This window comes from Oceanirhabdus seepicola (assembly GCF_023684385.1).
Taxonomy (GTDB): Bacteria; Bacillota; Clostridia; order Clostridiales; family Clostridiaceae; genus Oceanirhabdus; species Oceanirhabdus seepicola.
Genome location: NZ_JAGSOJ010000002.1, coordinates 1,268,766 through 1,384,108, shown reverse-complemented (window position 1 = coordinate 1,384,108; position 115,343 = coordinate 1,268,766). Strand labels below are relative to the sequence as shown.

General features: G+C 31.5%; 110 protein-coding genes and 3 tRNA genes (1 of these 113 only partly in view). 13 read left to right on the top strand and 100 right to left on the bottom strand.

Annotated elements, in window-relative coordinates:
* Nucleotides 1-68 precede the first annotated feature (68 nt).
* The gene (locus KDK92_RS13820) at nt 69-1,094 is read right to left on the bottom strand and encodes a deoxyguanosinetriphosphate triphosphohydrolase (protein WP_250859896.1); all 1,026 of its coding nucleotides are present in this window, start codon (nt 1,092-1,094) and stop codon (nt 69-71) included.
* A 179-nt stretch (nt 1,095-1,273) separates the two neighbouring features.
* Between KDK92_RS13820 and KDK92_RS13815 the strand changes: the two genes are divergently transcribed.
* Nucleotides 1,274-2,374 carry a CotS family spore coat protein gene (locus KDK92_RS13815; RefSeq protein ID WP_250859895.1) on the top strand — a complete coding sequence of 367 codons (1,101 nt, stop codon included), beginning with the start codon at nt 1,274-1,276 and terminating at the stop codon, nt 2,372-2,374.
* A 300-nt stretch (nt 2,375-2,674) separates the two neighbouring features.
* On the opposite strand, the gene KDK92_RS13810 is transcribed toward KDK92_RS13815, so the two are convergent.
* The 18 genes from KDK92_RS13810 to prmA form a co-directional block, all read right to left on the bottom strand.
* Entirely contained in the window at nt 2,675-3,064 is a 390-nt protein-coding gene (locus KDK92_RS13810; protein WP_250859894.1) for a VOC family protein, read from the bottom strand.
* A gap of 358 nt (nt 3,065-3,422) precedes the next feature.
* Nucleotides 3,423-6,047, bottom strand: a complete 2,625-nt coding sequence (ppdK, locus tag KDK92_RS13805) for a pyruvate, phosphate dikinase (RefSeq protein ID WP_250859893.1) — start codon at nt 6,045-6,047, stop codon at nt 3,423-3,425.
* A gap of 393 nt (nt 6,048-6,440) precedes the next feature.
* The gene (ccpN, locus tag KDK92_RS13800) at nt 6,441-7,076 is read right to left on the bottom strand and encodes a transcriptional regulator CcpN (protein WP_338115261.1); all 636 of its coding nucleotides are present in this window, start codon (nt 7,074-7,076) and stop codon (nt 6,441-6,443) included.
* Nucleotides 7,077-7,287: 211 nt separating this feature from the next.
* Nucleotides 7,288-7,905 (bottom strand): DUF4342 domain-containing protein, encoded by a 618-nt coding sequence (locus KDK92_RS13795; protein ID WP_250859891.1) that lies wholly within the window; start codon nt 7,903-7,905, stop codon nt 7,288-7,290.
* Nucleotides 7,906-7,918: 13 nt separating this feature from the next.
* Nucleotides 7,919-8,641 (bottom strand): DNA repair protein RecO, encoded by a 723-nt coding sequence (gene recO / locus KDK92_RS13790; protein ID WP_338115270.1) that lies wholly within the window; start codon nt 8,639-8,641, stop codon nt 7,919-7,921.
* 106 nt (nt 8,642-8,747) lie between these two features.
* Nucleotides 8,748-9,638 carry a GTPase Era gene (gene era, locus KDK92_RS13785; protein ID WP_250859890.1) on the bottom strand — a complete coding sequence of 297 codons (891 nt, stop codon included), beginning with the start codon at nt 9,636-9,638 and terminating at the stop codon, nt 8,748-8,750.
* Between the two features lie 8 nt (nt 9,639-9,646).
* Nucleotides 9,647-10,057 (bottom strand): cytidine deaminase, encoded by a 411-nt coding sequence (locus tag KDK92_RS13780; protein WP_250859889.1) that lies wholly within the window; start codon nt 10,055-10,057, stop codon nt 9,647-9,649.
* A gap of 242 nt (nt 10,058-10,299) precedes the next feature.
* Nucleotides 10,300-11,004, bottom strand: coding sequence for a diacylglycerol kinase (locus KDK92_RS13775; RefSeq protein WP_250859888.1), 705 nt, complete (start codon nt 11,002-11,004; stop codon nt 10,300-10,302).
* Nucleotides 11,005-11,388: 384 nt separating this feature from the next.
* The gene (gene ybeY, locus KDK92_RS13770) at nt 11,389-11,892 is read right to left on the bottom strand and encodes an rRNA maturation RNase YbeY (protein WP_250859887.1); all 504 of its coding nucleotides are present in this window, start codon (nt 11,890-11,892) and stop codon (nt 11,389-11,391) included.
* Nucleotides 11,892-14,066: an HD family phosphohydrolase gene (locus KDK92_RS13765; protein ID WP_250859886.1), complete on the bottom strand. Its 2,175-nt coding sequence runs from the start codon at nt 14,064-14,066 to the stop codon at nt 11,892-11,894. The genes ybeY and KDK92_RS13765 overlap by 1 nt, the downstream gene beginning before the upstream one ends.
* Nucleotides 14,067-14,083: 17 nt before the next feature.
* Complete coding sequence (gene yqfD, locus KDK92_RS13760; RefSeq protein ID WP_250859885.1) at nt 14,084-15,310, bottom strand: sporulation protein YqfD; 1,227 nt, start codon at nt 15,308-15,310, stop codon at nt 14,084-14,086.
* On the bottom strand, nt 15,291-15,560 hold the full coding sequence (gene yqfC / locus KDK92_RS13755; protein ID WP_250859884.1) for a sporulation protein YqfC: 270 nt from the start codon (nt 15,558-15,560) through the stop codon (nt 15,291-15,293). The genes yqfD and yqfC overlap by 20 nt, the downstream gene beginning before the upstream one ends.
* 224 nt (nt 15,561-15,784) lie before the next feature.
* Complete coding sequence (locus KDK92_RS13750; RefSeq protein ID WP_250859883.1) at nt 15,785-16,231, bottom strand: GatB/YqeY domain-containing protein; 447 nt, start codon at nt 16,229-16,231, stop codon at nt 15,785-15,787.
* A gap of 20 nt (nt 16,232-16,251) precedes the next feature.
* Nucleotides 16,252-16,428 (bottom strand): 30S ribosomal protein S21, encoded by a 177-nt coding sequence (gene rpsU, locus KDK92_RS13745; protein WP_250859882.1) that lies wholly within the window; start codon nt 16,426-16,428, stop codon nt 16,252-16,254.
* Between the two features lie 123 nt (nt 16,429-16,551).
* Entirely contained in the window at nt 16,552-16,896 is a 345-nt protein-coding gene (locus tag KDK92_RS13740; protein ID WP_250859881.1) for a histidine triad nucleotide-binding protein, read from the bottom strand.
* A 148-nt stretch (nt 16,897-17,044) separates the two neighbouring features.
* Nucleotides 17,045-18,343, bottom strand: coding sequence for a tRNA (N(6)-L-threonylcarbamoyladenosine(37)-C(2))-methylthiotransferase MtaB (mtaB, locus tag KDK92_RS13735; protein ID WP_250859880.1), 1,299 nt, complete (start codon nt 18,341-18,343; stop codon nt 17,045-17,047).
* Nucleotides 18,343-19,104 (bottom strand): 16S rRNA (uracil(1498)-N(3))-methyltransferase, encoded by a 762-nt coding sequence (locus KDK92_RS13730; protein ID WP_250859879.1) that lies wholly within the window; start codon nt 19,102-19,104, stop codon nt 18,343-18,345. The genes mtaB and KDK92_RS13730 overlap by 1 nt, the downstream gene beginning before the upstream one ends.
* Nucleotides 19,105-19,120: 16 nt before the next feature.
* Nucleotides 19,121-20,059: a 50S ribosomal protein L11 methyltransferase gene (gene prmA / locus KDK92_RS13725; RefSeq protein ID WP_250859878.1), complete on the bottom strand. Its 939-nt coding sequence runs from the start codon at nt 20,057-20,059 to the stop codon at nt 19,121-19,123.
* A gap of 437 nt (nt 20,060-20,496) precedes the next feature.
* Here prmA and KDK92_RS13720 point away from each other — a divergent pair, with 437 nt between their 5' ends.
* From KDK92_RS13720 to KDK92_RS13710, 3 genes are read left to right on the top strand one after another with little or no spacing between them, the layout of a single operon-like run.
* A complete protein-coding gene (locus KDK92_RS13720) occupies nt 20,497-20,880 on the top strand; it encodes a GntR family transcriptional regulator (RefSeq protein WP_250859877.1) in 384 nt (127 codons plus the stop codon).
* The gene (locus KDK92_RS13715) at nt 20,877-21,743 is read left to right on the top strand and encodes an ABC transporter ATP-binding protein (protein ID WP_250859876.1); all 867 of its coding nucleotides are present in this window, start codon (nt 20,877-20,879) and stop codon (nt 21,741-21,743) included. The genes KDK92_RS13720 and KDK92_RS13715 overlap by 4 nt, the downstream gene beginning before the upstream one ends.
* Nucleotides 21,733-22,380, top strand: coding sequence for an ABC-2 transporter permease (locus tag KDK92_RS13710; protein ID WP_250859875.1), 648 nt, complete (start codon nt 21,733-21,735; stop codon nt 22,378-22,380). Before KDK92_RS13715 ends, KDK92_RS13710 begins: the two co-directional genes overlap by 11 nt.
* A 324-nt stretch (nt 22,381-22,704) precedes the next feature.
* Here KDK92_RS13710 and dnaJ read toward each other — a convergent pair whose 3' ends face one another.
* The 9 genes from dnaJ to gpr all read right to left on the bottom strand — a co-directional run bounded on the left by dnaJ (nt 22,705) and on the right by gpr (nt 35,249).
* Entirely contained in the window at nt 22,705-23,832 is a 1,128-nt protein-coding gene (gene dnaJ / locus KDK92_RS13705; protein ID WP_250859923.1) for a molecular chaperone DnaJ, read from the bottom strand.
* A gap of 94 nt (nt 23,833-23,926) precedes the next feature.
* On the bottom strand, nt 23,927-25,786 hold the full coding sequence (gene dnaK / locus KDK92_RS13700) for a molecular chaperone DnaK (protein ID WP_250859874.1): 1,860 nt from the start codon (nt 25,784-25,786) through the stop codon (nt 23,927-23,929).
* Between the two features lie 104 nt (nt 25,787-25,890).
* Complete coding sequence (gene grpE, locus KDK92_RS13695; RefSeq protein ID WP_250859873.1) at nt 25,891-26,541, bottom strand: nucleotide exchange factor GrpE; 651 nt, start codon at nt 26,539-26,541, stop codon at nt 25,891-25,893.
* An 18-nt stretch (nt 26,542-26,559) separates the two neighbouring features.
* Nucleotides 26,560-27,627 carry a heat-inducible transcriptional repressor HrcA gene (gene hrcA / locus KDK92_RS13690; protein ID WP_338115260.1) on the bottom strand — a complete coding sequence of 356 codons (1,068 nt, stop codon included), beginning with the start codon at nt 27,625-27,627 and terminating at the stop codon, nt 26,560-26,562.
* A 748-nt stretch (nt 27,628-28,375) separates the two neighbouring features.
* Nucleotides 28,376-29,509 carry a radical SAM family heme chaperone HemW gene (gene hemW, locus KDK92_RS13685; protein WP_476739434.1) on the bottom strand — a complete coding sequence of 378 codons (1,134 nt, stop codon included), beginning with the start codon at nt 29,507-29,509 and terminating at the stop codon, nt 28,376-28,378.
* A 45-nt stretch (nt 29,510-29,554) separates the two neighbouring features.
* Entirely contained in the window at nt 29,555-31,360 is a 1,806-nt protein-coding gene (gene lepA / locus KDK92_RS13680; protein ID WP_250859870.1) for a translation elongation factor 4, read from the bottom strand.
* Nucleotides 31,361-31,815: 455 nt separating this feature from the next.
* Nucleotides 31,816-32,892, bottom strand: a complete 1,077-nt coding sequence (locus KDK92_RS13675) for a stage II sporulation protein P (protein WP_250859869.1) — start codon at nt 32,890-32,892, stop codon at nt 31,816-31,818.
* Nucleotides 32,893-33,083: 191 nt separating this feature from the next.
* The gene (locus KDK92_RS13670) at nt 33,084-34,172 is read right to left on the bottom strand and encodes a stage II sporulation protein P (protein WP_250859868.1); all 1,089 of its coding nucleotides are present in this window, start codon (nt 34,170-34,172) and stop codon (nt 33,084-33,086) included.
* Between the two features lie 102 nt (nt 34,173-34,274).
* Entirely contained in the window at nt 34,275-35,249 is a 975-nt protein-coding gene (gene gpr, locus KDK92_RS13665) for a GPR endopeptidase (RefSeq protein ID WP_250859867.1), read from the bottom strand.
* Between the two features lie 481 nt (nt 35,250-35,730).
* On the opposite strand from gpr, the gene rpsT reads away from it, so the two are divergent.
* A complete protein-coding gene (gene rpsT / locus KDK92_RS13660) occupies nt 35,731-35,994 on the top strand; it encodes a 30S ribosomal protein S20 (protein WP_250859866.1) in 264 nt (87 codons plus the stop codon).
* A gap of 187 nt (nt 35,995-36,181) precedes the next feature.
* Here rpsT and holA read toward each other — a convergent pair whose 3' ends face one another.
* The 13 genes from holA to KDK92_RS13595 form a co-directional block, all read right to left on the bottom strand.
* Nucleotides 36,182-37,225: a DNA polymerase III subunit delta gene (holA, locus tag KDK92_RS13655; RefSeq protein WP_250859865.1), complete on the bottom strand. Its 1,044-nt coding sequence runs from the start codon at nt 37,223-37,225 to the stop codon at nt 36,182-36,184.
* A complete protein-coding gene (locus KDK92_RS13650; protein WP_250859864.1) occupies nt 37,222-38,550 on the bottom strand; it encodes a ComEC/Rec2 family competence protein in 1,329 nt (442 codons plus the stop codon). The genes holA and KDK92_RS13650 overlap by 4 nt, the downstream gene beginning before the upstream one ends.
* A gap of 65 nt (nt 38,551-38,615) precedes the next feature.
* Nucleotides 38,616-38,888: a holin gene (locus tag KDK92_RS13645; RefSeq protein ID WP_250859863.1), complete on the bottom strand. Its 273-nt coding sequence runs from the start codon at nt 38,886-38,888 to the stop codon at nt 38,616-38,618.
* 199 nt (nt 38,889-39,087) lie between these two features.
* Nucleotides 39,088-41,652: a P-type ATPase actuator domain-containing protein gene (locus tag KDK92_RS13640; RefSeq protein WP_250859862.1), complete on the bottom strand. Its 2,565-nt coding sequence runs from the start codon at nt 41,650-41,652 to the stop codon at nt 39,088-39,090.
* Between the two features lie 155 nt (nt 41,653-41,807).
* On the bottom strand, nt 41,808-42,851 hold the full coding sequence (locus KDK92_RS13635) for a WG repeat-containing protein (RefSeq protein WP_250859861.1): 1,044 nt from the start codon (nt 42,849-42,851) through the stop codon (nt 41,808-41,810).
* A 168-nt stretch (nt 42,852-43,019) separates the two neighbouring features.
* A complete protein-coding gene (locus KDK92_RS13630) occupies nt 43,020-45,173 on the bottom strand; it encodes a TcaA NTF2-like domain-containing protein (protein WP_250859860.1) in 2,154 nt (717 codons plus the stop codon).
* Nucleotides 45,167-46,051 (bottom strand): RimK family alpha-L-glutamate ligase, encoded by an 885-nt coding sequence (locus KDK92_RS13625; RefSeq protein ID WP_250859859.1) that lies wholly within the window; start codon nt 46,049-46,051, stop codon nt 45,167-45,169. The genes KDK92_RS13630 and KDK92_RS13625 overlap by 7 nt, the downstream gene beginning before the upstream one ends.
* 7 nt (nt 46,052-46,058) lie before the next feature.
* Nucleotides 46,059-46,409, bottom strand: a complete 351-nt coding sequence (locus KDK92_RS13620) for a DUF6075 family protein (RefSeq protein ID WP_250859858.1) — start codon at nt 46,407-46,409, stop codon at nt 46,059-46,061.
* Nucleotides 46,410-46,520: 111 nt separating this feature from the next.
* A complete protein-coding gene (locus KDK92_RS13615) occupies nt 46,521-47,165 on the bottom strand; it encodes a YidC/Oxa1 family membrane protein insertase (protein WP_250859857.1) in 645 nt (214 codons plus the stop codon).
* Between the two features lie 30 nt (nt 47,166-47,195).
* The gene (locus KDK92_RS13610) at nt 47,196-47,441 is read right to left on the bottom strand and encodes a hypothetical protein (RefSeq protein WP_250859856.1); all 246 of its coding nucleotides are present in this window, start codon (nt 47,439-47,441) and stop codon (nt 47,196-47,198) included.
* A 181-nt stretch (nt 47,442-47,622) separates the two neighbouring features.
* Entirely contained in the window at nt 47,623-48,648 is a 1,026-nt protein-coding gene (gene fbaA, locus KDK92_RS13605) for a class II fructose-bisphosphate aldolase (protein WP_250859855.1), read from the bottom strand.
* 365 nt (nt 48,649-49,013) lie between these two features.
* Complete coding sequence (locus tag KDK92_RS13600) at nt 49,014-49,859, bottom strand: aminoglycoside 6-adenylyltransferase (RefSeq protein WP_250859854.1); 846 nt, start codon at nt 49,857-49,859, stop codon at nt 49,014-49,016.
* 30 nt (nt 49,860-49,889) lie between these two features.
* Complete coding sequence (locus tag KDK92_RS13595; protein ID WP_250859853.1) at nt 49,890-50,672, bottom strand: hypothetical protein; 783 nt, start codon at nt 50,670-50,672, stop codon at nt 49,890-49,892.
* A gap of 493 nt (nt 50,673-51,165) precedes the next feature.
* On the opposite strand from KDK92_RS13595, the gene KDK92_RS13590 reads away from it, so the two are divergent.
* The gene (locus tag KDK92_RS13590; protein ID WP_250859852.1) at nt 51,166-51,744 is read left to right on the top strand and encodes a peptidoglycan recognition protein family protein; all 579 of its coding nucleotides are present in this window, start codon (nt 51,166-51,168) and stop codon (nt 51,742-51,744) included.
* A 69-nt stretch (nt 51,745-51,813) separates the two neighbouring features.
* Here the strand turns inward: KDK92_RS13590 and KDK92_RS13585 are convergent, their stop codons facing one another.
* The 4 genes from KDK92_RS13585 to KDK92_RS13575 all read right to left on the bottom strand — a co-directional run bounded on the left by KDK92_RS13585 (nt 51,814) and on the right by KDK92_RS13575 (nt 53,590).
* A complete protein-coding gene (locus KDK92_RS13585) occupies nt 51,814-52,527 on the bottom strand; it encodes a hypothetical protein (RefSeq protein WP_250859851.1) in 714 nt (237 codons plus the stop codon).
* Nucleotides 52,528-52,908: 381 nt separating this feature from the next.
* The gene (locus KDK92_RS13580; protein WP_250859850.1) at nt 52,909-53,058 is read right to left on the bottom strand and encodes a hypothetical protein; all 150 of its coding nucleotides are present in this window, start codon (nt 53,056-53,058) and stop codon (nt 52,909-52,911) included.
* A gap of 14 nt (nt 53,059-53,072) precedes the next feature.
* Complete coding sequence (locus KDK92_RS24580) at nt 53,073-53,204, bottom strand: hypothetical protein (protein ID WP_276575954.1); 132 nt, start codon at nt 53,202-53,204, stop codon at nt 53,073-53,075.
* 149 nt (nt 53,205-53,353) lie between these two features.
* Nucleotides 53,354-53,590, bottom strand: a complete 237-nt coding sequence (locus KDK92_RS13575; RefSeq protein ID WP_250859849.1) for a DUF6199 family natural product biosynthesis protein — start codon at nt 53,588-53,590, stop codon at nt 53,354-53,356.
* 342 nt (nt 53,591-53,932) lie between these two features.
* Here KDK92_RS13575 and KDK92_RS13570 point away from each other — a divergent pair, with 342 nt between their 5' ends.
* Nucleotides 53,933-54,568 (top strand): chloramphenicol acetyltransferase, encoded by a 636-nt coding sequence (locus KDK92_RS13570; RefSeq protein ID WP_250859848.1) that lies wholly within the window; start codon nt 53,933-53,935, stop codon nt 54,566-54,568.
* A 63-nt stretch (nt 54,569-54,631) separates the two neighbouring features.
* Here KDK92_RS13570 and KDK92_RS13565 read toward each other — a convergent pair.
* Nucleotides 54,632-54,728, bottom strand: a tRNA-Sec gene (locus tag KDK92_RS13565).
* A 251-nt stretch (nt 54,729-54,979) separates the two neighbouring features.
* Entirely contained in the window at nt 54,980-56,089 is a 1,110-nt protein-coding gene (gene rsgA / locus KDK92_RS13560) for a ribosome small subunit-dependent GTPase A (RefSeq protein ID WP_250859847.1), read from the bottom strand.
* A gap of 578 nt (nt 56,090-56,667) precedes the next feature.
* On the opposite strand from rsgA, the gene KDK92_RS13555 reads away from it, so the two are divergent.
* On the top strand, nt 56,668-57,471 hold the full coding sequence (locus tag KDK92_RS13555) for a TrmB family transcriptional regulator (RefSeq protein WP_250859846.1): 804 nt from the start codon (nt 56,668-56,670) through the stop codon (nt 57,469-57,471).
* A 7-nt stretch (nt 57,472-57,478) separates the two neighbouring features.
* Entirely contained in the window at nt 57,479-58,816 is a 1,338-nt protein-coding gene (locus KDK92_RS13550) for an MATE family efflux transporter (protein WP_250859845.1), read from the top strand.
* An 80-nt stretch (nt 58,817-58,896) separates the two neighbouring features.
* On the opposite strand, the gene KDK92_RS13545 is transcribed toward KDK92_RS13550, so the two are convergent.
* The 6 genes from KDK92_RS13545 to KDK92_RS13520 form a co-directional block, all read right to left on the bottom strand.
* A complete protein-coding gene (locus KDK92_RS13545; protein WP_250859844.1) occupies nt 58,897-59,541 on the bottom strand; it encodes a GNAT family N-acetyltransferase in 645 nt (214 codons plus the stop codon).
* A 304-nt stretch (nt 59,542-59,845) separates the two neighbouring features.
* A complete protein-coding gene (locus tag KDK92_RS13540) occupies nt 59,846-60,427 on the bottom strand; it encodes a serine/threonine protein kinase (protein ID WP_250859843.1) in 582 nt (193 codons plus the stop codon).
* A gap of 222 nt (nt 60,428-60,649) precedes the next feature.
* Nucleotides 60,650-62,557 carry a selenocysteine-specific translation elongation factor gene (selB, locus tag KDK92_RS13535; RefSeq protein ID WP_250859842.1) on the bottom strand — a complete coding sequence of 636 codons (1,908 nt, stop codon included), beginning with the start codon at nt 62,555-62,557 and terminating at the stop codon, nt 60,650-60,652.
* A 10-nt stretch (nt 62,558-62,567) separates the two neighbouring features.
* Complete coding sequence (gene selA / locus KDK92_RS13530) at nt 62,568-63,950, bottom strand: L-seryl-tRNA(Sec) selenium transferase (RefSeq protein ID WP_250859841.1); 1,383 nt, start codon at nt 63,948-63,950, stop codon at nt 62,568-62,570.
* Between the two features lie 17 nt (nt 63,951-63,967).
* The gene (gene selD, locus KDK92_RS13525; protein WP_250859840.1) at nt 63,968-64,999 is read right to left on the bottom strand and encodes a selenide, water dikinase SelD; all 1,032 of its coding nucleotides are present in this window, start codon (nt 64,997-64,999) and stop codon (nt 63,968-63,970) included.
* A gap of 77 nt (nt 65,000-65,076) precedes the next feature.
* Entirely contained in the window at nt 65,077-65,787 is a 711-nt protein-coding gene (locus tag KDK92_RS13520) for a helix-hairpin-helix domain-containing protein (RefSeq protein ID WP_250859839.1), read from the bottom strand.
* Nucleotides 65,788-66,030: 243 nt separating this feature from the next.
* On the opposite strand from KDK92_RS13520, the gene KDK92_RS13515 reads away from it, so the two are divergent.
* Nucleotides 66,031-67,326 carry a D-alanyl-D-alanine carboxypeptidase family protein gene (locus tag KDK92_RS13515; RefSeq protein ID WP_250859838.1) on the top strand — a complete coding sequence of 432 codons (1,296 nt, stop codon included), beginning with the start codon at nt 66,031-66,033 and terminating at the stop codon, nt 67,324-67,326.
* 53 nt (nt 67,327-67,379) lie between these two features.
* Here the strand turns inward: KDK92_RS13515 and KDK92_RS13510 are convergent, their stop codons facing one another.
* The 40 genes from KDK92_RS13510 to KDK92_RS13315 form a co-directional block, all read right to left on the bottom strand.
* Nucleotides 67,380-68,273, bottom strand: coding sequence for an RluA family pseudouridine synthase (locus KDK92_RS13510; RefSeq protein WP_250859837.1), 894 nt, complete (start codon nt 68,271-68,273; stop codon nt 67,380-67,382).
* Nucleotides 68,274-68,292: 19 nt separating this feature from the next.
* Nucleotides 68,293-68,706, bottom strand: coding sequence for a tetratricopeptide repeat protein (locus KDK92_RS13505; protein ID WP_250859836.1), 414 nt, complete (start codon nt 68,704-68,706; stop codon nt 68,293-68,295).
* Nucleotides 68,707-68,853: 147 nt separating this feature from the next.
* Nucleotides 68,854-69,237, bottom strand: a complete 384-nt coding sequence (locus KDK92_RS13500) for a RidA family protein (RefSeq protein WP_250859835.1) — start codon at nt 69,235-69,237, stop codon at nt 68,854-68,856.
* A gap of 44 nt (nt 69,238-69,281) precedes the next feature.
* On the bottom strand, nt 69,282-70,604 hold the full coding sequence (locus tag KDK92_RS13495; RefSeq protein ID WP_250859834.1) for an LCP family protein: 1,323 nt from the start codon (nt 70,602-70,604) through the stop codon (nt 69,282-69,284).
* Nucleotide 70,605: 1 nt separating this feature from the next.
* A complete protein-coding gene (gene yqeK, locus KDK92_RS13490; protein ID WP_250859833.1) occupies nt 70,606-71,184 on the bottom strand; it encodes a bis(5'-nucleosyl)-tetraphosphatase (symmetrical) YqeK in 579 nt (192 codons plus the stop codon).
* Between the two features lie 4 nt (nt 71,185-71,188).
* Nucleotides 71,189-71,800: a nicotinate-nucleotide adenylyltransferase gene (gene nadD / locus KDK92_RS13485; RefSeq protein ID WP_250859832.1), complete on the bottom strand. Its 612-nt coding sequence runs from the start codon at nt 71,798-71,800 to the stop codon at nt 71,189-71,191.
* A gap of 107 nt (nt 71,801-71,907) precedes the next feature.
* On the bottom strand, nt 71,908-72,198 hold the full coding sequence (yhbY, locus tag KDK92_RS13480) for a ribosome assembly RNA-binding protein YhbY (protein ID WP_250859831.1): 291 nt from the start codon (nt 72,196-72,198) through the stop codon (nt 71,908-71,910).
* A 33-nt stretch (nt 72,199-72,231) separates the two neighbouring features.
* On the bottom strand, nt 72,232-73,509 hold the full coding sequence (obgE, locus tag KDK92_RS13475; RefSeq protein ID WP_250859830.1) for a GTPase ObgE: 1,278 nt from the start codon (nt 73,507-73,509) through the stop codon (nt 72,232-72,234).
* A 154-nt stretch (nt 73,510-73,663) separates the two neighbouring features.
* On the bottom strand, nt 73,664-73,960 hold the full coding sequence (gene rpmA / locus KDK92_RS13470; protein ID WP_250859829.1) for a 50S ribosomal protein L27: 297 nt from the start codon (nt 73,958-73,960) through the stop codon (nt 73,664-73,666).
* Nucleotides 73,947-74,294, bottom strand: coding sequence for a ribosomal-processing cysteine protease Prp (locus KDK92_RS13465; protein WP_250859828.1), 348 nt, complete (start codon nt 74,292-74,294; stop codon nt 73,947-73,949). The genes rpmA and KDK92_RS13465 overlap by 14 nt, the downstream gene beginning before the upstream one ends.
* A 5-nt stretch (nt 74,295-74,299) precedes the next feature.
* Entirely contained in the window at nt 74,300-74,611 is a 312-nt protein-coding gene (gene rplU / locus KDK92_RS13460) for a 50S ribosomal protein L21 (protein WP_250859827.1), read from the bottom strand.
* A 168-nt stretch (nt 74,612-74,779) separates the two neighbouring features.
* Nucleotides 74,780-76,138 carry a ribonuclease E/G gene (locus KDK92_RS13455; RefSeq protein ID WP_250859826.1) on the bottom strand — a complete coding sequence of 453 codons (1,359 nt, stop codon included), beginning with the start codon at nt 76,136-76,138 and terminating at the stop codon, nt 74,780-74,782.
* 60 nt (nt 76,139-76,198) lie between these two features.
* Nucleotides 76,199-76,492 (bottom strand): sodium ion-translocating decarboxylase subunit beta, encoded by a 294-nt coding sequence (locus KDK92_RS13450; protein WP_250859825.1) that lies wholly within the window; start codon nt 76,490-76,492, stop codon nt 76,199-76,201.
* Nucleotides 76,493-76,532: 40 nt separating this feature from the next.
* Nucleotides 76,533-77,042, bottom strand: coding sequence for a GNAT family N-acetyltransferase (locus KDK92_RS13445; protein ID WP_250859824.1), 510 nt, complete (start codon nt 77,040-77,042; stop codon nt 76,533-76,535).
* A 96-nt stretch (nt 77,043-77,138) separates the two neighbouring features.
* Nucleotides 77,139-77,666, bottom strand: coding sequence for a histidine phosphatase family protein (locus tag KDK92_RS13440; RefSeq protein WP_250859823.1), 528 nt, complete (start codon nt 77,664-77,666; stop codon nt 77,139-77,141).
* A 194-nt stretch (nt 77,667-77,860) separates the two neighbouring features.
* Complete coding sequence (locus tag KDK92_RS13435; protein ID WP_250859822.1) at nt 77,861-78,667, bottom strand: GNAT family N-acetyltransferase; 807 nt, start codon at nt 78,665-78,667, stop codon at nt 77,861-77,863.
* A 92-nt stretch (nt 78,668-78,759) separates the two neighbouring features.
* Nucleotides 78,760-79,062, bottom strand: a complete 303-nt coding sequence (locus KDK92_RS13430) for a hypothetical protein (protein WP_250859821.1) — start codon at nt 79,060-79,062, stop codon at nt 78,760-78,762.
* Nucleotides 79,063-79,240: 178 nt separating this feature from the next.
* Complete coding sequence (locus KDK92_RS13425; protein ID WP_250859820.1) at nt 79,241-79,930, bottom strand: Pr6Pr family membrane protein; 690 nt, start codon at nt 79,928-79,930, stop codon at nt 79,241-79,243.
* Nucleotides 79,931-80,006: 76 nt separating this feature from the next.
* Entirely contained in the window at nt 80,007-80,720 is a 714-nt protein-coding gene (locus KDK92_RS13420; RefSeq protein WP_250859819.1) for an AraC family transcriptional regulator, read from the bottom strand.
* A 198-nt stretch (nt 80,721-80,918) separates the two neighbouring features.
* Complete coding sequence (locus KDK92_RS13415; protein WP_250859818.1) at nt 80,919-81,614, bottom strand: TIGR03936 family radical SAM-associated protein; 696 nt, start codon at nt 81,612-81,614, stop codon at nt 80,919-80,921.
* Complete coding sequence (locus KDK92_RS13410) at nt 81,598-83,454, bottom strand: TIGR03960 family B12-binding radical SAM protein (RefSeq protein ID WP_250859817.1); 1,857 nt, start codon at nt 83,452-83,454, stop codon at nt 81,598-81,600. The genes KDK92_RS13415 and KDK92_RS13410 overlap by 17 nt, the downstream gene beginning before the upstream one ends.
* A gap of 139 nt (nt 83,455-83,593) precedes the next feature.
* A complete protein-coding gene (locus KDK92_RS13405; protein WP_250859816.1) occupies nt 83,594-84,439 on the bottom strand; it encodes a M50 family metallopeptidase in 846 nt (281 codons plus the stop codon).
* 70 nt (nt 84,440-84,509) lie between these two features.
* On the bottom strand, nt 84,510-85,262 hold the full coding sequence (locus KDK92_RS13400) for a peptidoglycan DD-metalloendopeptidase family protein (protein ID WP_250859815.1): 753 nt from the start codon (nt 85,260-85,262) through the stop codon (nt 84,510-84,512).
* 145 nt (nt 85,263-85,407) lie between these two features.
* Nucleotides 85,408-86,523, bottom strand: a complete 1,116-nt coding sequence (gene rodA / locus KDK92_RS13395) for a rod shape-determining protein RodA (protein WP_250859814.1) — start codon at nt 86,521-86,523, stop codon at nt 85,408-85,410.
* A gap of 321 nt (nt 86,524-86,844) precedes the next feature.
* A complete protein-coding gene (gene minE / locus KDK92_RS13390) occupies nt 86,845-87,108 on the bottom strand; it encodes a cell division topological specificity factor MinE (protein WP_250859813.1) in 264 nt (87 codons plus the stop codon).
* An 11-nt stretch (nt 87,109-87,119) separates the two neighbouring features.
* On the bottom strand, nt 87,120-87,917 hold the full coding sequence (gene minD / locus KDK92_RS13385; RefSeq protein ID WP_250859812.1) for a septum site-determining protein MinD: 798 nt from the start codon (nt 87,915-87,917) through the stop codon (nt 87,120-87,122).
* Nucleotides 87,918-87,931: 14 nt separating this feature from the next.
* A complete protein-coding gene (gene minC, locus KDK92_RS13380; protein WP_250859811.1) occupies nt 87,932-88,564 on the bottom strand; it encodes a septum site-determining protein MinC in 633 nt (210 codons plus the stop codon).
* 278 nt (nt 88,565-88,842) lie between these two features.
* Nucleotides 88,843-91,734, bottom strand: a complete 2,892-nt coding sequence (locus KDK92_RS13375; RefSeq protein ID WP_250859810.1) for a penicillin-binding transpeptidase domain-containing protein — start codon at nt 91,732-91,734, stop codon at nt 88,843-88,845.
* 402 nt (nt 91,735-92,136) lie between these two features.
* Nucleotides 92,137-95,037, bottom strand: coding sequence for a penicillin-binding transpeptidase domain-containing protein (locus KDK92_RS13370; RefSeq protein WP_250859809.1), 2,901 nt, complete (start codon nt 95,035-95,037; stop codon nt 92,137-92,139).
* Between the two features lie 11 nt (nt 95,038-95,048).
* Nucleotides 95,049-95,540 carry a rod shape-determining protein MreD gene (gene mreD / locus KDK92_RS13365; protein ID WP_250859808.1) on the bottom strand — a complete coding sequence of 164 codons (492 nt, stop codon included), beginning with the start codon at nt 95,538-95,540 and terminating at the stop codon, nt 95,049-95,051.
* A gap of 12 nt (nt 95,541-95,552) precedes the next feature.
* The gene (gene mreC, locus KDK92_RS13360; RefSeq protein ID WP_250859807.1) at nt 95,553-96,401 is read right to left on the bottom strand and encodes a rod shape-determining protein MreC; all 849 of its coding nucleotides are present in this window, start codon (nt 96,399-96,401) and stop codon (nt 95,553-95,555) included.
* A complete protein-coding gene (locus tag KDK92_RS13355; RefSeq protein WP_250859806.1) occupies nt 96,401-97,453 on the bottom strand; it encodes a rod shape-determining protein in 1,053 nt (350 codons plus the stop codon). Before KDK92_RS13355 ends, mreC begins: the two co-directional genes overlap by 1 nt.
* 178 nt (nt 97,454-97,631) lie before the next feature.
* Nucleotides 97,632-98,315 carry a RadC family protein gene (radC, locus tag KDK92_RS13350; RefSeq protein ID WP_250859805.1) on the bottom strand — a complete coding sequence of 228 codons (684 nt, stop codon included), beginning with the start codon at nt 98,313-98,315 and terminating at the stop codon, nt 97,632-97,634.
* Nucleotides 98,316-98,382: 67 nt separating this feature from the next.
* The gene (locus tag KDK92_RS13345; RefSeq protein ID WP_250859804.1) at nt 98,383-98,946 is read right to left on the bottom strand and encodes a Maf-like protein; all 564 of its coding nucleotides are present in this window, start codon (nt 98,944-98,946) and stop codon (nt 98,383-98,385) included.
* Nucleotides 98,947-99,045: 99 nt separating this feature from the next.
* Nucleotides 99,046-99,309, bottom strand: a complete 264-nt coding sequence (locus KDK92_RS13340) for a DUF4321 domain-containing protein (RefSeq protein ID WP_250859803.1) — start codon at nt 99,307-99,309, stop codon at nt 99,046-99,048.
* An 85-nt stretch (nt 99,310-99,394) separates the two neighbouring features.
* Nucleotides 99,395-100,096 carry an SPOR domain-containing protein gene (locus tag KDK92_RS13335; RefSeq protein ID WP_250859802.1) on the bottom strand — a complete coding sequence of 234 codons (702 nt, stop codon included), beginning with the start codon at nt 100,094-100,096 and terminating at the stop codon, nt 99,395-99,397.
* A gap of 124 nt (nt 100,097-100,220) precedes the next feature.
* Nucleotides 100,221-100,859 carry a C40 family peptidase gene (locus KDK92_RS13330; protein WP_250859801.1) on the bottom strand — a complete coding sequence of 213 codons (639 nt, stop codon included), beginning with the start codon at nt 100,857-100,859 and terminating at the stop codon, nt 100,221-100,223.
* A 129-nt stretch (nt 100,860-100,988) separates the two neighbouring features.
* Nucleotides 100,989-101,501, bottom strand: coding sequence for a GNAT family N-acetyltransferase (locus KDK92_RS13325; protein ID WP_250859800.1), 513 nt, complete (start codon nt 101,499-101,501; stop codon nt 100,989-100,991).
* Nucleotides 101,502-101,707: 206 nt separating this feature from the next.
* Nucleotides 101,708-102,268 (bottom strand): hypothetical protein, encoded by a 561-nt coding sequence (locus tag KDK92_RS13320; RefSeq protein WP_250859799.1) that lies wholly within the window; start codon nt 102,266-102,268, stop codon nt 101,708-101,710.
* A 209-nt stretch (nt 102,269-102,477) separates the two neighbouring features.
* Nucleotides 102,478-104,256, bottom strand: coding sequence for a methyl-accepting chemotaxis protein (locus KDK92_RS13315; protein ID WP_250859798.1), 1,779 nt, complete (start codon nt 104,254-104,256; stop codon nt 102,478-102,480).
* 447 nt (nt 104,257-104,703) lie between these two features.
* Between KDK92_RS13315 and KDK92_RS13310 the strand changes: the two genes are divergently transcribed.
* A complete protein-coding gene (locus KDK92_RS13310) occupies nt 104,704-105,948 on the top strand; it encodes an NAD(P)-dependent oxidoreductase (RefSeq protein ID WP_250859797.1) in 1,245 nt (414 codons plus the stop codon).
* A 193-nt stretch (nt 105,949-106,141) separates the two neighbouring features.
* Here the strand turns inward: KDK92_RS13310 and KDK92_RS13305 are convergent.
* The 6 genes from KDK92_RS13305 to KDK92_RS13280 form a co-directional block, all read right to left on the bottom strand.
* Nucleotides 106,142-106,228: transfer RNA gene (locus KDK92_RS13305), tRNA-Leu, on the bottom strand.
* A 119-nt stretch (nt 106,229-106,347) separates the two neighbouring features.
* Nucleotides 106,348-106,893: a lytic transglycosylase domain-containing protein gene (locus tag KDK92_RS13300; protein ID WP_250859796.1), complete on the bottom strand. Its 546-nt coding sequence runs from the start codon at nt 106,891-106,893 to the stop codon at nt 106,348-106,350.
* Nucleotides 106,880-107,500, bottom strand: a complete 621-nt coding sequence (gene coaE / locus KDK92_RS13295; protein ID WP_250859795.1) for a dephospho-CoA kinase — start codon at nt 107,498-107,500, stop codon at nt 106,880-106,882. The genes KDK92_RS13300 and coaE overlap by 14 nt, the downstream gene beginning before the upstream one ends.
* Nucleotides 107,501-107,520: 20 nt before the next feature.
* Entirely contained in the window at nt 107,521-110,133 is a 2,613-nt protein-coding gene (polA, locus tag KDK92_RS13290; protein WP_250859794.1) for a DNA polymerase I, read from the bottom strand.
* A 163-nt stretch (nt 110,134-110,296) separates the two neighbouring features.
* Nucleotides 110,297-111,214 (bottom strand): glutaminase A, encoded by a 918-nt coding sequence (gene glsA / locus KDK92_RS13285; RefSeq protein ID WP_250859793.1) that lies wholly within the window; start codon nt 111,212-111,214, stop codon nt 110,297-110,299.
* Nucleotides 111,215-111,509: 295 nt separating this feature from the next.
* Nucleotides 111,510-113,531 carry a penicillin-binding transpeptidase domain-containing protein gene (locus tag KDK92_RS13280; RefSeq protein ID WP_250859792.1) on the bottom strand — a complete coding sequence of 674 codons (2,022 nt, stop codon included), beginning with the start codon at nt 113,529-113,531 and terminating at the stop codon, nt 111,510-111,512.
* A 227-nt stretch (nt 113,532-113,758) separates the two neighbouring features.
* Between KDK92_RS13280 and KDK92_RS13275 the strand changes: the two genes are divergently transcribed.
* Nucleotides 113,759-113,845 (top strand) — tRNA-Leu (locus KDK92_RS13275).
* A gap of 89 nt (nt 113,846-113,934) precedes the next feature.
* Here the strand turns inward: KDK92_RS13275 and KDK92_RS13270 are convergent.
* Nucleotides 113,935-114,969, bottom strand: coding sequence for a hypothetical protein (locus tag KDK92_RS13270; RefSeq protein WP_250859791.1), 1,035 nt, complete (start codon nt 114,967-114,969; stop codon nt 113,935-113,937).
* Nucleotides 114,970-115,075: 106 nt separating this feature from the next.
* Between KDK92_RS13270 and KDK92_RS13265 the strand changes: the two genes are divergently transcribed.
* Nucleotides 115,076-115,343: the 5' portion of a spore coat protein gene (locus KDK92_RS13265; protein WP_250859790.1), read on the top strand. 242 nt of this gene lie beyond the right edge of the window; 268 of the gene's 510 nt are visible here — the first part of the coding sequence; its start codon is at nt 115,076-115,078; the stop codon falls past the right edge of the window.

The window sequence follows — 115,343 nt, the reverse complement described above, 5'->3', positions numbered from 1 at the left end:
TCATTGCTATATTACTATTCTTTATTTTTTCTCAATTTCCTTCAATTTATTGTATTATTTTTAATTTGTTAAAAGATAACATACTTAGGGACATAAATTTTATTAAACAGATGTATACAATAATCATCACTCATACCTGCTATATAATCTACTACTCCACGTTCGATTCCTTCTCTCGTGGAAATTCCCCTATAGAATTCAGGCATTTCTTCTAAATTATTAATGAAATATTTAAAAACTTGTTTAATAACAAATTTTGCTTGTTCCCTCTCTCTCTTTAAAATATCCCCTCTATATACATTCTTAAACATAAAGCTTCTTAATTCGTGCAGAGCATCTTGTACCTCAATACTCATATCAACCTTTTTGATTTCTTCTTTTATATTCCTCCCAGTTATATCTATAACATCTTTAACCAAACAATCTATTCTATCACCATGCTTCTTACCTAAAACTTTTATAGCATTTATTGGTAATGCTTCTTCATCTAGCAACCCTGCTCTTACCGAATCATCGATATCATGATTAACATATGCAATTTTATCCGATATCTTTACAATCTGCCCCTCAAGGGTTTCACTTTTAAATCCCCCTCTACTCAACCCACTATGATGTAATATTCCATCCAACACCTCGTGTGTCAAATTTAATCCACGTCCGTGGTTTTCAATTTTCTTTAAAACTCTGATACTATTTATATTATGTTCAAATCCATCACTTAGAAGTTCATTCAATACCTCTTCACCATTATGCGCAAATGGAACATGCCCAATATCGTGCCCCAAGGCTATGGCTTCAATTAAATCACAATTCAACATTAATGCTTTTCCAATTGTTCTTGCGATTTGTGAGACTTCAAGAGTATGAGTTAATCTTGTTCGATAATGATCACTATCCGTTTTTATATAAACCTGTGTTTTATGCTTCAGCCTTCTGAAAGATTTCGAATGAATAATTCTATCCCTATCAACCATATATGCAGTCCTCAACGAGCACTGTTCCTCCTCCTTTTCCCGTCCTTTACTTTCAAGTGAAAACGCTGCTAAGTCGCACAATATAGTTTTTTCTTGATTCTCAAGATATTCTCTAATCATAAAATCACCACTTCTCTATATATTATTTCACAATTCTTTTCATTCCATATATACTTTTATTCTATCCTTAAATAGCAATTCCTTTTCATTATATATAAAAAAATAAAAACCCTCATATTACTAGCATTATTCTAATATGCTTAAATAGATACTAATTTCATTATCATTGAGGTGTTACTATGTCTAAGAAAGTTTCAGATAGAAATTCTAAATTATTATCAGAAGAAAATGTACGTTTAAATATATTGCCCTATTATGGATTAGATAATTACAATATTGAACAAATTAAATTTAAAGATTCTGAAAAACAGAGAGCTGTTTATAAAGTCTCCAAAAATAATAACCAAGAGTATTGTTTAAAAAAAGTATATTATGGTATTGGTGAGTTATTATTTACATATTCAGCAGTGGAATGGTGGAATAAAAAAGGAGTTAATGTGCCCATTTTTATTCCAACAGTTTCTGGGGGACGATTTATATCTTATGAAAATATGTTATTCATACTCACCCCATGGATTAAAGGAACTAAGTTAAACTATGATAATCTAGATTCTTTCATAGAATCGGGAAACAATTTATCTTTTATGCACAAAGTTGGTCATAATTTCACTTCAATTACTGGTAGTACATTGAAGCACCAAAGTAGTAACCCTCTTAAATCCATAACCAAAAGACACTTAACCCTAATTAACTACTTTAATTCCGCTCTACTTTTAGAAGATAATTTTTCCAAGCTATACGTTAAGTTATTTGATAAAATATTACAATTAAGCTCCATGGCATATAAAATTTCCTCTACTATCAATTATTCCAATCTGACAATTTCCCTTTGTCATATGGATTATGTTAACAAAAACATAATATTTGACAATAATAATCAAATTTGGGTTATAGATTTTGATAATTGCAAGTTAACTCCTGTTGCTAATGATATTTGTCACTCATTAAGAAGGTATCTTAAAAGAAGCTCAACCTTATGGAATTATAACACCGCTCGCTTATGGCTTGAAATATATAATAGAACTAATCCATTAAACTATGATGATATAAAATTAATTTATATGTCTTTAATTTTCCCTCAAAAAATTTGGAAATTGACTCGTGATTATTATAAGAACTATAAAAAGTGTAATAAGAATGCATTTTCACATCTCCTTGAACAATCATTAGCTACAATCGATACAAAAATCGCTTTTGCATTGAACTTCGAACTTGACCTCGAACACATGGTTAGTGAATTTAATAACTCACCAAAATTTTATTGTTCATTTGAAGAGTAAGAATAAACATACTTAAAAGAAGTTGAGAATGGTGAGTGGAGATTTGAAAACGATGGAGGCTTCTGACAGGAGTCAGAAGCTACATTTCTATTTGTCTTTAGGACAATAGCTTTTTACTGATTTTATCTATGGGAAAAATATTGTATTTTTTTAATATTTACTAATTACAAGACCACTTTTCTATATAAGAATATATAAACTTAATCAAAAACATTTTACTACTTAATTAATAAAACTCTTTTACAGTGTAACAGTTAATTTCTTTATTCAATGCATTAAATAAGAATAATGTACACAGAATCACTCATTAGACGAAACAATTTCAATAAGATTACCTTCTGGGTCAGCAACATAGGCTTCTCGCAAGCCATATGGCTTGGTGTCAGGTTTACTAACAGGTTTTGCACCTGCTTTTATTAATCGTTCATACTCCATATCCACATCTTCATATTTTGAAACCCCAAAGGATATCTCCATAGTACCATTTAATCCTTTTGGATAAGAAATTGGTATTGATGATAAGTTTCCCCTTTCACCTCTTGTGCATAAATTAAAGAAAAACCCGTCTTCTGTTATAAATCCAACAAAACCATCCATATCAATATTTTGTTTCATATTCATTACATCCCTATAGAATTTAACCATTACATCTAAGTTTTCTACAAAGAAACCTATCGCTCCTAATTTCATTTTAACTCCTCCTCTAATATATATTATCAGCGCCTCACAATATTTTACTATTATGTTATAACTATGAATTCCCTTTACCGCGTAATAAAAATTTTATGATTCTGATGATTTTATTTAAATATATAAAATATCTATATTACTTTCCAATATTTAATATTAATACATATATATTGTCTCTTTTATTTTACACAACACATCTTTGTATTAAACTACAATGTTTTATTCCAAATGAAACGAGTAACCCCCTCTATTGTCCAAGGAACAATAAGATGTAGTTTTTGCGTAAGCAGAAACCTCCCTCGTTGTCCACTTTCAACTCTCAATAAAAAAAGCATGCGAATGCATGCTTTTTTATGTCTTATCTTTTATTCTTTATTTGCGCGTGTGCAGCTGCTAATCTTGCAATCGGAACTCTATATGGAGAACAAGAAACATAATCAAGTCCAACATTATGACAGAATTCTATTGATGATGGATTTCCACCATGTTCACCACAGATACCTAGTTTTATATCAGGTCTAGTAATTCTTCCTAATTCAGCTGCCATTTTAACCAATTTTCCTACACCAGTTTGATCTAATCTAGCAAATGGATCGCTCTCATAGATAGTTGTATCATAATAATATGGTAAGAATTTACCAGCATCATCTCTTGAGAAACCAAATGTCATCTGCGTTAAATCATTAGTACCAAATGAGAAAAATTCTGCTTCCTTAGCAACTTCATCAGCTGTTAATGCAGCTCTTGGAATCTCAATCATAGTACCAACTTTATATTTTAAATCCGCGTCTTCTCTTGCTATAATAGCATCAGCAGTCTTAGTAATAATTTCTTTAACAAATGCTAACTCTTTTCTTTCTCCGATTAATGGAACCATGATCTCTGGAATAATATCATATCCTTTATTCTTCTTAACTTTTAGAGCTGCCTCAATTATAGCTGTAGTTTGCATTTCAGCTATTTCTGGATAAGATACTGCTAATCTACATCCTCTATGCCCCATCATTGGGTTGAACTCTTGAAGAGATTCAACAGTTTCTTTTAACTCTTCAAAGCTTAATCCCATCTCAGTTGCTAATTCTTTAATATCCTCATCTTCGTGAGGTAAGAACTCATGTAATGGTGGATCAAGAAGTCTTATTGTAGCAGGTCTTCCCTCTAACGCTTCGTAAATCCCTATAAAATCACCTTTCTGCATTGGAAGTAATTTATCTAAAGCAACTCTTCTTTGCTCTTCACTCTTAGCAACAATCATTTCTCTTACAGCAAAAATTCTTTCTTCTTCAAAGAACATATGTTCAGTTCTACATAATCCAATACCTTCTGCTCCAAATTTAACAGCCTGCACTGTATCTCTTGGGTTATCTGCATTAGTTCTAACTTTAAGAGCTCTAACTTCATCAGCCCATGCCATAAAAGTACCAAAGTCTCCACCTATTTCTGGTTCAACCGTTTTTATAGCTTCTCCATATACATTTCCTGTAGAACCATCAAGTGATATTGAATCACCCTTATTAAATGTTTTTCCACCTAATGAGAATACTCCGTCTTCCTCATCAATTTTAATATCACCACATCCTGATACACAACAAGTACCCATTCCTCTAGCTACAACAGCTGCATGAGAAGTCATTCCTCCTCTAACTGTTAAGATACCTTCTGCTGCTACCATTCCTTCAATATCTTCTGGAGTAGTTTCAAGTCTAACTAATACTACATTAGTTCCTTGAGCTTTCATTTCTTTAGCTTCTTCAGCTGAGAAAACTACTTTACCACATGCTGCACCTGGTGAAGCTGGAAGTCCTTTTCCAATAGGATTAGCTTTATTTAATTCTTCCACATCAAAGTTAGGATGTAATAATGAATCTAATTGCTTTGGTTCAACCTTTAAGATTGCTTCTTCTGTAGTCAATAACCCTTCTGCAACTAAATCAACAGCAATTTTAAGTGCTGCTTGAGCAGTTCTCTTACCATTTCTAGTTTGAAGGAAATAAAGCTTTCCTTGTTCTATTGTGAACTCCATATCTTGCATATCTTTATAATGATTCTCTAATTTATTTGTAATTTCTAAGAATTGCTTGTAAACTTCAGGATTATCATTTTCTAACTGACTTATTGGATTAGGAGTTCTAATACCAGCAACAACATCTTCTCCTTGAGCATTCATCAAATATTCACCATACATCATTTTTTCACCTGTTGATGGATTTCTTGTGAATGCAACTCCAGTACCTGAAGTATCTCCCATATTACCAAATGCCATCCTTTGAACATTAACTGCTGTTCCCCATTCAGATGGAATTTCATTTAATCTTCTATATACAATAGCTCTTGGATTATCCCATGATCTAAATACCGCTGTAACAGCTTCTAACAATTGAACTTTAGGATCTTGTGGGAATTCTTCACCTTTTGCTTCTTTGTAGTAATTCTTAAACATTACAGTGATTTCCTTTAAATCCTCTGCTGTTAACTCTGTATCAAGCTCCAAATCTTTAGCTTCTTTTACTTCATCAAGTATTCTTTCAAACTTACTCTTTTCAATTCCCATAACAACATCTGAGAACATTTGAATAAATCTTCTATAACAATCATATGCAAATCTTGGGTTTTCAGTTAATGCTGCAAATCCTTCAACAGCTTCATCATTTAATCCCAAGTTAAGAACTGTATCCATCATACCTGGCATTGAAACTCTAGCACCAGATCTAACTGATAATAATAATGGATCTTTTTTATCTCCAAACTTCTTACCAGTGATTTTTTCTACTTCTAAAAGTGCATTATTGATTTGCTCAATAATCTCATTTGAAAATGTTTTCCCATCTTCATAATACTTGTTGCAAGCATCGGTTGAAACTGTAAATCCTTCTGGTACTGGTACTCCAAGCTTTGTCATTTCAGCTAAGTTAGCACCTTTACCCCCTAAGAGATTTTTCATACTCTTATCTGCTTCGCTGAAAAGGTATACGTATTTCTTCATTCTTTCCACTCCTTCTTGTTATGCTCTTTTTGTCTAAATATATGTTAAATAATTATCAGCAGTTTTATGTATAAATATAAATTGAGTAGAGCGTAAACTTTGGGAAACTCTATTCAATTCTTTTTAATTGAATATTTTAAATTGATATATACTTCTAATTTTTCTGTAAATTCAAACTATTCTTTTGTGCTTTTAATTATTCTTGAGCTGATACCATTTTAACAAAATTTTATAATAAATTCAATGATATTCCATATTTTTTCTCAAATACATAAAAAAATTGGCGTTACAATGTTGATTTCTTATAATTCTTTTTGATTTCCTAAAAAATAAAAAAAGAGTTAAAACGATAGGCTATCTTGTTTTTAGACACCTATCATTAAAACTCTCTCATTATTTTTTTTCACATAAATCAATTAATATCTTTGTAATATTAGTTTTCGATATTTTCCCTATAACCCGAAATCCATCACTATCAGATGAATTATCAATTACAGGCAAACTATCAATTTCATGTTCAATTATTTTTTTGGCAGCTTCATAAACACTCTGTTCTTTGGTTGTATATACAATATTAGGCATTCTTGTCATAATAATCCCTAATGGAATCTTATGTAGATCAGAACCACCCATGGCAGTTTTTAAAAAATCTTTTCTTGAAACTGCTCCTACGAGTTTACCATCATTTTCAACATAAAGTGTTCCAGTATCATTTAAGAAAAGTGTAACAATGCCATCATATACCCACTCATCCTCATTAAGTAAAATAGCCTTTGTCATAACCTTTTCAACCTTAGTTTCGTTTAAATAGTCATACAACATAGAATAAGAGGGTTTATTCGCATAGATGTATCCAACCTTAGGTTTGGCGTCTAAGATTCCACTCATTGTCAATATTGCTAAATCAGGTCTAAGTGTAGCTCTTGTAACTTTAAGTTTTGATGCGATCTGCTCACTTGTTATGGGTTGATTTTCTTTTACCAGTTCTATAATTTGCTCTTGCCTAGATGTTAACCTCATTTTCTTCACCCTCTTCATCATTAATCAAAAATTCATATGATTTTAATATTTATAATATATTATATCATGGTTAACATAGTTTTTTCACTCTTTTTAAAGGTTTTTACATAATATATTGCATTATTTTCTATAATAGTGCTATTATATCCCCGTATAATCACACATTAATAAAAAAAAGAGCAGCTAAGCTGCTCTTTTATGTTATTAATGTTAATTTTTCTTATTTTTCCTCATTAATGGAATCTTTTTCTTCACTCTCTGTTACTTCTTCTGGTAAGCTAATTTCAATTTCTTCATCATTAACTTCTTCATCTTTCATTTCTTCACAATGACACTCACATTTATTTTTCATAAATTTTTCTTTCATTTCTTCTGCAGTCTCATTCACTTTATTTGCAATATCATCAGTAACATTTTTAATAATAGTGTTAACAACTTCAACGCTACCATCATTCTTTGTTATTTCAATAGTAACCGATGAAATTATTGCAGTAAATATACCAGCTGCAGCTAATAATGGAGAGATCAATGTAAACATTCCTACTGCTAAACCAGCATTAACTGGAAGGTCTACAAGAGTTCTATCATCTTTTTTTATCTTTATTCTAGTAACATTACCTTTTCTGATAGTCTCTTTTATCCAGTCTTTAAACTCTTCCGCTGTAGCAGTAAATTCCGATATAACATTTTTCTTTTCTTTTTTTGAACGATTCTCAATGTATATTAGTGATTCTACCACATCACCGTCACAAAGAATTAAAATATCTCTACTTTCAGCGTAAGATATACCCGTTCTTTCTCTAATTAAATCAATTTTCTCTAGAGTAATTTCTGCCATTTAATTCACTCCTTTATAAAAAATTTAGCATATCTAAACTCTTAGGCCTTCTACAACAGATTTCATTTAAATATACATTTGTTATGAAACCAATTTCTTTTTTAGCTTCGGGTAATGCATTTATTCTATAGATTTTTTCTATAGGAAAGTTGACTAAAGCTCTAAGAGTTGTATAACAAATTAATGATACTTCTTTAAAGGAATTATTACACTCTTTACATACAAAGCTAAAATTTCTATTGTTAAAATAAATTTTATTATTAAAGCTAGAACCACATTCACTACATTTCTCAATATTAACATGATACCCCATAGAGCTAATTAACTTTACCTCAAAACTTCTTATCAACAACTCAATATCTCCAACAGAATTTTTAATCAAATAAAGAGCTTTAATAGCATTCTCAAAAACCTTAAAATTCTTTTCATTCTCTGGGATTGATAAGTTTATAAGTTCGCAAATATATGAAGAATATGCTATTGTTTCAAAATCCCTTAATAAATCCTGAAAAGAATCAATTATTATTCCTTCATTTAAAAAATATGCGCTTTTCCCTTTATATATACTGTAGTTTGCAAAACACAATCCCTGAATTAGGCTAGTGATCTTACTATTTTTTTTTCTAGCACCACGAGCGATAACGCTAATCTTACCAAGCTTTTCTGTATACATCCAAACAATTTTATCATTCTCTTTTATATCAAATGAGTTTAAAACTATCCCTCTACTGTTAATTATGCTCAGAAAATCATCCCCTGTTGAATATATTATAAACCTTAATTAAATAAAATTCTCAAATTTTCTGTGAATTTACTGTAAATTTTACCACACTCATTTAATTTTACCTATCTTTGTATCCTAATTCCTTAAGTAAGAATGGACTATCTCTCCATTCCTCTTTAACTTTAACCCATATTCTAAGATAAACTTTAGTATCAAGAAACTTTTCAATATCTTGTCTTGCATATGTAGATATTCGCTTAAGCATTGCACCATTCTTACCGATGATAATCCCTTTATGGCTGCTCTTTTCACATAACATATTAGCTTCAATCTTATATGTTCCTTTTTCATTTGTCTTCATAGAAAGAATTTCAACAGCTATACCATGTGGCACTTCTTGCTCTAAAAGTCTAAGTGCTTTTTCTCTGATTATTTCCATAACAATAAAACGTTCTTGTCTATCAGTTATCATATCTTCTGGATAATATCTAGGACCCTCTGGCATATATTTAATCATTAAATTCAACAATGTATCAACATTATTGCCATTGATAGCTGAAATTGGCACAATCTCTTTAAACGTAAAAGCCTCTGAATAGGCAGTTATCGTTTCAGCAATTTCTTCTGGAGTAGATTTATCAGTCTTATTTATAAGTAAAAATACAGGTACATTCTTATCTTTTATATTATCAAGAATAAACTGATCACCTTTACCAACTTTGCTTTGTGGCTCTGTTATAAAAACTAATAAATCAACTTCTCCAACTGACTCACTTGCCATTTTAACCATTTCAGCACCAAGTTTGTTTTTTGGCTTGTGAAGTCCAGGCGTGTCAACAAATACTAACTGCGCTTCGTCACCTTTATTATATATTGACATAATATTATTTCTAGTAGTCTGTGGTTTATTAGAAACAATACTTAATTTTTCCCCAATTATACGATTAGTCAATGTAGACTTCCCCACATTTGGTCTTCCAATTATACTTACGAATCCAGATTTAAACATGTATCCTCCTAAATTTCCTTATTTTTATCAAGATCTTCCTTTGTAAACGTTCCAGGTAGTATCTCTTCTAATGTTTTAACAATATATTCTTCTTCATTCTTTACAATAATAACTGTAAGATCTTTACTTCCAAATTCACTCATAACCTGTCTACAAATCCCACATGGATATGTATATTCTTTATCACTTCCAATAAGAGCTATGGCTTTAATCTTTGTATGTCCCTCACTTACTGCTTTAAAAATAGCAGTTCTCTCAGCACAGTTAGTAGCTCCAAAAGATGCGTTTTCAATGTTACATCCGCAAAATACTTTATCATCTTCAGTAAGAACTGCAGCCCCTACTTTAAAATTGGAATAAGGCGCATAAGCTCCTTCTTTTGCTCTTATAGCTTCCAATACTAGGTTCTTGTAATCCATATTATTCCTCCTAAATATCTACTTTCTATTATAGTGTGTTATCATTATATCATTAATGATTATCTTTTCAACCATTTTTTATACTAAGGTGTGTCAATTTCTATAATAAGACGCGCCTATTCCTATACTTAGGTGCGGCGTTTCCTATACTAAGGTGAGCTATTCCTATTATAATGTGAAGCGATTCCTATACTAATGTGAGGCTATTCCTATTATAAGGTGTATATCTTTTTAACTATTTTCTAAACTAGAGTTAGAACACCCAACATAACAATTGTAATAAGAATGCCCAAAACGCCGCCTACAGCGACCTCTATCACACTATGAATACCACTTTCCACTCTACATTCTGCAACGATAATTGCTAATATATAACTTAGGACAATAACTGCAACTACACCACTATATAGACTTATTATAGTTGCAATTCCAAAAGCTATTGTACTATGTCCACTTGGCATCCCTCCTTGCATAGGTGTTCCTCTACCTATACAAACCTTTAATATTATTATAATGATACCCAAAGAAACTATTATTAATGTGAGAATATATAATTGATTTCCAACAAGTTTTTCCAATGAAAGTCTATCATATTCAAGAATAGCATTTCCAAATATCAGAATCCCAATTATCGCAGAAATAAAAGCAGTGACTAATACCCCTCCTGCAGCAATATCTTTTGCAGCTTTTATGTACACTTTAAACTCTCCAGATATACCATCACATAACTTTTCAATTGCAGTATTAATTAATTCCCCACCTAATACCATACCTATACAAAGAAGTGTTATTAAAAATTCAACCTTAGTTATTTGAAATACAATCCCCAGAATAATTACTAAGATTGATACAACAGTATGCACTTTAAAATTTCTTTCATTCAGGAAAGCCCACCTTATCCCCTTTATTGCATAGTTAAAGCTCTCCAAAAGATTCCTACTCTTCATAATTACCCCCTTATAACATATCTATTAAGATAAAAAAGTATACAATTCCTTAAATAAACGTTGCTAATGAAGAACCATTTAAAGAAGTTGAGAATGGAGAGTTGAGAGTTGAGAACGTAGGATGTTTTTGCTTCTCAAAAACTACATTTTATTGTTCTTTAGGACAAGAGATTTTCACTCATTTTATCTACGATAAAATATTGTATTTCAGTTACAATGTTTCATCCTAAATGAAACCAATTAAATCCATTATCCGAGGAACAATACAATTAAAATTTCTCGAAGAGAAATGTCCATCGTTCTCCACTCTCCACTTTCAACTCTCAACTATGTTTTTAACTTCCTAAAGAATGAAACCCCAGAAACCTGTGGTTCATTCTGGGGTTATTCTCTAGGAATGTTTAGCGCTTCTAGCAGCTCTTCTTCTCTTTTTCTCATCTTTTTCTTGTCATCTTCATTCATATGATCATAACCCAATAGATGCAAAACTGAATGTATTACCAAATATGCACTTTCCCTCTTAAAAGAATGTTCATATTCTTCACTCTGCTCCTTGCATTTATCAAGAGATAATACAATATCACCTAAAACAAGTGCATCTCCATCAAAATAACTAGCATCAAATGAATTAATATCATATAATTCTTTAAAAACTTTCCCCTCTTCATACTCTATGCACGGGAATGATAAAACATCCGTGGCTTTATCAATTCCTCTATTATCTTTATTTATGTTTCTTATCTCTTCATTGTGAACTAAAGTAACACTTACTTCGTACTCAAAGTCAACTTCTTCTTCCCTAAGTGCAAATTCAATAGCACTTTCAATGGTATTAAGTATTTCATCTTGCATTTTAAATTTCTCGTAATTATTCTCTATGTATATCATTACTTTAAATTTTCTCCTTTTTCATTAGTCTTATTATTAACCAATTTGGGGTATTCTATTCTTTGATGGTAAATTCCACCTAGCCCCTTAAGAAAAGCTTCCTTAATCTTCGTTAAGTCTTTTAGTGTAAGGTCACAATTATCTAATTGGCCATCATCAAGTCTACCTTTAATTATATTAGAAACCATTTCTTCAATTTTTTCTTTTGTTGGATTATTTATTGATCTTACTGCTGCTTCAACTCCATCAGCAAGCATAACTATCCCAGCTTCTTTGCTACTAGGAATTGGCCCAGGATATCTAAAATCTTCTTCTTTTACCTCTTCTGGATTCTCACTAGTATTTTTCATTGTTATGTAAAAATACTTTACCAAAGATACACCATGATGTTGTTCAATTATATCTTTGATAGCCATTGGGAGCTTATACTCTTTGGCCAAATCAACTCCATCCTTAACATGAGATGTAATTATTAATGTACTAAGGTTAGGTGTAATATTATCATGTGGATTTTCTCCTCTCTGATTCTCTTTGAAAAAATAAGGTCTCTTGATTTTTCCAATATCATGATAAAAAGCCCCTACTCTAGCTATAATTGAGTTTGCCCCAACTGCTTGCGCTGCCATTTCACTTAAATTCCCCACCAATACACTATGATTATATGTTCCTGGAGATTCCATCAACAATTTCTTTAATAATGGATGATTGGGATTAGATAATTCTAAAAGTTTAACATTGGTTACAATATCAAATATACTCTCTAAGAATGGCAAAAACCCAATGCTCAAAATACCAGCAATAAGTGCTCCTATAAAAACAAACAAACAATTAGTTAAGATTGTTATAAGATTAATATTTTGATTTATTAGTTGCATACTCCCAATGAGAAATGAATTTATTATACCAATCAAAAAAGCAGTAAAAAGTATATCATTTCTCTGTTCCATATTTTTTAACAACGTGGCTCCTAACACCGCATTAATTACAACCAATATACTCATGGAAATATCCAATCCAGCTGCGGTTATAATAAATGCACTGTTAATAACACTTATAGTAATAGCTATATTATGTTTTATCAAGAGCGCTAACAACATAGGCGCGAACGCCACAGGAATAATAAAGGGCGAAATCAATTCAATACTTCTACATAAAACTAAAGATATAATATTTATTGAACTTATTAAAATTAGAAGTTTATTTTTTGAAAATACTTCTTTCTCAAATCTGTAAATATATATCCACTGCGTAGCAATTATTATAATCACCATAATAGCTATGCTAATGTATGAAAGACTTCCATTCCCACCACTACCACTCAGAAGATTTAGCTGTTTTAAAATCGCTATTTGAGCCTCTGTAATAACATCTCCATCTTCAATAATAAATTGCCCTTTTCTCACAATAATTGGTTCAACATTTTCTCTAGCTTGTTGCCTTAAAAGTTCTGTCTTTTCCGCATCATATACGAGATTAGCTCTAACTGACAAATATGATATTGATTTTCCCAATTCTTTTACAGCCTTAGGAAAAGTTGATTTATTGAAATATGATTCAATATTTCTCTCTGCATTCACAAGATCATCAGGTTTAATCATAGTTTTACCACTCTGTTCATCCTTAATCTCATTAATGTTTGCTGTATCATATAAATTATTCATCACATCAATTATAAACAACCTAAGGTCATTAGTCCCCTTTGGAGTAAGGTTTAGTAACAATGTAAAATCCTCATCAGATAATTTTATCTGTGAAATACTTTTTAGAATTTGAAGTTTTTTATTTAATAACTCTTCTTCTAATACACCTTTATTCTGTTCTAATTTCTGAACTTCCAATTCATCTAGTTTTGTATCTCTATTAACCTCAATAACCTTCAAAAAAAGTTGATCAACACTTTGCCTTGTTTCTTCTTTAACATTGTCTCTATAAGAAGTAAAATCTTTCACCTCAGCAGCTGTTTTTTTTCTTTTCTCTTCTGTAGTTATTTCATCAACAACGTCAAATGGAGCCTTAATACTCACATCCGATATACTTCCTACCCTTAAGTTATATTTTTGAGGTCCAAGTGACGTTAATAACACCAAGAAAGTAGCAATAAATGTCATTAAAAGAATTACCCCTTTTTTCGTGTTATCTTTATTTAATAAATTTTTCAAAAATGATTTACTCATTCTTTTCCCACCCTACATCATAAGTTTTGTTTAAGCCATCTTTCCTCTTCTATTCTTCTCTTTTCTTTCAAAATAGTTATAATTTCATTTAATTGAGATTCTTCAAAAGTTTTTGATGCAGCTATATCCTCCTCAACTATTACAACAACCCATACTTTATATCCTTCTTCTAATTCTTCATACTGCTTTAGTGTCTCCACTTTTTTACTGTTTTTGTATAGGTATTTATCAATATCTTCTTCCATGCTAAACTGTATATCCTCAATATACTTCTCTATGTTATCTATCTTTTTAGTTTTTTTCTGAGTTTCATAATATGTAATTTTCTTAATTGTACCATCGTTATCTATTATTTTATCATAGTTTTTGAACTTTTTTAAATTATTTATTAGATAAATTTTCTTATTAAAAAGCGTGAAATACATTTGAACAGCTTTTTCCCCAGTTCTAATTGTAATTTCTTGCTCTTTCTTTACAATTTCACTTCTCTCATAGAAGGTTTTCGCAATGACACTACCTTGAGCATGAACCAAATATTCTTTCCCTTCTTTACCTTGTACAGCAGTTATAAGCATATCTCCTTTTTTTACAACATCTCCTTGTTCCACTACAATCTCGCCCTCTGCCGAGTATATCTTGGATATAACACCATCTTTAGCCGCTACAATACTACAAGGCTCTCTTTCCTCAAAGGGTCTTAAAAGTTCTTCTCTTTCCTTTAAATGCACTATCAATTTCCCACCAATCACCTGAGCATCTACCCATTCAATTCCCTCATTACTTTCTCTAACAATTTTTTCAACATACTTAAGATTTACACTCTCTTTCTTAATACCCTTATACACATTATTTTCCTTAAGTATTTCTTTTATTTCAAATGGAGATATATATTTTTCACTAACTATATCAATTTCCCATATCACCGAATTTAAAACCCTAATAGTCAATAGAAAAAAAACAAATCCTATAACAAATGTTATCCTCCCCTTATAGTTATCAATTATCTTCCCAATACCGCGCCTCCATATTATCTCAACTTTACAATTAAAAGATATAGCCCTATTCTTTACATGAGATATTTCTTTCTCATCAACAGTTAAAATCAAACAATTGAATTCACTTTTCCTTACTTTTATAAATTTTACACCATCTTTAATCAGCGAATTCATGAACCCCTCTAAATTATATCCATAAACCTTGACCTTAATTTTCCCTTTATTAACGTTATTCTTTATCTTCAACATATCTAATCCCCTTAAATGTTCCATTCAACACAATCGTCAAGGAACTAATATATTTTATTTCAAGATCTTTCCCATCAACTCTTATTATTCCAACAGAGCTGTTAAATTCAATTCTAGTATCACTTAAATACTTAATTCCTTTATGATTTTCAATCATAATTTCTTCAAGACCTTTGATAATAATATTAGGTATCGATGTTACTGCTTCCTTGGGTATATTTAGGGCTTCTATAACTTTATTTTTATTCAAATTACTCATTCCTCCCATATAATGTTTCATAATAACTTTATGAGATATGGAATGAATAAATTACAAATGAATGATAAAATCAAAAAAATAAAGAACAAAGAATAAATATGGTTGATATTCTACTAAAGCAAAACATCCATATCTATTCTTTGTTCTCTTTTCTCTGTTCTTTTATTTAAAGGGTTTTTATACAAAATAAAAAAGACTCAGTAAAACTGAGTCTATTATCTGTTTAAAACTTCTCTAACAATTTCATTTACAAGCTTACCATCTGCTTTTCCCTTTACTTGTGGAATTACCGCACTCATAAGCTTACCCATGTCTTTCATGCTATTTGCTCCTATTTGGTCTGCTACACTACTAACTATCCTTAAAATTTCTTCTTCAGTCAACTGCTTTGGAAGGTACTGAAATAAGATTTCAATCTCATCTTCAGCTTTTTTGATCAAATCATCTCTGTTTCCTTTTTTGAATTCCACAATAGAATCGCGTCTCATCTTTACTTCTTTAGCTATAATTTCCATAGCAGTTTGGTCATCAGCTTCGCCTTGACCACTCTTTTCAAAATTTAATATAGCTGCCCTAATATCGCTTAAAACATTAGCAGTAAATCTGTCTCTTGCCTTCATGGATTTTTTCCAATCAGCTAAAAGACTTTCTTTCAAAGACATCAAATACCTTCTTTCAATGACTATTTTTTCTTTCTTCTTCTTGCAGCTTCTGATTTTTTCTTTCTTTTAACACTTGGTTTTTCGTAGTGCTCTCTTTTTCTTACCTCACCTAAAATACCGGATTTGGCACACTCTCTCTTAAATCTCTTAAGAGCGCTTTCTAGAGTTTCATTTTCTCTTACTTTCACTTCAGACATAATATCCCTCCCTCCGCTAGCCTTTTTAATAATATAACAGATAATAGGGAATACATAGCACGTCATATATTATATAATATTGTTAAGCTAACGTCAATACAATTTTTTAGTTTCCCTAGTATTTTATCCTGGTGGCCATTGCAATTCGCGCCCGCCCAATAAATGGTAATGAATATGAAAAACCGTCTGCCCTGCTTCAATACCACAGTTAGTCACAATTCTATATCCAGATTCATCAATACCAAACTTCGCTGCAATTTCTTTCGCTTTTAAAAATATATGAGAAACCACTTGGACGTTTTCCTCATTAATGTCATTAATCATACTTATATGTTCTTTAGGAATAATAAGAACATGTACTGGAGCTTCAGGATTAATATCATTGAAGGCTAGAATTTTATCATCTTCATAAACTTTTTCACATGGAATCTCTCCATTAATAATTTTACAAAATATGCATTCGTTCAAAATCTCACCTCCTTAATCCTTTTATTATTATATTCTATTTTGAAGAAAATCTTCCTTCTTTTCAAAAAGTTTTTTTAAAAAAGAAAATTGCTCAAAGAAATAGATAATTGAAAATGTATAATGGTTTCTCCATTATACATTTTCAATTTTATTTCAAACCTTCTCCAATAAGCGTGTTATCTTCAACACCAGAAATTTTCACTTCTTCTATGGAGCCATTAATATCTTTTACACTTTCAGCATTTACTTTTAAATAATTTTCTGTATACCCAGTATATACACCATCACCAATTTCTTCTTCAAATAATACCTTCGAAGTAGTTCCTATGAATTTTTCCATAAACAATCTTTCATTTTCTTCATTTAACTCTATAAGTCTTGCACTTCTTTCAGCTGAAACTTTTCCATCTACCTGATTATCCATTTTAGCTGCTCTTGTGCCAGTTCTTGGTGAAAATCTAAAAACATGAGTCTTAGCTAGTTTTAGATTTTTAAGAAACTCATATGTCTTCTCAAATTCTTCATTAGTTTCACCTGGGAACCCTACAATAATGTCTGTGGTTATAGCAACCATTGGCATTACTTCTCTTAATTTTTCAACACACAACTTATAATTTTCAGCAGTATATTTCCTATTCATTCTCTTCAAGGTTTCATTACACCCACTCTGAAGTGACAAATGGAAATGAGGGCACATCTTATTAACCTTATCTAATCTATTTATGATATCATCTGTAAAGAAAGTAGGGTCGATAGAACCTATTCTGATTCTCTCAATTCCTTGAATTTTATCAATATCTTCTACTATTGTCATTAAATCTACATCTTCTTTTAGATCTACCCCATAAGATGCTGTGTGAATACCTGATAATATTATTTCTTTGAATCCGTTTTTACTTAACTCTCTTGCTTCCTCTAGAATTAACTCTCTATCTTTACTACACACAGCTCCTCTTGCATATGGAATTAAGCAGTAAGAGCAGAAATTATTACACCCATCTTGTATTTTAAGAAAAGCTCTAGTCTTATCATTATACTCTTCTATTTTTAACTTTTCGAATTGTTTATTTTTAAGTACATCATTAACAACTACGAATTGTTTATTCTCATCAATCACTCTGTTAACCCAGTACAATATCTCACTCTTATTCCTTGTTCCAAGGACAATATCAACGCCATCAATTTCCTTAACTTCTTCTGATGCCACTTGAGAATAACATCCAACAACAGCTACTATAGCCTTCTCATTCTTTCTTTTTGCCCTTCTAATAAGCTGTCTGGATTTCTTGTCACCAGTATTTGTCACAGTACATGTGTTTATTACATACACATCTGCAAATTCATCATAATCTACAACCTGGAATCCATCTTTTTTAAATATCTCAAGCATAGCTTCAGATTCATAAACATTAACCCTGCATCCCAATGTTGTAATAGCTACTTTCATTATAAAATTCCTCCTAAATCTCCTAATTCATACATAATAATACTTAAAGCTGTAAAACCAGCCGTCTCGGTTCTTAATATTCTTTTGCCAAGAGTAACAATTTTACATCCCTCTTCAGAAAGTTTATTTATCTCATCTTCTTCATATCCACCTTCTGGTCCTATTATTATTGCAACCTTCTCAATGTTTTCTAAAGAATTACTTTCTCTTAAGTCCTTAAATACCCCTTTAAGTCCAAAATTTTCTTTATTTTCATAAGGAACAACTACAAGGTCATACCCTACTATACTCTCTAATAATTCTGAGAATTCCTTAGGTTCATTAATAACAGGTATAAGAGTTCTCTTACTCTGTTTACATGCCTCTAGAGTAATTCTTCTCCATCTCTCTAGTTTCTTATCCCAATTTCCTTTTTCAACAACAACTCTCTCAGTCATGATAGGTGTAACACTATTAATACCTAATTCAGTACATTTTTGACAAATTAAATCCATCTTTGTACTCTTTGGCATGCCTTGAAACAAATCAACCTGCACAGGGCTTTCGTTGTTAATTTCAAGTTCCTCAATGACACTTGCTAAGACCTGTTTTTTATTTACTTCTGTAAGCTCACATAGAAACTCTTGGCCAATAAGATTATTTACAACTACCTTGTCGCCAACCTTTAATCTTAACACCTTAAAAATATGTTTGACGTCTTCGCCTTCTATCTCAATCACATTATCAATTATATCTTTATTGTCTACAAAAAACTTGTGCATATCAACTATTACTCCTTTATTTCGCTATAATAGAACACCATTCTCCATCTATAATTATATCAACTATGTCAAATCCACATTTTTCTAGCTTATTCTTTACCTCATCAGCTCTAACAACAAGTATTCCAGAAGAAATAAATACTCCTTCATCCTTCATAAATGCTCTAACTTGTTCTCCCAGTATCATAACTATATCAGCCATTATATTGGCAACTACAATATCAGCCTTTCCCTTAACAACTTCCATAAGGTTACCATATAAAATTTCCACATTATCGATTTTATTCAAACTAACATTTTTCTTTGCTGATTCCACTGCAATTTCATCTAGATCCACACCTATAGCCTTTTTAGCTCCTAATTTACTTGCTGCAATAGATAGTATTCCTGAACCTGTTCCAATATCAAATACAGTACTATCTTCATCTACATACTTCTCTAGACCCCTTAAGCACAATCTGGTAGTTTCATGAGTCCCAGTTCCAAATGCCATCCCTGGATCCATCTCAAGAACAAGCTCATCATTCTTAGGTGTATATTCCTCCCACTGAGGTTTCACTACTATTCTATCACTTATCTTTGTAGGCTTATAATATTTCTTCCAAGTGTTCTCCCAATCTTCTTGGTTAACTTTCTCACTTAAAACTTTACCTCTTCCAATATCAAATCCATAATTCTTTAACCCTTCAACACCTTTAGTTATATATTCTAAATGCTTAGGGAAATTTTCATCATCCTCAAAATATCCCTTTATTATAGCTGAATCTTCCATATCTAAAAGTGAATCTTCAAAATAATCATAACTAGTTGCAGTCTTATTAGCTTTTATTTCTTTTATCTCTTCAACATCCATTATAGAAACTCCCTGTAATCCACAAGAGTAAAATAATCCACTCACAGGTTCAACCGCTTCTGAAGATGTAAGTACAGTAATCTCTATCCATTCTTTATTCATATGTAACACTCCTAATCATATCTAATTATCTAAAGTATCTCTAAGTATTATAAATCATATTCAGTATTAAGCCAAGAAAAAGAACCCTTATTAAAAAACAATTAACAGAGAACAGAGAACAAAGAAGAAATATTGTAGATATTCTTCATTCTTCAGAATATCTATATTTAGGTATATTTTAATACTTTTACTTAGAATAATCTCTCCCTACTTGAATATATCCTCACTAGAAGAATTATTATTCTAAATAACTTTTTAATCTTCCTAGATTGAACCATGTTTTTTTTAATCTCATTAAAGATATATTTCATGTAAAATATATGCTTTGATTTGTTTTTTTAATAGTTATATATTGACATTTTTTAAAATTAATTGTATATTATGTGTATGGTGTGTATGTTATACATTAACAGTTGTAAAAACAGAGAGGGGTTCTAATGAAAATTATTATTTCAAATGTAAGTGATAAACCTTTATATCAGCAGATAAAAGACCAAATTAAAGCTGCAATACTTCAGCGTGAGTTAAAAGAAGGAGAACTACTTCCATCAATACGAGGATTAGCAAACGACTTACATGTTAGTGTTCTTACTACTAGAAGAGTATATGACGAGCTCGAAACAGAAGGTTTCATTACAACAAAAATTGGGAAAGGTTCATTTGTAGCTTCAGAAAACCTTGAGCTTTTACAGGAATCCAAGCGGCGTATGGTGGAAGTGCAACTTACAGAAGCCTGGAACACTGCTCAATCCCTTGGAATTTCAAAAACTGAACTGTATTCAATGATGGATTTATTATTTGTAGAGGAGAATAAGAAATGAACAAAATTTTAGAGGTAAATGGACTAAAAAAAGACTTCGATACCTTTAGCTTGGATAATATAAGCTTTTCATTGCAAGAGGGTTGTATTACTGGTTTTATTGGTATAAATGGCGCAGGAAAAACCACAACAATAAAATCGATTCTTGGTCTAGTGTTAAAGGATTCCGGAAGTATTAAATTATTCGGAAAAGATGTTGATAAAAACGAAACAGCATTAAAAAATCATATCGGCTTAGTATTGGATGAAGGGTATTTCTATGAAGATATGACAATAAAGGAAATGAAAAGTGTTATTGCTCCAGCTTATTCAAATTGGGATGAATCTGTTTTTAAAAGCTATATAAAGCGCTTTCAATTACATCTCAATCAAGAAATTTCTACTTTATCAAAAGGTATGCGTATGAAGTTTGCTATTTCTTTGGCACTTTCCCATCATGCTGACTTGTTGATTATGGATGAGCCTACAAGTGGACTAGATCCGTTGGTGAGAAGAGAGTTAATGGATATACTTTTAGAGTTTATGAAAGAGGATGGCAAAAGTGTATTTTTTTCAACTCATATTACCTCTGACTTGGATAAAGTAGCTGATGTACTTATTTTAATTGATAAAGGTAAAATCCTTTTAATGGAAGAAAAAGATATATTGTTAGACACACATGGTTTTGTTAAGGGCGATAAGAAGATGCTTAATAAGCATACAAGGAAACTATTTTTAACATTACAAGAAACTGAATATGGTTTTGAAGGATTAACCAACAAAAAAAATGTAGTTCGCGAGCAAATGAATGGCGTGTTAATTGAAAGACCAACTATTGAAGATATAATGTTGGCATATATAGGAGGTAATGTAAATGTTGCTTAGCCTAGTAAAAAAAGATTTTATACTGGTAAAAAAGTATTTATTAATTTTGCTAATTTTTGCAGTTGGAGCACCAATTTTTATAACTACTAAAATTAATTTTAGCAGTGGTGGTTTTTTAGAATTCTTTATTACAGTAATTTTTATTGAATATATGTTATTCAATACAGTATCTATATCAGAAGATAAATATAAAGCTTCTGCCCTACTTTGTTCAACTCCCTATACACGAAATAGATTAGTAAAAGCAAAGTACTTATTTATCTTAGTAATTTTTGTTTGCATATATATTATATATACAATTACATCCTTTATAGTCCCCATAGGTATTGAGAGGCTAAATATTGTTACCCTTGGAAGAGCACTTTTAATCATAACTATTTTCTGGGGAATTATTATTCCAATTCAATATCAGTTTGGTTATGAGAAAACAAAATATATAGGATTTACTTTTATATTTCTGTCCCCTTTTGTAGTTCCAATTATAATACACTGGTTGCAATCTAAGAATATTAATTTCCAGATTACACTTCCTTTTCCTCAAATAATTCAAGATTTAATCCCATGTTTACTAGCACTTTTAATTGGCTTTACCTCTATGTTTGTATCTATAAATATTTATTCCAAAAAGAACTTATAATAATACCTGCTTATTATGTAGTTTATAATTATTACAATATATTAATTTTGTTAATTAATAAAAATAGTGTTGGAGAAATTTCAAATGGAATTAATTAAGTTTATATTAGCTTTTATTGTATTTATGTTTTTGTTTCGTCCAATAAGAAAGTTATTTATAAATGATTGATAGTAATGCATATTCATATCTCATGACTTAAGGTGCTTGTACATTTTTCAACATCATTTTAAAAAAGAGAGCTATCTATTCTTTTTAATACAATAAAAGCTTCTGCCCACCGGGCAGAAGCTTCCTTCATTCACAATTCTCAATTCACAATTTGTTTTACTTAAAGATATTCTTAAAGAATCCTTTTTTGTCCTCATCAGATCCATTGTATTCTTCTCCTGAAGCTTCCATATAACTCTTAAGAGCTTCCTCTTGCTTTTGGTTAAGTTTCTTAGGAATATCTACAATGATCTTAACATATTGATCCCCACGACCTCTTCCATTAACAACTGGCACTCCTTTACCTTTTAATCTAAAGACTGTACCAGCTTGTGTACCAGCAGGAACGTTATAAGTTACATCTCCATCAACCGTTGGAACATCAAGCGCCACTCCAAGAACAGCTTTCGGGAAAGAAATGTGTTCATCTATATAGATATCATATCCTTTTCTTTCAAACACTTTAGAAGGAGCAACTCTGATATTTACATATAAATCACCATTTGGTCCCCCATTAGTTCCAGGTTCACCTTGTCCTCTTAACGGCATCACATTTCCACTATCCACACCTGCAGGTATTTTAACTGAAATAGTTTTTTTCTTTTTAACTTTACCTACACCATGACATTTCACACATGGAGATTCAATAATCTTACCTTTACCACGACATTTATTACATGTAGTTTGAGTTGAGAATGAACCAAATGCAGTATTAGCTCTTTGCATAACAACACCGCTACCCCCACAAACATCACATGTTTTCGCTGATGTCCCTGGAGTTGCTCCACTACCCTTACAAGTATCGCAATTTTCATGTTTATTGATGGTTATTTCTTTTTCTACACCAAAAACAGCTTCTTCAAAAGTAAGATTTATTCTTGTTTCTATATCAGCGCCTTTTCTTGGAGCGTTAGGATTACTTCTACCACCGAATCCTCCACCTCTACCACCAAAAATATCACCAAATATATCACCTAAATCACCAAAATCAAATCCGCCGCCACCGAATCCACCAAACCCACCATCAAAATCTACAGTTCCATATTTATCAAATTTTGATCTTTTCTCTGGATCAGAAAGCACCTGATATGCTTCGTTTATCTCTTTAAATTTTTCTTCAGCTTCTTTATCATCTGGATTTCTATCTGGGTGATATTTTAAAGCCAGTTTTTTAAAAGCTCTTTTGATATCAGCTTCACTTGCATCTTTTTCAATCCCAAGAACTTCATAGTACTCTTTCGACATCTCTAGCAATTCACCACCTAAAATTAGTTTCTACTTAACAAATACATGTGTGTGTGGTACATGACCACACACACATTATATTACTATATCATAATTATTCTTTTACTTCAAAGTCTGCATCTACTACATTATCATCATGCTTAGGTTGTTCTGCTCCTGCTCCTGCTGCTCCTGCTGCACCAGCCATATCTTCTGGATTGAATCCAGCACCTTCTGGGTTAGCATCTTGATATAATTTAGCTGATACTGCATAGAATTCTTGTGATAATTCTTCAGAAGCTTTTTTAATTGCTTCCATATCTTCACCATCTTTAATAGCTTTAAGTGCATTTAATTTCTCATCTATCTTAGCTTTATCATCTGCTTCAATTTTATCTTTTAACTCTTCTAATGTTTTCTCAGTTTGGTAAACTAACTGCTCAGCATTATTTTTAGTTTCGATTTCTTCTGCTCTCTTCTTATCTTCTTCTTCAAATCTCTTAGCTTCATCAACAGCATTCTGTATTTCATCATCAGATAAGTTAGTTGAAGCTGTAATTGTGATGTTAGCTTCTTTTCCAGTTCCTTTATCTTTAGCAGATACATTAACAATACCATTAGCGTCGATATCAAATGTAACTTCGATTTGAGGGATTCCTCTTGGAGCTGGAGCGATTCCACTTAAAGTGAATCTTCCTAAAGTCTTGTTGTCACTAGCCATTTTTCTTTCACCTTGAACAACATTTATTTCAACAGAAGTCTGACCATCTGCAGCAGTTGAGAATGTTTGACTCTTCTTAGCTGGGATAGTTGTATTTCTTTCTATTAAAGGAGTTGCAACACTTCCTAAAGTTTCAATACCAAGTGTAAGAGGAGTAACATCAAGTAATAATACATCTTTAACCTCTCCAGTTAATACACCTGCTTGAATTGCTGCACCAACTGCAACACACTCATCTGGGTTGATTCCTTTTGATGGTTCTTTACCAGTGAACTTTTTAACAGCTTCTTGAACAGCTGGGATTCTAGTTGATCCACCAACTAAAAGTATCTTATCTATTCCATCTAAACTTAATTCAGCATCTTGTAAAGCTTTTCTCATTGGCTCAACTGTTCTTTGCACTAAATCATGAGTTAATTCATTGAACTTAGCTCTTGTGATATTTAAATCGATATGCTTTGGACCAGTAGCATCTGCTGTTATAAATGGTAAGTTTACATTTGTTTGCATTGAAGAAGATAATTCAATTTTAGCTTTCTCAGCAGCTTCTTTTAATCTTTGTAAAGCCATCTTATCATTTCTTAAATCGATACCATTGTCAGCTTTAAAAGTTTCAGCTAAGTGATTGATTAAAGCCTGATCAAAGTCATCTCCACCTAATCTAGTATCACCATTTGTAGAAAGAACCTCAAACACTCCATCTCCAAGTTCTAATATTGAAACGTCAAATGTTCCACCACCAAGGTCATATACAAGAACTTTTTGGTTTGTATCCATTTTATCTAAACCATATGCTAAAGCAGCAGCTGTTGGCTCGTTTATAATTCTTCTTACAACCAATCCAGCAATTTTACCAGCATCTTTAGTTGCCTGTCTTTCACTATCATTGAAGTAAGCTGGAACTGTTATAACTGCTTCTGTAACTGTCTCTCCTAAGTATGCTTCAGCATCCTTTTTAATCTTTTGAAGAATCATAGCTGAAAGTTCTTGTGGAGTATAATCCTTTCCATCTATGTTAACCTTATGATCTGTTCCCATTTCTCTCTTAATAGACATTATAGTTTTATCAGGGTTAGTAATTGATTGTCTTTTAGCAACCTGACCTACTAATCTCTCTCCATTAGCCTGGAATGATACTACAGAAGGAGTCGTTCTTGAACCTTCAGCATTTGAAATAACTACTGGCTCGCCACCCTCCATAACTGCTACACATGAATTTGTTGTACCTAAATCGATTCCTATTATTTTACCCATTTTATTTACCTCCTAATTTTACTGTTTCAATTTTAAATTTTCTAATTCGAAGTTAATATTCAAGTTTAATATTAATTCCATTTATATATTTATTAGCTACTTTATTAGTTAGCTACTTTTACCATACTAAATCTAAGAACTTTTTCTCCTCTAATATATCCTTTTTGGAATACTTCAATAATTTGACTTTCACCATAATTTTCATCAACTACATGCATAACAGCCTCATGAAAATTAGGATCAAATTTTTCTTCTGTGCTTATTTCCTTTATACCTAACTTCTCTAGAGAAGAATTGAATTGCTTTAATGTCATTTCAACTCCCTCTTTAAGTGAACTATCTTCATGAGTAAGAGCTAAAGCTCTTTCCAAATTATCAACTACAGGGAAAACCTCTTTAAGAACATCTGAACATGCATCAGTATATAATTGTTCTTTTTCTTTAACAGTTCTCTTTCTGAAATTTTCATACTCAGCAGTAGTTCTTATATGTGTATCTTGAACTGCTTTAAGTTTATTATTTAAAAGATTAACCTCTTCTAGATTTTTCTGATTTTCTTCCTTAAGTTTATTATATTTTTTTCCCATGTCGTCTTCTTCCATTCCTTCAAATTCTAGATCTTCATTCTTTTCACTGTTTTCTAGAGATTCTTCAACATCATTTTCTTCTTTTTCATCTACTTCACAATTTTCATTAGTTTCAAGATCTTTTTCGATTTCTTCACAAACATTATTCTCTTTAGAATTCTTTTCCACAACTATTCCTCCATATCATCATTCATTATCATAGTCATCCGAAGATTCTCTGTTATAAGATGTCTTTATATTTATATTTAACTCATTGACAATCTCATTCAAAGTAGCTATTACCTTTTCATAATTCATTCTTCTTGGACCAACAACTCCAATGGAACCTAAATCCCTTCCACCGATTTTGTAATTGGCAGTAATAATCGTACACTCTTTGACACTTTCAATATAATTTTCAGTTCCAATTGTTATTGATAAATTATTGTCCCCAACTTCAGGGCTTTTAATGAGTTCTTTTAAACTCTCCTCATCACTTAATAGATTTAAAAAATCCTTAGCTCTATCAACATCTTGGAATTGAGGGTAATCTAGTATATTTGAATAACCTTCTGTATAAACCTTAGACGGTTCTATACTTTTTAAACTCTTATAAAGAGCAGGTATAAGTGCCTTAAAAATTTCCTCATAATCTACTAAATCGTTCTGTAAATTATTAATTACTTCAAGATCAATATCATCGATAGTTAATCCAACAAGTCTTAGGTTAAGTATCCTATTTATCTTCTCTATGATTTTTTCATCAATATAATCTGTAACACTTATAACATTATTTCTTATAAGTCCACTATCAGTTACAAATACCATTAAAACATTTTGTTCATCTATTTGTAATATTTGAACTCTTTTTATAAAACTCTTTCTTACAGAAGGTGCTTTAACAATCGTTGCTAACTTAGTAATTTTAGAAAGCACAATAGTTGCCTCTTTTACCAATCTATCAACTTCATAAATAGCTGACGATAACATTCTATTTTTAATCATCATCTCTTCTTCAACAGGAAGCCTTTGAATGCTCATAAGTTTATCAACGTAAAGCCTGTATCCTTTATCAGAAGGAATTCTTCCTGAAGAACTATGTAGATGTTCTAAGTATCCCATTTCCTCTAAATCAGCCATTTCATTTCTTATTGTTGCTGAACTAATACCTATGTTATATTTTTTGGCCAATGTTCTCGAACCAACTGGTTCTCCTGTTTCGATATAATCTTTGATGATGGCCTCTAAAATCTTAAGTTTTCTTTCACTTAACACATTTACCACCTCTTTATTAGCACTCACCATTAACGAGTGCTAATGACTATAAATAAAAATTACCACTAAATTCATTTTAAGTCAAATCCATATTTTTTGTTTTTAAATTGATTTTCGCCTTTTATGCTCATTACATCAAAATATCTCTCTTTTTTTATCAATTACTTGATTTTATTCGCATTTTATCCACTTCCCATAATTCATCGAAATATAAGCTTGATTCCAAGCCATATTTCAGCTTTATGAACCAAATGTAAACTTTCAAAGCACTGCAGTTCTTTAAAATAAAATGAATAAAATTGTTCACATCATTACTTGTCTTTTATGTCATAACATATGAATATTTTGAATTAACTATATCTATAAGTTTTTATTGTCCTTATAAAAACTGTAATAATTAAATATCCAAGTATCATTTAAAAAACAGCTATAAATACTGAACCGCTCTCTAACAACACCCATATGGGATATGTTATAACATTATTAATAATTCCGTTGTTCATGTATAAATTAACCACGCCAAATGAAAGTATAATGATTGATATCTTACTATTATTAATTTGAAATTATTCTTTTTAATTTAACCCGTTAATTCAAAATGTAACTTTTACATTAAAAATGAAACAAGCAAATGCCTATTGTTTCCCTACAAAAAATAGGTTCTGACTTTAGTCAGAACCATCCATCATTCTACATTATCAATTATCAATTATCCATTATCCATTCTACATTTAGATAAAGCTCGCTTTTAAGCTTTATCCAATATAAAGTCGCTCATTACCATATTAGACAACTGAATTCCTTGTGGTGTAAGTTTTATATTCTCTCCATCATCTTCAATTAATTTATTATTAACATGCTTACTAATTATATCTCCATATATACTGTAAATGTCTTTTTCAAACCTTCTTTTAAAATTTAATTTATTAATTCCTTCAATTTTTCTTAATCCCATAAACATGAACTCTTCAATGGTATCTTCTAATGAGTTTTTGAATGAATCTACTGTTCCCGTTCCATTATTCTTAACTAGTTTGATATACTCTTCAGGATTACCAGTGTTTTGAATTCTTTTTCCATCAATAAATGAATGGGCACCAGAACCACATCCTATATAATCCTCTAAATTCCAGTAGACTAGGTTATGTTTGCACTCCATTCCTTCCCTTGAAAAATTTGATATCTCATATTGATTATATCCAACCTTTTCAAGGTACTCCTTTGTGTATTCATACATTTTTCTCTCAACTTCTTCACATGGAGTATCAAGTAACCCGTTCTTTTCTCTTCTATGAAATGGGGTCCCTTCTTCAACTATAAGTGAGTAAGCTGATATATGATTGATTTTTAAATCAACAGCTTTTTTTAAGCTTTCTTTCCATTGTTCCATAGTTTGCCCTGGTAACCCAAACATAAGATCAACATTAATATTATTAAAGCCTACTTCTTTGGCCATTTTATAGCTTTTCATGAATTCCTCTTCAGAGTGTATTCTTCCTATTCCCTTTAATAGTTCATTTTGAAATGCTTGTAATCCTATACTAAGTCTATTTACTCCCATTTTCTTGAACTCTTCTAACTTCTCTATTGTAAATGTTCCTGGATTCCCTTCTACTGTGAATTCACCATCTTTTGCTATATGAATATCTTCAAATGCTTCTTTCAGCATTAAAATACATTCATAAGACAAATAGGTGGGAGTACCCCCACCTATAAATATTGTTTTAAAAACAAAGTCTTTATATTCTTTTAACTCATTGCATAGGGCTTTAGTGTATTCCACCATAAGCCCTTCTTTTCCACTATATGATGGAAAATCGCAATAATCACATTTTTTCTTACAGAAGGGAATATGAACGTAGAGCGCTTTTTCCTGATTTATGCTCATACAACTCATCCTCCACTTAGGTATCTTCATATACCTTATTTATTTTTCATCAATCTTAAGTACCGCCATAAACGCCTCTTGTGGTACCTCAACTGATCCCATTTGTCTCATTTTCTTCTTACCTTTTTTCTGCTTCTCTAAAAGTTTCTTCTTTCTAGAAATATCTCCACCATAACACTTAGCAAGGACGTCCTTTCTAAGCGCTTTAACAGTAGTTCTAGCGATAACCTTAGCACCAATTGTAGCTTGTATTGGAATCTCAAATTGATGTCTAGGTATGATTTCCTTAAGTTTTTCAGCCATTGCTTTTCCTCTAGCATAAGCCTTAGACTCTGGAACGATCATTGAGAAAGCATCAACCTTTTCCTTATTAAGAAGAATATCAAGCTTAACAAGTGCAGTATCTTCATATCCTTTAAGCTCATAATCAAAGGAAGCATATCCTTTAGTTCTAGATTTTAAGTTATCGAAGAAATCATATACAATCTCATTTAAAGGTATTTCATAGTTTATTACAACTCTAGTTTGCTCAATATATTGCATATCTATGAATACGCCTCTTTTTTCCTGGCACAGCTCCATTATAGATCCAACGAAATCAGATGGAGTTATGATAGAAGCCTTTACAACTGGCTCTTCCATTCTTTTTATTTCTGAAGGATCAGGCATATTTGTAGGATTTGTAAGTTCAAACTTATCTCCATTAGTCTTTTCAATTTTGTATACAACGGATGGAGCTGTTGTGATTATATCGATATTAAATTCTCTTTCTATTCTCTCTTGCATAATCTCCATATGAAGTAATCCTAAGAAACCACATCTAAAACCAAATCCAAGAGCTAATGATGTCTCAGCTTCAAACTGAAGTGCAGCATCATTAAGTTGTAACTTCAATAATGCTTCTTTTAACTCTTCATATTTAGCTCCATCTACTGGATAAATACCACTAAACACCATTGGTACTGCTGGTCTATAACCTGGTAAACTCTCATCACATGGATTATTAGCTTCTGTTATAGTATCACCAACATGAGCATCTGCAACATTCTTTACAGAAGCACAAATGTATCCAACTTCTCCTGCAGATAATTCTGGCATTGCTCTATATCCTGGACTAAATACTCCAACCTCAACAACATCATAAACTTTATCTGATGCCATAAATCTAATCTTAGTTCCTTTTTTAACTGTCCCATCCATAACTCTTACATAACTTACAACACCTTTATAAGTATCATAAGAAGAATCAAATATCAAGGCTTTTAGTGGTTTATTCTCATCTCCACTTGGAGCTGGTACTTTCTCCACAACAGCTTCTAATACATCTTCAATATTCAACCCAGTTTTAGCTGAAATTTGTGGTGCTTCTGCCGCTTCTATACCAATTACATCTTCAATTTCATGTATTATTCTTTCTGGCTCTGCACTTGGTAAATCAATCTTATTTAAGACTGGTACAATCTCAAGATCATTCTCAACAGCAAGATATGTGTTTGCTAATGTCTGTGCTTGAATTCCTTGAGATGCATCAACTACAAGAACAGCACCTTCACAGGCTGCCAAACTTCTTGATACCTCATAGTTAAAGTCGACATGTCCTGGAGTATCAATAAGATTAAGAGTATACTCATGTCCATCTTTTGCTTTATAAACCATTCTGGCAGCTTGAGATTTAATTGTTATACCTCTTTCTCTTTCAAGTTCCATAGAGTCAAGTATCTGTTCTTCCATTTCTCTCTTAGTCAAAGTTCCTGTTTTCTCTAGTAGTCTATCAGCTAAAGTAGATTTACCATGATCTATATGTGCTATAATACAGAAATTCCTTATTCTCTCTTTGTTAAGCATCTTTAAACCCCCGTATCGTTTGTTTTTAATTTTAATTTCTTCATTATCTATGCTAAGGCATATCATTTATTATAACCTGAAAAATCAAACTATATATAAATGAGTTACCATAGATAATGGCATATTAATTTATTCTCTATAAATATAAATAAAAAGAAACCTAATATCATAGGTTTCCTACACTAAACTAAATTATATCATATTTCACTTACATTAAACAACACTTAAAAATAATTGAGAATGGGTGACGCCATGATTGGGCTATTTAAACAATTTATTCAAACTACTGTTCAATATATTGTTCTCACTCTTATGTCTTTCTTTAAAATGTCAGACTGTTTAAATAGTTCAAGGTCAAGGAACTCGGCGAACGAGCAGCGCAGTGTACGTATTTGGTACATGAGCAGCACAGAGAGCCGTAGTGACGCAGCGATTGGGCTATTTAAACAATCTGACTAAACCTCTGTGTATTTTTTGTATAGATACTCTGCCATAATTCTTCCAAGATATTTAGCAGTTTCTTTTGCTTCTTGGGGTTTATTTGTATGAGCTCCAACTTCTATTAATACTGCTCCTTTACTTTTATGTTGGTTGTAATAATTTATACCATGATTTCTATAGAACTCTCCTTCACCACGTAGCAAACTTGGATATAAACTATTTGTTATTTTTAATAAATCAGATGCTACTTTATAATTATCTTGAAAATGTTCATTTTCCCTTGCAAAAACAAACATTATCTTTGCTACATCCTTTCCATTTAGCCTTGTAGTAACTGCAGCTTTATTATCAACTGCATCTCTATGAATATCAATAACTAAATCCATATCACCATATTTATCAAGGTATTTTTCCATTGTCTTCACACTCTCATAGTATGCTTTATCATAGTCTTTATCATCATGAATTGTTGTATCATGAATCACCATTATTCCATAATTCTCCAATTCTTCTGTTAATGCATTTCCAACAGCTACAACGTTTTTGTCATTATCCCTTTCATCTGCTTTATTCGCTCCATACCCTTCTCCATTGTGAGTATGGTATATTAATACTTGAGGCTTGTTTGTTGGATAATTAAACACCAGCGCTGGATTATATACTCCAGCAACAAGATTTTTATCACTATATCTTCTATTCACTTTAATACCTCTATTTTCATATGTCCCGTAATCAAAACTGAACTCATCGTTGCCTGTATTTCTTTTGGGGTCTGCACCTGCTGAAGTTGCTATACTTTCATTATTTACACCTTGAGCTTGTACATAACCTACTCCCAACAAGTTAAGTTCTCTACTTAACCCACTTCCAATGATTTTGAATAATCTAGATGATGTACCACTCTTTCCTTCATTATATGCACTCTTCACATCCATAAGAGGTATTTCTCTTTGAAATGAATTTTCATAAAACCCACTAAGCAAATAATTCTTCATACCATCTCTACTCACTAATACCAGTGAAATAAGAATAACCAATAAACTTATAAATAATAATACTTTATATCCTCCACTTTCTACCCTTTTGTACAAGCAAATACCCTCCTTCAGTGACCATCTTTTTATTCCGAGGTAAACTTTCTCTATAAAACATGGTATGTTTAGGAGGGTAACTTTATTCTAATTTTTTTATTTTATAAAATGCAGCGCAATGTATACTTTTTGTCCTCAAGTAGCTCAGAGCGCAAAAGTGGCTCCATGATTAGGCTGTTTATTCAATTTTATTATACTTCAGTGTATTTTTTGTATAAATATTCAGCCATAATTCTTCCAAGATATTTAGCAGTCTCTTTTGCTTCTTGGGGTTTATTTGTATGAGCTCCAGCTTCTATTACTACAACTGCTTTACTTTTATGCTGATTTAAATGTCCTTTTGCACTATTATATATAATCTCTTGTTTTTCTCGAAGCAAACCTGGAAATAGTATATTTGTAATATTCAGCAAATCTGATTCTACTTTATAGTTATCCTTAAAATTTTGATTTCCCCTTTCAAGAACAAACATTATCCTAGCTACATCTTTTCCATTAATCTCAGTTGTAACTGATGATTTATTCTTTACATCATCTCTATGTAAATCTATAACTAAATCCATATCACCATATTTATCAAGGTATTTTTGTAAGGTTATTCCACTGTATTCGTAAGCTTTATTATAATCTATGTTATCATGAACCGTTTTATCATGAATTACGTTTATTCCGTAATTCTCTAACTCTTCTGATAATGCCTTACCAACTGCTACTACATTTTTTTCATTATCCCTTTCATCTGAATTATCTGATCCATATCCTTCTCCAGTATGAGTGTGGTATATTAATACTTGAGGTTTATCTTGAGGATAATCGAATATCAGTGCAGGGTTATATACCCCAGCAACAAGATTTTTCTTATTCTCATTCTCACTATATCTTCTATTCACTTTAATATTTCTATTTTCATATGCCCCGTAATCAAAAATGAACTCATTAATGCCTTCATTTCCTTTTTGGTCTGCACATGCCGAAGTTGCTATACTTTTATTATTTACTCCATTAGCTTGTACATAATCGATCCCTAACAAGTTAAGTTCTCTATTTAATCCACTTCCTATGATTTTGAATAATGTAGATGATGTAGCACTCTTTCCCTCATTATATGCACTCTTCACATCCATAAGAGGTATTTCTCTTTGAAATGAATTTTCATAAAACCCACTAAGCAAATAATTCTTCATACCATCTCTACTCACTAATACCAGAGAAATAAGAATAACCAATAAACTTATAAATAATAATACTTTATATCCTCCACTTTCTACCCTTTTGTACAAGTAAACACCCTCCTTCAGCACGGCTAACCATCTTTTTATTCGGAAGTAAACTTTCTCTATAAAACATGGTATGTTGAAGAGGGCATTTTTAGAATAGAAATTTTAGCTCAAGTAAGTATTTATATCATCTAATGTGAGTGCAGGTTGTAATGAAATATTTAAACCGTTGGCTATAATCTTCGCCATAGACTCAATTGTCATATCTACATCCTTTGGTGTTACCATTAAATTTCCAACATAAGGATTTAATATATCTTTAATCATTCTCTCTTTTTCTGCATCTCCAATATTTCCAAGAAAACTATAGAAATTCTCTTCTGCTTTAGAGAATTCTTTTATTTGATTAAGAACCAAATTAATAGTATCATATGCTATTGTTGCAGCATGAACAACTGTTGGTACTCCAATAGCTATTACTGGCACACCAAGGGCTTCTTCATTTATTTTCATTCGGTTATTCCCAATTCCACCTCCAGGAGATATACCTGTATTACTAATTTGAATTGTTCTGTTTACTCTGTGCATTTTTCTAGAGGCAAGTGCATCTATTGCCACCACTAAACTTGGCTTTATCTTTTCAACAATTCCTTTTAATATCTCTCCAGTTTCCATACCAGTAAGTCCAAGCACTCCAGGAGAAATACCACATACTGGTCTTATATTCTCATCAATCTCATCAGGAACAAGTTGCATTAAATGCCTTGTTATCATTATTTTTTCTACTACCTTAGGTCCCACAGCATCAGAGACTATATTCCAGTTACCAAGACCAACAACTAGAACCGTTTGGTTTTTTTCAACTTTAACAAGTGGTTCTAATTGCTTTGCCAATACCTGAGCAGCTTCCTCCATAGCTTCACCATCATACTGAACAAAGGGTGGAATTTCCATAGTAATATATGTACCTTTTGGTTTACCCATTGCCTTTTCGCCGGCCTGATTTGTGATTTTTACCTCTGTTATTTTTATATCCTCTTCTTCAAATTCATTAACATTTACACCTTCTAGCCTACTGGTAGTCTTCTCACTGTAGAGTTCCTTAGCTTCTAATGCTAAATCAGTTCTAATATTTATCATTATTTTACTCCTTTCTTTAATTATATAAAGTTAACTTTAGGGACTTTAAAATAAATAATTCGTCAATATGTCACTTCTATTTTCCCTTTGACGACCTTGATGGAACCCATATAAAACCTTGCTATTCAGGTCACTCATCGCCTTGTCACTGGAAAAAAACAAGTAACATCTTTGACTATATATTTATTTTAAAAACCCTTCTACTTCCATCAAATAGCCTTTAAATATATCGTTGATATTCTGAAGAATGAAGAATATCAACGATATTTATTCTTTTTTCTCTATTCTTTGTTCTTTTATATATAGTTATTCTTATATTTATTTTAATTAATATTCTATATTTTATACTTAACACTTGCAGTGTAATAACTTTAATGCTATAATAATCAGTGTTGAAAACACGATGATTATTCAAAAGACTTGATACGGGTTGTTGTTAAATCAACGTTTTCATTTTAATATATGTAAAGGTGGTGAAACAATGGCACATTCATTATCAGCTAAGAAGAGAATTAGAGTTACTGAAACTAAAACTCTTAGAAATACAATGATTAAGTCTGCTCTTAAAACTACACTTAAGAAGTTAAACGCTTCAATCGAAGCTGGAAACAAAGAAGAAGCAGCAGCAAACTTCAAAAGCGCTGTTAAAGCATTAGATATGGCGGCTAGCAAAGGTATCTTACATAAGAACAATGCAGCTAACAGAAAATCTAAACTAGCAGCTAAGCTAAGTAAAATGGCTTAATATAAATAAAAACAGCTAATTTAGCTGTTTTTTTATTTATATTATTTTATTATTTAGAAAATTGCGATTTTAGAATTGATAGCAAAGAGCTTAAAGGAACTGGCAAACTTAAGAATAAAAAGATTAAAATTTCACGAAGTGAAATGTCAATCTTTTTCCATTCTCAATTCACCCTTCTCCATTGCTTTTAAACCCTGAGGGTTTTTATCATAAACATTTCCATCTCAATGTTAGAATCAATAGTGCTTGATTTAAGAGTTCTTTCAAGCTTCAAACTCAAATCTAATATTTTTCTTAAACTCTCATTTTTAAATTTTTTACTCTGAATGCCCATCTTTTCACATATATAAGGATGCAGTCCTAATTCTCTTGAAATCTCATCATTCCTCTTACCCTTCTGATAAAGAAGCTTTATCTTCAATATCATACTATATTGTCTCTGTATCATTCTTAGTATTGATGTAGGTTTTTCCCCTTTAAATATCAGTTCATTATATATCTCGATAGCTTCTTTTATCTTTTTTTGAGATAGGTAATCCACTAAATTGAAAATATCATTATCACTCTTAGATGGAACTAACTTTTCTATATCTTTTCTTGTTATTGCTTCTCCATTAGTATAAGCAATTAGCTTATCTATCTCATTATTGATAATCTCCATATCATTTTCAACCATAGAGCAGAAAAAATTAAGATCACTTCTTTCAATTTTTCCACCTTTTGAATTAAACACATCTTTCACTTTTTTCTGAAGTGCTGCTCCTTTTAACTTTCCAACCGTCACTATTGTGGAATTTTTCTTAAACTTAGAAAGTTTCTTACTTGGCTTCTCTCTTGTATCTTTATATATATAATAAAAAATTAGTATAGTATTTTTAGGGATATTACCAGCATATTTCTGTAAATCCTCCACCAATGACTTCGATCTATTGTCCTTCTCACTATCTCTAAAGAAATTTGCCCTAAATACTTCTACCACTCTCACATTACTCATAAACGGCATTGTTTCACTTGAAGTGAATATTTCATCAAAGGTTGTCTTTTCTCCATCATATCTATTGAGATTAAAACTTTTCTCATCCTCTCTCAAATTAGCATTTATGATCATATTAACACACTCTTTTATTACCCTTTCATCACTTCCAGCAAAAATATAACAATTATCAAATTTCCCTTTTTGAATCTTACTTTTAAACGCTTCAACATCTATCATTTCATCTGCACCTCTCATGTCAACATTCTATCTTCCACACGTTTGTGTATATGATAGAGATATATCATTAAAAAAAATATCGCTAAATAAAGTATAGCATAATTATTATCCACCATTAAGACCATATGAGAGTATTTACTTAAGTAATTCGAAATAAACCTAAAAATCATTATAGTCAAATTATATATTTCACCTATTAACTCCCCAAATAACGGTATTTTACATAAAAACACTAGTATGAATGAAAAGACTATTACCATTATTCCAAAAGGAGCAATTATAAGATTACCAAGAAATACCCCAAGATTAACTTCATTAAACATCATGGCTGTATAAGGAATAACTAAGACTTGTGCACTTAAAATCAATGATAAACTCTTACTTAACCATATTGGGAAAAAAAGCATACATTCCTTTATCTTTTTTGAGAATATTACTATACCAATCAATGCAAAAAAAGATAGATGATATGATGTATTAAAAAGATAATAAGGCCTATATAAAAGAATAATAATACTAGAAAAAGCTAGTGCTGATGCATTATCATAGGTTCTTATAATCTTCTTTCCAAAGGCAAATACAATTAACATAAATACCGCCCTCAAGGCTGAGGGCGGTGACCCTATAATAAATGTATATACCATACAAACAGACAAAACTATAGATGATTTTTTTATGACACTTCCAATTATATTAAATATTATTATCATATGTAATCCTGAAACAGCTAAAATGTGTATTATTCCTAATCTCTTTAGCATCTCAGTTTCCTCATTATCCATGTACGTTCTATTCCCCAAAGCCATAGCGTTCACATATCCATATGCTTCTTTGGATAATATATTCTTAAGTCTTTCCCTTATCCCCTCAACCATCTTATTACTCCAATGAAGAAGAGCATACCCATTATTCTTCATTCTATAAACTTCATATTCTCCAACATATCCTCTTTGATAATCGGGAGAATATGTGAAATCACCCATTATTATAACTTTTTCACCAATATCCAAATTATTAGTACACCATAACAAAACCTTCTTGCCTCTTATCTCACCTTCAGTATACTTAAGAGTTTTATTTGTGATAACTATCTTATCATATATATCATTGGGTAAAAACACCTTAAAATAAGTTCTCACATTAAAAAAACCACATATCATTATTAATAATAGAACAACTGCTTTTTTCCTATATGAAACAATATATATTCCTATTATGTTCCCCAACAACATAACACCGAATATGACTATATTTTTCTGTTCTAATAAGTAAAGCAAACCACCCATATTAAAGAAAAAAGCGGCAATAACCATAGGCTTGCCATAGAATTCATCACTCTTCATAATATTCCTCCATGACTATTTCAACACCTATTAATTATTGCCACATAACATATTCTATAAACATGCTATTTATTTTTTCTGGATTCTTGAATACTACGTACCCCTTTCATAACCTCTTTTCCATTAGAATACAGTCCACTTGCACTTATGCCTATAACAACTCCTGCTAAAATCCCGTTCTTAATGTCCCCATTGCTAACAAATATAATTCCAAAAATAATCCCTATTCCTAAGGATATAAGAGGAAGAAATTTGCTTGATACTCCTGTTCTCTTGATTATATCAACTAAAATTGTAACAACTGGTATAAGAGCTATCCCCTGATATGTGAATTCCAAAAAGCCCCCCCCTTTTTCACATTACTCATTAAGGAAAACAAGTATGTAATTTATTACTATAATATATGAGAGACTTTTGTGGTATATTCTAGCTACCTATTAATTTCTTATTTGAAAACTTATTTTATTCAAGAAATTCAAAAGGGATAGAACATTATATAAGATATAAACAAAACTTTGAAATACTATCTGAATCTCCTTATTTCTTAATACTCATCTTAATAATAATATTTATAATTGCGAAAACAACCAAAGTTATTATAGTAACTACCCCTATTTCCATATTATTAAGAGCTATCCCTAATACTTTCTTCCCACTTTCAAGTGCAAAGAAACTTAAAACAACCATCCCCTCTAATAAAAACATGAGCAGATAGTTAAAATTCTTTAACAAATCCGAAAGATTTATAAACATGAATAGACTAAGCATAGCAAATATCAACAATATCACAGTCATAGAATCACTAGCACTGATATCCCCTTGCCATTCACCTAACATTGATAATCCACTAGTTAATGCGCATATAATGACACTTCCAAAAAGATAATATCCCCTTATACCTTTATCAACTTTTGGTTTCTTATTCACATTGCTGGCAACATTTATCACAATAATTCCATTCATCATTAAAATAATATTACTTATTACAGCCGTCAAATAAGTAAACTGAAACCCATTAATAGCATTTATAAAACACCAAGATAAAATAAATGATAAAACGAAAGTTATCATTTTCTCATATAAAAAGAATTTTTCTATTAATTTATACCCGTGTCCCATAACCTTCATCAAACTCTTAATATTGCCCTTTGATATATACACATCGCTGGATTTTTTAAGTATCTCACTTACATCCTCTCCAAAAGCAACTTTTAGATTACTTCTAAAAAGATAAGAAATATCTCTTAGCTTACTTCCTATACCGAGTATATTCCTTCCCATATTACTCAATATTTTAGTAAACTCTTCTTTATGATAAGAATTAATCTGAGAATAAACACTACATGTATTCAACAATTTTCTAAGTTCACTCTCTGAAAGACACTCAAGTTCAAGTCCCGAAATAGCTGTAACGCCTTCATCCACTAGTCCTAGTTCTCTACCTATTGTTGTGGCTGCTATTTTATTTTCATCACATTTCAAAACTACCTTAACTTCGTTTTTCTTAAGAACCTCTAGAGATTCGAATGCTTCTGTATCTATACTTTCCTTCATACCCCACATTCCAACAAAAACCATGTTACTCTCAACATTCTCATCCTCAGAAGGAAGATAATTATAATTTCTATATGCAACTCCTAGAATCCTACACCCGCTATGTGCTAATTTATATGATGCTTTTTTAATTTTTTCAAGATCTTCATTTGTCATTGGAACTTCCATTCCATCCATATACCAAGAAGTACTTCGTTCTAAAAGTTTATCTAATGCACCTATAGATGCAGCTCTATATACCTTTTTATCAACTTTACTAACTACTGTTTTTATATTTCTTTCTTTATCAAATGGAATTGTTAATACCTCTTTATTTTTACTTTTTAAGTTCAGAGCTCTCATATCTATATTAAAAATAAACCTAAGAAGAGAGTACTCAAGCTTAATCCCCTTTGACTTCTTATGATATTCCTCTTCCTCGAAATAGGTACAGCAACTTGAAGAAATTTCATTAATTCTCTCAAATTTTTTCTGTCTATCTTTATCTCTTTCAATCTGTGTAACTGAAAGATATTCATCATTTGTATATACTGCTCCTACATAATAATATGGATTGGATAACATATCATACTTGTCCATTATTATTGTATCCATATCCTTCATAGCATAAAATGAATTAGTATTATTAACTTCTATGCCATCTGCTTTAAGTTTTAGAATACTTCTATAGATAAATGCTATATATAAAATTGCAAGAAATGAGATGTTTGAAATAAATATATATTGTAACATGCTTTCAACAATGTTATTCTCATTACCTGTAAGATATCTCAACAATGAAAATACACCACTCATAACTAATGACACTAACATAATAATATTCAAACTTTTCTTTATACTATATTCATTTTCTTCATTCTCATCTTTAAAGAATACTGACTTCACAAGTTTTCCAATTTCAGATTCCATTCCAGTTGCAATAACAACTCCTAAACCTTCTCCTTTACTAACAACAGTTGACCTAAAAACCATATTCTTCATATGTGTCAAGGGAGGGTTCTTATCATCAATCTTTTCAATAAATTTTTCAGTAGGATAGTTTTCTCCAGTAACTGCTAGTTCATTAATAAATAAAGATTTAGCCTGTATCAATCTCATATCTGCCGGTACAAAACTACCTTTTGTTAGAATCACTATATCCCCAACTACAAGCTCTCCAATAGAAACCTTTTTTTTCACACCACTTCTTATTACAATTGCAGAACTATTATTTAAGTTTGCTAGTTGCTTCTTTAACTTAAATTTCTCCTTATCCTTACCAAGAAACATGACCATAAACAAAATAAATAAACCAAAAAAATATAATGCCAAAGAATAATTACTTCCAAAAAAACTAAGTGCTATCAGAATAAGCAATGATAAAGCCCATGGAGACAATACCATTCCAGTGATTCCATTTAAAAAACTATTATTTTTCGGATAATAAATATAATTATCTCCATGAACATCTTCTCGAAGATTAATTTCACTATCAGTTAATCCATGAATTTCATCTGCATTAAGTTCATCTAAAACTTTTTTCCACGATAAATTAAAATAATTTTTCATATCATTCTCCTATCATTAAAGACATACCTAAAACTTCTTAGATATATATCTTCAATAAATTTCTTACGTATTTAATTTTTTCACCCTACATTCTCTTTTTTTATCACAATTTATATCTTTATTTTATCATATCATAATGATATTTTATAATATAATCAAAATACATAGTAAGGTAATTCGCATTTTTCAGCCCCTCTAAAAATCTCATATCCATCTCTGTTAATGAACCCATCCTTACCCCCTTTAAGGGTTCTTGCAATATTTTCTGAAAAAGCTTCAACCCCATCATAAACTGGCTCAATTACAATGTTACCCTTTTTATTTACAAACCCCCATTTACCATTTAAATTGATAGGCGCTAATCCATTTTTAAACTCTCCAACGCCCTGGAACCATCTATCACTGATGTATTTAAAATTTTTATCAACATAATTCCATTTACCCTCAACACATACTCCTGCGTATCCTTCTCTAAACCGCTTCCCAAAATCGAATTTGTAAGCTGTGGCAAATTCCCCATCACTATTCAAATATGCAGCTTTACCATCAAATGTATGAACTGCAAATCCCTCACTAAATCCATAATCTCCATTATAGAAAGCATTTTCCTCCAAAGATGGTTTCAAAATCACCTCTCCATTTTTATCGATTATTCCCCACTTTTCTTTATAGTTAACAAATGCTTTACCCTCTTTAAAATCACATGCGTCATCATACACCCCTTTTACAATTACTTCTCCATCACTATTAATAAATCCAATTTTCTCATTTTTTTCGAATAATGCCCTTTCGCAATTAATCTCTCCAAGGTAATCATATGATGGAACTACAATATATCTTCCTTTTTTATCAATTACTCCCCACCCTCGTTGTTCCTCTACAACAGCCTTTCCATTAGAAAAATCAAATGCTGTTTCGAATATACATGGTATAACTCTGTTATAATCCTTATCTATATATCCACATCCCACACCATCTCTAATAAGAGCCATACTATCATAAAAGGAATACACCTCTAAAAGATTTATGTCAATTTCTTTTTCACCCTTTTCATCGAAAAAACTCCAAACTCCACCTTTATAAGTTAACATCTTACCTTCTCTCTGGGGTCTAATTCTATCAAAATACACATTCTTTATAATTTTACCCTTACTATCAATAATCCCAAACTTTGAGCCCTCTTTAAAGAAATGTAACATTACAAATCACCTCTTAAATCTTATCTCTTTAATATAATTCTATTAATAATGAAAGGGATTAATTACAGGAATAACCTAAAAGCTCACACTAACCGTGTGAGCTTTTTATATTGTTAATTATCTTTCTAAATATTAAGCATTTTAAAATAAATAACTAGTTTATTTTAACTAAAAGGCTGGATCCTTAAAATACTCAGAAACAAGGTAATCATCGCCACTCTTCTTTATAATATAAATCCAATGATATTCCCAATTATTCACTACCGCTCCTTTTGTCTCATGAATTACTTCATGAGCCCAAACATAGTAAGAATCCTTACCTTCTCTTACATCTTTAATATCCATCACATTAAATTTTTGTTTAATACCCACATATTCAGGCTTTTCCTTATATGTTTTAGTAATATTATATACTTTACTTCCTTTTACTATATAATTAAATACATTTTTATCATTAGTGTTTACGTAATTAATCCAACTATTATTAAATCCAGTATATGCATTCTCTATTTCCTGGGCAATTTCTCCACTTAATCTAGTAGAATTGTTCACATCTGAATATTTGTAAGAGTGTTCTGTGCTAAAAGAACTGTTTGGATAATTGTTTATAGAACTGTCATTATTATTTGTACCATGATTATAACGACCACTCTCTAATTTCCACTCTTCTCCAACTTTCACCGCAGTGTATATCCAATCATAATCAAGACTTTTCTTGTTACCACCTTGTGTCTCTTCGATTTTTTCATTGAAATAAATATCTACCTTTGAATCAGTAATCATCTTATATTCAGTAACTTCTATTCCAATTAAAATTTGAGATTTCCCCTTAATATTATAATTAGTAAGATCTTTGTACAGCTGACCATCACTAATCAAGAAATCTAAATAATCATTGCTTGCAGTGTTAACATGATCTACCCATGCATTATCAAAATTTTCTATCAAAGTGCTGAAATACTCTAATTGCTCCTGCTTATCAGTATCAGTACCTTTTCCACCATCTTGATCACCAGAGTTAGTACCATCTCCATCTGTTACTGGTGGTTTTGTACTCTTCTTGTCTATTACCAATTTCTTAACTGCAAAACCTCCTGCAATCAATATAATAATAAGAACTATGCAAACAATTATCTTCTTCTTAATTTCATCTCCAGATTCTTCTTCATATTCAAAATCATCATCTTTAGCTCTTTTGATATGGTATTTATCATTGAATACGCTAGTTTTTTGCTTTTTATCATCATCATCATCATCATAACTTGAAGCTGCTATCTCTCTCAACGCTAATTTTTCATCATAATCAAGATCAGTAGCGGAGTGTTTACTTGTTACTTCTCTAAAATCCTCTTCTGCTTCTTTCAATATGTCTATCTCAATTTCTTTATTCTCATATTTAAACTTATTTCCACCCATAACTTCTTCATAATATTTTTCGTTATTTTCTTGGAAATCTAAGGGTTCTTTTTTATCAATGTTCAAATCATTTATCTTTATCTTATCTGCTTCATTCCCCGTGTTGTTTATACTATATTGAATAGTCAAAACAGGTGTAGCATCACTTAACTTCTTATATTCTCTAGTTCTTGAAAATTTCAATATTTCAACTACTCTATCAACTATGTATTGATCAAGATTAAGAGCGTTTGTTATATTTCCCAATTGACTCTTTCTTGCATTGAGGAATATATTCACTATCTCTTTAATGCTCATCTCTGATTCCTCATCAAAGTCGTTAACCTTAATTATTGTTCTGATACATAGCTCAATGTTTTTTGTTGCAATAAGAACAATTTTATCATTCATAAGCTCAATATTGCTTATCCATTTTGTAAACAGATGTCCTATTCCAAAGGTAGTTCCTATTGGGGCAAATAATGTTAGAGGAACCATTCTCCCTCTATTAATATTAACAAGTTCCTGAATAATTAAGAACTCTAACTCATCCTCAGCAAGATTTTCTAGTGCAAGTTCACTTATCATCAAATTGTATGGCTTTTTCAATCCAACTGCAAAAACCTCTTCATATTCACTCTCAAAACTTCTTATAATAGGCTCTTCTATATCAAAGTATTCACAGACACTTCTAACAATGGAATGAACTTCTGGTGCTTCTCCAACCTCTATTTCACTACTTTTCTTTATGAAGCTACTATATTTGACCAATGATAAAAGGGTTATAAGAACTATCACTCCTCCAAACACTAGAGCTCCAATAGGTAAGAAGTACCCTATAACAACAGTAAGCACAACCATAATAAATATAGGCAGAAAAATATTTATGAATCCACCTTTACTTGGTACCTTTTTAAAGTTTAACAATTTATTCCATCTCCCTTCTTTTTAGTTTTCATACTATTACTTATATATTTCATTATCTCATTTGGTATGCTAACATCCGTACATTTCCAAACAGTAATAAATCCCGCATTACCATTTATCTCACATATTAATTCTCCATTTTTACCTAGTAATATATCAACTCCCGCTATTTCAAGACCTAAAGCTTTAGTTCCTTCAATTGCAAGTTCCTCCATACCCTTACTTATTGAAATTTTTTCAGCATTTCCTCCCAATGAAAAATTGGACCTAAAATCTCCATTGGAACTTCTTTTGATAGCTGCTACAACTCTATCTCCTATAACATGAACTCTTATATCTTCCCCACTGCTCTCTTCAATATATTCCTGACATATAAAGAATTCACTCTTTTCTTTTTCAAGTAAGCTATCAATATCTTGTTGATTATAAATAAGATAAATGCCTTCTCCTTTTGAGCCTATGGGAGTTTTCATAACAAACGGAACCCCAATCATCTCCTTAATATATCCAAAAATCACATCACTCCTTCTCACCTTTAACGTCTTTGGAGTAGGAATTTTATTTTTGGAAAGGATTGCATGAGTCTTCCATTTATCCATAGAAAGTTCCATAGCAGATGGTTTATTGAACACTCTTGAACCACAATATTGTAGAGCCTGTCCTAAATCAATATCATAGCATCTCATGAGGACAAAATCTGGCACTTGTACAATCGCTCCTTCGTAAAAAACACTTATATCATCGTGTGCTATAATGTTAAATTTCTCTAGAAATTTAATCTCTATATTAAGATTAAATTTTTTTCCCTCTTCAATCATCCATTCAAAAGCATTCTCTTTATTCTTTAGTGCCTCATGATAAATAATCCATCCTGTCATATTGCAATTAACTCTTTATGAATCTTATTTTCAAAGCATTTACAGCTACCGTGAAAGCGTCATCATCAAATCTTCTAAACAAATCTATCAATGAATAATTATCAGGATTATGCCCGTTATATAAGCTGAACGCAATATATAATAATTTAGACATTGCTGGATGCAACTCTAACTCATCTATCTCTACAAATCTAGGAAAATCCGCTTCAAAATCATACAGCTGTTCTCTAATTTTATACAATTCATCACAGCTAGAAATAATATATATGTATGCCTTTCTTTCTGTATCATAATCTGGTGTCTTAGCTAATTCAATTAAATTATTAAATCTCTCTTCATGTATATGGTTTAAAAACATTTCTTTTCCTCCAGTACCGTTTTAGTAAATTATATCATAAATCAACATTTATATAAATATAATAACAAATACTCTCAACTAAAAAAAGCACGGTTTGCCGTGCTTTTGCTTTTAACTCTTTATCATTTTCTTTTTATAAATAATGCTCGCGATAATCTCCTCAACAACTGTTGTTATTCCACCTATAATGAAATATATTCCTAATGCAACTGGTGCTTTAATTGTTATCATAATACCGAATATTGCACTTATCATAGCCTGTTTCCCATTAAATGTTCTATTCAATAATACCTTCATATATTTGATATTACACAATATGCTAGGCATTGAAAGTACAATTACATATATAAGAGGTATTATAAGCATTTTATCTGGAGATGAGATACTCTCAACCCATGGTACAATAACACTTCCTATTTCTGTAGGGATAGCTTTAATCACACTAAACATAGCCATTAATATTGGCATCTGTATAACTAAGCCCATGCACCCTGCCATACTCGCCTTCATTTCTTGCTGATATTTCGCCATCTCTTCATTTAATCGGTTCTTATCATCAGCATATTTTTTCTTAATTTCATTTATCTTATCATTAAGTTGCCCCTGATTCCTCATAGAGAGCTTCTGTTTCACTGAAAGAGGCATTATTAACCCTCTTATTACAACTGTTAATATAATTATTGCAATGCCCCAATCACCTGTTATGTTAAATATTAATTCTAATAATAATCTTAGTGGTTCTAATATGATATTCATCTTCTCATCCTTCCATGATTAAAGTATTTTTTAGAATATCATTGAACCTCTCCATCTCACTATATATCGCCATATATCGTATTTCTCAAATATTATGTAATTCTCTACTACAAGATTCTTGCTATAACGCTCATTTCTTAATAGTATTCTATTTAATATATAGTTTCCTACTCGTTTATTCAGTTTTTTTATTGTGTTGATAACTAGCACAAATGAACTTAGCATAAATGTTATTACTAAGAGCGTATTTATCAACCATATATAATCAATTTTCATTAATCTTACCTCTTAATCCAGTTTTAGATACCTCATGGTTATATATTACCATTTTCCTTTATATTTGTATATGTTTTATTGAAAACAACGCAAAAAAATCCTACTATGTGCTAATCATAGTAGGATTTAGGATGAACAACACCTGAAAATTTTCAAATGTTGTAAACTGTCAGTTTAAAATTTATTTATTATAAAGAGTTTTTCCAGTTGATCTTAGCATATCACATGCTTGCATGATTCTTGCTGCCATTCCAGCTTGAGCTTTCTTAAGGTATGCTCTTGGGTCATATACCTTCTTGTTTCCAACTTCGCCTTCGATTTTTAGAACTCCATCATAGTTCTTCATTATATGATCAACAACTGGTCTTGTAAATGCATATTGTGTATCAGTATCAATGTTCATTTTAATAACACCATACTCTAATGATTCGTGAATTTCTTCTAATGTAGAACCAGAACCACCGTGGAATACTAATAAGTAGCTCTTATCTTCTCCATATTTTGCTTTAAGAGAATCTTGTCCTACTTTAAGAACCGCTGGCTTTAACTTAACATTTCCTGGCTTATAAACACCGTGAACATTACCGAACGTAGCGGCTAGCATAAATTCTCCTTGATCTGCCAGAGCTTCTTGGAACATTTCCATATCTTCTGGAGTTGTGTATAATTTGTCTTTTGAAACATGCTCGTTATTAACACCATCTTCTTCTCCACCAACAACACCAGCTTCAACTTCTAAGATGATTTCATTCTCAGCACATAATGCCATAAGTTCTTTAGCAATTTTTACGTTCTCTTCCATTGGAATATCTGATCCATCAAACATGTGACTGTTAAATAGATTTGGTAATCCATGAGCTCTTCTCTTTCTAGTTTCTTCTATAAGAGGCTTTAAGAAAGTGTCTACGTTTGCAGCAGTACAGTGATCTGTGTGTAAAGCAACATTAATTTCATATTTTTCAGCCATAAGGTGAACATGGTTAGCTAATGTGATAGCTCCTACAATACTATCTTGTAACATACCTGATGCATGCTTAGCTCCACCCATTGATACTTGAATTATACCATCAGATTTAGCTTTAGCTAATCCTTCAAGAACAGCATTTGCTGTTTCGATTGATGATACATTAACTGCAGTATAAGCGTATTTACCTTCCTGAGCTTTTCTTAACATTTCTTTATAACCTTCATAATTTACTACTGGCATATTATCACTCCTCAGTTCATATGTATATATTAAATTTATTGATTTCTTTACTTCCCTAATGCAATAATAACTTTTTATTAATACTAAGTCAATAGTTTTGGGGTAATTTTATCCCATGGGGTTAAATTTGTCCCGCATCTTGTAAAACAAATGGATAATGATGGATGATTCTCACTAGCGCGAGAATCTGCATTTTATTGTTTCTTAGTACAATAAGGTTTTACTCATTTTATCTGCGATAAAATATTGTAGTTAAACTACAACGTTCCATGAATATGAAACGAGTAAAACCCTATTGTTCATAACCAATTAAATAAAGGTTCTGACCTCAGTCAGAACCTTCCTTCATTATCAATTCTCCATTATCAATTATCTTTTAAGTCTTTTCTTATCTTTTTTAAAAACTCAGTAACATTCACATCATATTCCATAGGATACTCGTAACCAAGTTCATCAGCTACTCTTGTGCCTATTTTTCTTATGAACTTTCCAGCCAAAAACAACTTTTCCCAAATCTCTTCATAATCATTAGATGAATACAGCGTTGTAAACTCTTTATACTCCTCTTCATCCATGAAGTTTTTAAACCATTTACCTGCGGTTCCTGTATTAACTGACCAATTGTGTCTTATTCCAATGTCCCATGAGATTAATGATTTTATACTATCCATAAAATATTTATCATAAGCATTTCTAGCATAAGGAAGTTCATCTCTCCATATACCTTTAGCCACATATGGTTGCATCCACCATGATTCATTGAGCATTTTTTCAAAAGTTTCCTTGTCAGGCTTCTGAATAATGTATGTACTATCGTTAGGTGCTGGTATTTCCGGTGCTACATTATCTTTATCTAGTAACCACAAACTTAAAGAATCTTCTTTTGCCGATTCATCAATTTCATCCACACTCACAAAACTTAGATCTATTCTGAAATCGTCAAATTGCATTAAGAATATATAAGCCGCACCTTCATCAAAGTCATTCTGTTGAACAATCACTGGTTCTCCAAATCTCTTAATCCATTCCCTATTATTTTTAAACTTAAGACTTTCTAAATGCTCAACAAAAAATACCACATCATAATCCTGCATTATATCCACTGGTGCATTGGAATTTACCCTTGATCCATTCATCATAACTGCCTTTACCGATTCTTCACTTTGAGCAAATTCAAGTATTAGATTAATTACTTTATCCTTAACTACCATTGTGTAAACCTCCCCTTAATAATTACTGTTCTATAAATTGTATTTTTCTCTTACTTCATTCACTAATCTATAAAATAACTCTTTTGAATCTTTAGTATTTCTTCTTATATCTTCAAAATTCTTAACTTGATAAAATTTTTCAAACTCCTTTATTACATTATCAGACATATGATGTGATATATGTATCATATGAATATAAAAATACTCCGGAGTATATATTAATCTATTTAGTTCCACTATTGGATCTGCAACATATTTCAAATAATACATGAATGCCTCGGGATAATTACCTCTTTCAACGTACTTAATTACTCTACAATGCTGCTTATATCTCCCTTCAAGTACCCTTAACCTCTCTATTATTACTTCCTTTTCAATTCTATCTTCTCTTTTTACTTCCTCATAAGATACAACATTTCCTCTATCAAAAATCACCTTAGCAGCTTCAAGCACATCCCCCTTGCAGAAAGTTGAGCATTCTTTATCCCTGCTGTGACTTTGCACACAAAAATCAACTAACAAATACTGACTTGTATCCTTTATATGATACATTTTCTGTCTTAATTTCTCATCATGTTGTCTATCCTCATAATTCAAGTCTAGTTCCCCTATACTAGATAGTACCACTTCAACCTGATTAAATACCTCTTCTTCATGTCCATCTTCAACATCAACAACCATATCAATATCCGAATATTCATCTTCACAATTAAGCGGATCTGAACCTTCAAGCCATAATGCATTCACGTACATATTTTCTTCCAAATTCTTATGTATGGTATCTATTATTCTCTCTCTTGTAAGATTCCCCATTATCTCTCCCCCTTAAATACTATTTCTTAATGAAAATTTTTCTACTAACCTTACTTTATAATACCCTTAAAACGCACTGGTATATGTTACTAATTATATCACTTTACACTGGTAATATATAGGTATAGAATAGTTATCTATAATGTTCACTTATTATTAGGATGTACAAAGCTTATTTCAAATACAAATAACAAAAATACCCTAAAAGAAGAAAGTAGTTCAATTAAAGAACCTACAGTTCTAGGGTTGGCTTTTAAAGCTTAAAGTAAATTATTCTTCCGCTGAAGAGCAAACAGCTTGTATAGAAGAAGTTGCAGTATCAGTACAAGAATTATATGCTATGACCAAGAAATTATCAGAATCTGTTGATTTATTCAAATTTTAATTTAATAGTTAAAGCAGTAAGGAAACTTTTCCTTACTGCTTTTTTTCATATTTCTCTTGTCTAAAGCATATCTTTAAATATCAAAAATTAAGTTTGGAAGAATTTTAAATGAAAATCATATCTAAACCATATATAATTCTTAGAAGAGATTGGAACGCAAGAAACCCAACAGATAAAATGAATTATTTATCAAAGATTAATTATCTGGTGATTCATCACACTACCTTTAATGGTGATAATAAGATAGGTGAATATGCAAAAGAAGCGGTACTAGATATTCAGAAATATCATATGTCTAAAAAATATGATAATCAGGGAAATCTCATAAAAAACAAGTGGGCAGATATTGGTTATCATTACCTAATATCAATGGATGGTCAGATATTTCAAGGAAGAGATATAAACTTCCAAGGAGCTCATGCATATGGGCTAAATGATAAATCCATAGGAATAGCTCTCTTAGGTAACTTTTCTCATAAAGAGCTATATCCTTCTCAGATGAGAAGCCTAGTACATTTGTTAGCTTTGTTAAAACAAAAATATTCCACTCCATCTACTAATATAATTGGACATAGAGATGTAATAAATCTTAATCCTGATGGAACAATAACAGAATGTCCTGGTATAGCTCTGTATTCTCAGTTATCCATGATTAGATCATCTGTTGAAAATCTTTTAAGCTCATGAAGGATTTTGATATTCTACTTTAAATTGGAATCATGTTATAATTTCTAAGTTAAAGAATAATTAATATTTCTATTCTTGTAAGTTTATTTCTATATTAGATTTAAATATAGGAATATTTTTAAATTCATATTTTTTTGATACTATATCTTTAACCATTTCCACAAACCAGTCACATGCAAAAGGGCTAATAATAATTTTCTCTACTAATTCATTAAAGTTTATTTTAACTTTTTTATTAGTATCTTTTTCATCTGTAGCAATTATTGCCCTTACTTCTTTTTCATAATGAAAGTAATTTTCTTTATAAACAAAGAAATTATTCCTACTAAAACCATCAGGTGTAGTTATTCTTGGAGAGGTTAATTCTTTAATGTGAATTTGATCATGCTTAATATATGTAACTTCACATATTGCTGCATTTGAATACTCTAAAGCTTTCTTGAATTTTTCTAATGTAGTTACAATCGCCAATCCATTCTTCCCACCATATATTTTCCATAACCCATAAGATTCTTCTTCAAATACATTCCAGCAGCTAATGAAAGTCTTTTGTTTATCTCTATTAAATACTTTTAGAGCTTCATCATAACCCTCTTTTTGTTCTTGTGTATAACTTTTGAAGTAACATTTAGGTATTTCCCCTTCTAGAGCATCTTCAAACTTATCTGCTCTTGCAAAAAATAACTCTTCATAGTGTATAAAATTCATAAACTTTATAAAATCCATGTATCTACATATTTTTTTATCCAATGATAAAGATAGATAATCCCCTTCTTTGTGCATTTGTTCCTTCTCCTTGATAATTCTATAATCTTAACATGATTATTCTTTACAAGATTTCGTAATATTATTTTTATACCATTTTCCATTGAACCATATGTACAATATATTCAAATTAATATCATGATTATCAAGTGGAATAATTATAATTTGTACATGGTTATAAAATATACTAACTTGATTAGATAAACTCCTATTTTATCTTGTTTTACATTGAGTTTTCTGAATAATACCTTTCAATCATATTAAGAGTAAATTCATATAGTTTCTTTCTGAAATTCACTTTAACTACGATTATATAGTAATTATTCTATTTTCTTTACCGAGTAATACAAAGATATTATACTATATTGAACTATTCCTCTGCTGCACAAAACGGCAATATTATTCATTATATTTCATTTTTATCCTTTTAATTTCAACCAGCATTGTTTCTTTATCAGCATTATTTAAAACTAATACCTCTAAATCCATAAGACCTTGTAAAACCTCTTTACTCACCTTATCCTCAAAGTTTAACTCTTTAATCATCATAAATTTAATCCTCCCTATATTTTAAATAACATCCACTTACAAGTCTCAATCTCATAGTTTGTTGTAACTCTGAACCTCACTGGTGCAGGTATCCCTTCCTTAACAAACCAACAAACAACTTCTTTAAGCCATGCTACAACTTTCATATATGATTACTTCACAAACATATGTTTGCATACGTATATTATAGCACACTTTTAACAAATTTATTCCATTAAATAAAAAAAAAATCTATCGTCATAATTGACACTAGATTTTATAATTACCTATTTCATACCAATATATATACTTTCTATCATTTAAATAAACCCATAAACATATTTTCTTTTGTAAGTATGCACCATATTGTTACAAGTAGCAGTATAACTCCACATATTTTAGTAGTTGCTAATCCAAAATCACTTGGCTCTACATTCTTATATCTGGAAGACTTGGACATCATCTCTGTTTTAGAAACCATTAATACACTCAATATCAAAAATGGAGAGTTTATTATTGAATATCCTATTATCGAAATTATATAATCAATCATTTTCTTTCCTCCTATTTCTCATTGCTTGTATATTTATATTTGATATGATATCACACCTTATGAGTAAAAAATATCAAAATTTGTAATTCTTCTATGCTCCTTTAACATATTATTTCAAAAAAACAAAAATAACTTGATATTAGTGCCACTTAATAAATCACGTAATACGTAATAATTGTAGTTTGTCAAAGTAAAACTCTACCCTAAAAGCCTAACTAGATCGAATATATACATTGTATTGAAATTAATGTTATAATTAGCACATAAGTAAACTATAGTTATTAATCACTAGTATTATATTGCATAGTTTATTATATAATTTTCATGGAGAGTGATTTAAAGTTGAGACTTGTTGATATAGAAAACTGGAAGAGAAAAAGCCATTATAATTATTTTAAACAGTTGGATTATCCCCATTTTAATGTTTGTGGAAATCTTGATATTACAAAATTTTATAAATATATTAAAGAAAAAGAACAGCCATTTTTTATATCCATGTTATATGCTGCTACAAAAACAGCAAATAGCATAAAAGAATTTAGATATAGAATTAGAAAGAATGAGGTAGTTGAACACGAAAATGTAAGTCCTTCTTTTACAGTAATGTCTGAAGATGAAGTGTTTGGTTTTTGCGCAGTAAAATTTATGGATGAATTTAATATTTTTAAGGCTAATACTTCAAAAGAGATAGAAAAAACAAAAAATAATATACTCTTAGATGATAAAGCAGGTCGTGATGACCTTATATTTTTCACCAGTATTCCTTGGGTTTCATTTACTAGTGTAACTCACCCTATGCATATGAGTCCGGTGGACAGTATCCCAAGAATAGCATGGGGAAAATACTTTGAGGAAAATGGAAGAATAAAGTTACCACTATCTGTTCAGGTGCATCACGCACTTATTGATGGTGTACATGTTGGAAAATACTTTAACGCACTTCAAGAAATGATAGACCAGCCTTCAACGTTTTTATAAATCAAAACAAAAAGAGAGTTCTGTAATCAAATTACAGAACTCTCTAATGCGTTGTTAAATCTGTGGCGGGAGTATGTGAGAATCGAACTCACCCACGACGCTCTTAACGCCGCAACATGGTTTTGAAGACCAGCAGACACACCAGCATCTATCTACCCCCATATGTTATGTTTTCCCTCAACTGCCTTTTGATTATAGCATATTTACTTTTTTGGTGTCAAGACATATTTTTATAATTCGACAGGACATAATGTTTTTCTACTCTATAAGGGACGTTTTATGTTTGTTTTTTTAATATTCTAATAATTTAACCACATAAACATAATAATATATACACAATGAAGATAGATTTGCCCATATACAAATCTATCCTCTGTAATAGTTGATTATGCTTATCTATCTTATTATCAACTATAGATTCTTAGCCTTCTTTATCACTTTAAGATACATTCTCTCTTTTTCAGAATAAGCCTTTCTATCACCAATTCTTCCCTGTAGATACCCTACTTCTATCTGCATTATCTTATAGTTTTCATATCTCTCATAATCTAGAGTCCCCTCTTTTAAAGCCGTCTTTATTGCACATCCAGGTTCTGTATTATGTGAGCAGTTATTGAATTTACACTGACTCTCAAGCTCTGTTATATCTTCAAATATCTCATCTAGTGCTTCATTCTCACTCCACACCTGTAGCTCTCTCATACCAGGAGTATCTATTACTATTCCTCCTGTAGGAATTAATAGTAATTCTCTCCATGTTGTTGTATGTCTTCCCTTGCTATCACTCTCTCTAACTGCACCAGTCAACAATTGTTCTTCTTGTAATAAACAATTTATTATTGTAGATTTACCTACACCTGATGATCCAAATAATCCAACTGTAATTCCATCCCCTACATATTCTCTTAGCGCTTCAATCCCATCTTTATTCAATGCACTAATACAATGAATTTCAACACCTGTTGCTATTTCTTCCACTTGCTCCAATTTCTCTGCAAGATTATCACACATATCTATCTTATTTAGAACTATTACAGGTGTTGCTCCACTATTCCATGCCACCAGGATATATCTCTCTAACCTCCTAAGATTGAAGTTTTGATCAAGTGCCATAACAATAAATACAACATCAATATTTGCAGCAACAACCTGCTCCTCACTACTTCCTCCAAATGTCATCTTTCTTCCGTTTACATCCTTAACTTTTCTACCACCTGAAACTGGCACTTTCCTTGAAAAGCTACTTTTTCTTGGTAAAAGGTCATATATTACCCCTTCTTCCCCATTGTTTATAGGCTTAATAACCACCCAATCACCAACAGCAGGGAAATCACTTATACTATTTGCATTATATCTAAGCTTACCTGCTACCTTTGCAGCGCACTCGCCTGCTTCATGCTGAACTATATATCTCCCTTTTTCTTCTCTAATAACCCTTCCAGGTATATAATCCTCTTTCTTTACATTATTAAATGCTTCCTCAAATTTTTCATTCCATCCTAATCTATTTAAATACATCATCTCTGATACCTCTCTCTTTTTTGATTTTGTTTTTTCTCATATTACTTTAAATTCTATGAATTTTATGTATTCAGATTTAACAAAATAGATATACCCTACATATTTGCGCAGCAAAAAAAGACATAGAACCTACTATGTCTTTAAATTTAAGTATTATAAAAAGACATAGCTCCACCCATGTCTTACCATCTATATTCAATATTATTTTTTCACACAATAAATAAAAATAATAAATATATTATGATATTCCATAGGTATCAATATTTAGTTTTATTCTTTTGGTTTTAACTGGAATTCTATCTAACATAGACTTCATATTGATCCCTCCTTTTCATATATTTATTACTTTCTTCTACTTCATTATATTGGTATGTTTTTGAAATGTCAATAAATAATTACTTTTATTGGAATTTTTTTATTTAAAACAAATAGTAAAAATTCTAGTTTCTAAGTTTTATATAAATTATTGACTCAGAAAAATCCTCATGATAATATAGTAGTACATTATGAACTACTACATATTAAAATAATTATAAACATGAATTAAACTTAAATCTTATATAGAAAAGAGGAAACCTATGGATAACTTAATAAACAAATTAGAAAAATTAAATTTCACTAAAACAGAGAGCAAGGTTTATCTATCCTTATTAAAACACGGAGATATGAGCGGATACCAAATAGGGAAAGTACTAGGACTCTCCAGATCTTCTGTATATTCTGCACTAGATACTCTCTATGCAAAAGGGGCAATCACATTATTACCTGGCGATGCTAAGATTTACTCCCCTCGTAATCCCAATGATCTTATTGAGAATATCAAGGATGATTTCAACAATTCTGCAAATCAACTCATGGATGACCTTAAAAACATTCAACTAAAAGAAATTAATGAAGGATATATGAATATAAAAGGAAAGAAAAATATTGTATCTAAAATGAGTGAGATGATAAAGAAATCCACCAAAGAGATTTATATGAACACTGACTTTGACGTTGAATTGTTCAAAAATGATCTTGCTGAGGCAATTAACCGAGGTGTGAGAGTTGTGATATTTTCCTTCTCAGCACTTAACTTTGAAAGAATCCCCCTTGAGTTCTATAGTCATGGAATCAGGGTATGTGAGTGTGGTGCTAACACAAGATTGATGTTGGTTATTGATTATGAGGAAGTGTTGATTGCTAGTAAAGGAATTGATGAAGATTATATAGGAACATTCAGTTTCAATAAACTATTAGTTCAAATAACATCAGAACACATACATCATGATATCTACCTTATGAAGCTGAAAGAAAAATACGGCGAAGATTTATTTGATGAAAGTATTGTATTAAATACATTAATGGAAAAGGAGAATTCTTTTGATGACACACACCAATAAAGACTTTATGAAAAAATTAACCTATATTGCTATACCAATAACAATTCAAAGTATTATTCAAAGTTCCCTCAGTATGATAGATCAGCTTATGGTTGGTCAACTTGGAGAAACTGCAATTAACGCAGTAGGTTTTGGTACCAAATTATCTTTTATATTTATACTGGCTTTAGCGGGAATTACCTCTTCAACATCAATATATGCGTCACAATTCTGGGGTGGTGGAGATAAGAAGAAAATAGGTAGTGTCCTAGGTATGACCCTAACAACTGCTAGTATACTTGCACTTATAACAATTATATTATCCATTGTATTCCCACATTTTATAATGGGTCTGTTCATAAAAGATACTGCCGTTATAGCACTAGGTGCAGATTACATGAGAATAATTTCTCTAGGTCTAATTCCTCTTTTTATTGTTAATTCTTTTGCATCAGTACTCAGAAGTTGTGGAGATGCGAAAACTCCTATGATTACAGGATTTATTTCAGTAATTATGAATACCCTTTTAAATTTCATTCTGATATTTGGTATTGGTGGAATAACAGGAATGGGAGTAAAAGGTGCAGCAATAGCAACTACTATCAGTAGATTTGTGGAATGTGTCTTAATACTATACTTATTCCATAAAAAGAACTTATTACAATTAAAAGTACTGGACTATTTTAAATTCAACAAGAAACTTGTATCATTATTTACCATAACAATGCTCCCACTTCTTTTCAATGAAGCATTATGGGCAATTGGTGATTCAGTATTCTCAGCAATATATGGTAGCATAGGTGGAATACAGACAGCTGCGATGATGTCTACATTCCCAATTCAGGGGCTATCCTTTGGACTTATGTCTGGTATTGGCGCTGCATCTGGAATTATGATTGGTAACCTTCTTGGAGAAGGAATGAATGATGAAGCTTACTTATATGGTAAAAATTTTATAAAGCTTGGAATTATGTTCTCAATTATTATTGGAATTATAGTGTCACTTTTCGGTCCATATTATATAGAACTTATGAAAATAAGTCCTGAAGCAAAAGAATACGCTCTGAAAATTCTTAATATCTTTGCACTTGTTCTATGGATTAAAGTATCTAATATGATAATAGCTGGTGGAATCCTACGAAGTGGTGGTAATACAAAGATAATACTAGTTCTGGAGATGATAGGTATGTGGTGTATCGGGGTCCCAGTAGGTATTGCTGTCTCTACTTATACTAACCTTCCAATCCAATGGGTATATTTCTTTATTTCATTTGAAGAACTCTTTAGAATGCTAGTTGGACTAAAACTCTTCTCAAAAAGAAGTTGGATGAGCAATATGAATGCTTCCTTAGAAGACGCTATGTAATTATAGATAGGATTCCAAAAGGCATATGAATAATTTCATATGCCTTCCCCTTTTTTTCTCTTAGCTTTTCATCAACTATACTATTCTAAATTCAAATACCATATAAGCATAACTTCATTGTCATCTTCTCCATAATATCCATATTCGTTTAACTCTCCAAGCATTGCCCCTTGTTTAGCATAAAATTTGCATGCAGGAACATTATTGTTCTGTGTTTCAATCTTTATCTGTCTGCAATTACGTTCTTTTGCCCAATCAATAATATGTGAGAATAGTTTACTCCCTATTCCCATTGACTTGTATTCTGGATCAATTCTTAGATCCCATAATACAGTAAGATCTTTTCTACCACTTAACATATTAACTCCTTCAGTGTCATATACAAGTGTTGCACCACCAATTGGCTTGTCATTATCATATGCAATAAAAAAGCCCCAATTACTTATATCAAATTGTTCTTCCCATTTAAGAGGCTTTTCATATATTCCTAAATCTTTTATGTACTCATCAACTTTTACTTCATTAAGAAGAATACCACCTATTCCTCCATTAACCTTATTTAACTCATATATTGATGTAACTTTTAACCACATAGGTATCTGTACATACTCACCTAACTGTTCTTTTGTCACTTCTTTAATATTAATATTCATCTGATTAACCACACTCCATCCGCTTGCTTTTAAAGCAGCTAGCGTTACTATGACAATTTTTTTACTAGTCACTAGTCCTATACAACATCTTCTAAAAAAAGAGAGCTATCTCTACTAAATTACTCTCCAGATACACTCTTAATACTTGTTCACAATTCTCATAACTCCATAATAACTCACCTTAAAATAACTTTATAATATTATACCATATTTACATTTTATTGCATCATTATTTAACCTCGTAACTTTTTCAATATCTTCATAAAAAAGAAAGCTGTCCCTCCATATAAATATCAAAAACGCACTGTCAGAACTACCTGTTCCACAGTACGTTATATATAAAATGCCAACAGGCATTATTTTCCTATTAAACTCTCTATTTACTGAATTTAAACCTAGTTCCCATTGTCACATAATCATATTCGAATGTGTAACATTCTAACCAATATCTTGCTATATTAGGATCCATCTCAACAAGCACCTTCAAGAAATCATCAAGTTGCCCCCTTCTTTCTAGAGCTCTTAGGAGTTTATATGGAGCATTCACTACTTTAGTATAGCTCTTTCTCGGATCTATTATCATTACAGAGTAATCTTCTTGCACAAATATATGCTTACTACCTGTATCAATACGCGTGAACCCTAACTTTATAAATTCAAACATCAATAATATTAAATTACGTGCTAATTTCTCGTTTATCTTATATTTCTCAAGATACTCCCTGAGTTCTATTCCTCCAACAAATTCTCTAAGCACCACATTTTTATTAAGAACATAAGCCTTTGGGAAAAAAACACTTCCCTCACACTTCTTTAATATATCATATTCATGAAAAGCCTTTTCAGAATTCTTAAATATCTTGAGGGCCTTATTGTCAGGTGTTAAAAGTACCTGTCCCTCGTATCCTTCCCCTAGATATTTGCATTTCTCTAGATCATATCCCAAACAGAAAGCCACTCTAAATTCACCTCAAATTAGTCCTATAATTCATTGTATTAGAAAAAGGAGAATATGTGAAAACTTTTTCACATTCTCCTCAGGGGGTTGAAAAAGCCCAATCTCGGCGTCACTATGGCTCTCTGCGCTGCTCAAGTGTCATTAATCTGGTCATGCCCCTGCTTCGTTCGCCTAGTTCCTTGACCTTGGACTCTTTCACACATTCTCATTTTGTAGTGTTATCTACCAAAGTATTCTCTCGTTCTCTCTTCGCTTTGTCACTTTCATTGCATCTAGTTTTTCAAGAATTGCAATCACATATTTTCTACTTGTATCAAGTAGTTCTCTACTCTCTCCAGCTGATACACTTCCATTCTTATTGATAAAATCAATAATCATACTCTTAGCATCTTCAAACTGTTTCTTAGTGAAATAAATATCCTCAGCACATTTCACAAGTTCGCCCTGATCTATAAGAAGTTCAAATACCCTCTTGAATGCTTTTTTATCCTTAAATAAAGCTTCAAGTTCCTTCTCCTTAGGAGCAGTGTACTTACCCTTAATGTACTCATCTATTATTCTATCTTTTATCTTCTTCTCATCTTGAGAAAGAACAATCTCAAAGGTCGCTAGAGCTACATACTCTCCTTTTACACTTATCACTTGATTCTCTTCAATTATTGATAATATCTCATCATATTGTTTCTGCTTCAGTCCCTTTGAGAAAACTTTACTCTTAATCTCTTCTCTCATTGCACCAACCTTAAGAGGATTATTCTTGTGGTATACCTCAAGAATCTTACTTATCTCCTCCTCTTTGTCTTTCAAGAAACTTCTATGAAGAAATGCAGCAGTGTTCAATGAAGTTAATTTAATAACCTTACCTTCCTCAATAAGATTCTGAAGAGCATTAGTTACATCTTCCTCATTTTTACCAAGAGACTTAACAATCTCTTTCTCACTTGGGTATTCCCCACTCATATTCTTAAGTGCATTCTCGATTAAATCATCAAGTTTTCCTTCTTCTTTAACCTTAAGTTCATCTATATAATCATCTTTGAATCTCTTAGATTTACTTGCAACAGGTTCTATTACACTTCCGCCCCCTATTGTATGCATAGGTGAGTAACTTCTAATAACCAATCTATCATTTCTCTGACAAGTTATATGTTCCTCAAGTCTTAATTGAACATAAGCACTCTCTCCAGGTTTAATCTCTTCTTTATCAAGAATAACCACTCTACCAAGTATCTCACTTGTTCCTTGGTACACTCTAACCCTCTGACGATTCTCAAGAGGTTTCTTCATGCTTTTTAGATAGTAAAAGTTCATATCAACCATCATAGATGATTCTAGCATATCAGTCTCTGCAAGAAGAGATCCTCTTCCTACATCATCCTTTTTAACATTAGCAAGGTTAATTGCACATCTCTGCCCAGCCTCACCAATCTTAGCATCCGCTCCATGAACCTGAATTCCTCTTACCTTAGCCTTTGTTCTACTAGGGTATATCTCCATCTCATCTCCAACATGAACAGATCCACTGATTATTGTACCAGTTACCACGGTACCAAATCCACTAACAGAGAATGCTCTATCAACTGGAAGTCTGAAGTGCCCTTGACTATCCTTAGCTTCTGACTCCTCTGTTAATTTATCCACCTCAGCAATAAGTTCATCTATTCCTTCTTTAGTTTTAGATGAAACGCCTATCATCTTAGCATCTTCAAGGAAGGTTCCTGCGAACTGATCCTTTATATCTTCTTTAATCATTTCAAACCAGTCTTCATCAACAAGATCTTTCTTTGTTAAAACTATGATTCCTTTCTTCACATTAAGAATCTGTAGAATCTCAAGATGTTCCTTTGTCTGAGGCATTATCCCCTCATCAGCTGCAATAACCAACATTACAACATCAATTCCGCTCACACCTGCAAGCATATTCTTTATGAACTTCTCATGTCCTGGAACATCAATTATCCCCGCTCTTCTTCCTGATGGAAGATCAAAGAACGTGAATCCAAGGTTTATGGATATTCCTCTCTTCTTCTCTTCATGAAGAGTATCTGTTTCGGCACCTGTAAGAGCCTTAATCAAAGTTGTCTTACCATGATCTATATGTCCAGCTGTACCAACAACTATATGTTTCATACTCTTCCTCCTATCCTATCTCTTTAAAAGCATCCTCAATAAATTTAAACTCGTCTTCTTTTATAGTTCTAAGATCCATGATTACACTATCACCACTTACTCTTACAACCACAGGCGTTTCGCATTCACGTAATTTTTTTTCAATTAACGCGGGCTTCATCTCATATCCTTTTACCTTAATTACGAAAGACTTTATTCTCTCAGTAGGCATAGACCCTCCACCAACCATTGAGAAATCCATCTCCACATTAAAGTCAAATTTATCTGTAGCTTTTACCAGCTTTCTTTTTAACTTATATGCTTTCTTCTTTATTTCTTCACTATTCATTAATATCATATTTAGAGAAGGTATATTTTTTATAGCATCACTCTCATCAAGATAATGTTTTAATGTACCCTCTAGTGCGGCAAGAGTCATCTTATCAATTCTTAGAGCCCTCGTTAACTGGTTCTTCTTCATCATATCTATATACTTCTTCTTACCAGCTATTATTCCCGCCTGTGGTCCTCCTAGCATCTTATCTCCACTGAATGTAACCACATCTATACCTTTCTTTATACTCTCTTGAACTGTTGGTTCATACACAAAACCATATTTTGTGTAGTCAACAAGAACACCACTTCCTATATCCTCAACCACTGGTATAGAGTGTTTCTCTCCAAGTCCAACCATCTCCTCGATGGATACCTCCTCAGTAAAACCCAGTATCTTGAAGTTTGAAGTATGTATCTTAAGCAATACTCCTGTGTTTTCATTTATAACATCCTCATAATCATAATCATGAGTTCTATTTGTTGTTCCAACCTCAATCAGCTTTGCATTTGAGAACCTCATAACCTCTGGAATCCTAAATGATCCACCTATTTCCACAAGCTGTCCTCTTGAAACTATGGCCTCTTTTTCTTTACATAATGTATTTAAAACAAGCATAACAGCCGCAGCATTGTTATTTACCACCATAGCTGCTTCAGCACCTGTAATCTTCGTTATGAGTTCCTCGATATGACTATATCTTGACCCTCTTTTACCTTTTTCCACATCATATTCAAGATTGCTATAATTTGATGCAGCGTTAATTACATTCGTCATAGCCTGTTTACTCAAAAGAGATCTTCCCAAGTTCGTATGTATCACTGTACCTGTTGCGTTGATTATTCTTCTTAGGTTAGTTGAATTCTTTCTTTTTATTTTCTTCAAAGCTATTGAAAGAACATCATCACCTTCGAGCTTTTCTCTATCTCCACTTAGTATTTCACTTCTCACTTGTTCGATAGCTTCTCTTACACTTTCAACAACAATTGGTCTCATGACCTCTTCAAGTAATTTTTTTATCTCTTTACTATCAAGGAGCTCGTCAACCTTAGGTAAGTTTCTTAATAGTTCTCTGTTCATAATATCACCTTCAAAAGTTATTTTGCTCTAATATATTTACCATCAAACTCAACAACATCTCCAATTATAGCTGCCTCAATGTTGCTCTCTTGGAATTTTTTCATCATGTTATATGCTTCCTCTTTACTTGCAGATACAAGTAGTCCACCTGATGTTTGGGGGTCAAACAGTAAATCCTGTTTCCAATCTTCAAGTTCATGGAACTCATATTTTCCCTTTAGATATGCCATATTGTTGTATGCCCCTGCAGGTACCATACCCATTTTAGCATATTCTTCAGCCTCTTCAATATATGGTATACCATCAAAATATAGATTCATTGTAACTTTGGATGCTTCAGCCATTTCGCAGCCATGCCCCATAAGTCCGAATCCAGTAATATCTGTACATGCATTAATCTCATGATCAATTATTATCTCAGCTGCATATTTATTTAAAGTAATCATTGTATCAACAGCCTTATCATAAGCTTCCTTAGATGCAAACTCTGCTTTAATAGCGGTATTTACAACTCCTGTTCCTATAGGCTTGGTTAGTATCAATAGATCCCCAGGCTTTGAACCATAATTCTTCAATATTTTATCTGGGTGAACTATTCCCATAACAGATAAACCATATTTAGGTTCATCATCTTCAACAGAGTGCCCACCAATAACAATAGCCCCTGCCTCTTTTACTTTTTCTGCTCCACCTCTAAGTATCTCACCTAAAATATCTATATTTAAACAATTCGGAAAACATACAATATTAAGCGCTACATTGGGTCTACCACCCATAGCATATACATCACTTAATGAATTAGCTGCAGCAATCTGCCCAAATACATATGGATCGTCGACAACTGGAGTAAAAAAATCTAAAGTTTGAATTACAGCCATATCATCATTCAATTTGTAAACAGCCGCATCATCACTTGTTTCTATTCCAACTATCAAATTTTCATCTTCCATAGCAGGAAGTTTATCTAATATCTTTGAAAGGGTCTCCGGCCCTATTTTAGCCGCTCATCCAGATGTCTTGGCAAGTTGAGTTAATCTAATATCTTTCATATAATCCACCTCCATGCTTTTGTAAAGGCATATCTAGATACGCCAAAATCTCTTCATCATACATTGTATATTATAAACTATCTGATGTCTATATAATCTCTTAGTTTCTCGAAGGTTTTCTCTCCGATTCCAGATATATTCTTTAGCTCCTCTACACTCTTGAATCCTCCATTCTTCTCCCTATATTCAACTATACTTACTGCTTTAACTTCTCCAATCCCCGGAATTAACTGTAACCTCTCTATAGAGGCAGTGTTTATATTGATTTTTCTATCTCCACTATGACTAGCTGATTCCTCTGTTGTTGAGTAACTACCTTCTGAATTATATACTGCAATCTCACCATTATCCTCTTCCCCTATGGAAAAAATATAATAATACCCTTCATCTTGAAGCTTCATTGCCTTATTAAGTCCCTTTGTCTCAGCTATTTCCTTCAGTCCTCCTGCAGTTTTTATCAAATTGTCTAATCTTAAATCCTCATCTACAGTATATACCCCAGGCTTTTTAACTGCTCCTTCAATATCAACTGTTATCTTTTTAATATTTCCTTTATTATTAACAACAGTTAAATTTACCTCTCTACTCTCCCCCTCTTTACTTTTGTTATCTTTTAAAATATCTTTTTCAGGTTTATATTCCTCCATAAAATATTTATCTCTTTTTAATGCTTCTACCCTTGGAGATTGCTCTTTAATTAATAAGTATCTTATTACTCCAACAGTTGAAATTACTATAATCATTGATACCAATCCTAAAATTATCTTATCCTTTATTTCAAATCGCATTTAATCACTTCCCCCTAAATTATGTTCTATATTGTATTATTACCATTTTGAACCATTTTATATGGTGTATATTCTATTTCTTAAAGATTTAATATAAGTCAAATTTTACTACTAGCCCAAGGGAATTTTTACAATAAACGCATTTTATTATCGCTAACATATGTTTTTTTTGTTATACTATTATTAACTATATTATTGAGAAGAGATATTCTTCAAAAGGTTATTAGAGGGAGTTAATGTCAAATGATCAAATGGAAACGAAACACTATCATTAAACCTGTAGCTTGTTTCCTGCTTCTATGCTTATCTTTATTTATTTTTCCAACTAAATTTACATACGCTGAGAACCCACCATCTGTTGCAGCAGATTCTGTAGTTCTTTTGGATGCAACGACTGGAGAAGTACTGTATTCTAAAAATATGAATACTGCATATCCACCAGCTTCAACAACCAAAGTTATGACTGCACTTTTAACTCTTGAAAATTGTGATCTAGATGAGATTGTTACTATCCCTAAAAGCGCTGTAGGTATTGAAGGAAGTAAAATATGGATTCTTGAGAATGAACAGATTACTGTAAAAAATCTTCTATTAGCACTTATGTTAGAATCTGCTAATGATTGTGCTGTTGCCCTTGCAATTCATATTGGTGGAAGTGAAGAAGCATTCGTCAAAATGATGAATGACAAAGCCAAAGAACTTGGGCTTAAGAATACTAATTTTGAAAATCCTCATGGTCTTTATAACACTAAACACAAGACATCCGCTTACGATCTAGCACAAATTATGAAAGAGGCAGTTAAATATCCTATGTTTATTGAGATTTCAAAAACTAGAGGAACACAAATACCAGGAACAACTCAAGTTCCTGAAGGACATCCACTTTGGAATAAAAATAAATTAGTTTCAGCTGGAGAATTTTATTATAAGTATATTGAAGCAGGTAAAACAGGTTACACAATACAATCTCAACATTCCTATGTTGCTTCAGCACAGAAGGATGGACAGAGATTGATAGTTGCACTTGTACATGATGAAGTAAAGAATTTTTTTAATGATGCTATTAATTTATTCGACTATGGTTTCGAAAATTTTAAGCTTGAAAAAATTTACTCCGCTGGTGAAACCATTACTACCTATGATGATGATGGTATTTCAATGCCTCTTTTGGCTATGGATGATGTATATATGGTTTTAGACAAAGATTCATCTGCCAAACCTGAATTAACTTTGGCAGACATTGATAAGAATACTGTCTATATCACCGGAGATATGGTTACTACAGGTACCCTGAGAATTGGAGATTCAACAGTAGATGTAACATTACTTGCTGGAAAAGAATACTTTCCACCTACTGTTGAAGTAAAAAGTACTAATATTGATAGAACATATGCAATTGATACAGAAAGTCAAACAAGTTCTCAATATCCAGTTTATCCATTTGTGATAACCATTCTGATTATAATTCTATTAATCATTATTACAAGAATTATTCAGATTAAAAAGAAAGCTCAGAAGAAAAATATATTTTGGAATTAATTTTAAAATCAATAATAAACAAATAAAAAGTTGCCTTGTTTGGCAACTTTTTTCTATAATTTATGATTCTCTATACATTTCGAAATATCTTCTGGAAGCTCACATTCAACCTCTATAATCTCGCCATTATAGGGATGAGGCAGTCTAAGCTTAAATGCATGGAGCGCCTGTCTATCTATGTACTCATCGGCACTTCCATAAAGCTCATCTCCCACTATAGGGTGTCCTAAATAATTCAAATGAACTCTTATTTGATGTGTTCTACCTGTCTCAAGTCTAACCTTTAGAAGAGATACATCTGAAAATTCTTCCACCACCTCATAATGTGTTATGCTTCGAGCCCCCTCAGGGAATACCTCTCGTTTTATAGAATCTTCACTTCTTCTACCAATTGGAGCATCAATTGTTCCTTTCTTCTCTTGGAGTTTTCCTTTTACAAGAGCCATATACTCCTTCACTATCATATTATTCTGCATAGCCGTTGATATCTTCATATGAGCAAATTGGTTCTTTGCAATCATCACAAGACCCGATGTATTCATATCAAGTCTATTTGCCATTCTCACAATACACTCCTCACCATTCTGTTCAAAATGATATTTAACTCCATTTGATAGTGTCCCATATGGATGACTCTTCGTTGGATGTACAACCATGTATGGATCCTTGTTCACAATAAGAACATGCGTATCTTCATATACAACCTTTAGCTCCATCTCTTCTGCAGGTATATTCTGAGTCTCTTCCCTATCAAGTTCAACTTTTACAACATCACCAATGGTAAGAACATTAGCTTTTCTACCAATATCACCATTTATGGTAATCCGCTTCTCAATTGAAGCCTTCTTTATAAATCTTCGAGAGAGTTCAAATCGCTCCTTCAGAAAATTCACAAGCTTATATCCTTCATATTCTTTATGAATAGTTTCTTCTAAGTAATTCTTCATTCTACACCTTCTACTATAATTATTCTTCCTCAATCTTTTGTTCATGTTTTGAATCATCTATATCAATAATTTTATTAATTCGCTCCTCTATTTCATCAACCTTCTCATTCTTACCCCATTTTTTATACACGGACTGTAGATTTCTCAAATCTTCAATAAGAGAAAAATCATATTCGCCTCTTAGTTCTTCCATTATTTTCAAAACCTCAAAGCCACACTTTTCCGCCTCTTCAAAATTACTTAATTTTGTATTGATAACCACAAGATTATAACAAGTTTGAGCCGATTTTATATGCTTTGGTCCAAATACTTTAATAGCTTTATTATATGCAACAGTCGCCTCTTCTAAGGCTTTTTCATAATTATTTTTCTTAAAAAGTTTTCTAGTATGAAATGCCAAATAGAACCATGCAATTTTATCAAATAATTTCACTATAAATCCCCCCAATATCTTTTTACCTACTACCACTAAGTATGTCTAAATTAATTATCTTTAGACTTAATTATATAAGAAAAAAAAAATTTTATCAAATAGAAAACACATAGACTGTTACCAAAGTAACAGTCTCAATTATGTATATTATTCAACTATAGCTATAAACTCCATTTCAACTGGTGCATCTAATGGTAATTTAGCAGCTTGAACGCAAGATCTTGCAGGATAGTTTTCAGTAAAGAACTTTCCGTAAACTTCGTTAATAGCCGCAAAATCATTCATATCTCTAACAAAGACAAGAGATTTCACTACTTTATCTAATGAAGTTCCTGCTTCTTCAAGAATAGCCTTAGCATTCTTTAAACACATTTCTGCAGCCTTTTTAACGTCATCTTTAACTAATTCTTTAGTTTCCATGTCTATTGGAAGCTGTCCTGAAGTATAAACTAAGTTTCCAACCTGAACCGCTTGAGAATATGGTCCTATAGCAGCAGGTGCTTTCTCTGTGTTAATTATTTTCTTTTCCATGTTATTCTACCTCCCTGGTAATAGATAATAATAAATAGGTCTTATTATTTTATCTTAAGTATTATATCAAACTTTTCATCATTTTGCGATAATAAATCATATTTTTCCATCCCTAGTTCATAGACCAAATAATCAATATCATCTGACAATTCCTCAATAAACAACATCTCTGACTCTTCAACCTTACCAACCTCATAAACTACATTGTTATATCCCAATATTTTAAACTTCTCTTTCAAGTCAGGAAGTTGCGTATAATCACTCTCATAAATAACTTTAACCTTCATTTCGTTTCTATTAATATTTTTTATACCCTTTCCATTCAACAATCTTATTAATTCTTGATTTTCATCACTACTAATTATAAATGAATCCTGCTCCACACCTTTTGTAAATTCCCCTTTTAGGGTGTTAAATGTAATATTTTTCTTTTCTATTTCATTAATATCAAGTACGTATCTAGCTATTCCAACAACACTCACATCTGTTGTAACATTTTTCCCTACAGCCTCGGCCACCATCCCAAGTCTCATATAACTCGATGGTTTTTTAAATTCATTCAACATCTCAATCATAAAATTCTGAAAGTGCTCAATTCTACTAATATCATTGTTTGGAAGAGTCCATCCATCGTTATTCATTCTCCATCTTACATATTGAGAAGCCATCTCTCCATCTAATGATATCGTCTCACCCTTAGTAAATCTAATATGTAAATCCTGAAGATTATCATCATATTCCATATCATAAGGTATTTTAATATCAATCTTTCCAATTATATCAACAATTTCTTTAAAAAGCTCAATATCTAATAAAACATAATTATCTACTTTGCATTTAAGGTTTCCTTCTACAGATGTTATAAGATAGTTAATACCACCAAATTTTAATGCATCTCTAACATTAAAATATTGTTCTTCCACTACAACACTCATATCTCTAGGAATTGAAGTTACGTTAACCACTTTTTCATTATAATAATAATTAAGAAGCAGAATACTATCCGCTTCTCTCGTGTTTAAAATTGCATTTTCACTTAAATCTCCTTCATCTATACCAACTAGTAGTATATTAACGAATTCATTATTAAATGTTATTTCTTCTTTATCGGGTGTAATAATCTCTTTAGGCGCTTTATCCACATTCTCATCAATTATTGCAAATTGTTTAGTATCACTTTTTTTGCTAATGGATGCAATCCCTTTTCCTATTAATACACCAAGTACAATCATACATGCAACCATAATAAGAATTATTAATATTGAAAGCACTCTATCTAGAGTAGATCTTTTCTTTTTTTTCTTTCTTCTCTTTCTCGTGCTCGTACCCGTACTCTTTCTTGGTGTTCTATTTTGGTCTTCACTCACTTCATTCCCCCCAATCCATAAGAAAATAATTTCTTGCTAAAATTGTATCATAATCAATAATACCATTGTTATCTACAATGTATTTTATTGTATTATTCATAGCTTTTAATACACTCTCATCTATATTCTTAAAAGCAATCCCTCTTATCTCTTCCACGCCTTCAAAACACCTATTAGGTTCTATGTAATCAGCTATATAGATGATTTTATCAAGAAGTGACATTCTCTCTCTACCTGTGGTATGATACTTTATAGCATTTAATATCTCTGTATCTGTAATACCTAAATCCCGCTCTGCAAGATATGCACTTCCAAATCCATGATATACTTGAGGTTCTGCTTGAAGAATTCTTCTCTTATTCTCATCTTCAAATTTAATTATATCAACGAGCACGTCTCTATGCAAATATTTTCCTACATCGTGCAATAAAGCAGCTATTTCAACTTTTTTTTCATCACATCCATATTCTTTTGCTAATTTGAGCGCAGTTTCCCTAACTCCTTCTGTATGTTTCATTCTCTTATTGGGTAATATTTTTTCAACATATTCTTTAATTTCATTTATATTAATCTCTAACATTTAATCACCTTTCATATTTGTATAAACCTACTGATTTAACAAAATACTCAACCTCTCTAGGCATAAGGTGCCCACAATATCTATCCCCTTTTAACCTATTTCTAATATTAGTTGATGAAATATCCAATCTTGGTATATCAAGCAAAACAATCTCTGTTCCATAGGCTTTCTCTATTTTTTCTTTTCTTTCCATCACTTCATGATTGTTAAACCCACTTCTAACAAGAATAATGACCTTACACTTTTCAAAGATTTTTTCAGGTTTAGCCCATTCATGTATATACATAAGACTATCTAACCCAGCAATAAAATACCACTGAGTGTCCTTATGTGTCTCACTAAAGTATTTCATTGTCTCATATGTATAACTCTTACCTTTCTTCTTTATCTCATAATCACTCACACTGAACTTTTCATTACATTCCACAACCATTCTTGTCATCTCAAGTCTGAGAAGTCCATCAGTAATATTCTTATCAGCTTTATGAGGCGGATCACCACTTGGCATGAAAATAATCTCATCAAGATTAAGTTTTTCAAGTGCTTCATATGCTATATTAATATGCCCGTTGTGTATGGGATCAAATGTCCCTCCAAAAATCGCCTTTCTATACATCGACTTTCTTCCTCTCTATTTATCATATTTCTATTTTATCATAGATTTACGTAAACAAATTACAAAAAAATTAAAAAAGCAAACCTCAGACGGTTTGCTTAATAGTTCTATGGTAATTCTATTTCAGGTTTGTTTTTGCTCTCTCTATATAATACAACTGTATGACCTATGAATTGAACAGTTTCACATCCTGTTTCTTCGCATATGATGCTAGCTGCTTCTTTTGCATCTAAGAAACTATTCTTAAGTATTTTTATCTTTATTAATTCTCTTACCTCTAGAACATCATCTAATTGCTTTATCATCTCGTCTTCCACTCCATTTTTACCAACGTGGAAGATTGGATTCATCGTATTAGCCATTTTTCTTAAATAGGCTCTCTGTTTAGAATTTAACATTTTATTTATCACTCCTAATATTCTTTCATAATTCTACAGAAGATACTCAAATTCAAAGTCTCTAACTCTAACGATATCTTCATCTTGTATTCCCATTTCCTTTAGTTCATCAAAAACACCTTTATTTTTAAGAACTTTATGGAAATATCTTAAAGACTGAGGATCGTGAATATTAACAGCGTCAAGAAGTCTCTCTACAAAAGTTCCTTCTACTACAAATGCACCATCATCAGCTCTGTGAATTTCATACGTGAAATGTTTCTCCTCAGGTACGAATCTTTCCTCAATAGGTATTTCAATCTCTTCAACTGGAATCTCACTAAGCAATCTAGCAGCTTCTTTCATCAGTGCCTCAACACCTTCACCAGTTGCAGCACTTATCTTGAATACCTTCTCAAATCCCATTTCCTTTACAGCTTTTTCAAATTCCTCAAACTTTTCATCTTCAAATAGCATATCAGCTTTATTTGCCGCTACAATCTGTGGTCTATCCCATAACTTCACACTATATTTTTTAAGTTCTTCATTTATCTTCTTAAAATCTTCAATAGGATCTCTTCCTTCAATACCTGAGATATCAACAACGTGAATTAAGGCTCTTGTTCTCTCAATATGTCTAAGGAATTGAATTCCAAGACCAACACCTTCAGCAGCACCCTCAATAATTCCTGGTATATCTGCCATTACAAAACTTTGAGTTCCTGCAGCTTTTACAACGCCAAGGTTTGGTTTTAAAGTAGTAAAGTGATAATTCGCTATCTTTGGTTTAGCTCTAGAAACCATAGATAATAAAGTAGACTTTCCTACATTAGGGAATCCTAACAATCCAACATCAGCTAATAATTTCAATTCAAGAGTTATCCATCTTTCTTCTCCAGGCATACCTGGTTCTGCAAATGATGGTGCCTGTCTAGTAGGAGTAGCAAATTTAGCATTTCCTTTTCCACCTTTACCACCTTTACAAACCATAACTCTATCACCCTTATGTGCAAGGTCAGCCATTATTTTATTTGTCTCAACATCTCTAATAACTGTTCCTAATGGAACTTTAATTATTAAGTCGTCTGAGCTCTTACCATACATCTTACTTTTCGCACCATCTTCGCCTTTTGCAGCCTTATAATTTCTCTTGTATGTAAAGTCTAAAAGAGTTGTAATTTGTGGGTCTACTTCAAGTATAACTGATCCACCATTCCCACCGTCACCACCAGAAGGTCCGCCAAGCACAACGTACTTCTCTCTTCTAAAAGAAATGGCACCATTACCACCATCTCCAGATTTTACAAATACTTTCGCGGTATCTATAAACATATTATATTTCTCCTTGATTTTCCATATTATTCTTACTATTTTATTATTCACTTAATATATATATATTATAACTGGTGAACTCACTTATTATATATGACGTTCAGAAACTATATTTCATATTAAAAAAGCACCCTTTAAAAGGGTGCTTAAGTTCTTAAGCTTCAAGCTCAACTTCCACTGGATAAACACTAGCTCTTTTTTTAGACTTGCCCATTCTTTCGAATTTAACAACTCCGTCAACCTTAGCGAAAAGAGTGTCATCTCCACCTCTTCCAGCATTAATACCTGGATGGATTTTAGTACCTCTTTGTCTAACTAAGATAGTTCCTGCTAGAACGAATTGTCCATCTGCACGTTTAACACCTAATCTCTTAGATTCACTATCACGTCCGTTTTTAGAGCTACCTACACCTTTTTTGTGAGCGAATAACTGAAGGTTAATTCTTAACATTACCTTGCACCTCCTCTTTCACGATGACCTTAATAAAATCACTATAATTTTTTTCAAGGTCTCTAATATTAATCATAAGAGTCTCAAGCAATACTTGGCACTGCTTGACCTCTTCAATAGAGTTTCGTCTTAAGCTTAAACTTAAGAATCCATCCTCTACTTCAATAATCGACTCTATCTTAATTACTTCACTAATTCCATTAGCTATGCTCTGCGCTAATACCGATACAGCACTACAAACAATGTCTTCACCGTGTTCAGCATATCCCGCATGACCATCAATTATGTAGCCAACTATTAAATTTTTTTTGGTAAAAAAATCACATCGAATCATAACTACTAAGCTTCAATCTTTTCGATAACTAACTTAGTGAATGGTTGTCTATGACCATTTTTGTTTCTGTAGTCAAGCTTAGGTCTAAATTTGAAAACTACAACCTTCTTAGCTTTTCCTTGAGCTACAACTTTAGCAGTTACTTTAGCTCCTTCTACTACAGGCTTACCAATTACTAAACCGTCTTCTTTCCCAACAGCTAGTATTTCTTCAAACTCTACAGTTGACTCAACTCCAGCATCTAACTTCTCAACGAAGATAGTATCTCCTTCTTGAACTCTGTATTGCTTACCACCAGTTTTTAAAATTGCGTACATTAAAAGCACCTCCTCTAACCAAGTCTCGTCGCTCGGGTGGTTCACTAGGAACATCTTTTTAATTACCCTACGCGTACGGCTACAAATGGTATTGTAACACAAGAGAAATCTTTTGTAAAGATTTTTATGCTAAAAGTTATTGCTTTTACCACAGGATTATTCTCCTTCTTAATCCACTGTATATCCTATAAGAAACTCATCGCTATAGCTTATAGCTAAGTCTATCTTTTCATGGAAAATTTTATCTCTTATATGGTTTATTTCTTCTTCAAACAAACCTTTAAAATAAGTGTTAAGTTTAATAATCACCCTATCATTGCTTTTATACTTCTTAGGATGTATAGAGCTTCTCACATTATGAATAACTCCAAGAATCAGCTCTCTTGATTCTTCTCTGTTTATCTCTCTTTTACTACAGATTGCACTTTCATAAATATCATCTAGTATCTCATATAGAGTTACACCTTTTCTATTTCTAGCAATTTCCACTAATCCTAGCTCTCTATTAAAAAACACCTTACTTTTTACTGTATCTTCATTCATCTTCTCACTTATCTTTTCAGCAAGAGCTATAATCTCATCTTTATGATCAAAGTTCACAAAATCTATAATTACAATTCCATTAAGATTTCTCTTTAATATCTCTCTACATATAAATTCAGCGTTATCATCATTAACAATTGACTTATCTGCATTTCCACTATTTATATCTATAGAATACAGTGCTTCACCTCTATCAATCACCATACTTCCGCCTTCTGGGAGGAGCACTTTCCTTTCATAACTTTTTACAACATCCCTTATAAAATCTGCAATTTTAAGTCCATTCACATCCATCTTTACGACACTACCAATTATATCTTCACAATTGATGTTTTTAGGACCAGAAGACGTGATAATAGTACCCTCTTCTTTTTCTCCTCTTAATATTCTACCTAGCATTCCACCACTGTTATATATTTTACCCACTTTATTCCAATACTGACCTTTTCTCTTTATTTCTTTAAAATTACTGATAACCCTATCTAAATCCAACTTAAGGGCTTCTATATCCTCACAACTCTTGATGTTACTCCTAACCAGAATCTCCCCTTCAAAATCACGTGAATATTCTTTAAGAGTATTCCATAAGTCCTCTCTTATTTCATCCTTATTCATACTTCTGCTTACTGAGATTTTCTTACGTCCATTCTTTCCAACCGCATATTTTCCAGGTACAGTATATCCTAAAGATATCTTTGCACCTTTTTCGCCTTTTTCACCTCTTATAACCTCACATGTAACATAATCACCTTTTGACACCTTATCAAATTTTTTCAGAGGTAGTATAGCATTCTTCCCGCATCCAATATTAACAAATGCATTTTTCCCACTTTTATCTATGGATTGAATTCTACCTATATGAATATCTCCCTCACTTGCTCCACCTTCAATAATATGTTCAAAAAAACTTTGTACCAACTGCTCATCTTTGTATATTCCTATATATTTATATTTATCACTCTCAAAAATCCTTACTTCACTCAAGTTCTTCACCTCACCACGATTATATCATAGACCTAGGCATATTAAGAACTTTATAAGAAATTAATTATTTGTTTTCTTATATTTGCTTAATAAAAACAACACAGCTGTTATTATTGCAAAAATTATTATTAATGCACCTAAAGAAAGACCACCTGATGCTTTACTTGTAAGAAATATGGCTGTTGGTCCATCAGCTCCGCCAATAATCCCAATAGCCGCTTTCTCTTCCTTTGTAAAAGAAAAACTCAAAAGCGATGGTGATATAAAGTTAAAGAAAATGTATACTAATGACATCAAAATAGTTACAGCACCGCTTGTATATGCTGAGATTTTAAGTATCTTTTGTTTTTTCATTGTTATCCTCCTGGTAATATATTGTTTTTCAATTTTTATATTAATTATTTTCATTATGTATTGTCATAGTATATGAATTAAACTTTGGATTATTTACATCCTCACGAAGTTTATCTTTTATAAATCCTACTTTTTCATAGCATTTAATTGCATTTTTATTGAACTCAAATACTCCTAATACAACTTTATTAAATCCAAATTTATCAAAAGCTTTATTAACAGTTTCCTTAAGTGCTTCTTCGCCATATCCATTACCTCTAAAAGCTTCTTCAATCAAAAATCTCCCAATAACTGCTATATCCGGATTATTTTCAGGAAAAAATAATTCCACTGTACCTATCATTTCATTAGTTTTATCTAACACAATCTTATAAATATTAATATCAGATTTTGAATTTTTATTTTCTAATCTAGTTATAATTTGTTCCTCTGTTATAGGATATGTATAATATCTCCCAGCCCACTGCATCAAAAAGTCTGCATCTTTATCTTTATTCCAATCAATAATATTTATAATATCTTTTTTCTCTAAAGATATTAATTTTATCATTCAAAATTCACTCCTTGTTATTTAATAATTTCAAATAGGGGGGGTAAATCTTTTGCAAGGAACACCCACGCTGGTTTATCTAATTGAGTTGCCCATCTAAATAGCATATTCAATAATTTCTGCATGTCCTATTTCTTTTTGAAATTTAACAGTCCTTATAACCATACCGTGACAAACTACTATGACTCTTTGGTATTTAGAATATTTCTCCAAAACACTTTCCATTCTTCTTGTCATACTCTCGGCCGTTTCCCATACTTTAATTTCATTTTTCGGAGTTATACCATCATGTAGTTCGAAGTCCCTACACAAATCAAAACAATCTTGAGAAGTTTTATGCTGGAAGTTTATTATATCTGGTACCCATTCATGCAAATCGACATCAACTTCTAAATCTATTCCTAATTCCTTTGATAAAATTGCAGCAGTCTGCAATGCCCTTGTGTATGGTGAGGAAACAATAATTTCACAGTTTTTAAGTCTGTTATCTTTAGCCGTTTCCTTTACTCCTTCAATTCCATTTTCCGTTAATGGAGCCAAATCTCTCCCATGTCCAATAAATTTTCTTTCATCCACAGGTTTATATGTTGGTTCTCCATGCCTAATCAAATAAAACATTGTCATTATAAATTCCCCCTAACTTTTATAATAGCTTTTTTAGTACTACTCTTTTTTTAATATTGTTGAAAACTTTTTCTGTATCCCAAACCTTATTATACCATTATAGGTTATATATTTTTCAACATCTTTCTAAAAAAGAGTGCTATGATAAAAATACACACCACTTGGATAGAAGTAGTGTGTATAATTTTTATTTTCTATTTGAACATTACTTCCAGAATACGATGATAAGCATAAAAACCAGAATTCTCTATAGCTTTTTGAGATCCAATATTTTTCATAGTAGTTGAACAAATAGGACGTAACTCATGCTTATAACAGTCTTTCTTTAAATATGATAAGATATATGATCCTAATCCCTTCCTTCGATATTTTTTAGATACCGTAACGCCGAGATTTGCATATTCCTTTTTACTTTCACTAATTCGTCTCTCCCCAGTTCCTATAATCTCATTATCTACTGTAAATAAAAACAATTCACCTTTACTAATAATATCAATACAATAAGGTTTTAACCAACTTCCTGTCATGTTAAGACTATCTTCATGATACTCTAGAACTTTTTCTACTTGTTTATTAGAAGCTATTCTTATTTCAATATTTTCTATGGGATTAATCCTATCTATACAACAATTATCTTTATATAAATATGTGTCAGTACATATTTCATTATTGAAATCTAAAAACAGGGGCAAATTTCTTGTATCAATTGTATTAACATAACCCTTTTCTATGTTGTATTTTTCTAAAATATATTTAAAGATTTCTTTTGATTTACCTATAAACTCATCTTTAATAAAAAATTGTAGCAACACATTATCCTTATCTAAACAAAAATATCCAGCGTCATTATTTTGAAAAATTATTCTATAATAATCAGATACACCAATAATTGCCTTTTCCCACATATCATCCATTGGTTCAACTAGATACTCATAGTATTTTTGTATAGTTTTATTAATTTCTTCTTTAGTGGTTCTTTTAATCTCTGCTATTTGATGCATTAATAATCCTCGCTTTCAATTTTAATAATCATTACAACCCCAATAAAATATTCCCCATTAATTTCACTTAATCCTCAATCATATTACAATTTTTATTTAATAAACCCTTTTCTTTTACTTATTACTTTTAACAAGGAATTTATTGAATGAAAAATTAATATTAATAATAAAACATACATAGTGTCTATATTACAAAACGTAACTATTAAGCCTAATATTATTAAGTATGCAGAATTTATAATTGAAAAGTATAGTTGTAATCTTAAGAAACTTTCTTTTTTTATAACAATCATATTCTCCTTACGATTATAAATTGTTACTTTATTTCTGTATAAAATAGAATAACTTAAGTAAATTACTCCAATAATAACCAAAACTAACCCTTCCCAATTCAACTCTTCACCTCCTCTATTTAATATAAAGCTTTTTTTGTATAATAATCCTTATTATACCATTAATACTTATATCTTTTTCATCATCTTTTTTAAAAATAGAGCTATGTTAAAACTACACACCACTTGTCTAAAAGTGATGTGTAGACATTTTAAGTATTTCTATATTTAAAATTTATTTTTATCTACTTATCTCATTGTTCTTGCTCTTCAAAATTCTACTCTTTCGTCCCTGAATAATACTATTACATTTTATATAAAACATTCCCATAAGGAAGAATAAAATGGACAATATGAAAACTCTCATAAATACTCCTGAGTAACCGATTGAAGGTACGTGTAAAAAAGGATACATGTATTTACCTGTTATTTTACCATAAATCATTACATATATAACATAGCATGAAGGGTATATCAACCACTTCACTGCATTTTTATAATTCTTCTTCGTCTGCTTTCCATTTATAAGTTCACAAGCTAACCAATCTATTATAAATGCTACAGGAGTTATATAATGAGTGATAAATGCTAAAACAGATTTTATTCCTGTTGGAGACCATAACCCCTGTAACATCAATGCATATATTACAAATGTAAAGGTTATATACATGGTTATTCCTGTTTTCAATACACTATTATCAGTTTTAACTTTTCCTTTTTTAATCCAATACATCAATGCACATGTAATCCATATCAAAACTAACAGGTTGGTTTGAATGGTATAATGGCTTATTGAATCTAATAATGCCATTGCTGCACTTTCTCCCTGTGCACGAGTTATTATCTTCATAGTAAAACTTCCCATTATACCAAACCATCCTACTAGGACTATCATCAATCTATAAACACCAAGTAATTTTTCTTTTTTCATATAATCACCATCCTTGATCATATGATATCAATTTATTAACTTATGGTCTTTAAATATTTGTGCATCTTTTATATTATTATTGCGTCTTTGACATATACTCTGTTGGAGTCATATTTTCTATCTTTTTAAAGGTGCTTGTAAAATATTGTACATCGTTAAATCCTACCATTCCTGCCGTATCCGTCATTGAGTATTTTCCTGATTCAATAAGATGCTTCGCTTCATCAATTCTTATCTTTTGTATATACTCTGTTACTGTTCCCTTCATTTCTTTTTTGAACTGCCTTGAAAGATGAGATGAATTTATATGAAATATTTCTGATAATGTACTTGTACTCAAATTTTTTCCAAAATTAACCTTTATGTATTTACAAATATCTTGTATTGTTTTACTGCATCCTCTTGCCTCATTTTTAAACACTGCCGATGCATATTCTTCAACAAGTGAATGAGTTTTTCTTTTTATAAATTCTATATCTTGGGCATTCTGAATATTATTCTTAAATTCATCTCCTATGAGCAATACCTCGATTGGCGAAACTCCTCCATTTATGGCAGCCCCTCTGAGACTTATATTGAATATATTTGCATATTCTTTCCAATGTTTTAATGTATTTCTATTATCATTAATTTTGTATGATAATAGTTTTTCAAAATAGATCAGTGCTTTTTCAGTATTTCCACTTTTCACATAATGAGTTATATTGCCTTTAATATCAAACACTTGGTTTATGATTTCACTGTATTCGGCTAATGCAATTTTCTTTTCTGTATTTTTATTTTTAGACATTAAAGAATTACTCCTCCTTATATCCCCAAATTCTATAAAGTATATTCTTTACTACAATATCTTTATAATAACATATTATCTTTAGTTTCAAATTCAACTTTTGAGTAATTTCCAATTAAACAAAAAGGTTCTGACCTAAGTCAGAACCTTTCTAATCTATTCTTTTTTCTTTATTCTTTGATTTCAATCATTTGTAGTTTATCCAAAGTATCTTTCTAATTCAACAAGTGTTCCATCCTTATCAGCATACATTTCATTTCTTTCCACATATACAAATGCCTCTGCATCAACACCTTCTATATTTTTAGAAATGTACTCACCTAAAAGGTTTGCTGAAAGATTTGATCTACTTCCACAGTTAACAAGAGCATTTAGTATAAGAGAATCCTCCATAGGCCAGAATTTCAAATCTTTAATCAAAGGCTTTATATCAGCTTCCTTCAACCCTTTCTTGCTCTTCTTAAGCGTCACGAAACTTTCCTTTTTCATAAGCTCTTTTAGTGATTCCTCTGCTTTTTTAGAATCAGTACACTTTAATTTAATTCCATATCTTGCCGCATCTATAAGTGCCATAGCTTGTGGAGCCTTTTTCTCTGTAATAACCTTGCAAGCATTTAAGAATTTAATTCCACCAACTGTAACCTCATTTAATCTCTCAACTAAATCTTTTTCATCCATTTCTTCCTCTAATACAAGATCAAGATATTCACCTTTTGAACTCATACCAACCGATAATGGCTGAGCTATAGACATTATAATATGTGGGTTATATCCTTGTGAAAATGCAACATATATCTCACTTCTTCTTATTAATCTTTGTATTGTTTTCATTAAATCAAGATGCGCTAGAAATTTCAGCTTATCTTCTTTAGTATATTTAATCAAGTAACGCATTCTCAAAGCACACTCCTTCCCCAAATGACTTATTAATTCCGCAACCAAGACATGCTTCTCTACAATCTGGTGAAGTTAAAGCAACTTTAGCTTTTTCATTTTCATCAATAAGGAATTGCTTTGTTACACCGATATCAATGAAATCCCATGGAAGAATCTCTTCATAACTTCTCTCTCTATATGCGTAGAATTCACCATCAACTCCGCAATCTTCCATTGCTTGTTTCCATATATCAAACTTAAAGTGTTCACTCCATCCATCAAACTTTGCACCTAATTCATAAGCTCTTATAATAACGTCACATATTCTTCTATCTCCACGTGACACAACAGCTTCCATGAATGATACATCTGATGCATGATAGTTATAATTTATAGCTTTTCTTTTTATACTATCCTTAAGTTTATATATCTTTTTAAGTACACTCTCTTTTCTTTCCTGTGGTGCCCACTGGAAAGGAGTAAATGGCTTAGGAACAAGTATTGATGTACTAATTGTTACTGTAAGTCCTTTTTTTCTCTCTTCCTTAGGAACAGCATAATAAGCATCTACTACCTTACTACCTAATTCACCTATTCCCAATACATCATCAAGATTTTCATATGGAAGTCCTACTATGAAGTATAACTTAACTCTTGACCATCCTGCCTTAAAGGCACTACTAGTCGCATTTATTAAATCTTCTTCAGTAACATTCTTATTTATTACATCTCTCATTCTTTGTGAACCTGCTTCAGGAGCTAAAGTAAGTCCTGTTTTTCTTACCTTTTGAATCTCCTTTAAAAGATCAACAGAGAAAGAGTCAATTCTTATTGAAGGAAGTGAAATACCAATTCTTTTTTCTTCAAATCTGCTACTAAATTTATTAATAAGGTTAGTGATATCAGAATAATCACAGATACTCAATGATATCAATGAAGTCTCATTATATCCTGTTTCCTTTAATAACCCTTCAGCTTGTTCTAATAAAGTCTCTGTTTTTTTCTCTCTTACTGGTCTATATATAATACCTGCCTGACAGAATCTACATCCTCTTGTACATCCTCTGAATGCTTCAAGTGTTACTCTGTCATGCACAACTTCAGTGAATGGTACAATAAGTTTATTAGGAAATTCTACCTCATCAAAATTCTTAATTATTCTTTTTTTAACAACTGCTGGCACATCATCATATAAAGGCTTGAATTCTTTTATTGTTCCATCCTCATTATAATCTACAGTGTATAAACTTGGAACATAGAAACCTTCAATATGACTTGCCGCTCTTAAGAATTCCTTCTTACTTTTCCCTTCTGATTTAAATTGTTTGTATAAATCAAGAAGATCATTAAGCATCTCTTCTCCCTCACCTAATGCAACTATGTCAACAATATCATATAATGATTCAGGATTATAAGCACATGGCCCACCAGCAAGAATTATTGGTTCTTCCTCACCTCTTTGTGATGCTCTTAGTGTTATTCCTGACATATTCATCATATTTAAAATATTTGTATAACTCATCTCATATTGTAGAGTGAAATTTACTATATCAAATTGATTTAGAGGATCTTTACTTTCTAGAGCATATAAAGGAATATTATTTTCCCTCATTTCCTGTTCCATATCATTATATGGAGCATAAACTCTCTCACAATAAGTATCTTCTCTTTGGTTTAATGTATAGTATAAAATCTTACTTCCAAGATGTGACATTCCTACTTCATAAACATCTGGGAAACAAAAAGCAAATCTTATATCAACAAAATTCTTGTCTTTTTCAATTGAATTCAACTCTCCCCCAACGTATCTAACGGGCTTTTCCACACGACTTAAAATTTCATCAGTGATTCTGTTCATTATTATCCTCCTGTATGTGTGTATTCATTATAATATAATATCACAAGCACATTAAGAGGTAAAGTATATATACTCTTCACTGTTGCAAACTCTCATTCATATCTACGCAAAGCTATCTATCAACCAAAATTACCCTAATTTATAAAGTCTTCAAAAATTCTCTTAAGGGCACATTACCATAATTTTTCAAACCTTTTATAAGTTCATCTTCATAGAACATATCAACCACCTGCATATCATCATTGAGAACTAAAAAAGTACTAAATCTATATTTATCCACATATCCCATTGCATGAAGTAAATCTATATTCTCATGTATGCATATTGTCCTTCCCTCAATATATTTCTTTTTTATAAACCTTACTTTCTTTCTCACCATATCCCCCATTATCAAAAATGCTGATTTTTTCATTTCAGTATAAGAAGCTAGAATTATAAATAATGTTATAAGCCCAAATGAAATATTCTTCTCTCCACTAAAAACAACTGTAAAATAAAAAAGCATAAACACTATGCCTATTATTAAGCTAATTGTATATGCTATCCTATTAGCTTTCTTGAAATTCATCTTACATCCCAATACCCCTCTCAATACTCTTCCCCCATCTAACGGATAAGCTGGTATAAGATTAAAAAGCCCAAGTGTCAAATTGCTATAATACAAAGTTTTATAAATCTCAACTCCCTTATTTCCACTCCAAAGCAATAATGATACCATAGCAAGCATTAAGTTAAAGAGAGGACCTGCAATACTTATTATTATATCTTCACGTGGCGTAACGTCATTCAAACTATCCATTTTTAATACTAAACCAATAAAAATAAAACTTATCTTCCCCTTGTCATATCCCAATATCCTTGCTGCTATATAATGTACTAATTCATGGAGGAACACTAGGAGAAATGCTATCAAAATCTTTCCTTGAAACCCTAAGATGAACAATAAAAGAATATAAGCTACAACAACTAAAAATTTCTTTACCATTCTCCCTCCTCAATATTATTAAAACTACTCTATCTATTTATTATTAAATTATTTCAGATTTAATGAATATTCAAATTCCATTAACAGTCATATATTTAGCAGGATTTTTTTCTTTCCCCATATAGAGTATTTTAAACACAACTGCAAACTTTTTATTATCATCTATAGCCGCGGAACCTATAACCTCTCCTGTCTCTATGAAATCTTTTTCTTTATAATACACTCCACTCAAGTTACCATAAACCGTTTCTACCCCTCTTCCATGATCTATTGTAACTGTCATCTTCCCATCTTCCTCACTTGTTATTTTCTTTATCTTTCCCTCATAGGAACTTTTAACAACTCCATTATATTGACTACTTATAATCAATTCCTTCTCGCTATCCATATTATCAGCATTTAGTACTTTCCCATTTATAGGAAGAAGAAACTCTTCCTTGATTAGCGAAAATGCTCCACCACCAGTTATATCATTTACTACTCCATCTATTTTCTCAATACAACTCTCTTGGAATCCCTTAAATGAAAAGTTCTTTACCTGATCACTCATATCCCAAGTTACTAAATATTTGTTCATATTCCCTCTTATTGTGGCGTTTACCTTCTCTCCAAAATATGGACTAAGTATGTATATACCTACAACTATAACTACAACTATAATCTGATATATAAACTTATCAACAAAACTCATTCTCTTCGCTGCATATCTCCTACGATAATTTTTACTATCTGCCCTATCCCTATACACATCATGTTGCCGCCTCTCCTCTACACCCGAAACCTGTTTATAATAATTTTTGTACAACTCATTATAATTTCCCATAGTATCCTCCATTGTAATAGTTTCATTCATTCTAATTTATATTTTCATCAATGAAAAAATATTACAAAAACACGTTTCACACATTTAACCAAATGTTAAAAAAAGACACTTTAAGAATTTCTTAAAGTGCCTTAAGTTTATTTATTTAAAAATTTATTTTCTTTCTTCTCATTCCAATATTCAATACTAACCCAATTCCTATAAAATTAGTTAACATCGAACTTCCTCCATAACTCAATAAAGGCAATGTAATACCTGTTATAGGCATTAACCCAATAGTCATACCCATATTTTGAAATATAGAGAACAAGAATGATGCTGTTATTCCTATACATATTATCTTTCCAAATATATCTTTAGATTTTTTTGAAATGTGTATAAATCTTACGATTAGGTATCCATATAATAAAAGAATAAATATGGCACCCATGAGCCCCCATTCTTCCCCTATTACAGCGAAGATAAAATCTGTATGGGATTCTGGTACAAACATATATTGACTGCCATTACCATAACCTAGCCCCGATGCTCCTCCTGATCCAATCCCAATTAATGATTGTTTCAACTGGAAGCTATAGTCCTTTGAATATGCTTCTGGGTTTATAAATGCTACTAATCTACCTTTCCAATAGGGCTTCATAAGAGGAGAATTCCAAATAACTACTATCAAGCCAATTACCCCAGTAAGTCCCCCAACTATCACCCTCAAATCTAATCCAGCAATGAAAACTATCCCAAGGACAGTAAAGAAGCAAACCATAGTCATACCCATATCAGGTTGTTTTAATATGATAGCCATAGGGATAAATGCATAAAAACATATGGTAAGAAAATTTTTAAGATTATTTATCTTTCCTTCCATATCATCTAACTTCTTTGCCAACATGATAATGAGCGCAAGTTTTGCAAACTCCGAGGGTTGAATTGCTCTACTACCTATGCTTATCCATCCAGTTGCACCATTAACTGTATCACCAATAAATTGATTTATTATTAATAATATTATACTAGACCAATAAATGAGAGGAGCATAATTTGCTATAACCATATAATCTATCAAAATTATAAAACCAACAGCTATCAATCCAATAACCAACCAAGACATCTGAAGCTTGAAATACTGAATTCCTGCATATCTTTTTGTATCACTATAAATATTTATGGCTCCAAAAAGAACCAACATACTGCACACTATCAAAACGTCATAGCTTAAATATCTAAAAAGTTTTTTATTAATCCTAATGTTTAATTTATGCAACATACACAATCCTCTTTCTTAACTACTGTAATCTCTTATTAAATTATATCATACATATTTCACAATCATAATTCAAATTTTGTAAAAATATTATTAATTTGTACCACATATTCCATTCTCGTTATGTATTATTGACACTATATGGCTGATTTCATCAATTTCAATAACCTCATAAACAAGTACAATCAAAAAGAAGTTACAAATTTTCATCATAACTCCTTAAAACCTTCTTCACTTCAATTTTATTAAACATCATTCGTTAATGTACTCGAGCAGCACAGCAAGTCTTAGCGACGATGAGATTGGGCTTTTTCAACAGCCTGATTACTTGATTCTTTTTATTGGTATACTAGCAATCAATGCTGGTGACCCATCTGGTATCTCATCCTTGTTAGCCATTTTTACATCTACTTCCCCATCATCAATCTCAACATATTTTGAGATGCATTTCAATATATCCGTCTTAATATTCTCAAGTAAATCCGGTGATAAATTTGCTCTATCATGAATAAGGATAAGTTTCAATCTATCAGATGCCATGTCCTTAGCTGATGTTTTACTAGAAAATAATTGCTTCAACAAATCCATTTTAAACCCTCCTACTTCACTTTAAATAACTTCTTAAGAGTCGACATAAACCCAGTACCAGCACCTGATAAGTCAAGTAGAGGTATCTCTTCTCCAGTTATTCTCTTAGCAATATTTACAAAAGCCTGTCCTGCCATTGCCTCATTATCTAGTGCAATAGGCTCACCCTTATTTGTAGCAATAGTTACACTCTTATCTTCAGGAACAACCCCTATAAGTTTAATAGCAAGGCAATTGATTATATCATCTACTCCAAGCATTTGACCTTTTTGAGTCATCTCATAGTTCATTCTATTTACAATAAGTTTGTGATTTTCAAATCCCTTTGAATCTAGTTTACCAATAACTCTATCTGCATCTCTAACAGATGTTATCTCAGGATTAACTACTACAAGAGCTCTATCAGCTCCAGCAACAGCATTCTCAAATCCTTGCTCTATTCCCGCTGGACAATCTATCAATACATAATCAAATTCTTCTTTTATTGTATTAGTAAGTTCTAACATAGCATCTCTACTTATATCAGTTTTATCCCTAGTTTGTGCAGTAGGTAATAGAAACAGACCTTCGAATCTTTTATCTTTTATAAGTGCCTGCTTTAATTTACATTTTTCTTCTATGACATCAACAACTGTATAAACAACCCTATTTTCTAAACCCATCAAAACATCAAGGTTTCTTAATCCCGTATCACCATCTATAACAACAACCTTTTTTCCTAATGATGCAAGTGCTGTCCCAATATTAGCAGTTGTAGTAGTTTTTCCAACTCCACCTTTGCCTGATGTTATAACGATAGCTTCTCCCATTCTGCTCCCTCCATCTATAAAAATTTATTTGGTAAATATGGTTCTATTATTATCTCTCCATTTTTTATTTTTACAACCTCTGGATAGCTTGGTTTAAATTCTTCTTCTGCCGAACGTGATATGTACTCTCCAATTCTAACCAGTGTTGGTTGCATATTAAGCGCAGCAATAATCGCAGAATTATTACCATTACATCCAGCATGTACCACACCTTTAAGTGAGCCCATTACAATGATATTCCCCTGTGCTGTCACTTCTGCGCCTGGATTCACATCTCCTATGATAACTACATTCCCATTATAATTTATTACTTGTCCACTTCTTACGCTTTTTCTAATAAACTTTGTCCTACCCTCATAGATTCCACTAAAACTCTTTTTGTTAACTTCTTTAAACTCCTTAAAGGTACATTCTTTTACTTCCAATTCATTGTACAAGAAAGCCTTTATCTCATTAATTGCTTTATCACTTAGCTCACTTAATTGAGTTGTAAGAATCAAAGACGAATTTTTATAAAACTTCTTTGAGGACTTTAATTTCCCTTTAAACATATGTAACATGTGCCTATCATCTTCAAATGCATCAAGATTGATTACAATATTAAGTCCTTCACTATATCCTTTGATTGTTATCCCTTTTGGTTTCATAATCTTATCTACCCTTCTGCTGTTACATTTTAAAAGCTGTTAATCCCTCTTTTCTTAAATATTCAACACAACTCAATAAAGTCCTTCTCGTTTCCACTTTTTTTGCCTATTTTATTTTACATTTATTTTAATTAAAAGCTACAATTCATTAGAACATAAGCTTAAATGACAAAAGTAGCTAAGAGTTCTAAAATTTCTTTAATACAAAACCCTTAAAAGAAATGTAGAGTTAAGAACGTTAAACAATAGATTCTCAACTCTACACTCTCAACTATGTTTTATTCTTCTTCCTGTTCTTTAAGCATAAATTCATACTCAGGATTTATTTTCAAAATTTCCTCTTTAAAATATTCTTCGTAGATTGCCTTTGCAACCTTAGCACTATATCCTCCATGTCCACCATCAAAGATTTCTACACTAACTGCTATTTCTGGATTTTCATAAGGTGCAAACCCAATGAATGTAGCATATGATGTCCTTCCATATTCTTCTTGATTTGTTTGGAATGTTGCAGACCCAGTTTTTGCTCCATTCTTAATAGGAAAATCTTTAAAAGTAGAATATGCAGTACCATTTATATTGCTTGTAACCTGAAGCATTCCTTCTTTTACAGTATCAACAGTCTCTTGACTAACTCCTGTTTCATTAATAATCCTTTTATCTTTAGAACAATCTTCAATCCTCTTACCATCTGCATCCATTATTTCTTTTACAAGATATAATTCTCGCCTATATCCACCATTAACAAGGCTAGCTATATAGTTAGCAAGCTGAAGTGGAGTGAATTGATTCTTCCCTTGTCCAATTGCAGCATTATAGAGATTTACTCCACTTTTATTTTCTGATCTAGCATCATATAATGATGCTGTAATGGTTTTTATAATCCCTTTAATATCTTTTTCGCTATATAGCTCCCCATATTCTCGTTTTTTTTCAATAAGTTCTCTAACTTTTATATCTATATCTGTGGTATCAATCTTATCCTCACTAGTCATCTGTTCTTTTATACTACTAGTTAAATCCTTCTTTATTATAAATACCTCTTCACTGTCCTTATCATTATCAGGTATTATATCAATCGGTTTATATTCCCCTACCCATATGGATGCTTCTCCTTTTAAGAGGTGTTCATATAAGGTTTGAGTGTATGATACACTGTTTATTCTTTTACCAAAATCATAATAATAAACTGGACCAAATCTTTCCTCTATCTCAATTCCAGTTTCAATATTAGGATTCTGATCTTCCATATTAGCACCTAATCCAAATTTCCAAGCATATTCTGCTAATATATCTAAGCTTTCCTTTGTTCCTACGCCTTTTTTTTCAAATAGACGGTCTGCAACCTCAAAGAAATAGTAGTTATTTGAATCTCTAATAGCTTCAACAATATTTTGATTCCCATGACTACCTCTATACACATTATACATCCAACTTGCACCATTAAAATTTTTATATCTCTTTTTATATGGTCCTGCATCATATATTTTTGTTTCTGGAGTTATAACCCCCTCTTCTAACCCTGCAACAGCTGACAACACCTTAAAAGTGGATCCTGGAGGTATAAGTGATTGAGTTGCATAATTATAAGCGGGTTTTGGTCTAGTACCATATTTATCAGTTCTATATCCATTCTTATCCTTTGGATACATCTCATCCATTAACATCTTAATTTTTTCCCACATAGCTTTATCTTTAAGTCTTTTACCATTGATTTCATCCAGCTTATAAAGCTCGTGTTTATATATGTACTCAAGACCAAATTTTTCAATATCCGGCATAAATATTTCTTTATAAGTTGCATTATCAAGTCTACCTGGAACAGTATGGAGGTTAAGATCAATCCCTGGTCTACTTGCAAGTGCAAGTACTTCACCAGTATTTACATTTATCACTACAGCTGCACCTCTTGTTGCATTAGACTTATCAACATCATCTATGGTTTTTTTATCTGATTTATATTTACCAAGTTCTCTCATATATTCCATTGTCTCATCTAATGCTCTCTCTGCTGCCATCTGCAGTTTATAATCAATTGTAAGTTTAATTGAATTTCCTGGAGTTGCTGGTCTTTCTCCTAAGGTTTTCACCTTTCTTCCATCCAAATTCACCTTAATACTCTCTTCCCCTCTAATTCCTTTCAAAACATTTTCAAATTTGCTTTCCAATCCAGTTATTCCTATATAATCATCATGAATAACATACCCTCGCTCTTCATACTTCTCTTTGTTCTGCTCCCCAATTTTTCCAACATACCCCATAACATTTGAAGCAACTTCATTATAAGGATAATATCTTATAGGTTGTTTCTGAATTGAAATTCCAGGTAATTCCGATTGGATTTGTTCAAATATATATGATGTTTCACTCTTTAGATCTTTTGCAATTACACTAGGTCTATGCCCATTAAAACTTTGCATTTTCATGGTATCTTTAACTATCATATATTTTCTTATTACATTGCTATCTACTTTATTTATAAGTTCATCTACAAGCTTATCTTTATCATTCAAAAGACTTTCCCACTCTTTATCTGAATAGTCATCCTTGATTATATTGAATAATTCATACTTCTTTATAAGACTCCTATATATATACTCAGGCGTCATATCTTTCAATTTTTCATCTATATAACCAATCTCACTTTCATTTAAATCAGCTAGTTTCTTCCCACTAAAATCTTTATATAGAACTTCATAATTAAACCCTCTATCATTTTTAAATAGCCTCTCCACCTGTTCTTTCCACTTATCTGTAACCCCAAATTCAAACCTTACTGGATCAACTTTTAAAGGGAATCCATCTGTAATATCCTCTCCACTTTTATCTAAAATCTCAAAGACCTCATCCATTGTCTGAAAAAATTTATCCTTACTTTCCTTTGTCTCTGTAAAAATTAATGTGAATCCTAATTTATTAGTAGCCAACACTTCTCCATTTCTATCGTAAATTTCCCCTCTTGGAGCAGAATAAGATACCATTTTATGACTACCACTACTTGCATATTCTCTATACATATTAACATTTACTACTTGTAAGTTTATCAACTTACCAATTATTGCCCCAAATATCAAGCACATAATAATGATTAACACTGTGTCCCTTGAAATTTTTTTTTTTTGTTTGATTTCTTTTCTATTTAATAATTCCGACTCCAGATTTACAGTCACCATCCCCACCCCTTAATCTTACACAATTCATATACCCTTAAATATTGTCTATAGATTTCTTATTTTAAAATCGATAAACTAAATTTCCTGATAAAATATGTCTATGTATATAAGTTCAATATTTATATGTAAATCCCTTCTTATTTGTGATAATATCCCTAATTTCAACAAAATTAGCAAATATGTATTTGCTCGTTTCATCCTGGATAAGACTTCAATCTGTGATATTGATTTTTATACTAAAAGTCCTTTTATTAATACTAAGGACATATATGGGGGTCATCAAGATTTATATCACCAAACGAACTAAGGGAACCAATTCTGGTTCCCTTAAAAGTACTATATTATTAACATTATTTTGAACATACCCAATAAAAAATATCATACTAAAAATACAATATTTTATTCTTTTTCCGTCTCCGGTTTTTTAAGCATAAATTCGTACTCAGAATTACTTTCTAAAATTTGCTCTTTGAAATATTCCTCATAGACTGCTTTAGCAACTCTTGCACTGTATCCTCCGTGCCCTCCATCAACTATAACAACACTAATTGCAATTTCAGGTTCTTCATATGGTGCAAATCCCACATATGTTGAATATGCTGTTCTACCATATTCATCTTGATTTGCTTGATATGTTGCAGATCCTGTTTTCCCTCCATTTTTTATAGGAAAATTTTTAAATGTACTGTATGCTGTACCTGCTGGTGTGCTTGTAACTTTCTGCATACCTTTCTTAATAACTTCAACAGTCTCTTTACTTACATTTGTCTCATTAAAAATGATATTTTCATTACCAAAATCCTCTATAACATTCCCTTCCGAATCCACTATCTTCTCAACAAGATGAAGCTTATATCTATATCCACCATTTACTAATGTAGCAATATAATTAGCTAATTGCAATGGAGTAAACTGATTAATTCCTTGACCTATAGATGCATTATAAAGATTTACGGCACTTTTAATCTCTGTTCTAGCGTCGTTTATAGATGAGCTAATAGCCCTCTTGATACCTTCAATGTCTTTATCAGTGTATTGCCCTCTATATTCTTCATTCTTTTCAATCAGTACTCTTATACTCTCATCTATCACAGATAAATCCGCATCCTTCACACTCATCATCTCTTCTTTGATAGCACTCGTTAATTCTTTCTTTATAGCATATACTTCTTCACTATCTTTCTCTTCATCAGGAACAATATTTATTGGCTTATATTCACCAACCCATATTGATGCAGTCCCATTTATCAAATGATCATATAAACTCCAAGTATATACCTTACTATGATATCTTTTACCAGAATCATAATAATACACTTGACCAAAAGCTTCATCAATCTCAATTCCTGTTTTAGCCTTTGATGCTGGATTTTCCATGTTAGCACCTAATCCATACTTCCATGCATATTTACCCAACATATCCAAACTTTCCTTCGAACCTTCTCCACCTTTTTCATATAACCTATCAGCAACTTCAAAGAAATAGTAGTTATTGGAGTCTCTTATAGCATCTTGAACATCCTGATTACCGTGACTTCCTCTATATAAGTTATACATCCAACTGGCACCTTTAAAATCCTTATATCTTTTAGTATATGGACCCGCATCATATATCTTTTCTGTAGGAGAGACTACAGACTCCTCAAGTCCCGCTACCGCAGTAAGCATCTTAAATATTGAACCTGGTGGTACTCTTGATTTTGTGGAATAGTTAAATGCTGCTTTTGGGTATATGTCATATCTATCTTCTCTAATTCCATTTTTATTTTCGGGAAATAATTCATTGAATATAACATCAATGCGTTCTTCCTCCGTAAGATCCTTTAAATCTTTTCCATTGATTTCTTCATTCTTATACAGTTCATGCTCCATGACATACGCCATTCCAAACTCTTCAAGATCCGGACTGAATATAGACTTATAAGTAGCAGAATCAAGTCTACCAGGTACAGTGAAAAGATTCAAATCTATTCCAGGTCTACTAGCTAATGCCAATACATCGCCAGTCTTAACATCTATAACTACAGCCGCGCCTCTTGTTGCATTGGATTTATCAACATCATCCAGTGTTTTTTTATCTGCTTTATACTTTCCAAGATCTCTCATATAAGCCATAGTTTGATCCAGTGCTTCTTCTGCTGCCATCTGCAGCTTATGATCAATAGTAAGATAGATAGACTCTCCAGGTGTCGCTGGTCTCTCTCCCAGTGTTTTCACCTTTCTTCCATCCTTGTTTACCTCTATGCTCTCTTCGCCTCTTGTTCCTCTTAGAATATTCTCATATTCATTTTCTATACCCGATCTACCAATATAATCCTCATGAACATCATATCCACGCTCTTCATATAACCCTTTATATTGCTCGTCAATTTTTCCAATGTATCCCACAATATTTGATGCTAATTCTCCATATGGATAATATCTAATTGGTTGTTTTAATATTGAGATTCCAGGAAGTTCCGCCTGAATTTGTTCAAAAATATATGCTGTTTCAATCTTTAAATCATTAGCAATAATTATTGGTCTATAACCCTTATAACTCTGCATTTGAATATTGTCTTTTACCACCATATATTTTCTTATTTCTTCATGTGGAACCGATTCAAGAAGAAGATCTATTAAAGATTCCTTATCCTCTAAAAGCTTCTTCCACTCTTCATTAGAAAATTTATCTTTCATAATATTGTATAGGCTATATTTTTTTATTAGAGTTCTAAATACTTCTTCAGCCTCTATTATCTTCAGCTCTTCTTCTATTACTTTAAGTTCTTCATCATTTAAGTCCGGCATATTCTTGCCTTTGAACTTTTCTTTTAGTACAGCATCATCAAATCCACGATCCTTCTTAAATCGTAGTTCTGACCACTCTTCCCATTCTTCTGCAACGTTAAACTCAAATCTTATAGGATCTACTTTTAAGGGAAAATTCTCAGATAGGACCTCCCCATTTTCTTCAAGAACAGCAAAAACTTCCTTTATTGTTAAAAAGAAGTTTTCTTTACTTTCACTAGTTTCAGTGAAGATAAGACTAAAACCCTGTTTATTTGTGGCAAGAATTTCCCCATCTGTATCATATATATTTCCTCTTGGAGCAGAATTAGAAATTACCTTATGTCGACCATTGTTAGCTTTCTCTCTATAAACCTCTACGTTAAATACTTGTAAATAGATCAACTTTCCCACTATGGTAGCAAAAATCAAACACATAGTAATAACCACAGCTGTATATCTAGTAAACTTCTTCTTTTGTTTCTTCTTCTTTGGAGTTTTTAACTCCTTGTAATCTTCTTTATTATTCACATGTTCACCACCTAAAATCGCCAATTATTCTTGATTAATTCCAAATTATAAAATTTAAATATTATCTTTTCAAGAATCACAGCAAGGAAAAAATTATAAGCAGATATACATATTACATCTCTTAAAAAAAGACTATTACCATATATCTTTGAAACTCCAATAAGAATAAATCCTTTAATTAATGAAGCACACAACACCATAATTATTGGCACTAAGAGTTTGCTTTTAATAAAGTTTTTCCCTACATATGCCACACTTAAACATAGCAATATATTTATAAGTGCATTCACTCCTATAACGTCTATAAAAAATATGTCCTGAAGCAATCCAGAGACACATCCTATAAAAATAACCTCATTTAAGTCTGCATAAAAAGAAAATGAAATACAAAATATAAATAACATACTTGGATAAGCACCACTAATGCCAATAAAAGGCATTAGTGTGTTATCTCCTACAAGTAAAAGTATGCTTATAAAAAATAACATCAAGTATTTTTTCATAAACTCAACACCTTATTCATCGTACTCTCGAATTTTTTTAGGTACAATAATATACAATTTATCAATCTTATTTATCTCTACAGAGGGCTCAATAATACCGTATTTAACTACTTTACTTTTCTCCTCATATACTTCAATAACTTTTCCAATTTTAATACCCTTTGGATACACATCTCCAACACCTGAAGTATACACTGTATCTCCTTTTTTTAGATTAGAATCTAATGTTGGAACTTCCACCTTAGCAAGTACCTTATTGTCATAATCCTTATATCCCTTAACAATTCCGTTAACTTCCTCAGTTTCATCTATATATCCAGCTACAGCAATGTTCTCATTAGCGAGGGTTTGTATTCTTGCCCAGTTTGTTCCCACAGCGGTCACCTGTCCAACTAATCCATTTGGAGAGATTGCTACCATACGCTTCTCTATCCCATCTATTGACCCTCTATTAATTACAAATCCTTCGAAGTAACTATTTCCACTCACACCAATGATTTCACAACCGATGTATTCATATTCATCATGTGTATCTTTATAATTTAGCATCTTTTTCAGATCCTCATAATCCTTCTTTATTACATCAAGTTCATTAATCTTCATCTGTAAATCTGCTATTTCCTCATTAAGTTGTTCATTTTCATCTTTAAGTTTAGTAAATTTTTTCATAGTTTCTATACCTTCACTTATACCATTAGATAATTTAAAAACAACACACTGAATCCCATTAATAGGAACTGCCATTCCATCTTCAATAAAAGTAACCTTTTCTCTATTAGAAGTCAACGATATCAACAACACGAATGAAAGACACAACACTAATACAATGAACACATTTTTATATCTTTTGAACTTCTTCATTATCTTCTTTTACCAAAACTCGCGTATTCTATGGCTTTTCCTGCCCCTATTGCTACACAATCCAGTGCATTCTCTGCAATATTAACAGGCATTCTTGTCTCATGTGTTATTAGTTCTGCCATACCCTTAATATAAGCTCCTCCTCCAGCTAGAGTGATACCTTTTTCCATAATATCAGCAGCTAATTCAGGCGGTGTTTTTTCAAGTGTATTCTTAATGGCTTCAATGATATTCATAACCGGCTCATGTAATGCTTCTCTCACTTCTTCTCTTCTTATCTCAATATTTTTAGGTAATCCAGATAAAAGATCCCTACCTTTTATTTCCATAGTATCTACAACATCTTCTCCGTGTACAACATGACCGTCAACTATACTATCTTTAACTCTTTCAAAGTCGAAAACACTACCTAATGTAACTTTAATATTCTCTGCAGTTCTCTCACCTATCATAAGGTTATATTTTCTCTTTATATAAGAAATTATTGATTTATCAAGTTCATCTCCCGCTATTCTTAAAGATTGGCTTGTAACAATTCCATCCAAAGATATAACAGCAACCTCTGTTGTCCCTCCACCAATATCAACGATCATATTACCCATCGCTTCATTAACTGGAAGTCCAGCTCCAATTGCTGCTGCCATAGGTTCTTCAAGTAGTTCAACTCCTCTTGCTCCAGCTCTTCTAGTTGCTTCATCTATTGCTCTTCTTTCAACCGTAGTTACTCCTGAAGGAAAACAAACAACTATTCTAGGGCTCGTGAATGCACTTCTTGAACAAACCTTGCTTATAAAATACTTTAACATTTTTTCTGTTATATCAAAATCAGCTATTACTCCATCCTTCATAGGTCTTATTGCAACTATGTGCCCAGGAGTTCTACCTATCATTTTTTTTGCTTCATCCCCTACAGCTAATACCTCACCTGTCTTTGTGTTAACAGCAACAACTGAAGGCTCTCTTAATACAATCCCTTTTCCCTTTAAATAAACAAGAGTATTCGCTGTTCCTAGGTCAATTCCCATATCTTTTGTTACTCCGAACAATCCCATACTTTTTCTCCTTTCTTCTATGGCACATTCAGATAAATAACTAGTCAGTATGCTAGTCTATTTTGCATAATACTTCTTCCTTAGAACCCACTAATAGCGCAACTATCAATGGAACCTAACTCATCGTCTGATGCAAAATATCCGTCGCATCTTTGACTTATTATTTATCCTCATGTACCTATATAAATCCTTTTTCTTTCATACTTGTAAATTTTCTATCACCAATAATTATATGATCTATAAGATCTATCCCTAATAATTTACCACATTCCTTTAACCTTATGGTTACATTTATGTCATTTTTGCTAGGTTTTGGGTCTCCTGATGGATGATTGTGAATTAAAATTATTGAATCCCCACTGTTTTTAATTGCTAGATTAAAAACCTCTCTAGGATGTATCAATGCACTGTTATTTGTTCCCATAGAAATATTTCTAGCAGTAACTATTTCTTTCTTAGTATTTAATACCAGTAATTTCAATATTTCCTTTGAATACACTCTCATTTCTTCCATAAAATTCTCAACTATATCTTTTGGCTCAGTAATTTTTATTTTTTCCTTACTTTTATAACTCCTATACCTTTTACACAGCTCTGATAGGGCTATAAGTTGTGATGCTTTTGCAATACCAATACCTTGTATTTCTGTGAGTTCTTTGGATGAAGCACTAAAAACATTATTAAGTCCTCCAAATTCTTTTAAAACTCTACTAGATAATTGCAAAACATTTTCTTTTTTACTCCCACTGCCTAGTAAAATAGCCAATAGTTCAGAATTTCCTAGAGATTCAACACCATAAATGATCATCTTTTCCCTTGGTCTTTCATTACAAGGAATATCTTTTAATTTTAATTGTTTCATAACAAACCTCCAAATAAGCTTTATACTTATAGTTGAAGTTTTGTCATTTAATCCAATTTTAAACGTATTATATAATAGATTTAAGCATTTTGTATAGTTTGTTAAGCGGTAGCCCTACTACACTATAGTAGTCTCCTTCTATCTTTTGTACAAAAACACCAGCCTTACCTTGTATACCATAGGCGCCTGCTTTGTCCATTGGATCTCCACTTTTTACATATTCTAAAATTTCTTCTCTATTAATATCTGAGAATTCAACTTTTGTTACACAAAAATCTTTCAATATTTCACCTTTTTCCTTATGTATAACTGCAATACCTGAATAGACCTCATGACTCTTACCACTGAGTTTCTCAAGCATTTCTACCGCTTCCTTCTCGCTTCTAGGCTTACCTAGAACTTCATTGTCTAATGTAACAATTGTGTCGCACCCTATGATTACACCTTCATTACATTTTTCTGCTACATCATTAGCTTTCCCTAATGCCAATTCCATAACATATTCATGTGGGTTTCCATTGAACGGTATAATATCCTCATTGAAATCACTTACTTTTATCTCAAAATCATCTACAATTCTTTTGAGAAGCTCCTGTCTACGCTCTGATGCTGAGGCTAAAATAACCTTCATATCTTCACTCCAATCGACCTAAGTCATATTCAAATAAATAACTAATCATAGGTTTATGGTGCGTATCTTTGATTTGTTATTTCTTCTCATATGCCTAAATTAATAATTCCTGTAAACAACTACCCCTAGTATCATACCTATTACCGTCATTATATTACAGTAGATACTAACTCCGAATGTTATTTTTAATACTTTTACATCAAAAACTAAAGGTGTTGTTAGTCCTAGGTTATATGAATAATCCTTAAGAAAGTTTAATGAATCAAACTTACTCCCCAGCATATCCCCTACCAAGGTACCTGCAACACCCCCAAGTAAAACTAAAAATATTAAAAACAAAATATTTTTACTTCTACTACTCATAATACTCCCCCATTGTTTATGTATTTTATTTATAGTTTATCATCAAAAATTAACTTAAACAAGAAGAAATATTCCAATATATAAATCATTTATTTTTTTTATATTCTTTGTAAAATTTTTTTAAAATTTCTTCACTTTCATTAATAGAAATTTCATTTGGTAATGATAGTGCATTTTTAGCTGATAACCCACTTTCTAGTAACTCATTATATTTTTGATTTTTTACCCAGTTCTTATACGATTCCGTTGAAGCTATATCCATATTTCTATTTATCATCTTCCATATAAGTTTTAATGCACCTAATTCTATTTCATATTTTATTTCTTCATCAACACTTTTAATTTCAGTGGTTATTTCAAATTTTGATACATCAAATCCATTCTCTTCAAGAACTTTTATCAAAACATCTGAAAGTTCCTCTGTAAATATTCCAAAAATAACTCTGTAATATTCAAAATCTTCAACTATAAAAGGTATCCCAAATTCCTTTAATTCATTATAAAGTTCCTTAGCATATTCTTCATTTTTAAATACCCCACATTGAATACCATATAGAGTTTTTGTTGTTAATATTTCTTCTACTTGTTCCTCTTCCTTGTAATTATGATCTTCAATATTTGTAGTATTGATAACTTCATAAGCGTTATCAATATTCATATTATTGTTCCTGCTTACTTTATTAAATACCATGTTAAAGAATAAAGCTCCAAGTGAAAATGAACTGATAAAAATAATTACCAATAATATCACTATAATTTTTCCATTACTCTCTATAACTCTTCTCATTTTCTCATCTCCTTGTGTAATATATAAACTAATATATATATACACGTTTGAAGAATTTTTTAGAACAAAAGCACACCTAAATGGTGTGCTTTTTATAAATTATATATTAAATTTTAAATTTTATTTACTGTTGAATTAATCTTCTAGCTCCAGCATAATTTTCTAAGTAATAACCTGATAAAGGAGTCACTGTAACACCCTTTTTTGTTGATGCATGTATGAATTTATTATTACCAACATAAATACCAACATGTCCATATTGCATGTATGTATTAAAGAATACAACGTCCCCTGGTAATAAATCTTCTCTTGAAACTGCTTTTCCATACTTAACTTGATCACCAGTATATGAAGGAATGTATATACCTATCATCTTGTATACATAAGATGTATATCCTGAACAATCAAATGAGTAAGGCCCTTTGGCACCCCAAACATATGGTCTTCCTAGGTAACTATATGCATAATCAATTAGCGTGCCTACATCTCCAGACAATAATTGTCTGTCATTGTACACACTTACAGTAGCTTGTCCGCTTGCTCTTCTACTTCTTGCTTCCTGTTCCACTCTCTCTCGAGCAGCTTTTCCTCTATCTGGAACCTTCATGTCTCCCTTTACTTGAAAGCTCGTAGATATCTTGCTTTGATTCTCTTTTGAATCTGGAATTGGATCCGCATTAGCTGTAGTCATGTTAACTTTCATAAGCATCATAAGACTTATAAAACATACCAGTCTAGATGACTTGCTTCTGAATAAATTCATATAAACCCTCCTAAAACTTAAATATGTTATATGGTGTTATAATAAAAATGCGCAATTAATTGCGCTATAAGATTGTATACATATAATTATAGTTTTTTATGGAGAGATTGTCAAGATTACCAATACACCTCAGCACTTTTTAACCATTATATCTCCATCAATTTTTTCATTATTGATAGTAAAATAATTATGTATAGTTCTCACATGTATAAAACCAATTTTATTCCATCTCTCGTTATTTTCCTCAGTTGCAATAAATACACCTACATAACATTCATCTATGTGCAACTCATCATCTAATATTTTGATAATACCATCAATTAACTCTTTAAAATCTTGTTCTTTTATAACTTCATTATCCATAAGAACATCTGTCAACCATAGTTCATTCTTATCTTCATTATTTAGATGACCCTTAACCATCCCAACAGTTTTATCTTCTATGGATATCTTTAAAAAAAATTCTTGATTACTTATAACATATCCTAGAAAACTATCATAAAACTCTTCTCTATTAAGAATTCTTGATTCATGTTGATTAAGGAACTGCTGATAATTGTACCATTTATGCATATATTCTAAATCCTCTTTACCAACGCTAGTAATATGATAGTTACCTAGTTTACCATAGATACTTAACATAATTTCACCTCGTATATCTATATATTCTACAAAACTTAAAATTTTCCTTGTAAAATTAAAAGTTTTACAAGGTGTTTTAGTGGAGAATTTTCCATAATCCCCCACTTCCCACAATATCTTTATAAAATATATTTTCAAAGAATCTAGTGCTACATGTTGTAATTAAATATGCTGTAAGATATTATATTTGATTACGCTGTGTTGCACTAATCATCATCTTTCATATAAAGCATGGTTAATCTTATAATCTTCCTAATAATCCTTCTTACTTCATAATAAGGCATTCCTGTTCTCATAAGAGCCTTAAATATTCCTGGATTGTATCTCTGTATTTTCATGAGTATCAATCTAACATCATTATAATCATAATCTTCTTTATACTTATCTCTGTCATCATCTTCATCATCATATCCTGAAAAATCATACCCACCTTGCACTGACAAACCACCACTAGGTAGATTTAAGTTAGATGGTAAACCTGGTAATGGATAACCACCTGGTAATGGATAACCACCTATATTAAAGTATGGGTTAGCAAGCCCATAAGCTCCACCCGTATATGCTATACCAGGCAACACACCTGTAGATGTTCCTACTCCCCCGCCTAAACCAAATCCACCATATCCTGCTCCCGTTCCTGTTGGTCCTCCACCAATTGTTCTGAATCTCATCTCATCAACTGCAATACTGGGTTGTAAAGATACCATATTATAAATATTATTATTCATCTCAACTGGTGGAGAGTCGTTACCGAATCTATTGTTCATTTACCTAAACCTCCAATATCTCGCATGTTTTCTTTAATTAATAATTATGAACAATAAACCCATTATATGTGTTATCTATGCAACTTTTTTTTACAAAATTATAATCTTTTATCTATTTAGCTCTTTGACACTTTAATTTTCCTATTTACACAAATTTTCTTATTAAGGCCCATTAAACAAAAATAAACTATACTTATTCTTTCATGTTCCTAGATACCGAACTTTTTAACAAGTAGATCCAATGTCAATACAATCTTATCTAGTTTTTCAACTGTAGCATTTATGTTATCCATTGTATTCGCTTGTTCTTCCATAGATGAAGATACTTCCTCAGTAGCAGCTGCTGATTCTTCTGTAACGGCAGCTATACCTTGAATTGAATTTACAACCGAATTTTTTCCTGAATCAACTTTATCCATACTTATTATAAGCTTCTCTGTTTGATTCGTCATACTATTTATTGATTGTTCTATTGTTTTAAATGCAGTATATGCATCTTTCATTGATTCGTTAGAGTTTTTCAGTAGTACATTTCCTTTATCCATATTTTCTTTAGAAACACTTATTTCATTCTGTATCTGAGAAATCATGTTTTTTATTTCCTCAGTTGAATGAGCCGTTTGCTCCGATAGTTTTCTTATCTCATCAGCAACAACTGCGAATCCTCTCCCTGATTCTCCCGCTCTAGCAGCTTCTATAGCCGCGTTTAATGCTAATAAATTTGTTTGCTCTGCAATTGTTTGTATGGTGTTTACTATTTCATCAATTGACTTAGACCTTTCTGCCAATTGCATTATATTATATGCCGTTTGAGAAGAAGCCTCATTATTTTTTTCTAAGCTACTGCCTAATGCATCTATAGCCTCAATTCCACTTTCATTAGCAACTATAGTTTTATTTGAATAGTTTTTCAATAATTCAGCATTCTGTATTGCATTGTTTATTTCCATTTCCAAATGCGCTAATTCTTCAGCACTACGTTGAGAATCATCAGCTTGAGACACAGCTCCCTTAGCCATCTCTTCTGAAGTTTTAGCTACTGCATCAATTGATGCCACTGTCTCATTTACTGATATTAATAAACTTTCAGTATTTTCCTTTACAAAATTAGAATTCTTTTGTATTTCTCCTATTATGTCTCTCAATTCACCTCTCAAGTTCATAACAGCTTTTCCAATAATCCCTGTTTCGTCTTTGTATTTAAGTATTTCATTGAATTGATCATCAGATTTCAGATCTAACTTACTTGTTTTATCAACCAAATCAGTTATAAATAATATTGGCTTACTAATTTTTTTGCCACTAAATATAGCTAATACTAAAGAAACCATTATAGCAATCCCGATAAATATCACAACAACTTTTACACTATCTCTAAAGTTATCTTCAGCTATTTTTCTATTATTAGTTACAATCATTTCTATATCATCTACATAATTACCTGTACCCACAATCCAATCAAAAGGCTCAAAGTAACTAGAGTACGCTCTTTTACGCAATGCCTCAGTTTGTCCTTTTTTGGGATACCAATAATCTGTATATCCACCATCACCTTTCATCCCATTTTGAATTATTTCTCTTATGATGTATTTCCCATTTACATCCTGCAATTCAAGTCTATTTTTCCCTTCTGCATCCTTATTGGCTGCATGCACCACATTTCTCCCTTTACTATCATCTATCCAAAAATATCCTTCTTCACCGTAACCAGCATTCCTAGCCATATGAGCCGCAAGTTCTTTTGCTTCTTCAAAACTAATTTCTCCATTTTCATACTTTTTATAAGATGCTTCAATAATACTTATTATTGTTTGAACTTCATTTTTAATACTTTGATCATAATCTTGTAATAATACATTTTCTAAAACCTGAATATTCTTGTCTGAATCCACCTTACTCCTAAATGTTCCATAACCTCCAATTAACACACCTATACCTATAGTCATAGCTATTATTAAAATAGTTATTTTACCACCTATAGTTTTCATCTTACCCCTCCTGTTAAGTTAAATTTCTTATCCTATTAAATTCGATATTAAAATTCATTTTTCTACCCTATTATATATATCGAATGCGACTAGTTTTTTCTTTACATATTATTTCGTTAAATTTATTTAATATTTTTTTCCATATATATGCAAATTATTATTTTTCACATTTATTTATACAACTGTAATAAAGATTTAACCACAAAACTAGCACTAACTAAAATCATATAAAATACTTTTTATTGTTGAATTTAATAAATATTTATATATTTGAGAAAAATACATAAAGATAAATAAGTTTTAAATTAAGAAAGGCGCGTTTCACGCACTTCGTTAGGGAAAAATGTAACCCATTAATATAATCAACATTACATACAATAAATCCTTTAGGAATTTTTTTCAATTTCCTAAAGATAGAAAATTTAGATACACGGAAGGTGAGACAATATGGGAAAACACATTATAGAAGAAGCTAAAAGATGTTTACAATGCAAAAATCCACGCTGTGTAAAAGGGTGCCCTATAGCAACTCCAATACCCGAGATGATTAAGCTTCTTTTAGAGGGTAATATTTCTGAGGCGGGAGAAAAACTTTTTAAAAATAATCCATTATCTGTTGTATGTTCATTGGTATGTCCACATGAACATCAATGTGAAGGCAATTGTATATTAAGCTTAAAATCATCACCTGTACAGATAAGTTCTATCGAAAATTATATTTCTGAGTATAGATTAAGCATTGCAGATCTTGCTCCTGAGAAAAAACTTACAGGCAAAGTTGGTATAATCGGTTCAGGTCCTTCCGGCATTACCATAGCCTTCATATTAGCCTTAAAAGGCTATGATGTAACTATTTTTGAAGCTCATGATAAAATTGGAGGAGTTCTTCAGTATGGAATTCCTGAATTTAGATTACCAAAAAGAATATTAGAAACTTTAAAACAACAACTACTTGCCCTTGGAGTTAAAATAAGACCCAATACACTAGTAGGTCCTGTTATAACAATTGATAATATGTTCAGAGATGGTTATGATTCTATATTTATAGGCACCGGAGTTTGGAAACCTAAAAAGTTAGATATTAAAGGTGAAACTCTTGGAAATGTTCATTATGCCATAGACTACCTAAAAGGACCATCTGCCTACAATCTTGGAGATAGTGTATGTGTTGTAGGCGCAGGAAACGTTGCCATGGATGTTGGTAGAACAGCTCTTAGAAATGGCGCTAAAACCGTTTCAATATTATACAGAAAAGGTATAGAAGATATGTCTGCTAGAGAATACGAAATTGAATATGCTAAAATAGACGGTGTTCAATTTGAAACATTTAAAACCCCTGTAGAATTCTCCCCTGAAGGAGTTATATATATTGATACAAAAAAAATTAAAAAGAATGGAGAAGTGAAATTCGTCACTGGAGATACTAAAAAACTATTCCCTTGCAATTCCATAATTATTGCCATTAGCCAAGGTCCTAAAGCAAATATTGTCTCCACCTCAAAAGGAATAAAAGTTAACACTCTTGGTCTTGTTATTACTGATGATTGTGGAAGAACAACAAGAGAAGGAATCTTTGCCTCTGGTGATGTTGTTACCGGAGCACGTACTGTAGTTGAAGCTGTTCACTACTCAAAAAAAGTTGCTAACGCAATGGACGAATACATGCAAAAAAAACATAGTGGAGAGCTTTAAAGAAATGGAGAATTGATACTGTAAAATGATGGAGGTTCTGCTCGGCAGAAACTACCTTTTATTTGTCTTAGGGACTTCTTTCTTTTCATTTTTATTAAGACCTTCTAAAGTGTTTGAATTATAAGACGCTTTCATATAACGGTTTATTTATAATAATAAAAAAACTCACTGAAATTTCAGTGAGTTTTTTGTTTGGTGCAGATGATGGGACTTGAACCCATACGAACATAAGTCCACTACCCCCTCAAGGTAGCGCGTCTGCCAATTCCGCCACACCTGCATGTATATTTTGGCTACTTCTATATTTTATCAAATTTTATGTTTTTGTCAATCGTATTTTAATATTTTACATAAAATTCTTTTTTAGGTATCTTAAATAAGTACCGGATAAAAAATTCTTTAAGAGCCATAAATATACTTATACATTTTGTAGGAGAACATTACACGCTTAAGATATATATCTGTTTCTTTGAAGGGAATGAAAATCAACTTATTATCTCTTGAAAATTCATCATTACACAACCATTTGGCAACATTTCCTCTTCCTGCATTATATGCTGCTACAGCTTTTTCCGTATCATGAAATTCTTCCATCAAGTTTGAAATATACCAACATCCCATCCTTATATTCAGCTTGGCATCATATAATTGATTTGCATTTGAATATCCAAATTTCTTCACACTCTCTATCCATTCAGCTGTTGAAGGCATTATCTGCATAAGTCCCTTTGCCCCTCTAATAGACTCTGCCTTTTCATCAAAATTACTTTCATTTTTTATCATTGAATATACAATATATTCATCCATTTCATATTCCTTTGAAAATGTTTCTACATGCTCTTGAAACTTTATGGGATAATATATTGATAATATTTTTTTGTGAAAAACAACTATCGTAATTAAAGCAACAAACAATAATAATAAAATAACTTTACCTTTTTTCACTCTCTTCCTTCCCCATTTCTTCAATAACTCTCAATACTTTTTTTACCTGTTGGAGCGTATCTTGCACAGCTCCTCTATTATCAATTATAAAATCACTAAGCTCTTTCTTCTTATCAAGAGACATTTGAGAATCAATTCTAGAGATAACCTCCTCAATAGAACTCTTATCTCTCCCCATTACTCTTTCTATCTGTGTTTCTCTATCCACCCATACAGTTATGTTATAATCCATTTCTTCGTTAAGTTTCTGCTCCATCAAAGTTGGTGCATCCAAAACAATGATTTTTTCTCTATTTTTTTCTAATGCGTCAATTCGCTCTCTTATTTCTTTTATGATATAGGGAATAATTATATTCTCAAAAGACTTCTTCTTCTCAGTATTTTGAAAAATTATGTTTCCAAGCATTTTTCTGTTAAGATTTCCATCCTGCACAAATACATTTTCTCCAAATTCATTTCTAATTCTCTCATTTATCTCAGGGTATATACCTAGAACCTCTCTTGAGATTTTATCCGCATCCACAACTTTTATTCCAATTTCCTTTAAGAAATTGGAAATGGTACTCTTACCACTTCCAATCCCTCCAGTCAGTCCAATTTTAAGCATTTTAGAACTCACCTCTTACTTTATTTTGCTTCGTACCATGATGCCCCTTCATTTATATCAATAACCATAGGAACTTTAAATTCTATATCCTTTTCTACATGTGCTCTCATTTCATTTTGAAGAATATTAATAATTTCCTCTTCTTCTCCTTTAACAACATTAAGCAACAATTCATCGTGAACCTGTAATATTACTTTAGATTTTAAATTTTTCTCTTTTAAAGTTCTCCAAACATTAACCATAGCCATCTTAATTATATCAGCTGCACTTCCTTGAATTGGTGTATTCATGGCAAGTCTCTCCCCGAATGCAATCATCATTTTCTTTGATGAAGCAAGTTCTGGAATAAATCTTCTTCTATTTAACATAGTTCTAACTTCGCCACTCTTCTTTGCCTCTTCTATAATTCCATCTAGATAATCCTTAACTTTAGGATATCTATTAAGATATGCATCTATATATGTTTTAGCTTCTTTTCTAGTAATATTAAGATCCTTAGCTAAACTAAAATCTCCAATACCATATACAATTCCAAAGTTTACAGCCTTTGCATTACTTCTCATTATTGATGTTACCTCATCCATAGGAACTCCAAACACCTCTGAAGCAGTTCTTCTATGAATATCCTCTTCACTCTTGAAAGAATCTATAAGAGTCTCATCATCTGAAATATGTGCAAGCACTCTAAGCTCTATCTGAGAATAGTCAGCTGATAGTATTATACTGTTTTCCTCTGGAATAAATACTTTTCTTATTTCTCTCCCCATTTCATACTTAACAGGTATATTCTGAAGATTAGGCTCAGTACTTGATAACCTTCCAGTAGTTGTTACCGTCTGATTAAATGAAGTGTGTATTTTATTATCCTCATCTACAACACTCTGTAACCCGTCAACATAAGTGGAGTTAAGTTTTGTTATCTGTCTATAGAATAATATCTTATCTATAACAGGATGTTTATCCTGAAGTTTCTCAAGAACCTCAGCATTAGTTGAGTATCCTGTCTTTGTTTTCTTAATTATTGGTAAATCCAGTTTTTCAAATAATATCTTACCTAATTGTTTTGGTGATTTTATGTTAAATTCCTCTCCACAAAGATCATATATTTCACTTTCTGTTTTCGTGATCTCTTTATTGAATTTCTCTCCAAGACTTTTTAAGATATCACTATCCACTCTGAATCCTTCATACTCCATATCTGAAATAACCTTTGTAAGTGGTATTTCGATTTCATAAAGTAATTTATGAATGTCCAACTCGTCACACTTATCTTTCAATAAAGTGTACATTTGCGGAATATAGTGTATAAGCTCAACAGCTTTATTCTCTTCATTGATTCCTCTATGCAAATGTCCTTCAATCAGACTTTCAAGAGAATATCCTTTCTTTCCTGGATCCATAAGATATGCTGCTATCTCACAATCAAATGAGAAAATAAACTCCTCTATACCAAGCTTTCTCAATGCAGTATACAAATGCTTAACTTCATGTCCAACAACATTTAATTCATTAGAAAATATTTTTCTCAATTCTTGAATTGCTACTTCTCTATAATCCTCAAAAATCCTTTTAATATCCACATGATAAATTGTCGCTCCATTGCTCACATGGAATTCAACTAGTTGAAGCTCTGTAAACTTATTAACATTCTCAACTCTATGTAGAACATATATTGTATCATCTTTCTCTAATGATGATGTTATATTTTTCAATCCCTCTATTGTATCAACCTCTATAACATCTTCATCTATATTCTCACTCTCAACTGGCTCCTCACCAATCTTACTAATAAGACTCTTGAACTGGAATTTATAGAACATCTCTCTTAATTTAGATACATCTCTATTCTGCTCATAATCCATTTCATCCATTGTAAATCCTATAGGTACTTCTGTGTTTATTGTAGCCAATTTTTTACTAAAGATTGCCTGTTCTGCATAATTAGTAAGATTCTCATTTAGCTTCTTTCCTTTTACCTTATCAAGGTTCTCCAAAACTTTTTCTACAGTATGATATTCTTTTATAAGTTTCAGGGCAGTTTTCTCTCCTACACCAGGAACCCCAGGTATATTATCTGATTTATCTCCCATCAATCCTTTTACATCAATAAATTCTGTAGGGGTTACACCCATCTCTTCAATTATTCTCTCTCTATCATAAACCTCAACCTGTGTCATCCCTTTTTTGTTTATTACAACTTTTATGTTATCACTTGCAAGTTGAAGAGCATCCTTATCACCTGTTACTATGAATACTTCTTTTCCTTCACTTTCAGCTTTTCTAGCAATTGTACCAATTATATCATCTGCTTCGAAACCATCAATTTCAAACTTGCCTGCTCCAAAATTCTGAAGTAACTCTTTTATGTAAGGAATCTGTTCCGCTAACTCCGGCGGCATTTTCTTTCTTCCTGCTTTATATTCTTTATATTCTACATGTCTAAAAGTAGGTGCTTTTCTATCAAACGTAGCTGCTATGTATTTAGGATCGAAGTCCTCTGCAATTTTAAATAGCATAGTAGATATTCCGTATATTGCATTTGTAGTTAACCCTTCTGAATTTGTTAAAGGTGGTAAACCGTAAAATGCCCTGTACATAAGACTATTACAGTCCAGTATTACTATTTTTCCCATTAAATTTTCTCCTTTTATAAACGTTATATATATTATATCATAAATTATAATAAAAAAAGCACGCTCAACGTGCCTTTAAAACCAAATGGATAATGATTGACATTTCTCTCTGAGAAATTTTAATTTTATCGTTTTTTAGACAATAAAATTTCACTTACTTCAATTAGAATATGCTCAAATCTAATTCTCTAGATAATTCTTCAAGTACTTTTATTCCACCTATACTATTACCTTTTTTATCTAAGGCTGGACCAAATACTCCTATGCCCATTCTTCTTGGTACCGCTGCCATAACCCCACCGCCAACTCCACTTTTGGCAGGTATTCCTATATGAACAGCAAAATTTCCTGAACCATCATACATTCCACAAGTTACCATTATCGTTTTGATGATTCTCGTTACTTCCCTTGAAAGAACTCTCTGATTATTCCAAGGTAATACACCATCATTTGCAAGCATAGCTCCTATTCTAGCAATATCCCTACAATTTATCTCTATTGAACACTGCTTAAAATATACATCAAGGATATTCTCAACTTCACCTTCCATGATATCCATACTTTTCATAAAATATGCCAATGCTCTATTTCTATCACCTGTAGCTTTTTCAGAAAGATATACTTGCTCATTAATTGAAAGTGAATCATTTCCTGTTATCTTCATTGCAAAGCGCAGTATCCTGTTAAACTTTTCCTCTTTATTTTCACCATCAATCATACTCACAACAGCTATTGCTCCAGCGTTTATCATTGGATTTAATGGTTTTTTTAATTCATTACTCTCAAGATTTGTTATAGAATTGAATGCCGATTCGGTAGGCTCCATTCCAATTTTAGAGAACACATAATCTTTTCCATTATCACAAATAGCTAACATAAGAGTTATAACCTTTGATATACTCTGTATTGTAAACTTTGTATTGTGATCTCCAGCAAAATACTCTTCTCCATCTAAAGTTGTAATACATATACCAAGCGCTTCCTTATCAGCGTTTAAAAGCTCTGGTATGTATGATGCCAATTCTCCATCTTTAACCCATACCCTGTTATCATTAATTATTTTCTCTAGAATCCTCTTCATATGTCTTTCCCACCTTTAATAAAAAGTTCTTACACTTAGGCATATTCAAATGAATAACTAGTCAGTATGATAGTTATTTATTTGAATATGCCTTATTTATCCTATTCACTTCTTAATTCAACTATATTATATACTCTTCATATATTGAAGTAAACTATTAATCATATGTTTAATCCACAAAAAGTATTTTAGTTCAATTTCATATACAATATATAGTGTTAGAGCACATTAATCTGCAGTATATTTGAATATGATTCTAATTGAACTTACTTTTTGTGGTTAAATCATTATATTTCTAGTCAAAAGTGTATACCTTAACAACTCTACCCTTTTCCACTAATGTTCCTTTTTCCGGTATAGTATGAGATACATATTTTCCATTTCCTATTTGCTCATAATTCAATCCATTCTCAACCAGAATTTTTATTGCATTTTCTGTTGTTTCACTCCCTACACTTGGTAATTTAAGAGTATTAATTACCACGTTCATTATCTCATCATTTGTTACTGATAGATATTTAAATGACTCTAGAAATACTCTTTTTGCAATTGGTGTTATTATCGTACCCGCGTAATAATAATCGCCTCCAGGTTCGTCCACGGATATCATTACTGATATTTGTGGATTATCCGCCGGTGCCGCTGCTGCCATTGAAGATATATATGCCCCTTCTTTATATCCACCTTTTTCATAGTCAGGTTTCTGTGCAGTACCCGTTTTACCTGCTATATGATACCCTTCAATAAATGCTTTTGATCCACTAATGACACTCTCCAGCATATCTGTAATTTCCCTGCATATATTAGGATTTAATACTGGTCCTTCCTCCACTTTAGAATTTCCCAAAGTATTTTCATTCTTTATTTCTTTAACCACATGAGGTGTTATCAGATATCCACCATTTACAAGAGAGTTGAATGCTCTCATATATTGTACCATGGTAACTGTATTGGTTTGTCCAAATGATATGGTAGCTAAATCCACCGGCCCCATTGTATCAAGACTCTTAACTATCCCCGAACTTTCTCCTGGAAGATCAACCCCCACGGGTTCACCAAATCCAAATAATTCTATATATTCCATCATCTTTTCTTTTCCAAGTCTCTGTGCAATCTCAACAAAGAATGAGTTACTAGACTTTATTAGTGCCTGTTCAAGTGTTTGATTCTTATGTGATGCTTTATCCCAGTTCCATATACGAGTTCCTGCTACATCTACATATCCATTTGTGTCCATCGTTTCTGTTTGATTTGTTACTCCTTCTCTTAATCCCGCATAAGTTGTAAATGGTTTAAATATAGACCCTGGTTCAAATGAATCATTAACTGCTCTATTTTTCCATAACTCCATATTATCCTCAAAATTTTCATAAGGCATAGAATCATTTAGATTATAATCTGGCTTATTAGCAAGTGCAAGAATCTCTCCTGTTTTGGGATCCATAACCATTATACTTATCTTCTTAGCTTTATTTTCAATCAAAGCATCTTGTGCTATCTTCTCTATTATGTTCTGAAGTACCGTATCAATAGTCATGATAATATCATGTCCTTTTACAGCACTTGTTTCTATTACCTCTTCAGTAGGTAATAAATATCCATTTTTATCAATATTATATAATTTCACTCCATTAACACCTTTGAGTATATCATTGTAGTATGCCTCTACACCATTCAATCCATTTCCTTGAGGATTAACATGGCCAATTGTCTGCGATGCCAAGGAATCATATCCATAAAATCTCTTGTTATCGTCAAAATATAGCATTCCTGTAAGCCCATTATTCTTCATAAGAGCCTTTATTTTTTCTACTTTATCTTCTTCTACTTTTCCTTTTATTATAGTACCCTGTGTAAGCTCTCCATCCTCATTTTCCCTTGCAAGTTTCTTGTAAAGTGCCTCTTTATCCATCTCAAGTATATCTGCAATCGTATATATTAATTCTTTAAGATCTATTTTTTTTGAATCCGCTCCCTTTTTTAGGGTTCTCATATCCACTTCTAATCTATATACATTATAGTTAGCTGCTATCTTTTTGCCATTTCTATCATATATTTCCCCTCTATCTGCCACTATGTTTTTCTTACGAACACCATGATATAACAATTTTTCAGAAATATTCTCCTTGTCCAAAATCATCAGTCCAAATGTATTAAAGCTTATTAAAAAAATCAATCCTGCAAACACTATATATACAGTATAATACCTCCAATGTTGCTTGATTCGCTTTAGTTCTTTTTTCTTTTTTCTTTTTTTATGATTCTCTTTAAAATTTTCTCGCCCCGTCCCTCTCTTTTCACTAATTGCGGATTTCAACTAACTCACCTCATCAATATTTAACTATATTTTTATGATTGATTATTTTCACTTTAAAATGTCATAATATACTTATTCTTATTTTACCTCATTATAGTCAACTATTTCAATTGAAGTTATAATTTTTACCCTAATGAATTTTTTTCTTAAAAAAAGCTTGATAAACTTTTTGATATATGTTATTATTATCTTCGTCGGAAAGATAAAGACAAACTACCACAAAACGAGCCGAAGTGGTGGAATCGGCAGACACGATGGACTCAAAATCCATTGGTAGCAATACCGTGCGGGTTCAAGTCCCGCCTTCGGCACCAAGTAGAGTTTTAAGCAAAATGCTTAAAGCTCTTTTTTTATGTGAAATTAAATATATCTATAAAAAAAAGATTAGACATACAATTTCTGTCTAATCTTTTGAAAATTTTGATTTAGATAACTTAAAGTATTGGTGTTCTTTTTTTAATATATTTACTTCCTTCCACTTATCATCTAACTTAATATATTCATGAAGTAATACATCTTCACCGTTTGTAAGCCTAATAAAATCAAATTTGTATTTATTTTGTGCACCACTAGCATATATTCTGATATTTGCCCCTTCTCTCTCAACTTTATCAATATTATCTATTAACTTATACCAGTATTCGTAAATAACATTTACAACAGAACTACTATCCCAATACCAAGAATGATATGGCGCACATAAAAAGTCCTCTGGAATATAATCTATAGGCTTAATCTTCCATCCATCTTTTTCATTATATTCTGTTGTAATAATCCCATAATAGTATGCAAAATAAGTAGGCCGATCTTTATATTCTTTTTTATCAGTAAGAGGTGGGCCAGTTATAACTTCAATTTCTACAAAATGATATCTGATATTCTCAGGAGTATTTGGCGGATGGTATGCTGGTAACAATTTCAACAAAGTTGTATGCCCTGTACCTGCAAAAGAATCTACATACGCTTTTACTGATATTTCTTTTTTCATTTCGTTACTTAAAAGATTATAAGCATAAAGATATGGTCCGCGACTCAATCCTACAGTACCGCACCCTCCATGAAATCCTATCGTATTAGATGCTTCTTTTATTATTGAATAGTAAGCATGAATAACATCTTCTGGTGTATCATATTTTTTCGGATAATCTTTAGGAATATATGGTGGTTCAGTATCTCCTAAATTCCCTTTGAACTCATATTTTAACTTCAATGCTGACTCTTTAGATGGTCTTTGAAATCGTTCATTATAAAAATCTTCTTCATTTCCAAATAGTTTTCTTGTATGACTTACATCTCTTTTTCTATTTTTATGTATATACCCACCTATTCTGTAATGATTTGAATTATTATTAATAATCTTAAATAAAATCATTGCTATAGCAATTACAACCAAAGTGAGTAATAATCCTTTTAAAATATGTTTTTTATAAATATTCATTTAACTTCCCTCCCTTCAATAAATTTATGTATTATAAGAGAGTATTAGAATTTAATTTACATACTCTTATTGTATTTTGCTTAAAATATTTTAGAGGTGAACTATTATGGAATTTAAACTTACTAAAAAGGAAAGATTTTTTTTACAGGATGCAAAAATTCAAGAAAAAGTTTGTATACAAAAATATGAAAATTACGCACAGCAAGCTAAAGATCCAGAATTAAAACAACTCCTTAATAAACACGCTTATCAAGAGCAGCATCACTATGATAGTATTAGTCTTTTACTTCAAGGTAAAAAACCAGATTTAGGGGGAAATGAAGAGTCAAATTCAAGTGAAGAACAACAATCAAACACAAATCAAAATAAACACT

Excerpts from the sequence above, each read along its gene's own strand:
- KDK92_RS13820 (WP_250859896.1), bottom strand. The coding sequence starts at position 1,094 with ATGATTAGAGAATATCTTGAGAATCAAGAAAAAACTATATTGTGCGAC.
- KDK92_RS13815 (WP_250859895.1), top strand. The coding sequence starts at position 1,274 with ATGTCTAAGAAAGTTTCAGATAGAAATTCTAAATTATTATCAGAAGAA.
- KDK92_RS13810 (WP_250859894.1), bottom strand. The coding sequence starts at position 3,064 with ATGAAATTAGGAGCGATAGGTTTCTTTGTAGAAAACTTAGATGTAATG.
- ppdK (WP_250859893.1), bottom strand. The coding sequence starts at position 6,047 with ATGAAGAAATACGTATACCTTTTCAGCGAAGCAGATAAGAGTATGAAA.
- KDK92_RS13795 (WP_250859891.1), bottom strand. The coding sequence starts at position 7,905 with ATGGCAGAAATTACTCTAGAGAAAATTGATTTAATTAGAGAAAGAACG.
- era (WP_250859890.1), bottom strand. The coding sequence starts at position 9,638 with ATGTTTAAATCTGGATTCGTAAGTATAATTGGAAGACCAAATGTGGGG.
- KDK92_RS13780 (WP_250859889.1), bottom strand. The coding sequence starts at position 10,057 with ATGGATTACAAGAACCTAGTATTGGAAGCTATAAGAGCAAAAGAAGGA.
- KDK92_RS13775 (WP_250859888.1), bottom strand. The coding sequence starts at position 11,004 with ATGAAGAGTAGGAATCTTTTGGAGAGCTTTAACTATGCAATAAAGGGG.
- ybeY (WP_250859887.1), bottom strand. The coding sequence starts at position 11,892 with ATGATATACATAGAGAATAATTACGAGAAATTTAAAATGCAAGATGAA.
- KDK92_RS13765 (WP_250859886.1), bottom strand. The coding sequence starts at position 14,066 with ATGAGTAAATCATTTTTGAAAAATTTATTAAATAAAGATAACACGAAA.
- yqfD (WP_250859885.1), bottom strand. The coding sequence starts at position 15,310 with ATGTTGAAGATAAAGAATAACGTTAATAAAGGGAAAATTAAGGTCAAG.
- KDK92_RS13750 (WP_250859883.1), bottom strand. The coding sequence starts at position 16,231 with ATGTCTTTGAAAGAAAGTCTTTTAGCTGATTGGAAAAAATCCATGAAG.
- rpsU (WP_250859882.1), bottom strand. The coding sequence starts at position 16,428 with ATGTCTGAAGTGAAAGTAAGAGAAAATGAAACTCTAGAAAGCGCTCTT.
- mtaB (WP_250859880.1), bottom strand. The coding sequence starts at position 18,343 with ATGAAAGTAGCTATTACAACATTGGGATGCAGGGTTAATGTTTATGAA.
- KDK92_RS13730 (WP_250859879.1), bottom strand. The coding sequence starts at position 19,104 with ATGCACAAGTTTTTTGTAGACAATAAAGATATAATTGATAATGTGATT.
- prmA (WP_250859878.1), bottom strand. The coding sequence starts at position 20,059 with ATGAATAAAGAATGGATAGAGATTACTGTACTTACATCTTCAGAAGCG.
- KDK92_RS13720 (WP_250859877.1), top strand. The coding sequence starts at position 20,497 with ATGAAAATTATTATTTCAAATGTAAGTGATAAACCTTTATATCAGCAG.
- KDK92_RS13715 (WP_250859876.1), top strand. The coding sequence starts at position 20,877 with ATGAACAAAATTTTAGAGGTAAATGGACTAAAAAAAGACTTCGATACC.
- KDK92_RS13710 (WP_250859875.1), top strand. The coding sequence starts at position 21,733 with ATGTTGCTTAGCCTAGTAAAAAAAGATTTTATACTGGTAAAAAAGTAT.
- dnaJ (WP_250859923.1), bottom strand. The coding sequence starts at position 23,832 with ATGTCGAAAGAGTACTATGAAGTTCTTGGGATTGAAAAAGATGCAAGT.
- dnaK (WP_250859874.1), bottom strand. The coding sequence starts at position 25,786 with ATGGGTAAAATAATAGGAATCGATTTAGGTACAACAAATTCATGTGTA.
- lepA (WP_250859870.1), bottom strand. The coding sequence starts at position 31,360 with ATGCTTAACAAAGAGAGAATAAGGAATTTCTGTATTATAGCACATATA.
- gpr (WP_250859867.1), bottom strand. The coding sequence starts at position 35,249 with ATGATAAATATTAGAACTGATTTAGCATTAGAAGCTAAGGAACTCTAC.
- rpsT (WP_250859866.1), top strand. The coding sequence starts at position 35,731 with ATGGCACATTCATTATCAGCTAAGAAGAGAATTAGAGTTACTGAAACT.
- holA (WP_250859865.1), bottom strand. The coding sequence starts at position 37,225 with ATGAGAGGTGCAGATGAAATGATAGATGTTGAAGCGTTTAAAAGTAAG.
- KDK92_RS13650 (WP_250859864.1), bottom strand. The coding sequence starts at position 38,550 with ATGAAGAGTGATGAATTCTATGGCAAGCCTATGGTTATTGCCGCTTTT.
- KDK92_RS13640 (WP_250859862.1), bottom strand. The coding sequence starts at position 41,652 with ATGAAAAATTATTTTAATTTATCGTGGAAAAAAGTTTTAGATGAACTT.
- KDK92_RS13635 (WP_250859861.1), bottom strand. The coding sequence starts at position 42,851 with ATGTTACATTTCTTTAAAGAGGGCTCAAAGTTTGGGATTATTGATAGT.
- KDK92_RS13625 (WP_250859859.1), bottom strand. The coding sequence starts at position 46,051 with ATGACAGGATGGATTATTTATCATGAGGCACTAAAGAATAAAGAGAAT.
- KDK92_RS13620 (WP_250859858.1), bottom strand. The coding sequence starts at position 46,409 with ATGTTTTTAAACCATATACATGAAGAGAGATTTAATAATTTAATTGAA.
- KDK92_RS13615 (WP_250859857.1), bottom strand. The coding sequence starts at position 47,165 with ATGAATATCATATTAGAACCACTAAGATTATTATTAGAATTAATATTT.
- KDK92_RS13610 (WP_250859856.1), bottom strand. The coding sequence starts at position 47,441 with ATGAAAATTGATTATATATGGTTGATAAATACGCTCTTAGTAATAACA.
- fbaA (WP_250859855.1), bottom strand. The coding sequence starts at position 48,648 with ATGCCAGTAGTAAATTATGAAGGTTATAAAGAAATGTTAAGAAAAGCT.
- KDK92_RS13600 (WP_250859854.1), bottom strand. The coding sequence starts at position 49,859 with ATGGTAGTTAAGGATAAAGTAATTAATCTAATACTTGAATTTGCTCAA.
- KDK92_RS13595 (WP_250859853.1), bottom strand. The coding sequence starts at position 50,672 with ATGGGGAATCTTACAAGAGAGAGAATAATAGATACCATACATAAGAAT.
- KDK92_RS13590 (WP_250859852.1), top strand. The coding sequence starts at position 51,166 with ATGAAAATCATATCTAAACCATATATAATTCTTAGAAGAGATTGGAAC.
- KDK92_RS13585 (WP_250859851.1), bottom strand. The coding sequence starts at position 52,527 with ATGCACAAAGAAGGGGATTATCTATCTTTATCATTGGATAAAAAAATA.
- KDK92_RS13580 (WP_250859850.1), bottom strand. The coding sequence starts at position 53,058 with ATGATGATTAAAGAGTTAAACTTTGAGGATAAGGTGAGTAAAGAGGTT.
- KDK92_RS24580 (WP_276575954.1), bottom strand. The coding sequence starts at position 53,204 with ATGAAAGTTGTAGCATGGCTTAAAGAAGTTGTTTGTTGGTTTGTTAAG.
- KDK92_RS13575 (WP_250859849.1), bottom strand. The coding sequence starts at position 53,590 with ATGATTGATTATATAATTTCGATAATAGGATATTCAATAATAAACTCT.
- rsgA (WP_250859847.1), bottom strand. The coding sequence starts at position 56,089 with ATGATGTATTTAAATAGATTAGGATGGAATGAAAAATTTGAGGAAGCA.
- KDK92_RS13555 (WP_250859846.1), top strand. The coding sequence starts at position 56,668 with ATGGATAACTTAATAAACAAATTAGAAAAATTAAATTTCACTAAAACA.
- KDK92_RS13550 (WP_250859845.1), top strand. The coding sequence starts at position 57,479 with ATGAAAAAATTAACCTATATTGCTATACCAATAACAATTCAAAGTATT.
- selB (WP_250859842.1), bottom strand. The coding sequence starts at position 62,557 with ATGAAACATATAGTTGTTGGTACAGCTGGACATATAGATCATGGTAAG.
- selA (WP_250859841.1), bottom strand. The coding sequence starts at position 63,950 with ATGAACAGAGAACTATTAAGAAACTTACCTAAGGTTGACGAGCTCCTT.
- KDK92_RS13520 (WP_250859839.1), bottom strand. The coding sequence starts at position 65,787 with ATGCGATTTGAAATAAAGGATAAGATAATTTTAGGATTGGTATCAATG.
- KDK92_RS13515 (WP_250859838.1), top strand. The coding sequence starts at position 66,031 with ATGATCAAATGGAAACGAAACACTATCATTAAACCTGTAGCTTGTTTC.
- KDK92_RS13510 (WP_250859837.1), bottom strand. The coding sequence starts at position 68,273 with ATGAAGAATTACTTAGAAGAAACTATTCATAAAGAATATGAAGGATAT.
- KDK92_RS13500 (WP_250859835.1), bottom strand. The coding sequence starts at position 69,237 with ATGGAAAAGAAAATAATTAACACAGAGAAAGCACCTGCTGCTATAGGA.
- yqeK (WP_250859833.1), bottom strand. The coding sequence starts at position 71,184 with ATGTTAGAGATTAATATAAATGAAATTAAAGAATATGTTGAAAAAATA.
- nadD (WP_250859832.1), bottom strand. The coding sequence starts at position 71,800 with ATGTATAGAAAGGCGATTTTTGGAGGGACATTTGATCCCATACACAAC.
- yhbY (WP_250859831.1), bottom strand. The coding sequence starts at position 72,198 with ATGTTAAATTCTAAACAGAGAGCCTATTTAAGAAAAATGGCTAATACG.
- obgE (WP_250859830.1), bottom strand. The coding sequence starts at position 73,509 with ATGTTTATAGATACCGCGAAAGTATTTGTAAAATCTGGAGATGGTGGT.
- rpmA (WP_250859829.1), bottom strand. The coding sequence starts at position 73,960 with ATGTTAAGAATTAACCTTCAGTTATTCGCTCACAAAAAAGGTGTAGGT.
- KDK92_RS13465 (WP_250859828.1), bottom strand. The coding sequence starts at position 74,294 with ATGATTCGATGTGATTTTTTTACCAAAAAAAATTTAATAGTTGGCTAC.
- rplU (WP_250859827.1), bottom strand. The coding sequence starts at position 74,611 with ATGTACGCAATTTTAAAAACTGGTGGTAAGCAATACAGAGTTCAAGAA.
- KDK92_RS13450 (WP_250859825.1), bottom strand. The coding sequence starts at position 76,492 with ATGAAAAAACAAAAGATACTTAAAATCTCAGCATATACAAGCGGTGCT.
- KDK92_RS13445 (WP_250859824.1), bottom strand. The coding sequence starts at position 77,042 with ATGATAAAATTAATATCTTTAGAGAAAAAAGATATTATAAATATTATT.
- KDK92_RS13440 (WP_250859823.1), bottom strand. The coding sequence starts at position 77,666 with ATGACAATGTTTTATTTGATTAGGCATGGAGAACCAACATATAAACCT.
- KDK92_RS13435 (WP_250859822.1), bottom strand. The coding sequence starts at position 78,667 with ATGCATCAAATAGCAGAGATTAAAAGAACCACTAAAGAAGAAATTAAT.
- KDK92_RS13425 (WP_250859820.1), bottom strand. The coding sequence starts at position 79,930 with ATGAAAAAAGAAAAATTACTTGGTGTTTATAGATTGATGATAGTCCTA.
- KDK92_RS13420 (WP_250859819.1), bottom strand. The coding sequence starts at position 80,720 with ATGTCTAAAAATAAAAATACAGAAAAGAAAATTGCATTAGCCGAATAC.
- KDK92_RS13415 (WP_250859818.1), bottom strand. The coding sequence starts at position 81,614 with ATGCGTTACTTGATTAAATATACTAAAGAAGATAAGCTGAAATTTCTA.
- KDK92_RS13410 (WP_250859817.1), bottom strand. The coding sequence starts at position 83,454 with ATGAACAGAATCACTGATGAAATTTTAAGTCGTGTGGAAAAGCCCGTT.
- KDK92_RS13405 (WP_250859816.1), bottom strand. The coding sequence starts at position 84,439 with ATGGTAAAGAAATTTTTAGTTGTTGTAGCTTATATTCTTTTATTGTTC.
- KDK92_RS13400 (WP_250859815.1), bottom strand. The coding sequence starts at position 85,262 with ATGGGAAATTATAATGAGTTGTACAAAAATTATTATAAACAGGTTTCG.
- rodA (WP_250859814.1), bottom strand. The coding sequence starts at position 86,523 with ATGTTGCATAAATTAAACATTAGGATTAATAAAAAACTTTTTAGATAT.
- minE (WP_250859813.1), bottom strand. The coding sequence starts at position 87,108 with ATGGATTTGTTGAAGCAATTATTTTCTAGTAAAACATCAGCTAAGGAC.
- minD (WP_250859812.1), bottom strand. The coding sequence starts at position 87,917 with ATGGGAGAAGCTATCGTTATAACATCAGGCAAAGGTGGAGTTGGAAAA.
- minC (WP_250859811.1), bottom strand. The coding sequence starts at position 88,564 with ATGAAACCAAAAGGGATAACAATCAAAGGATATAGTGAAGGACTTAAT.
- mreD (WP_250859808.1), bottom strand. The coding sequence starts at position 95,540 with ATGAAAAAATACTTGATGTTATTTTTTATAAGCATACTTTTACTTGTA.
- mreC (WP_250859807.1), bottom strand. The coding sequence starts at position 96,401 with ATGAAGAAGTTCAAAAGATATAAAAATGTGTTCATTGTATTAGTGTTG.
- KDK92_RS13355 (WP_250859806.1), bottom strand. The coding sequence starts at position 97,453 with ATGGGATTGTTCGGAGTAACAAAAGATATGGGAATTGACCTAGGAACA.
- radC (WP_250859805.1), bottom strand. The coding sequence starts at position 98,315 with ATGAAACAATTAAAATTAAAAGATATTCCTTGTAATGAAAGACCAAGG.
- KDK92_RS13345 (WP_250859804.1), bottom strand. The coding sequence starts at position 98,946 with ATGAAGGTTATTTTAGCCTCAGCATCAGAGCGTAGACAGGAGCTTCTC.
- KDK92_RS13340 (WP_250859803.1), bottom strand. The coding sequence starts at position 99,309 with ATGAGTAGTAGAAGTAAAAATATTTTGTTTTTAATATTTTTAGTTTTA.
- KDK92_RS13335 (WP_250859802.1), bottom strand. The coding sequence starts at position 100,096 with ATGAGAAGAGTTATAGAGAGTAATGGAAAAATTATAGTGATATTATTG.
- KDK92_RS13330 (WP_250859801.1), bottom strand. The coding sequence starts at position 100,859 with ATGAATTTATTCAGAAGCAAGTCATCTAGACTGGTATGTTTTATAAGT.
- KDK92_RS13325 (WP_250859800.1), bottom strand. The coding sequence starts at position 101,501 with ATGTTAAGTATCTATGGTAAACTAGGTAACTATCATATTACTAGCGTT.
- KDK92_RS13320 (WP_250859799.1), bottom strand. The coding sequence starts at position 102,268 with ATGAACAATAGATTCGGTAACGACTCTCCACCAGTTGAGATGAATAAT.
- KDK92_RS13315 (WP_250859798.1), bottom strand. The coding sequence starts at position 104,256 with ATGAAAACTATAGGTGGTAAAATAACTATTTTAATAATAGCTATGACT.
- KDK92_RS13310 (WP_250859797.1), top strand. The coding sequence starts at position 104,704 with ATGGGAAAACACATTATAGAAGAAGCTAAAAGATGTTTACAATGCAAA.
- coaE (WP_250859795.1), bottom strand. The coding sequence starts at position 107,500 with ATGCTTAAAATTGGACTGACTGGAGGGATTGGAAGTGGTAAGAGTACC.
- polA (WP_250859794.1), bottom strand. The coding sequence starts at position 110,133 with ATGGGAAAAATAGTAATACTGGACTGTAATAGTCTTATGTACAGGGCA.
- glsA (WP_250859793.1), bottom strand. The coding sequence starts at position 111,214 with ATGAAGAGGATTCTAGAGAAAATAATTAATGATAACAGGGTATGGGTT.
- KDK92_RS13270 (WP_250859791.1), bottom strand. The coding sequence starts at position 114,969 with ATGAATATTTATAAAAAACATATTTTAAAAGGATTATTACTCACTTTG.